At 39.7% G+C, this 115,343-nt stretch carries 100 protein-coding genes and 4 pseudogenes (1 of these 104 only partly in view); 51 read left to right on the top strand and 53 right to left on the bottom strand.

What is annotated here, in order from left to right:
* From ACE1CA_RS22160 to ACE1CA_RS22145, 4 genes are all read left to right on the top strand, one after another.
* Positions 1 to 1,234 carry the 3' end of an MFS transporter gene (locus tag ACE1CA_RS22160; RefSeq protein ID WP_413277730.1) on the top strand. It extends 1,925 nt beyond the left edge of the window, so the window shows 1,234 of its 3,159 coding nt (coding positions 1,926–3,159); the start codon falls outside the window, past its left edge; its stop codon occupies positions 1,232 to 1,234.
* A 343-nt stretch (positions 1,235 to 1,577) separates the two neighbouring features.
* Positions 1,578 to 3,476, top strand: coding sequence for an ATP-binding protein (locus ACE1CA_RS22155; RefSeq protein ID WP_413277731.1), 1,899 nt, complete (start codon positions 1,578 to 1,580; stop codon positions 3,474 to 3,476).
* 361 nt (positions 3,477 to 3,837) lie between these two features.
* On the top strand, positions 3,838 to 5,010 hold the full coding sequence (locus ACE1CA_RS22150) for a PAS domain-containing protein (RefSeq protein WP_413277732.1): 1,173 nt from the start codon (positions 3,838 to 3,840) through the stop codon (positions 5,008 to 5,010).
* A 184-nt stretch (positions 5,011 to 5,194) separates the two neighbouring features.
* Entirely contained in the window at positions 5,195 to 6,001 is an 807-nt protein-coding gene (locus tag ACE1CA_RS22145) for a Nif3-like dinuclear metal center hexameric protein (RefSeq protein WP_486517482.1), read from the top strand.
* Here the strand turns inward: ACE1CA_RS22145 and ACE1CA_RS22140 are convergent.
* A complete protein-coding gene (locus tag ACE1CA_RS22140) occupies positions 5,989 to 6,525 on the bottom strand; it encodes a methyltransferase domain-containing protein (protein ID WP_413277734.1) in 537 nt (178 codons plus the stop codon). The two genes, ACE1CA_RS22145 and ACE1CA_RS22140, sit on opposite strands and share 13 nt — an antisense overlap.
* 75 nt (positions 6,526 to 6,600) lie before the next feature.
* Positions 6,601 to 7,664, bottom strand: a protein-coding gene (locus tag ACE1CA_RS22135; protein ID WP_486517407.1) for an IS630 family transposase whose coding sequence is annotated in 2 segments (ribosomal slippage) — positions 6,601 to 7,208 and positions 7,208 to 7,664 — 1,065 coding nt in all. Because the reading frame shifts where the segments join, the coding sequence is not laid out codon by codon here.
* A gap of 128 nt (positions 7,665 to 7,792) precedes the next feature.
* On the opposite strand from ACE1CA_RS22135, the gene ACE1CA_RS22130 reads away from it, so the two are divergent.
* Entirely contained in the window at positions 7,793 to 8,059 is a 267-nt protein-coding gene (locus ACE1CA_RS22130; protein ID WP_413279741.1) for a PEP-CTERM sorting domain-containing protein, read from the top strand.
* Position 8,060: 1 nt separating this feature from the next.
* Here ACE1CA_RS22130 and ACE1CA_RS22125 read toward each other — a convergent pair whose 3' ends face one another.
* The 4 genes from ACE1CA_RS22125 to ACE1CA_RS22110 form a co-directional block, all read right to left on the bottom strand.
* Positions 8,061 to 8,489 carry a hypothetical protein gene (locus ACE1CA_RS22125; protein WP_413279740.1) on the bottom strand — a complete coding sequence of 143 codons (429 nt, stop codon included), beginning with the start codon at positions 8,487 to 8,489 and terminating at the stop codon, positions 8,061 to 8,063.
* A gap of 102 nt (positions 8,490 to 8,591) precedes the next feature.
* Complete coding sequence (secF, locus tag ACE1CA_RS22120; RefSeq protein ID WP_413279739.1) at positions 8,592 to 9,575, bottom strand: protein translocase subunit SecF; 984 nt, start codon at positions 9,573 to 9,575, stop codon at positions 8,592 to 8,594.
* Entirely contained in the window at positions 9,572 to 10,978 is a 1,407-nt protein-coding gene (gene secD / locus ACE1CA_RS22115) for a protein translocase subunit SecD (RefSeq protein WP_413279738.1), read from the bottom strand. Before secD ends, secF begins: the two co-directional genes overlap by 4 nt.
* A gap of 62 nt (positions 10,979 to 11,040) precedes the next feature.
* Positions 11,041 to 12,024, bottom strand: coding sequence for an alpha-ketoacid dehydrogenase subunit beta (locus ACE1CA_RS22110; RefSeq protein WP_413279737.1), 984 nt, complete (start codon positions 12,022 to 12,024; stop codon positions 11,041 to 11,043).
* A 163-nt stretch (positions 12,025 to 12,187) separates the two neighbouring features.
* Here ACE1CA_RS22110 and ACE1CA_RS22105 point away from each other — a divergent pair, with 163 nt between their 5' ends.
* Positions 12,188 to 12,865, top strand: coding sequence for a Uma2 family endonuclease (locus ACE1CA_RS22105; protein ID WP_413279736.1), 678 nt, complete (start codon positions 12,188 to 12,190; stop codon positions 12,863 to 12,865).
* 212 nt (positions 12,866 to 13,077) lie between these two features.
* Here ACE1CA_RS22105 and pdhA read toward each other — a convergent pair whose 3' ends face one another.
* The gene (gene pdhA, locus ACE1CA_RS22100) at positions 13,078 to 14,112 is read right to left on the bottom strand and encodes a pyruvate dehydrogenase (acetyl-transferring) E1 component subunit alpha (RefSeq protein WP_413279735.1); all 1,035 of its coding nucleotides are present in this window, start codon (positions 14,110 to 14,112) and stop codon (positions 13,078 to 13,080) included.
* A 321-nt stretch (positions 14,113 to 14,433) separates the two neighbouring features.
* Between pdhA and ACE1CA_RS22095 the strand changes: the two genes are divergently transcribed.
* The 4 genes and pseudogenes from ACE1CA_RS22095 to ACE1CA_RS22080 all read left to right on the top strand — a co-directional run bounded on the left by ACE1CA_RS22095 (position 14,434) and on the right by ACE1CA_RS22080 (position 21,771).
* Positions 14,434 to 16,716: an IMS domain-containing protein gene (locus ACE1CA_RS22095; protein ID WP_413279734.1), complete on the top strand. Its 2,283-nt coding sequence runs from the start codon at positions 14,434 to 14,436 to the stop codon at positions 16,714 to 16,716.
* A gap of 534 nt (positions 16,717 to 17,250) precedes the next feature.
* Positions 17,251 to 18,249, top strand: a pseudogene (locus tag ACE1CA_RS22090) (DUF4912 domain-containing protein); the annotation flags it as partial.
* Positions 18,250 to 19,656: 1,407 nt separating this feature from the next.
* Positions 19,657 to 20,037, top strand: a pseudogene (locus ACE1CA_RS22085) (DUF4912 domain-containing protein); the annotation flags it as partial.
* A 183-nt stretch (positions 20,038 to 20,220) separates the two neighbouring features.
* A complete protein-coding gene (locus ACE1CA_RS22080; protein ID WP_413279733.1) occupies positions 20,221 to 21,771 on the top strand; it encodes a glycoside hydrolase family protein in 1,551 nt (516 codons plus the stop codon).
* Positions 21,772 to 21,965: 194 nt separating this feature from the next.
* Here the strand turns inward: ACE1CA_RS22080 and ACE1CA_RS22075 are convergent, their stop codons facing one another.
* Together ACE1CA_RS22075 and leuS are read right to left on the bottom strand one after the other, a co-directional pair.
* Positions 21,966 to 22,607 (bottom strand): Uma2 family endonuclease, encoded by a 642-nt coding sequence (locus ACE1CA_RS22075; protein WP_413279732.1) that lies wholly within the window; start codon positions 22,605 to 22,607, stop codon positions 21,966 to 21,968.
* Positions 22,608 to 22,682: 75 nt separating this feature from the next.
* Complete coding sequence (gene leuS / locus ACE1CA_RS22070) at positions 22,683 to 25,304, bottom strand: leucine--tRNA ligase (protein WP_413279731.1); 2,622 nt, start codon at positions 25,302 to 25,304, stop codon at positions 22,683 to 22,685.
* Positions 25,305 to 25,439: 135 nt separating this feature from the next.
* On the opposite strand from leuS, the gene ACE1CA_RS22065 reads away from it, so the two are divergent.
* Entirely contained in the window at positions 25,440 to 25,940 is a 501-nt protein-coding gene (locus ACE1CA_RS22065; RefSeq protein ID WP_413279730.1) for a DUF29 domain-containing protein, read from the top strand.
* Between the two features lie 29 nt (positions 25,941 to 25,969).
* Positions 25,970 to 26,389 (top strand): gamma-glutamylcyclotransferase family protein, encoded by a 420-nt coding sequence (locus ACE1CA_RS22060; RefSeq protein WP_413279729.1) that lies wholly within the window; start codon positions 25,970 to 25,972, stop codon positions 26,387 to 26,389.
* Between the two features lie 71 nt (positions 26,390 to 26,460).
* Here the strand turns inward: ACE1CA_RS22060 and ACE1CA_RS22055 are convergent, their stop codons facing one another.
* The 4 genes from ACE1CA_RS22055 to ACE1CA_RS22040 all read right to left on the bottom strand — a co-directional run bounded on the left by ACE1CA_RS22055 (position 26,461) and on the right by ACE1CA_RS22040 (position 29,646).
* Positions 26,461 to 27,012 (bottom strand): anti-sigma factor family protein, encoded by a 552-nt coding sequence (locus ACE1CA_RS22055; RefSeq protein ID WP_413279728.1) that lies wholly within the window; start codon positions 27,010 to 27,012, stop codon positions 26,461 to 26,463.
* Between the two features lie 125 nt (positions 27,013 to 27,137).
* The gene (locus ACE1CA_RS22050) at positions 27,138 to 27,797 is read right to left on the bottom strand and encodes a sigma-70 family RNA polymerase sigma factor (protein WP_413279727.1); all 660 of its coding nucleotides are present in this window, start codon (positions 27,795 to 27,797) and stop codon (positions 27,138 to 27,140) included.
* Positions 27,798 to 27,880: 83 nt separating this feature from the next.
* Positions 27,881 to 28,447 (bottom strand): late competence development ComFB family protein, encoded by a 567-nt coding sequence (locus tag ACE1CA_RS22045; protein WP_413279726.1) that lies wholly within the window; start codon positions 28,445 to 28,447, stop codon positions 27,881 to 27,883.
* A gap of 290 nt (positions 28,448 to 28,737) precedes the next feature.
* Positions 28,738 to 29,646, bottom strand: coding sequence for a M23 family metallopeptidase (locus tag ACE1CA_RS22040; protein ID WP_459563671.1), 909 nt, complete (start codon positions 29,644 to 29,646; stop codon positions 28,738 to 28,740).
* Positions 29,647 to 29,860: 214 nt separating this feature from the next.
* On the opposite strand from ACE1CA_RS22040, the gene ACE1CA_RS22035 reads away from it, so the two are divergent.
* Positions 29,861 to 32,197 carry a cation:proton antiporter domain-containing protein gene (locus ACE1CA_RS22035; protein WP_413279724.1) on the top strand — a complete coding sequence of 779 codons (2,337 nt, stop codon included), beginning with the start codon at positions 29,861 to 29,863 and terminating at the stop codon, positions 32,195 to 32,197.
* A gap of 139 nt (positions 32,198 to 32,336) precedes the next feature.
* On the opposite strand, the gene ACE1CA_RS22030 is transcribed toward ACE1CA_RS22035, so the two are convergent.
* On the bottom strand, positions 32,337 to 32,552 hold the full coding sequence (locus ACE1CA_RS22030) for an Hfq-related RNA-binding protein (protein ID WP_413279723.1): 216 nt from the start codon (positions 32,550 to 32,552) through the stop codon (positions 32,337 to 32,339).
* A 114-nt stretch (positions 32,553 to 32,666) separates the two neighbouring features.
* On the opposite strand from ACE1CA_RS22030, the gene dapF reads away from it, so the two are divergent.
* The gene (gene dapF, locus ACE1CA_RS22025; RefSeq protein ID WP_413279722.1) at positions 32,667 to 33,509 is read left to right on the top strand and encodes a diaminopimelate epimerase; all 843 of its coding nucleotides are present in this window, start codon (positions 32,667 to 32,669) and stop codon (positions 33,507 to 33,509) included.
* A gap of 43 nt (positions 33,510 to 33,552) precedes the next feature.
* Here dapF and ACE1CA_RS22020 read toward each other — a convergent pair whose 3' ends face one another.
* Entirely contained in the window at positions 33,553 to 33,678 is a 126-nt protein-coding gene (locus ACE1CA_RS22020; protein ID WP_413279504.1) for a hypothetical protein, read from the bottom strand.
* A gap of 17 nt (positions 33,679 to 33,695) precedes the next feature.
* Entirely contained in the window at positions 33,696 to 35,363 is a 1,668-nt protein-coding gene (locus ACE1CA_RS22015; RefSeq protein ID WP_413279503.1) for a DUF1565 domain-containing protein, read from the bottom strand.
* Between the two features lie 221 nt (positions 35,364 to 35,584).
* On the opposite strand from ACE1CA_RS22015, the gene ACE1CA_RS22010 reads away from it, so the two are divergent.
* From ACE1CA_RS22010 to ACE1CA_RS21995, 4 genes are all read left to right on the top strand, one after another.
* Positions 35,585 to 36,688 carry a thiamine phosphate synthase gene (locus ACE1CA_RS22010; protein WP_413279505.1) on the top strand — a complete coding sequence of 368 codons (1,104 nt, stop codon included), beginning with the start codon at positions 35,585 to 35,587 and terminating at the stop codon, positions 36,686 to 36,688.
* A gap of 97 nt (positions 36,689 to 36,785) precedes the next feature.
* Complete coding sequence (thiS, locus tag ACE1CA_RS22005) at positions 36,786 to 36,998, top strand: sulfur carrier protein ThiS (protein ID WP_413279502.1); 213 nt, start codon at positions 36,786 to 36,788, stop codon at positions 36,996 to 36,998.
* Between the two features lie 424 nt (positions 36,999 to 37,422).
* On the top strand, positions 37,423 to 38,898 hold the full coding sequence (locus tag ACE1CA_RS22000) for a mechanosensitive ion channel family protein (protein WP_413279501.1): 1,476 nt from the start codon (positions 37,423 to 37,425) through the stop codon (positions 38,896 to 38,898).
* 610 nt (positions 38,899 to 39,508) lie between these two features.
* Complete coding sequence (locus ACE1CA_RS21995; RefSeq protein ID WP_413277827.1) at positions 39,509 to 40,480, top strand: DUF1517 domain-containing protein; 972 nt, start codon at positions 39,509 to 39,511, stop codon at positions 40,478 to 40,480.
* A 215-nt stretch (positions 40,481 to 40,695) separates the two neighbouring features.
* Here ACE1CA_RS21995 and ACE1CA_RS21990 read toward each other — a convergent pair whose 3' ends face one another.
* The 8 genes from ACE1CA_RS21990 to ACE1CA_RS21955 form a co-directional block, all read right to left on the bottom strand.
* Positions 40,696 to 41,145: a DUF29 domain-containing protein gene (locus tag ACE1CA_RS21990; RefSeq protein ID WP_413277828.1), complete on the bottom strand. Its 450-nt coding sequence runs from the start codon at positions 41,143 to 41,145 to the stop codon at positions 40,696 to 40,698.
* A 129-nt stretch (positions 41,146 to 41,274) separates the two neighbouring features.
* Positions 41,275 to 41,571, bottom strand: coding sequence for a hypothetical protein (locus ACE1CA_RS21985; RefSeq protein ID WP_413277829.1), 297 nt, complete (start codon positions 41,569 to 41,571; stop codon positions 41,275 to 41,277).
* A 32-nt stretch (positions 41,572 to 41,603) separates the two neighbouring features.
* Complete coding sequence (locus ACE1CA_RS21980; RefSeq protein WP_413277838.1) at positions 41,604 to 42,416, bottom strand: ABC transporter permease; 813 nt, start codon at positions 42,414 to 42,416, stop codon at positions 41,604 to 41,606.
* 387 nt (positions 42,417 to 42,803) lie between these two features.
* Positions 42,804 to 43,763: an RpnC/YadD family protein gene (locus ACE1CA_RS21975; protein WP_459563606.1), complete on the bottom strand. Its 960-nt coding sequence runs from the start codon at positions 43,761 to 43,763 to the stop codon at positions 42,804 to 42,806.
* 108 nt (positions 43,764 to 43,871) lie between these two features.
* Entirely contained in the window at positions 43,872 to 44,789 is a 918-nt protein-coding gene (locus tag ACE1CA_RS21970; RefSeq protein ID WP_413277831.1) for an ABC transporter permease, read from the bottom strand.
* A gap of 44 nt (positions 44,790 to 44,833) precedes the next feature.
* Positions 44,834 to 45,934 carry an ABC transporter substrate-binding protein gene (locus ACE1CA_RS21965; RefSeq protein ID WP_413277832.1) on the bottom strand — a complete coding sequence of 367 codons (1,101 nt, stop codon included), beginning with the start codon at positions 45,932 to 45,934 and terminating at the stop codon, positions 44,834 to 44,836.
* Between the two features lie 34 nt (positions 45,935 to 45,968).
* Complete coding sequence (locus ACE1CA_RS21960) at positions 45,969 to 46,370, bottom strand: hypothetical protein (RefSeq protein ID WP_413277833.1); 402 nt, start codon at positions 46,368 to 46,370, stop codon at positions 45,969 to 45,971.
* Positions 46,371 to 46,437: 67 nt separating this feature from the next.
* Positions 46,438 to 47,568, bottom strand: a complete 1,131-nt coding sequence (locus ACE1CA_RS21955) for an ABC transporter ATP-binding protein (RefSeq protein ID WP_413277834.1) — start codon at positions 47,566 to 47,568, stop codon at positions 46,438 to 46,440.
* 244 nt (positions 47,569 to 47,812) lie between these two features.
* Between ACE1CA_RS21955 and mrdA the strand changes: the two genes are divergently transcribed.
* Complete coding sequence (mrdA, locus tag ACE1CA_RS21950; protein WP_413277835.1) at positions 47,813 to 49,684, top strand: penicillin-binding protein 2; 1,872 nt, start codon at positions 47,813 to 47,815, stop codon at positions 49,682 to 49,684.
* Positions 49,685 to 49,766: 82 nt separating this feature from the next.
* Here mrdA and ACE1CA_RS21945 read toward each other — a convergent pair whose 3' ends face one another.
* Positions 49,767 to 50,600, bottom strand: a complete 834-nt coding sequence (locus tag ACE1CA_RS21945) for a M15 family metallopeptidase (protein ID WP_413277836.1) — start codon at positions 50,598 to 50,600, stop codon at positions 49,767 to 49,769.
* Between the two features lie 243 nt (positions 50,601 to 50,843).
* Here ACE1CA_RS21945 and ACE1CA_RS21940 point away from each other — a divergent pair, with 243 nt between their 5' ends.
* A complete protein-coding gene (locus ACE1CA_RS21940) occupies positions 50,844 to 51,638 on the top strand; it encodes a DNA adenine methylase (protein WP_413277837.1) in 795 nt (264 codons plus the stop codon).
* A gap of 146 nt (positions 51,639 to 51,784) precedes the next feature.
* Here the strand turns inward: ACE1CA_RS21940 and psbA are convergent, their stop codons facing one another.
* Positions 51,785 to 52,867, bottom strand: a complete 1,083-nt coding sequence (psbA, locus tag ACE1CA_RS21935) for a photosystem II q(b) protein (RefSeq protein WP_486517481.1) — start codon at positions 52,865 to 52,867, stop codon at positions 51,785 to 51,787.
* Between the two features lie 255 nt (positions 52,868 to 53,122).
* Here psbA and ACE1CA_RS21930 point away from each other — a divergent pair, with 255 nt between their 5' ends.
* On the top strand, positions 53,123 to 54,979 hold the full coding sequence (locus ACE1CA_RS21930) for a methyl-accepting chemotaxis protein (RefSeq protein WP_413278837.1): 1,857 nt from the start codon (positions 53,123 to 53,125) through the stop codon (positions 54,977 to 54,979).
* 115 nt (positions 54,980 to 55,094) lie between these two features.
* Here ACE1CA_RS21930 and ACE1CA_RS21925 read toward each other — a convergent pair whose 3' ends face one another.
* On the bottom strand, positions 55,095 to 55,442 hold the full coding sequence (locus ACE1CA_RS21925) for a histidine triad nucleotide-binding protein (RefSeq protein ID WP_413278836.1): 348 nt from the start codon (positions 55,440 to 55,442) through the stop codon (positions 55,095 to 55,097).
* An 81-nt stretch (positions 55,443 to 55,523) separates the two neighbouring features.
* Here ACE1CA_RS21925 and ACE1CA_RS21920 point away from each other — a divergent pair, with 81 nt between their 5' ends.
* The 3 genes from ACE1CA_RS21920 to ACE1CA_RS21910 all read left to right on the top strand — a co-directional run bounded on the left by ACE1CA_RS21920 (position 55,524) and on the right by ACE1CA_RS21910 (position 58,472).
* The gene (locus ACE1CA_RS21920; RefSeq protein WP_413278838.1) at positions 55,524 to 57,053 is read left to right on the top strand and encodes a YifB family Mg chelatase-like AAA ATPase; all 1,530 of its coding nucleotides are present in this window, start codon (positions 55,524 to 55,526) and stop codon (positions 57,051 to 57,053) included.
* Between the two features lie 141 nt (positions 57,054 to 57,194).
* Entirely contained in the window at positions 57,195 to 58,094 is a 900-nt protein-coding gene (locus ACE1CA_RS21915) for an ATP-grasp domain-containing protein (RefSeq protein ID WP_413278835.1), read from the top strand.
* A 78-nt stretch (positions 58,095 to 58,172) separates the two neighbouring features.
* Positions 58,173 to 58,472 carry a Uma2 family endonuclease gene (locus tag ACE1CA_RS21910; protein WP_413278834.1) on the top strand — a complete coding sequence of 100 codons (300 nt, stop codon included), beginning with the start codon at positions 58,173 to 58,175 and terminating at the stop codon, positions 58,470 to 58,472.
* Here the strand turns inward: ACE1CA_RS21910 and ACE1CA_RS21905 are convergent.
* The gene (locus tag ACE1CA_RS21905) at positions 58,463 to 58,984 is read right to left on the bottom strand and encodes a Uma2 family endonuclease (RefSeq protein WP_486517480.1); all 522 of its coding nucleotides are present in this window, start codon (positions 58,982 to 58,984) and stop codon (positions 58,463 to 58,465) included. The two genes, ACE1CA_RS21910 and ACE1CA_RS21905, sit on opposite strands and share 10 nt — an antisense overlap.
* Before the next feature lie 91 nt (positions 58,985 to 59,075).
* On the opposite strand from ACE1CA_RS21905, the gene ACE1CA_RS21900 reads away from it, so the two are divergent.
* On the top strand, positions 59,076 to 60,074 hold the full coding sequence (locus tag ACE1CA_RS21900) for an IS630 family transposase (RefSeq protein WP_486517479.1): 999 nt from the start codon (positions 59,076 to 59,078) through the stop codon (positions 60,072 to 60,074).
* Positions 60,075 to 60,265: 191 nt separating this feature from the next.
* Here ACE1CA_RS21900 and ACE1CA_RS21895 read toward each other — a convergent pair whose 3' ends face one another.
* The 4 genes from ACE1CA_RS21895 to ACE1CA_RS21880 are packed head-to-tail and all read right to left on the bottom strand — an operon-like array spanning position 60,266 to position 64,509.
* The gene (locus ACE1CA_RS21895) at positions 60,266 to 60,490 is read right to left on the bottom strand and encodes a type II toxin-antitoxin system MqsA family antitoxin (RefSeq protein WP_459563643.1); all 225 of its coding nucleotides are present in this window, start codon (positions 60,488 to 60,490) and stop codon (positions 60,266 to 60,268) included.
* Positions 60,490 to 61,869, bottom strand: coding sequence for a DUF1802 family protein (locus ACE1CA_RS21890; protein WP_413278940.1), 1,380 nt, complete (start codon positions 61,867 to 61,869; stop codon positions 60,490 to 60,492). The genes ACE1CA_RS21895 and ACE1CA_RS21890 overlap by 1 nt, the downstream gene beginning before the upstream one ends.
* 10 nt (positions 61,870 to 61,879) lie before the next feature.
* Positions 61,880 to 63,769 carry a hypothetical protein gene (locus ACE1CA_RS21885; RefSeq protein WP_413278941.1) on the bottom strand — a complete coding sequence of 630 codons (1,890 nt, stop codon included), beginning with the start codon at positions 63,767 to 63,769 and terminating at the stop codon, positions 61,880 to 61,882.
* A gap of 47 nt (positions 63,770 to 63,816) precedes the next feature.
* Positions 63,817 to 64,509, bottom strand: a complete 693-nt coding sequence (locus tag ACE1CA_RS21880; protein ID WP_413278942.1) for a hypothetical protein — start codon at positions 64,507 to 64,509, stop codon at positions 63,817 to 63,819.
* A 476-nt stretch (positions 64,510 to 64,985) separates the two neighbouring features.
* On the opposite strand from ACE1CA_RS21880, the gene ACE1CA_RS21875 reads away from it, so the two are divergent.
* Genes ACE1CA_RS21875 through ACE1CA_RS21865 form a run of 3 tightly spaced genes read left to right on the top strand, consistent with a single transcriptional unit; the run spans position 64,986 to position 68,550 of the window.
* Positions 64,986 to 66,710 (top strand): extracellular solute-binding protein, encoded by a 1,725-nt coding sequence (locus ACE1CA_RS21875; protein ID WP_459563644.1) that lies wholly within the window; start codon positions 64,986 to 64,988, stop codon positions 66,708 to 66,710.
* A 6-nt stretch (positions 66,711 to 66,716) separates the two neighbouring features.
* Entirely contained in the window at positions 66,717 to 67,442 is a 726-nt protein-coding gene (locus ACE1CA_RS21870; RefSeq protein ID WP_413278944.1) for a hypothetical protein, read from the top strand.
* 1 nt (position 67,443) lies between these two features.
* A complete protein-coding gene (locus ACE1CA_RS21865) occupies positions 67,444 to 68,550 on the top strand; it encodes a substrate-binding domain-containing protein (protein WP_413278945.1) in 1,107 nt (368 codons plus the stop codon).
* A gap of 496 nt (positions 68,551 to 69,046) precedes the next feature.
* On the opposite strand, the gene ACE1CA_RS21860 is transcribed toward ACE1CA_RS21865, so the two are convergent.
* Positions 69,047 to 69,298 (bottom strand): hypothetical protein, encoded by a 252-nt coding sequence (locus ACE1CA_RS21860; protein ID WP_413278946.1) that lies wholly within the window; start codon positions 69,296 to 69,298, stop codon positions 69,047 to 69,049.
* A complete protein-coding gene (locus tag ACE1CA_RS21855; protein ID WP_413278947.1) occupies positions 69,285 to 69,563 on the bottom strand; it encodes a hypothetical protein in 279 nt (92 codons plus the stop codon). Before ACE1CA_RS21855 ends, ACE1CA_RS21860 begins: the two co-directional genes overlap by 14 nt.
* Before the next feature lie 314 nt (positions 69,564 to 69,877).
* On the opposite strand from ACE1CA_RS21855, the gene nrtS reads away from it, so the two are divergent.
* Positions 69,878 to 70,060 carry a nitrate/nitrite transporter NrtS gene (gene nrtS, locus ACE1CA_RS21850; RefSeq protein WP_413278948.1) on the top strand — a complete coding sequence of 61 codons (183 nt, stop codon included), beginning with the start codon at positions 69,878 to 69,880 and terminating at the stop codon, positions 70,058 to 70,060.
* A 93-nt stretch (positions 70,061 to 70,153) separates the two neighbouring features.
* Here nrtS and ACE1CA_RS21845 read toward each other — a convergent pair whose 3' ends face one another.
* A complete protein-coding gene (locus ACE1CA_RS21845; RefSeq protein ID WP_413278949.1) occupies positions 70,154 to 71,143 on the bottom strand; it encodes a pentapeptide repeat-containing protein in 990 nt (329 codons plus the stop codon).
* Between the two features lie 256 nt (positions 71,144 to 71,399).
* On the opposite strand from ACE1CA_RS21845, the gene ACE1CA_RS21840 reads away from it, so the two are divergent.
* From ACE1CA_RS21840 to ACE1CA_RS21825, 4 genes are all read left to right on the top strand, one after another.
* A complete protein-coding gene (locus ACE1CA_RS21840) occupies positions 71,400 to 72,713 on the top strand; it encodes an ATP-binding protein (RefSeq protein ID WP_413278952.1) in 1,314 nt (437 codons plus the stop codon).
* 75 nt (positions 72,714 to 72,788) lie between these two features.
* Complete coding sequence (locus tag ACE1CA_RS21835) at positions 72,789 to 73,235, top strand: tellurite resistance TerB family protein (RefSeq protein ID WP_413278950.1); 447 nt, start codon at positions 72,789 to 72,791, stop codon at positions 73,233 to 73,235.
* A gap of 498 nt (positions 73,236 to 73,733) precedes the next feature.
* Complete coding sequence (locus ACE1CA_RS21830; protein ID WP_413278951.1) at positions 73,734 to 76,892, top strand: hybrid sensor histidine kinase/response regulator; 3,159 nt, start codon at positions 73,734 to 73,736, stop codon at positions 76,890 to 76,892.
* A 291-nt stretch (positions 76,893 to 77,183) separates the two neighbouring features.
* Positions 77,184 to 77,486, top strand: a complete 303-nt coding sequence (locus ACE1CA_RS21825; RefSeq protein ID WP_413280708.1) for an RNA-binding regulator — start codon at positions 77,184 to 77,186, stop codon at positions 77,484 to 77,486.
* A 131-nt stretch (positions 77,487 to 77,617) separates the two neighbouring features.
* Here ACE1CA_RS21825 and infC read toward each other — a convergent pair whose 3' ends face one another.
* The 4 genes from infC to guaD form a co-directional block, all read right to left on the bottom strand.
* Entirely contained in the window at positions 77,618 to 78,049 is a 432-nt protein-coding gene (gene infC, locus ACE1CA_RS21820; protein ID WP_486517982.1) for a translation initiation factor IF-3, read from the bottom strand.
* A gap of 132 nt (positions 78,050 to 78,181) precedes the next feature.
* The gene (locus ACE1CA_RS21815) at positions 78,182 to 79,351 is read right to left on the bottom strand and encodes a hypothetical protein (RefSeq protein ID WP_413280707.1); all 1,170 of its coding nucleotides are present in this window, start codon (positions 79,349 to 79,351) and stop codon (positions 78,182 to 78,184) included.
* Between the two features lie 128 nt (positions 79,352 to 79,479).
* Positions 79,480 to 80,487, bottom strand: a complete 1,008-nt coding sequence (locus ACE1CA_RS21810; protein ID WP_413280706.1) for an XdhC family protein — start codon at positions 80,485 to 80,487, stop codon at positions 79,480 to 79,482.
* 23 nt (positions 80,488 to 80,510) lie between these two features.
* Entirely contained in the window at positions 80,511 to 81,875 is a 1,365-nt protein-coding gene (guaD, locus tag ACE1CA_RS21805; RefSeq protein WP_413280705.1) for a guanine deaminase, read from the bottom strand.
* 164 nt (positions 81,876 to 82,039) lie between these two features.
* Between guaD and ACE1CA_RS21800 the strand changes: the two genes are divergently transcribed.
* Entirely contained in the window at positions 82,040 to 83,488 is a 1,449-nt protein-coding gene (locus ACE1CA_RS21800; protein ID WP_413280704.1) for an NCS2 family permease, read from the top strand.
* Positions 83,489 to 83,648: 160 nt separating this feature from the next.
* Here ACE1CA_RS21800 and adhE read toward each other — a convergent pair whose 3' ends face one another.
* Entirely contained in the window at positions 83,649 to 86,324 is a 2,676-nt protein-coding gene (gene adhE, locus ACE1CA_RS21795) for a bifunctional acetaldehyde-CoA/alcohol dehydrogenase (protein ID WP_413280703.1), read from the bottom strand.
* Positions 86,325 to 87,164: 840 nt separating this feature from the next.
* Here adhE and ACE1CA_RS21790 point away from each other — a divergent pair.
* Both ACE1CA_RS21790 and ACE1CA_RS21785 read left to right on the top strand, forming a co-directional pair.
* A complete protein-coding gene (locus tag ACE1CA_RS21790; protein ID WP_413280702.1) occupies positions 87,165 to 87,953 on the top strand; it encodes an MBL fold metallo-hydrolase in 789 nt (262 codons plus the stop codon).
* A gap of 77 nt (positions 87,954 to 88,030) precedes the next feature.
* Complete coding sequence (locus ACE1CA_RS21785) at positions 88,031 to 88,855, top strand: SDR family oxidoreductase (protein ID WP_413280701.1); 825 nt, start codon at positions 88,031 to 88,033, stop codon at positions 88,853 to 88,855.
* A gap of 258 nt (positions 88,856 to 89,113) precedes the next feature.
* Here the strand turns inward: ACE1CA_RS21785 and ACE1CA_RS21780 are convergent, their stop codons facing one another.
* A complete protein-coding gene (locus tag ACE1CA_RS21780; RefSeq protein WP_413280700.1) occupies positions 89,114 to 89,554 on the bottom strand; it encodes a secondary thiamine-phosphate synthase enzyme YjbQ in 441 nt (146 codons plus the stop codon).
* Positions 89,555 to 89,688: 134 nt separating this feature from the next.
* On the opposite strand from ACE1CA_RS21780, the gene ACE1CA_RS21775 reads away from it, so the two are divergent.
* The 4 genes from ACE1CA_RS21775 (at position 89,689) to ACE1CA_RS21760 (ending at position 93,445) form a co-directional block, all read left to right on the top strand.
* A complete protein-coding gene (locus ACE1CA_RS21775) occupies positions 89,689 to 90,549 on the top strand; it encodes an alpha/beta fold hydrolase (protein ID WP_413280699.1) in 861 nt (286 codons plus the stop codon).
* A 2-nt stretch (positions 90,550 to 90,551) separates the two neighbouring features.
* Positions 90,552 to 92,285: an ABC-ATPase domain-containing protein gene (locus ACE1CA_RS21770; protein ID WP_413280698.1), complete on the top strand. Its 1,734-nt coding sequence runs from the start codon at positions 90,552 to 90,554 to the stop codon at positions 92,283 to 92,285.
* 212 nt (positions 92,286 to 92,497) lie between these two features.
* Positions 92,498 to 92,989 carry a hypothetical protein gene (locus ACE1CA_RS21765; RefSeq protein ID WP_413280697.1) on the top strand — a complete coding sequence of 164 codons (492 nt, stop codon included), beginning with the start codon at positions 92,498 to 92,500 and terminating at the stop codon, positions 92,987 to 92,989.
* Between the two features lie 54 nt (positions 92,990 to 93,043).
* Positions 93,044 to 93,445 (top strand): acyl-CoA thioesterase, encoded by a 402-nt coding sequence (locus tag ACE1CA_RS21760; protein ID WP_413280696.1) that lies wholly within the window; start codon positions 93,044 to 93,046, stop codon positions 93,443 to 93,445.
* Here ACE1CA_RS21760 and ACE1CA_RS21755 read toward each other — a convergent pair.
* From ACE1CA_RS21755 to menA, 3 genes are read right to left on the bottom strand one after another with little or no spacing between them, the layout of a single operon-like run.
* Entirely contained in the window at positions 93,442 to 94,866 is a 1,425-nt protein-coding gene (locus ACE1CA_RS21755) for a 2-succinylbenzoate--CoA ligase (RefSeq protein WP_459563699.1), read from the bottom strand. The genes ACE1CA_RS21760 and ACE1CA_RS21755 overlap by 4 nt on opposite strands.
* Positions 94,851 to 95,798, bottom strand: coding sequence for an o-succinylbenzoate synthase (locus tag ACE1CA_RS21750; protein WP_413280694.1), 948 nt, complete (start codon positions 95,796 to 95,798; stop codon positions 94,851 to 94,853). The genes ACE1CA_RS21755 and ACE1CA_RS21750 overlap by 16 nt, the downstream gene beginning before the upstream one ends.
* Positions 95,798 to 96,703, bottom strand: a complete 906-nt coding sequence (gene menA / locus ACE1CA_RS21745) for a 2-carboxy-1,4-naphthoquinone phytyltransferase (protein WP_413280693.1) — start codon at positions 96,701 to 96,703, stop codon at positions 95,798 to 95,800. The genes ACE1CA_RS21750 and menA overlap by 1 nt, the downstream gene beginning before the upstream one ends.
* Positions 96,704 to 96,920: 217 nt before the next feature.
* On the opposite strand from menA, the gene ACE1CA_RS21740 reads away from it, so the two are divergent.
* Both ACE1CA_RS21740 and menD read left to right on the top strand, forming a co-directional pair.
* Positions 96,921 to 98,342 (top strand): isochorismate synthase, encoded by a 1,422-nt coding sequence (locus ACE1CA_RS21740; RefSeq protein ID WP_413280692.1) that lies wholly within the window; start codon positions 96,921 to 96,923, stop codon positions 98,340 to 98,342.
* A gap of 58 nt (positions 98,343 to 98,400) precedes the next feature.
* A complete protein-coding gene (gene menD / locus ACE1CA_RS21735) occupies positions 98,401 to 100,158 on the top strand; it encodes a 2-succinyl-5-enolpyruvyl-6-hydroxy-3-cyclohexene-1-carboxylic-acid synthase (RefSeq protein ID WP_413280691.1) in 1,758 nt (585 codons plus the stop codon).
* Between the two features lie 132 nt (positions 100,159 to 100,290).
* Here menD and ACE1CA_RS21730 read toward each other — a convergent pair whose 3' ends face one another.
* Both ACE1CA_RS21730 and tatC read right to left on the bottom strand, forming a co-directional pair.
* The gene (locus ACE1CA_RS21730; protein ID WP_413280709.1) at positions 100,291 to 100,755 is read right to left on the bottom strand and encodes a Uma2 family endonuclease; all 465 of its coding nucleotides are present in this window, start codon (positions 100,753 to 100,755) and stop codon (positions 100,291 to 100,293) included.
* Positions 100,756 to 101,271: 516 nt separating this feature from the next.
* Positions 101,272 to 102,075: pseudogene (tatC, locus tag ACE1CA_RS21725) on the bottom strand (twin-arginine translocase subunit TatC); the annotation flags it as partial.
* Positions 102,076 to 102,358: 283 nt separating this feature from the next.
* Between tatC and ACE1CA_RS21720 the strand changes: the two are divergent.
* Complete coding sequence (locus ACE1CA_RS21720) at positions 102,359 to 102,595, top strand: hypothetical protein (RefSeq protein WP_413280690.1); 237 nt, start codon at positions 102,359 to 102,361, stop codon at positions 102,593 to 102,595.
* Positions 102,596 to 102,686: 91 nt separating this feature from the next.
* On the opposite strand, the gene ACE1CA_RS21715 is transcribed toward ACE1CA_RS21720, so the two are convergent.
* Entirely contained in the window at positions 102,687 to 104,873 is a 2,187-nt protein-coding gene (locus ACE1CA_RS21715; protein WP_413280689.1) for a transglycosylase SLT domain-containing protein, read from the bottom strand.
* 197 nt (positions 104,874 to 105,070) lie between these two features.
* Here ACE1CA_RS21715 and ACE1CA_RS21710 point away from each other — a divergent pair, with 197 nt between their 5' ends.
* The 7 genes from ACE1CA_RS21710 (at position 105,071) to ACE1CA_RS21680 (ending at position 110,264) form a co-directional block, all read left to right on the top strand.
* The gene (locus ACE1CA_RS21710) at positions 105,071 to 106,540 is read left to right on the top strand and encodes a leucyl aminopeptidase (protein ID WP_413280688.1); all 1,470 of its coding nucleotides are present in this window, start codon (positions 105,071 to 105,073) and stop codon (positions 106,538 to 106,540) included.
* Positions 106,541 to 106,870: 330 nt separating this feature from the next.
* Positions 106,871 to 108,637 carry a pentapeptide repeat-containing protein gene (locus ACE1CA_RS21705; RefSeq protein ID WP_413280687.1) on the top strand — a complete coding sequence of 589 codons (1,767 nt, stop codon included), beginning with the start codon at positions 106,871 to 106,873 and terminating at the stop codon, positions 108,635 to 108,637.
* Between the two features lie 336 nt (positions 108,638 to 108,973).
* The gene (locus ACE1CA_RS21700) at positions 108,974 to 109,204 is read left to right on the top strand and encodes a hypothetical protein (protein ID WP_413280686.1); all 231 of its coding nucleotides are present in this window, start codon (positions 108,974 to 108,976) and stop codon (positions 109,202 to 109,204) included.
* Positions 109,197 to 109,580 (top strand): type II toxin-antitoxin system VapC family toxin, encoded by a 384-nt coding sequence (locus ACE1CA_RS21695; RefSeq protein WP_413280685.1) that lies wholly within the window; start codon positions 109,197 to 109,199, stop codon positions 109,578 to 109,580. The genes ACE1CA_RS21700 and ACE1CA_RS21695 overlap by 8 nt, the downstream gene beginning before the upstream one ends.
* Positions 109,581 to 109,709, top strand: coding sequence for a hypothetical protein (locus tag ACE1CA_RS21690; protein ID WP_486517478.1), 129 nt, complete (start codon positions 109,581 to 109,583; stop codon positions 109,707 to 109,709).
* 65 nt (positions 109,710 to 109,774) lie between these two features.
* Positions 109,775 to 110,005, top strand: a complete 231-nt coding sequence (locus ACE1CA_RS21685; protein WP_413263205.1) for a hypothetical protein — start codon at positions 109,775 to 109,777, stop codon at positions 110,003 to 110,005.
* Entirely contained in the window at positions 109,980 to 110,264 is a 285-nt protein-coding gene (locus tag ACE1CA_RS21680; RefSeq protein ID WP_413263206.1) for a type II toxin-antitoxin system RelE family toxin, read from the top strand. The genes ACE1CA_RS21685 and ACE1CA_RS21680 overlap by 26 nt, the downstream gene beginning before the upstream one ends.
* A gap of 178 nt (positions 110,265 to 110,442) precedes the next feature.
* On the opposite strand, the gene ACE1CA_RS21675 is transcribed toward ACE1CA_RS21680, so the two are convergent.
* Positions 110,443 to 110,655, bottom strand: coding sequence for a type II toxin-antitoxin system HicB family antitoxin (locus tag ACE1CA_RS21675; RefSeq protein WP_413280684.1), 213 nt, complete (start codon positions 110,653 to 110,655; stop codon positions 110,443 to 110,445).
* 115 nt (positions 110,656 to 110,770) lie between these two features.
* On the opposite strand from ACE1CA_RS21675, the gene ACE1CA_RS21670 reads away from it, so the two are divergent.
* Positions 110,771 to 111,568: a hypothetical protein gene (locus ACE1CA_RS21670; protein WP_413280683.1), complete on the top strand. Its 798-nt coding sequence runs from the start codon at positions 110,771 to 110,773 to the stop codon at positions 111,566 to 111,568.
* 14 nt (positions 111,569 to 111,582) lie between these two features.
* Here the strand turns inward: ACE1CA_RS21670 and ACE1CA_RS21665 are convergent, their stop codons facing one another.
* The 5 genes and pseudogenes from ACE1CA_RS21665 to ACE1CA_RS21645 all read right to left on the bottom strand — a co-directional run bounded on the left by ACE1CA_RS21665 (position 111,583) and on the right by ACE1CA_RS21645 (position 115,114).
* A complete protein-coding gene (locus ACE1CA_RS21665) occupies positions 111,583 to 112,758 on the bottom strand; it encodes a DNA cytosine methyltransferase (RefSeq protein WP_413280682.1) in 1,176 nt (391 codons plus the stop codon).
* A 238-nt stretch (positions 112,759 to 112,996) separates the two neighbouring features.
* Entirely contained in the window at positions 112,997 to 113,245 is a 249-nt protein-coding gene (locus ACE1CA_RS21660; protein WP_413280681.1) for a BrnA antitoxin family protein, read from the bottom strand.
* Positions 113,220 to 113,504 (bottom strand): BrnT family toxin, encoded by a 285-nt coding sequence (locus tag ACE1CA_RS21655; RefSeq protein WP_073592644.1) that lies wholly within the window; start codon positions 113,502 to 113,504, stop codon positions 113,220 to 113,222. Before ACE1CA_RS21655 ends, ACE1CA_RS21660 begins: the two co-directional genes overlap by 26 nt.
* 241 nt (positions 113,505 to 113,745) lie before the next feature.
* Positions 113,746 to 113,835 (bottom strand): annotated as a pseudogene (locus ACE1CA_RS21650) (type II toxin-antitoxin system HicB family antitoxin); the annotation flags it as partial.
* A gap of 91 nt (positions 113,836 to 113,926) precedes the next feature.
* Positions 113,927 to 115,114: an AIPR family protein gene (locus tag ACE1CA_RS21645; RefSeq protein WP_413280679.1), complete on the bottom strand. Its 1,188-nt coding sequence runs from the start codon at positions 115,112 to 115,114 to the stop codon at positions 113,927 to 113,929.
* Positions 115,115 to 115,343: the final 229 nt, after the last annotated feature.

Below are 115,343 nucleotides of genomic sequence, written 5' to 3'. Positions count from 1 at the left end.
TATTCTGTTAAGTAATCCCAATGCTGCATTACCTTTAATTCGTGCTAGATTGTCACGTTTCGATCGCGATACCCTTGTAAAATTGCTCAGTCAACGTCAAGATTTGAGCGAAGAACAAGCAAATCAAATTATCGATCAAGTGCAGTCGATTTGGGGTGGTGTAACTCATGCACCGCAAATCGCAGCAGATAAAACTAAAGAACAATACGATCGCGTTACAACTGCGATCGCTGATTATCTGCGAAATACTGGCAAAGAAGAACTCAATCCTGAAGGAATTAGAAGGGATTTTTCTACCTTATTTGCTAATCCTAAAGAAGGGACGATCGCACTGCGCGAAAGATTATCTCAAGTCGATCGAGATACACTCGTAAAATTGCTCAGTCAACGGGAAGATTTGAGCGAAGAACAAGTAAATCAAGTTATCGATCAAATCCAAGATAATATTCGCAGCATTGTTAGAGCACCGCGTCGATTAGCACAAAGAACTCAAGCCAGAATTCAAGATTTCCAAGCTACTTTAGAAGACTACTTGCGGAACACTGGCAAAAATGCTTTAAATCCCGAAGGTATCAAGCGAGATTTATCTTTGATGCTGCGCGATCCGCGCACTGGAATTGATAGTTTAGGCGATCGCATTTCCCAGATCGATCGCGACACCTTAATTAGATTATTGTCGCAACGTCCCGATATTTCGGAAGCAGAAGCTACCAGAATTGTCGATCAAATTATCTCCGTTCGCGATCAATTTGTCGAACAAGTGCGAAGCATTCAACGTCGCATCCAAGATGTGATTGATGGCATTTTTGCAAAGATTCGCAACTATTTAAACTCGCTCGATCGTCCAGAACTCAACTACGATGGCATCAAGCGGGATGTGCGTAAATTGTTTGACGATCCGCAAGCTGGATTTGATGCAATTCGCGATCGACTCGGACATTTTAACCGCGATACCGCAGTCGCCATCCTCAGTTCCCGCGAAGACATCAGCGAAGCCGACGCTAACCGCATTATCGACCAAATTGAAGGCGCACGTAACACCGTCCTGCAACGCGCTGAACGCATCCAACAAGAAGCGCAACGTCGCGTTGAAGACGTGAAGCGACAAGCCGCTAAAAGCGCTGAAGAAACCCGCAAAGCCGCAAGAAATGCCGCTTGGTGGCTATTCGGTACAGCGCTTGTTTCCGCCATTTGCGCCGCTGTAGCTGGCTTTATCGCCGTTCCTTCTCTCTAACTTTACCTTGTAAGCTCCTCGACTCCTTCCATAAGCCGAGGAGTTTTTATATTTTAGTATAAATACTTAAGTAAGTACTTAAAATAACGATTTCCAGTTAATTTGAGACTAAATCCGGGAACTTTGGGAGAAAGTTTGCCATATATTTAACGAACTTACAAGAAATTAAAAATGCTGCTTTTTTTACGTCCAAATAGGCTTAAGTCACAACCTACTAGTGAGCAAGATCACACAAAATAGCTATCTAAAAATTAATAATTGTTTCATATTCAGTAAAATTTCGGGTGTATTATGGGAAGAAAACTGTATTACAGCTACGGGGAAGACATAGAGTTATTAGATAATGCAACTGAAAAAATTAGAATTGAACCAAACAACCAATAGTCAAGCTGCGGAAAACGCTAATCTAGAATATATAAATTCAGTTTGTCGGCACCAACAGATGAAAGAAGTAATTAATGATGAAACAACGGTGTCTGTTTTTCCGTATGCAAATATTTTAGATAACCAAAAACGGATGTTATTTCCTCAGTCCACTCTAGAAGAATTACAGTTATACACCTCTCAGATTGAGTGGCAAAGTTCTATAGAGGAAGCGGTGAAAATTTTTAAGGATAATTCTATACTTCCGGGAATAATTATTAATCAGGGGCATGAATTTGTCGGTATAATTTCTCGACGACTTTTTTTTGAATATATGAGTCGTCCCCATAGTTGGCAGTTATTTTCTAAACTGCCTATTAGTGCTATTTACCAATTAACTAAAAAAGAAACTATAATTTTACCTATTAATACTCAGATTGTAGAAGCGGCAAAGCTGTGTTTGCAGCGATCGCCAGAATTACTTTACGAACCTATTGCTGTGGAAGATCGACAAGGCAAATATAAAATCCTAGACGTACATCATTTAATGACAGCACAATCAGAAATTCATGAATCATTAACAGCTGCACTTATGCAAACAGAATTTAAGTACCGTTGTATTTATGAAAATGCTGTTGATGGAATTTTTCAAAGCACCCCTGACGGTAGATATATTACTGTTAATCCTGCCTTAGCAAGAATCTACGGTTATAGTTCTCCAGAGGAAATGATTAACAGCATTACTAATATTGCAAAACAAGTGTATGTAGACCCAAATTGTCGCGCTCGGTTTGTTGCTGCCGTACAAAAAAAGGGTTCGATATCGCAGTTTGAAGCGCAAGTTTATCGCCAAGATAAAAGCATTATTTGGATTTCTGAAAATGCCCGTGCAGTTTATCATCAGGATGGTAGTTTGCTTTATTATGAAGGTACAGTAGAAGATATTACAGAACGCAAACAAGCCGAAGTAGCGTTACGTGAGTCAGAAGCTAAATTAAGACAACAAGCAAAGGAATTAGCAGATGCTTTGCAATTATTGAAACAAACTCAAGCCCAATTAATTCAAACCGAAAAAATGTCAACTTTGGGGCAATTGTTAGCTGGGGTAGCTCATGAAATTAATAACCCAGTCAACTCTATTTCTAATAATTTGCCTCATCTGACTCAATATGTGCAAGGGTTGCTAGAATTATTGGCTATTTACGATCGCACTTTCAACCAAGAAACCCCAGAAATCAGCGCTAAAAAAGCCGAGATAGAATTTGAATACCTGCAAGAAGATTTACCACAAATTATGTCAGCCATGTTAGCTGGCTCGGAAAGAATTCGGGAAATTGCTTTGAGCTTACGCAATTTTTCCCGCATGGATGAAGGGAAAAAGAAATTTGCCGATATTCACAAAGGAATTGAGAGTACTCTGTTAATTTTACATCATCGGTTGAAAGCAAAGGGCGATCGACCAGAAATTCAAATCATTAGAAAATATGCCGACTTACCCCAAATTAAATGCGCCTTGGGACAACTTAGCCAAGTATTTATCAATTTATTAGGTAATTCTATTGATGCCTTAGAACAAAGAATCAATGAAAACGACCCAAATGCAGCAGCCCCAACAATTTGGATTACAACAGAAATTGTCGATGACAACTGGGTAAGAATTCGCTTTGCTGATAACGGACAAGGCATAGCCGAAGCAAATTTATGCCAATTATTTGAACCATTTTATACCACCAAACCTCTAGGCAAAGGCACTGGTTTGGGATTATCTATTAGTAAGCAAATAATCACAGAAAAGCATGGGGGCAAAATCGAATGTCACTCGAAAATAGGTGAAGGCGCAGAGTTTTTAATTGAGCTTCCCCTCAGCCAATCTGAATAATTTTGTTCTACCAATAATGGAGCATCCCAAAAGTGTAAATTGCCCTCAGATTGGAAGTCTGAAGCTATACTCAGATCTTGCAGCAAGATCTGAGTATACAAACCAAGTCCGCTTAGATAAGTAAGATACACTCCTAGAGAATAAATTAAAAAAATCTTAAAAATAAACTTTTATTTAATAAAATCAAATGTTAAAATATTGGTAGTCAACAATTAGATAATAGGCAACCAGAGGATTTGAGCCTAACCTTTATTTAGATTGAATTTAACTCTACCAGCATATCTATCATTGGTTAGTTTTTAACTGATAAAATACTATTTATATTCTTTCTAACGCTGAATCGATTAAGTTGACAAAAATTATGAACGTTGATATTTTCACTAGGCAAGTAGAAACAGTCAATAGCAGAATACATCAGCTTTTCCGAGATGCGGGCATTGGTGCATCACAATCACAAACGTTAGCTCAAGCGTTAAAAGAACTGGGGGTGATTTCCGAAGAATTACAGGTAGCTTTAGATGAGTTAATGATTCAAAATGAACAACTTGCCGCCTCACGAATGAGGATAGAAGCCGAACGGCAAAGATATGAAAATTTGTTTGACTTTACACTTGATTCTCAGCTAGTCACAGATGTTGGGGGAGTAATTCGGGAAGCTAATCGTGCTGCTTGTAACTTTTTTAATTTGCCACAAAAGTTTTTAATTGGTAAACCTTTGTTAGTTTTTGTTGTCGAATCAGACCGTTGGAAATTTCGTAGCGAACTTAATAGGTTACAAGGTCAAGACCGAGTACAAGAAATAGAAGTACGCATCCAACCACGTCATCGGGAAGAGTTTGATGCAGCTTTGCGGTTAGTACCTTTGTTTGATGGCGAAGGCAACTTAATAGAGATACGTTGGTTATTGCGAGATATTTCTCAGGAAAAGCGATCGCTTAACAACATACCAGACAGTTACTCAGATTTTACTGTTGAACACCGCTCCTTTAATTATAACAGAGGAGAAATTATTCCCCTTCCCAAAGATGTAATTTGGTTAGTTACAGAAGGATTAGTAAAACTAACCACAATCACCGAACATGGAGAAGAAGTATTGGTAGGATTTGCTGGAAGAGAAATGGTTTTTAGTTCCAGTCTCACATCATTACAAGCCTATCAAGCAACTGCTTTATCTAAGACAGTGGAAATAGTTTCTATTCCCATGTCAGATATAAATAATTATCCCCACTTATGCCAAGCTTTGTTGCCGAAAATCAGCCAAAGATTGAAACAAACAGAAACAATGTTAGCCATTTCTGGGCAAAAATTAGTTAAAGATAGATTGCATAGTCTTTTACGACTGTTACAACAACAATTTGGTGAAGCTGTATCCGAAGGAACACGGATATGTGTGCGTTTAATTCATGAAGATTTAGCCAGTGCTTGCTGCACCACCAGAGTTACTGTTACCCGCTTACTCAGTACTTTGCAGCAACAAGGAGAAATTACCTTTGACTGTCAATCCCACATCATAATTAAGAATCCTAATTTTTAGGGACAAGGGGACAAGGGCGAGTTTTGAGTTTTGAGTTATGAGTTTTAAGTTATTAATTCAAAACTTAAAACTTAAAACTCATAACTAACGAGGGGACAAGGGGACAAGGAGATAATTTATTTCTTCTCAGCGCCTCTGCTCCCTAAATGCTGGTAAAGTTAAATATATCGATGACCGTTTACCTATGAAAATTGCAGAATTAATCAATTGGTTTGAAAATTGGGCTAACCCAGCATGGCAAGAAAATTGGGATAACTGCGGTTGGCAAATTGAACCAGGAATTTTGGATGCGCCAGCGAGGGTTTTGATATGTTTAACTCCGACTTTGGCGGTGATGCAAGAAGCTATTTCGCTTCGCAATCAAGGTATTGATATTAATTTGATTTTTGCTCATCATCCGTTGATTTTCAGCCCATTAAAATCTATTCGCAGCGGAAACCCAATTTCGGAAATGGTGAGATTAGCTTTTTCTCATCAAATTGGGGTTTATACTGCTCATACTAATTTCGATCGAGTTAATGATGGCACGGCTGATGTGTTGGCGCAAATTTTAGATTTAAAAGAAGTAACTCCGATTACGCCAACTCAAGATGGATTAGGTTATGGAAGAGTGGGAAATTTATCACCAAGTTTGACTTTGCAAGAGTTACTTTCACAAGTTAAAACTCGCCTTTCGCCACCTGATTTAATCTTTTCTCCTGCGGTAGATTGGCAGCAAAATATTACTAGAGTCGCGGTTTTAGGCGGTTCCGGTGCGAGTTTTATTGCTGCTGTGGTGAAAACTGGGGCGCAAGTTTATTTAACTTCGGATTGCAAGTTTCATCAATTTCAAGAAGCACGCGATCGCAATTTAATTTTAATCGATGCTGGGCATTATGCTACAGAAAGACCAGCGTGCGATCGCTTAGTGCAAAAATTGCAAAACTTAGGTGTAGAATGGGTAAAGTTGAGTGAAAAAGATGAAGATTTCCGCTGGTTTTACGGAGTTTGAAACAACCAACTTCGCACCCTTTCGATTATAATCTCATCTAAAAATATCCAACCCCATTCTGCCTTTAACTGCGGGCGCTTGTGCGGCGTAACAATTACCATTGTATCTGCAATCAAACTCAACTGATAAAGTAGCAAAGGTAAACGCGATTCGGTTACTAAATGCAAAGCAAAACTACACACTATTAAACTGTAATGTCTGTCTGTTAAAACTCCAGTTGCAATATCTTCAAAAGTGTAAATTTCTGCCTGTTTACCTGTGCGTTGATAATAAGCATTATAAGTGTAAGGATCGATCGCATCAATATTAGTTACCCCCAAAGTTTGCAAAGCTAAAGTAACTTCACCGCTACCACAAGCTAAGTCTAAAACGCGATCGTAATTTAATTGCCATTTATTAACAGACTCTTCTATAATCCGCTTGATTATTGGTTCATGTGGGTTTCTATATTCATCACCAAACTTTTCATAAAAACCTTGGACGCTGTATGCTTCGTATTCTTTTCTAATAGCTTTTTTATTCATATCGAGGCAAAAATAGCGATTTGATAATCAACCAAAAGGTAGAGGAGTAGTTAATCGTTAATCAATATAGCCAGTCTAAATGAATTGTGAAAAAGCATCGTAGTTTTTAAAGTTAGGAACATTAAAAAGTTTGAAATCAACAAAAAGCTGAAATAACCGCTTCACAATGGCAAAACTTTTACCAAACCGATAAAATCTTCTTAGTAAATTTTTTAACTGTAGCCAAATTGCTTCTACAGGATTTTCTTGGGGAGCGTAAGGCGCAAATCTATGACAAGTAACATTCCATTCTTCGGGAGTCATTTCTTGATTCTGTTGAGTTAAAAATTTTTTCATTTCCTCTCCTCTATGATAACTAGCTCCATCCCAGATCAATAAAATTTTGGCTCCCGGATTTCTTTGTTGTAGTTGAGTGACAAAATTGACAGTGTTTTCTCCATTTCCTTGGGGATAAGGGTCGAGAATAAATTCTTTCGTTAATAGATCTAAAGCTCCATAATAAGTCTGTCTTTCTTTGGGATTCAACAGTGGAATTTTCACTGGTTCTTTGATGAAGTTCCACAGATAACCACAGATATCGTCCCAGAGTAGATGGCATTCATCAATAATATACACCACCAGCTTTCTGGCCTCTATTTCGGTGCGATGTTTTTCGAGAAGTGCGGCAATTTCTTGGTTTTTTTTTTAGTTAATTCTGCATCATATCGAGGATTCACCTGTTCTCCTTTTTGCCAAGAGATTTTCGCTTCTTGAAAAATCTGATAATAGCTTTGTCGCGATTGAAAAACTACATCATATTTGTCAATTAAATAAGTTTCTAATTCGGAAATATCCCAAGCTTTTTGCTGAATTAACCACGCAATTGTTTCCGCTCTTTCTTCTGGGCTTAAATAACTTTCTGTGCCTTTATACCTGGATTTTAAAGCTTCATTACCGCCGACTTTAAAAGCATTAAACCATTTACTGATAAACCCTACTGAGACTGCTAAAATTTCTGTAATTTTCTCATAGCGATATCCCTCTAACGCCAATTTAGCTGCTAATGCTCTCTTCATTTCTGCCGATTTTGGATTACTTTTAATAAAATCTTCGAGAGTCTTTAGCTGTTTTCTAACTTCTGAATCTTCTACTGCTCTCATTTCTACTTCTCGGTTACAAGCCGTTCTTATTTTACCAGATTACCCTTTTACTTCTTTCATGACTCATTTAGACTGGCTATATATTTATAAACTTTGTATCGCATCAAGTTATCTCAAAAAGGAAAATCATGCCCATCAAATCAACCTTAACTTACCTCAGTTTATTAACAGGAAGCATCCTCACTCTGGCTGCATCTCCCGCCCAAGCCGCAGTGTTAGAATTTAGTACCGATGGGATTAAATTCGATCGAGATACTACATCTGGATTTATCGATTTCAATGACTTTAAAGTTAGCATTTCTACTGATAAAGCAACTACTTCTATTCCTGAACCTGCTGCGATCGCTGGTTTAATGTTAGTTGGGGGAATAATGTTAACAACTCGTCTGCGTTAAATTAACCGCCCTTCTTCTTAGACTGGCAAACTAAATTCCATAAAGGATGGCTTTTTCCTTGTTGGCGAATGTGGAACACTTGTTGTTCTAAGCGCCGCCTTTCTGCTGGCGGCATTCCTACTAAAAAATTGCGACTTTGCCACAGCATTACTGCTACTGTCATACCTAGACATAAACCTAACCCCATTGCAGGTATAGGGTTGTATGCTAGACCATAGCTAACAGCAACCCAAGTAAAATGTTGTTGTAATAAAGCGATTTCGTACCGCAAAGCCCACAAGCTTAAACTACCAATTGTTAGCCAAAGAAAGCCGAGAAATAACCATCTGCCATAAACTGTAATTTTTAGTAGTCGTTCCACTTGTGTAGCAAAATTTGGATCTACTTGGGCATTTATTATTTCTAATTTATCTTCATCTTTTTTCATCATTCTATTAACTTAAGTTGCTAGTTAGAGTATATTATTGCGTTTTAGCTCTCTTATTGCCAATGTTAATAAAAGCGCTAAAGCGCAACAACTTACCTATCTAATTTAAGCTTCTTCTGAATTGGGCGTAGTACTAATTTGCTTGCCACTTGTTGCAGCAGGAATTCTTCTGCCAGTTTGTTCTCGCCACCAAGCTAATAGAGTACTCGCAATGAAAATACTGGAATAAGCACCTGTACTAAAGCCAATAATTAAGGCTAAGGCGAAGTATTTCAGACTTTCACCGCCAAATAAGAAGATGGCAAACAAGGTTAACAAAGTGGTCATTGTGGTATTAATCGATCGGGTTAAAGTCTGATCTACCCCATCATCTACAATGTCGCCTATGGGACGATTTCCATCTTTAGCAATTATTTCCCTGATTCTGTCGTAAATTACCACTGTGTCGTTAACTGAAAAGCCGATAATTGTTAGCAAAGCTACTAAGAATAAACTATCGACTTCCACACCTAAAACTAGACCTAAGATGGCAAAAATCCCACAAGTTAACCACACATCATGTACTAATGCCACTAAAGCAAATACAGCGTAGTCAAACTGAAATCGAAAACTCAAGTAAACAGTAATTCCGGCAAAAGATACTAGTAATGCAATTAAACCAGAAGCAAAAAGTTGTCTGCCAAGTGTTGGCCCAACTGTATCAATTGAGGTCTTTTTTGGGTCAAATTTACCAAGTTTTTGTTCTAGAGCAGATTGTAGTTTAGTTCGTTCATCTACATTTAAGTATTTCGTGCGGATGGAAAAGCCTGTGCGATCGCTTCCTACTAACTGAATACTACTCGAAGATGGTAAATCTTGCGCCTCAACAATTTGTCTAACTTCTGCAATATTAATTGGTTTATCGCAATTATTAGGTTGGGAACAATTCAACTCAAATTGTAACCTCGTACCGCCGACAAAATCCAAACCCGGACGCAGCGGTGCGCCAATTGTTGCCCAAGAAATTAGCATGGCAACTAGTCCGCTAATCAGGATGATAGAAGAGAACAGCCACCATTTATTCCGATTTTTATTTACATTTAATTTCATCGCACCACCTCAGTTTTCGGCATAAACAATTCTGGTTTCCGAAATTCAGGAATTGTAATTGCCAACATCATCAACGTGCGACTACAAGTAATAGCTGTAAACATACTCACCGCTACCCCAAGTGCCAGCGTTAAAGCAAAACCTTTTACTAAACCCGTGCCTAGCCAAAATAAGGCAGCACAGGCGATCCAAGTCGTGACATTACTATCTAAAATGCTGGAAAAAGCTCGATAAAACCCTGATTCTACAGAGCGATATAAACTCTTACCAGCCCTTAATTCTTCTCTGGTTCTTTCAAAAATTAGCACGTTGGCATCTACTGCCATGCCAATGCTGAGAATGAAACCAGCGATCCCTGGTAAAGTCAAAGTTACGCCTAATAAAGCAAAAGCTGCTAAGGTTAGCAAAGCATAAATTAACAATGCAATATCAGCGATCGCTCCCGGTAGTCGATAGTAAACCACCATGAAGATTAATACTAAAGTTAGACCGAAAACTCCAGCGTAAATACTACTCTGAATACTGTCTCTTCCCAAAGTTGCCCCCACTGTCCGGTTTTCTACTACTTCCACAGGGAAAGGTAAAGCACCGCCTCGTAGTTGTACAGCTAATTCATTAGCTGATTTGGCATCAAAATTGCCGTTAATTACTGCTCTACCACCAACAATTCCCGTGTTAGCATATCGAGCTTCAACTATTGGGTTACTAATCAATTCATTATCTAAGAAAATGCCGATTCCTCGTCCAGTTCCGGCAATATTTTTAGTTAGTTGAGCAAATTTTTCTGCTCCTTCATTATCAAACTCGATCGCTACATTCCATTGATTAGTTTGGTCAGTTTGTGGTGCAGCATTGGTTAAGTTTTTCCCAGTCAATCCTATAGACTCATAAATTTGTAATTCTAGAGCTTGAATTTCTGCTATTTTTTGTTTAATCTGAGCCGCATTAGCAGCGATCGCTGCTTCATCATTACTCTTTGCCAACTCAGCTTGTTTTTGTTTTAACGCACCTAACTCAATCTGTCTTACCTGTAATTGCGCTTGAACTTCCGGCTTACTCGCCTGCTGACGAAACTCTAACTGCGCCGTACCACCCAAAACCCTTTCCGCCTCTTGGGGGTCTTTCACACCTGGTAACTGCACCAACAACTGATTGTTACCCACTGTTTGTACCACAGCTTCCGAAACACCTAAAGCATTAATCCGTTTTTCTACCACATTTTGGATCGCTACTAGGTCTTGCTCGGTAATTTCTCTTTTTTGATCGGTCTGCTTAATTTGCAGCGTCAGTTGCGAACCGCCTTGCAAATCTAACCCCAAACGGATGGGAAACTGCACCAGAACTACGATCGCAGCGATAACCAGAACAACTATAACAGCTAATAATGGACGTTGTTTACCCATAACAAAACCCGCACAGATAAATGCTATGATAGCTTTCTTTGGCGGGTGTTATGTTAAAAAATCTAAACTCGTAGCGCTACCATTTTTTGCACCGCCTCGACAATTTGTTCTGGCTGGACAATAGTCAAACGCTCCAACATTCCATTGTAAGGAGTGGGAATATCTTGGGAAGAAAGCCGCAATACAGGCGCGTCTAATTCATCGAAAAAGCGATCGTTAATTGAAGCAATCAACTCTGCTGCAACACCGCCTGTTTTCATGCACTCTTCGACAATAATTACCTTATGGGTTTTCTCGATCGAAGCACCAATGGTTTCCATATCTAGAGGTTTCAGAGAAATTAAATCGATTACCTCTGGATCGAAATCTTGCTTTTCCAAAGTTTTTACAGCTTGCAGCACATGATGGCGCATCCGCGAGTAGGTCAAAATTGTCACATCTTCACCTTTTCTCACTACTTCCGCTTTATCCAAAGACAGCAAGTACTCTTTTTCTGGCAAATTCTCTTTCAAGTTGTATAACAGAACGTGCTCAAAAAATAGCACTGGATTTTCATCACGAATCGCAGATTTCAGCAACCCTTTAGCATTGTAAGGTGTGGAACAAGCGACAATTTTTAAACCCGGAACTGCTTGGAAATAAGCTTCTAACCGTTGCGAGTGTTCTGCACCTAATTGTCTACCCACACCACCGGGACCACGAATCACCATTGGAATTTTGAAATTTCCACCGGAAGTATAACGCAGCATTCCAGCATTATTAGCAATTTGGTTAAAGGCAAGCAATAGAAAACCCATATTCATGCCTTCAATTATTGGGCGCAGTCCCGTCATTGCTGCACCGACTGCTAACCCAGTAAAACTATTTTCGGCGATCGGGGTATCCAGCACCCGCAATTCGCCATATTTCAGATATAAGTCTTTGGTAACTTTGTAGGAACCGCCATAGTGACCTACATCTTCCCCCAAGACAAATACAGCTGGATCTCGCGCCATTTCTTCATCGATAGCTTCCCGGAGTGCATTAAAGAGTAGTGTTTCTGCCATTGGTGTTAAGAGAGGAGTTTGGTTTCGTCAAACTTTCATATTACCCTTTTGTAGCTGTGATTTGCGTATGCGATCGCACTTACGAACCCGTAGAACAGCATCTTGCCTGTCAATCTTTAATTTATCTTGGTAACTGAGAACAAAAAATTCCCATCTTCAAAATATGCTCGTTGAAAAAACTGTAACACTACCGCTGGAAAATGGCGATCGACTCACTCGCCCCGAATTCGAGAAACGTTACCAAGCAATGCCAGAACTCAAAAAAGCTGAATTAATCGAAGGAGTCGTCTATATGTCCTCAGCAGTGCGGGCTCGAAATCATGCTCAACCTCATGGTCAAATCATTGGTTGGTTGTTTGTCTATAGTACAGCAACGCCTGGTGTTGAATTATTTGATAACGCCACTGTTCGTCTTGATTTAGACAACGAACCACAACCAGACGCACTGTTAAGAATTGATAAAAATTTGGGCGGACAATCTCGAATTGCTGATGATGACTATATCGAAGGCGCACCAGAATTAATTGTAGAAATTGCTGCTAGTAGCGCCTCTTACGACTTACACGATAAATTAAAAGTTTATCGTCGTAACGGAGTCCAAGAATATTTAATCTGGCAAATTTATAACAAGAGATTTGATTGGTTTAGATTAAAAAATGGTGAATATTCAACTTTAGAACCCGATGCCAATGGGATAATTAAAAGTGAAATTTTCCCTGGTTTATGGTTGAGTGTTTCTGCTTTACTTCAAGGTAATTTAGCGGAAGTTTTAACCGTTTTACAATCCGGGTTAAATTCTTCAGAACACACAGATTTTATCCGCGATCAATTAGAGAATTAGCCCCAGATCAACCCGGTGAAGAACAAGATTTAAACCGGGAATTATGGCATTTTGCCAAAAAACTCCTTATCCAGATCCAAAAAAACAAACTATTCCCCAAACATACGCTAGTTTTGCCAAATGATGGTGAAGATAAGTTGTAGTAGGTAATAGGTAAGAAAATTAATTAATCCAACTACCAACTACCAACTACCAACTACCAACTACCCATATTATTCATCTTCGGCAAAGACAAAGCGATGTAATTCGCTAGGATCTGGTTCAGGACTAGATTGAGCAAATTCTACTGCATCATCTACAACCGCTTGAATTTTTTGTTCGATCGCCTTTAGTTCCTCTTCAGTAGCCAAGTTAAGCTCAGTTAAATAAGCTCCCAACTTCTTAATTGGATCGCGAGGAAACCAAAACTCTTTCTCTTCTTTAGTGCGAAGTTCGTCTGGGTCAGCCAAAGAGTGACCCCGGAAACGGTAAGTTAATGCTTCAATTAAAGTTGGGCCTTCACCAGCACGAGCACGCGCCACTGCTTCCTGCGCCACTTGACGCACGGCAAGCACATCCATGCCATCAACTTCGTAGCCAGCCATACCAAAAGCAGCAGCTTTCTTGAAGATTTCTGGTTCAGAAGTGGCTCTTTCGTGAGCCATGCCGATCGCCCACTTATTATTTTCTACCACATAAAGAATCGGCAGTTTCCACAGCGCTGCCATATTCAAGCACTCATAAAACTGACCGTTGTTACAAGCACCATCGCCAAAAAAGCAAGCAGTCACTTGATCGGCATTAGCATCACCCATCGTTTCCCGACGATACTTAGATTGAAAAGCCGCACCAGTCGCCACCGGAATGCCTTCCGCCACAAACGCATAACCACCTAAAAGATTATGCTCCGAGGAAAACATGTGCATCGAACCACCCCGACCTTTAGAACAGCCAGTCGCCTTGCCAAACAACTCTGCCATTACCTCTCGCGCCGGAACACCCGCACTCAAAGCATGAACGTGATCGCGGTAGGTACTGCAAACATAATCCTCATCCTGACGTAAAGATTTAATAACGCCAGTAGACACCGCCTCCTGACCGTTGTACAAGTGGACAAAACCAAACATTTTGCCCCGATAGTACATTTCAGCGCACTTATCTTCAAAAAAGCGACCTAAAACCATGTCTTCATAGAGTCGCAAACCTTCTGACTTGTCAATTTGCGCTGTAGCCGTATCAAAGTAGGGCAAAGTTCTTTCCTGAACCATAAATATTGTTGTATCCTCGTGGCAAAACCTAAAACTAATATTTTCGCAGTATCTTTTAGCTTATACTAATCGCTGTAAACCTCCTTAACTGGTAGAATTAGCTTGACCAATTTTAGATTTGGTAGGAGCATAAACCAATCCCATCTAAAATCGGCAATCTGAAATCTAAAATCCCTGGACATAGTGCAGGGTCTTGACAGAAGAGATATCATAAACTCGATCGCCACCAAAGCTGCGAAAAGTAAATAAACTGTTTCTTAGTGGCGTGAATTTAGATAACATAAGCTAACTTATAGTTCTTTGCTGCTGGGGAAGTGGCCTGTGCGTATTCCACTAGACTATTATCGAATTCTAGGTTTGCCTATTCAGGCTTCAGCCGAACAGTTGCAACAGGCGTATCGCGATCGCACTATGCAACTACCAAGGCGGGAGTATTCGGAAGTGGCGATCGCCTCTCGGAAACAACTTATTGATGAAGCCTACGCCGTTCTTGCTAACCCTGAACAGCGACAATCTTATGACACTACGTTTGCCAAAAACTACGAACTACCAACCGAGGAACCAACTGAGTCAGTAACTACTGATTCAGAAGAAACTCCTACTATCAACATCGACCCTAACTCTCCCAGTATCGAAATTAACGACGATCGATTTCTGGGTGCTTTACTAATTTTGGCAGAATTAGGAGAATATGAACAAGTCTTAAAACTCGGACGTTCTTATCTGATAAGTAGCAATACTGACATTGAAAACGGTCGATTCGGTGAACCAAAAATTGTTCGACCAGATATAGTTTTAACAGTTGCTCAAGCTTCCTTGGAATTAGGCCGCGAGCAATGGAAGCAAAGGCGTTATGAAAATGCCGCTACTACCTTAAATGTTGGACAAGAGTTATTATTGCGAGAAGGGTTATTTCCTAACATTAGGGGGGAAATTCAAGCAGATATTTATAAACTGCGACCCTACCGAATTTTAGAATTATTGGCCTTGCCAGAAGAAAATATTGAATCTCGTAATCAAGGATTGCAGTTATTACGAGAAATGCTTCAAGAACGGGGCGGAATTGATGGCAATGGCAACGATCAATCGGGATTAAATGTAGATGAATTCCTGCGGTTCATTCAACAATTACGTGGCTATCTCAGCGTTACTGAACAACAAGCTTTATTTGAGCAAGAAGCGCGTCGTCCTTCCGCAGTCGCTACTTATTTGGCAGTTTATGCGCTGTTAGCCAGGGGATTTACGGAAAGGGAACCGGGCTTAATTCGTCGTGCCAAAATGTTACTGACCAGGCTGTTGAAGCGCCAAGATGTTTATTTGGAAATGGCTGTAGCGGCGCTATTGTTGGGACAAACGGAAGAAGCTTCTCAAGCGTTGGAGTTATCTGGGGAGTACCAATCTTTAGCTTTTATTCGGGAACATTCCCAAGGCGATCCGGATTTATTGCCTGGACTTTGTTTGTACAGCGAACATTGGTTACAGTCAGAAGTTTTTCCTCATTTCCGCGATTTGGTAAATCAACAAGTATCTTTGAAAGAATACTTTGCTGATGAACAATTACAAAGTAGTTTGGAGGCATTGCCACCAGAAACTGAAGGTGTAACTGATTGGGAAGCGATCGCAGCCGATCGCCTATCGAGAGTCGCTAGTCTCGGTACTACCACAGCCGCAGGAAGACGCGCCTTAGCTTACTCTACAAACCAAGCCGAAGCATCTAGGGAAAACGCTAATGTCAGAACTTATACCACCGCTGCCAATCTAGAAAATTCCGGCACTTACAACTTACAAACTGTACCCACTGCCGAGCGAGTAGTACAAGGAACCACAGGTGGAGACCCAAACCAAGTCGTTGAAAGAACAGTAATTCAAGGAGCCGGAACAGCTACCAGTCAAACCACAGGAGAAAGCGATCCCTCGCTTCGGGGAGTATCAGTTCCCGCGAGTAACAGACGCGCTCAACGAGCCAATCAATGGTCAAATTGGCAAGATTGGTTGTCACCTAGACGCAGGGGGAGAAGCGATCGGGAAGTGCCTTTTGTGGTTCTAGCAATCATTGGTTTATTGGGAATTGGACTCTCCATACTGTTACTGAGTTGGATTATTCAAGCGCTGACTCGCAAACCTGAACCGCAAGTACAGCAACCAGTAGAACAAGTCCAACCGACTCCTACACCTACCCCGGAAAATAGTACCGCAGTTTTAAATACGGCTGGCCCAATTACTCCAGATGTGGCTCGACAAGCGATCGTCCTCTGGTTAGATACCAAATCCAAAGCTCTTAGCCCTCAACATGAAATTGATGCACTCGGTAATATTTTAGTTGACCCAGCTTTAGCTCGCTGGCGTAAACTCGCACAATCAACTCAAAGCCAAAACAAGTATCGCAGGTACGAACACAGCGTTAAGGAAGATTCAGTCAAAGTTGTGAAATCAACAGATGACGAGGCCAGAGTAGAAGCACAAGTGAGTGAATCAGTAACAACTCTGCAAGGAGATAGAACCATTGAAAAAGAGTCTTACAACAGTCCTAACCTGCGCGTGAGATATGATTTAGTGCGTCAAGATGGTCAGTGGAAAATTAAAAGTATCACGATTAAAAAATAGTTATCAGTGATATTAGAAAAGTTGAACGATTTGCTACGCAACGCTGCGCGATCGGCACAAGTCATGAACAAACAATTTCATCTTGGCTTGTGTTCGATCGTGAATTTAATTATTTAAAAATACCCGAAGCAGCTTATGTCAGGAAAACTTGACATAGCTGAAATGGCCTAAATAGCTAATGTCATGAATTCATGACATATTGTCACGTCAGTATCCCATAATCACGTAAATGTACTCAGGATGATGGTTAAAACCCCTTGACCTTCAGCCAGAGTTTTTGCAACATATTGTAAAGAAAGCGATCCCCACGATCCCAAAAAAAATCGAAAAAATAATCTAATTTATTTAGTCCAAACAAGGAGTGTTAATTGAAAAAAATCCCTGAAAACTGAATTTTATCCAAACATAGTAAACCCAAAGAAAAGCGGATGAAAAGAAAAATTTGTGAGGTGTTAACGAGCTAAAAATGAACAAAAATAATCGCTTTAAAAGTAGCAGACTTAAAATTCGTTACAACAACTGGAGAAAGAACAGATGACGAAAGAACGTCCCCCTTTAGAAGACATGACCTTACGACAATTGCGAAAGGTTGCCAGCGAATACGGCATTTCTCGTTATAGTCGAATGCGGAAATCGCAACTATTAGCAGCAATTTTAGAAGTACAACAACACCTACAAGTAGAAGAAGTTCCCGTTCAATTTAAAATCACACAAATGGAGGCACAAGAAATAGTGGAAGCGGCAAAATATGACCTGGGTCAAGAACAGATTAGCGAAATTAATCTTTCCAAAGTAGACGATGGACTAGCCGATCTTCCCTCTGGTTACGGGGAATGCCGGATAGTTTTAATGCCACGCGATCCACAATGGGCTTATGCTTATTGGGACATTTCCAATGAAGCGAAAGAAGAATTGCGCCGCCAAGGTGGACAACAGTTAGCGCTACGACTGTACGATGTTACAGATATCAACCCGGATTACCAAAGTCCACATAGCATTCAGGAATATCCCTGTGATGAACTAGCAAGGGAGTGGTATTTGCCGATTCCAGTGAGCGATCGCGACTACGTAGTAGAAATTGGTTACAGACGCACTGACGGTTACTGGTTACTCTTAGCTCGTTCCGCTGCCATCCGCATCCCACCCATCTATCCCTCAGACTGGGTTGAAGACCAATTTATCACCGTTTCTTGGGATGAAGAACTCAAAGGCAAAACATTCTTTGAATTAATTCCCCCAGAAAAGCGCATAGCAGAAGTTGTTAGCGTTGCTACCAAAGAAATTTTTGAACTAGCAGAAGAAGCCGAAGCACAACGCATCGCAGGTTCCGTATTTGGTTCCATGCAGCAAGTACCAGGCTCCATGCAACCAGTAAGTTCCTACGCAGTTAGCTCTTACGAACAAGCAGTTAGCTCTTATGCAGTAAGTTCCTACGCCGTCAGTTCTTACTCTGTACAACTGAGTTCTTTTAGCGTAAGTTCCTACGTTCCCGCAATTAGTTCCTTTTCCGTAAGTTCTTACACCGTACCCCTCAGTTCCTACGCCGTAAGTTCTTACGCCGTGAGTTCTTACGCCGTGAGTTCTTACGCCGTGAGTTCTTACGCCGTGAGTTCCTACGCAGTAAGTTCCTACGCCGTAAGCTCTTACGCTATCAGTTCCTACGAACAAGCAATGAGTTCTTACGCTGTCAGTTCCTACGCTCTCAGTTCCTATGGAGTAAGTTCTTACGAACAAGCAATTAGTTCCTACGCTCTTAGTTCCTATGGAGTAAGTTCTTACGAACAAGCAATTAGTTCCTACGCTCTTAGTTCCTATGGAGTAAGTTCTTACGAACAAGCAATTAGTTCCTATGCTCTCAGTTCCTACGCCGTTAGTTCTTATGGAGTAGTCAGTTCCTACGAAGTAATGAGCTCATACGGAGTAGTCAGTTCTTATGAAGTAATGAGCTCATACGGAGTAGTCAGTTCCTACGCACTCAGTTCTTATGGGTTAAGTTCCTACGAACAAGGGATTAGTTCTTACGCAGTGAGTTCGTATCAGATTCCCGTAAGTTCTTACGCGATTAGTTCCTACGGGTTAAGCTCTTACGAAACAGCAATTAGCTCCTACGCTTTGAGTTCTTACGCTGTTAGTTCCTACGAAACAGCAATTAGCTCTTATGCTTTGAGTTCTTATGCTGTTAGTTCGTATCAGATTCCCGTAAGTTCTTACGCGATTAGTTCTTACGGGTTAAGCTCTTACGAAACAGCGATTAGCTCCTACGCTTTGAGTTCTTACGCTGTTAGTTCCTACGAAACAGCGATTAGCTCTTATGCTTTGAGTTCTTATGCTGTTAGTTCGTATCAGATTCCCGTAAGTTCTTACGCGATTAGTTCTTACGGGTTAAGCTCTTACGAAACAGCGATTAGCTCCTACGCTTTGAGTTCTTACGCTGTTAGTTCCTACGAAACAGCAATTAGCTCTTATGCTTTGAGTTCTTATGCTGTTAGTTCGTATCAGATTCCTGTAAGTTCTTACGCGATTAGTTCTTACGGATTAAGCTCTTACGAAACAGCAATTAGCTCTTATGCTTTGAGTTCTTATGCTGTTAGTTCGTATCAGATTCCTGTAAGTTCTTACGCGATTAGTTCTTACGGATTAAGCTCTTACGAAACAGCGATTAGCTCCTACGCTTTGAGTTCTTATGCTGTTAGTTCGTACCAAATTCCTGTAAGTTCTTACGCGATTAGTTCTTACGGATTAAGTTCTTACGAAACTGCGATTAGTTCCTACGCTTTGAGTTCTTATGCTGTTAGTTCGTACCAAATTCCTGTAAGTTCTTACACGATTAGTTCTTACGGGTTAAGCTCTTACGAAACAGCGATTAGTTCTTACGCAGTGAGTTCGTATCAGATTCCTGTAAGTTCTTACGCGGTGAGTTCTTATGCGGTGAGTTCTTATGAACAGGCTTTGAGTTCCTATATTATTCCTTCAGGGGTAGGATTGTGGGCAGCGCCTACGGTTTCTGGACTTGGTTTTTCTGCTTCTGCGCCTCCGATTCGTCCGCGCAAGTTCTGGTTGATTGCGGATGCTGAGTTGATTGTTTACGGTGCGACTGAACCGGATGCTACGGTTACTATTGGTGGTCGTCCGATTAAGTTGAATCCAGATGGGACTTTCCGCTTCCAGATGTCGTTCCAGGATGGTTTAATTGACTATCCGATTATGGCGGTGGCGGCTGATGGCGAGCAAACTAGAGCGATTCACATGAAGTTTAATCGTGAAACTCCGTCACGGAATACGAATACTAAGGAAGAAGCGATCGAAGAATGGTTAGTCTAAATGTAAATCTTTGATCTAAAAAAGCTAATCTTTCCCCGCTATGTGCTATTCAGTAGCGGGGTTTTTTTTGGCAACTTTTGTTCTATCCATTAGGTCAAAAAAGGAGTATCCTGCTTTAGGAAGCAAGTTGGGTGCAATCTAAATTTGATTCTCAGTTTTGTCGTTGATTTTCAGCTTGATAGCATGAAAGGTTATTTCAGATTGATGCCATCTCTAACCACAATTACACGCCGCCAAGTGCGTTTCTGTAGCGGGTTTTTCGCCGGAATTTTCATTACTGGCTTAATTAGTCAGCACTGGGGAATTCAACCAAGTGAGGCACAAAGCCTAGTACCTTGTCAATTATCAGCTGAAATGACGAAACAAAAAGAAAGCCTTCGACAGATGGCTTTAGCAGGAAATCAAGATGCACAAAGAAGCTACAAAGATCTGATTTCTAAACAAGCAAAACAATTAAAAGAGTGTCGGGAGCAAAATTGGCCCCGCAATCAAGCTATTTGGTTACGTTTGTACCCTTGCGATCTGCGACCCGGTTCTTTAGATTACATTATGGATCGGATTGTTAGTAAAGGTTATAACCAAGTTTATGTGGAGGTCTTTTACGACGCGCAAGTATTGTTACCTGAAGCAGATAATTCGACTCCTTGGCAATCGGTTATTCAAGTACCTGGGTCAGAAAAAGTTGATTTGTTAGCACAAGCAATCCAAAAAGGTCGGGAACGGGGACTAAAGGTTTATGCGTGGTTATTTTCGATGAATTTCGGCTATGCTTATGCTCAAAGGCCCGATCGCAGAGAAGTAATAGCGCGGAATGGTCGTAATCAAACTAGCTTAGATGTGGTGAATGAGGCTAGTATAGATACCGATTTAGCTAAGGGTGATGCTAGTAAGGCATTTATCGATCCTTATAATATCCAAGCTCGACAGGATTACAATCGGCTAATTCAGGCAATACTTAAACGTAAACCTGATGGAATGCTGTTTGATTATATTCGTTATCCCAGAGGCATGGGTCAAGCTTCCGTAGCTGCAAAAGTGCAAGATTTGTGGATTTATGGCGATGCTGCTAAACAAGTGTTGTTGCAAAGAGCAATAAACTATAAAGGTCGGGAATTAATTCGCAGGTTTTTAAGTAAGGGATTTGTTAATAGTGGTGATATTGCTCAAATCGATCAAGATTATCCCCAAGAAGCGGAACCTCTGTGGCAAGGAAGGATTCCTGATTTAAGTAAAGATATTTTACCTCCTGCTCAACGCCAGCCTTATTTACAAACCGAACTTTGGCAATTAACTGTAGCTCATGCTGCCCAAGGAGTGATAGACTTCCTTTCAGCAGCAATTGAACCAGTGCAGCGATTGGGTTTACCTTCTGGTGCGGTGTTTTTCCCTGGTGGAAATAAGGCTGTTGGTCAAGGTTATGATTCGCGGGTACAACCTTGGGACAGGTTTCCGAGTACTATTGAATGGCATCCGATGATTTATGCAGATTGTGGAACTACCAGTTGTATTGTGCAAGAGTTGCAAAGAGTAATCAACTTAGCTCCTAATAGTACTGATATTCGACCTGCGATCGCCGGAAATTGGGGTCAATCTTTTGGTAATCGTCCCTCATTAGAAGCACAAATGCAAGCAATTCGCCAAATCGCGCCCCAAATCAATACTGTAAGTCATTTCGCTTATTCTTGGCAAGAACCGGAGCGCGATCGAGAAAGAAAGTTCTGCAAAATGCAGTAGTTATTAGTTGAGAAAGTCTTTGTTAATTGATGATTAGCAAAGGCTTTTTTTAGTACGCAGATGAATGCAGATGAACGCAGATAAACGCAGATAAGAATATAGATAGATTTTAGTTAGGATGCAATTCTAATAAACTTCTCTTTTCTCTCTCCTTTCTTCCTTCACGTCCTTCGCGTCTTCGCGGTTCAAAAAATTTACTTTTTGAACTCCGCCATTAACCAAGCGCAAACTTGACTTTGATTCATCTGACGACTGCGACGCAAAGCTTCTTCTAAAACAGCAATTTCTAAACCTGTTAACACTTGAGATTGAGTAATTCTTCTACTTCCACCATCTGCAATACTAAAAGCAATAATCCTAACATTCTTCACATCAACAATCCAATATTCTTTAACCTGCAAATCCTCATAAAGCAACCGTTTATTACCCATATCATCAGCTAAAGAAGTATTCGCAACTTCAATCACTAAATCTGGCGGTGGATAAGTTTCTAAATTAATCACAGAAGTTCCCCAAGGAACAATATCAGCATTCTCGCCAACATAATAAGAAGCATCAGGTTGACATTCTTGAATACCTGTTCTCCTATAACTACAGTTAGTTAAACCTTTGATTAGAATATCTTTAATCCCGCAAAAAAGACTAATGGCAAAGATAACAATAGTGTTATCACAAGCATGATCGTGACCTAGTGGAACCATTTCAATTCTCAACTGTCCATTGTGATAGTAAAACTTAGCTTTCTCAAACTCTGGTTCGGCAATTACTTGCTGAAATTCTTCCCAATTTGCTGTTACCCAGGTGTCAGTTTGAAACTTAGTTAATAAGCTAGTCATGGCTTGATTTTCCTTAAAAATTTATCATTAATCATTTGTTGAATTAACCACAAATGACTAATGATGTTGCTAGTTTTAAACTACGAAATTTACCAATTTTCCTGGTACTACAATTACCTTTTTCGGTTCTTTTCCTTCCTCAAGGTAACGTTTCGCAGCATCAGATTCACGGGCATATTTTTCTAATTCCTGTTTATCTAAATTAGGAGGTGCTCCAATTGTGCCGCGAGTTTTGCCGTTAATTTGAATTACCAAAGTGATTTCATCAACTTCTAAAGCTGATTCATCAAGTTTGGGCCAAGTTTGTTTATGGACAGATTCTTTATTTCCAATTATCTGCCATAATTCTTCAGCAATGTGAGGGGCAAAAGGTGCTAAAAGCAAGATTAAAGTTTCGATTCCTTCGGTATAAACTGCGGAATTTTTGTCAGTTGCATCTTTGAGTGCGTTACTCAATTTCATCAACTCAGAAACCGCTGTATTTAATTGGTAATCTCCGGCAAAGTCTTTGGAAATTTCATCAATTGCGGTGTGAATGGCGCGACGTAAATCTTTTTCTGCTTTGCTTAATTCGCCTTTTTGGGTTTTGGCAGGTGTAGTTTCACTATACTCTGTCACCAAAGACCAAACGCGATTTAAAAAGCGGAATTGTCCTTCAACGTCTGCATCATCCCATTCTAAATCTTTTTCCGGTGGCGCTTTGAAAAGAATGAACATTCTGGCGGTGTCTGCACCATATTTGTTAATTACATCTTCTGGCGCTACGCCGTTATACTTGGATTTAGACATGGTTTGATAGGAGATTTCTAAAGGTTCTCCTGTTTCTGGATCTTTTGGATCGTTGGGATTAACTAAAGCGGAAGGAATGTATTTGGCGTTTCCTGATTTTTGGGGATTTGTATATGTTAATCCTTGTACCATGCCTTGTGTTAACAAACGGTTGAATGGTTCGTCGAATTTGAGGAGTTTGCGATCGCGCAACACCTTAGTAAAAAAGCGAGAATAAAGTAAGTGTAAAATTGCGTGTTCAACTCCACCTACATATTGATCGACTGCCATCCAATCATTTGTTTTTGCCGAATCAAACACCTGTTTCTCATTATTCGCATCAGTAAACCGCAAATAATACCACGATGAATCGATAAAAGTATCCATCGTATCAGTCTCTCTTTTTGCCGCAGTTCCACAACTCGGACATGGCACATTTACCCATTCTCCTAATTGTGCCAAAGGCGAAGGGCCACGACCACTAAATTCCACATTTTCGGGTAAAACTACAGGCAATTCTGCTTCGGGAACGGGTACAATTCCGCATTTTGGACAGTGAATTACAGGTATTGGCGCACCCCAATAACGTTGACGCGAAATTAACCAATCTCTCAACCGATATTGGATTCTCGCTTTGCCAAAACCTTGCTTTTCTGCAAAGTCAATAATTGCCTGTTTTCCTTCGGTGGAATTCATCCCATTAAACTCACCGGAATTAATCATAATTCCCGGTTCTGTGTATGCTTCGGGGACTGGGGACTGGGGACTGGGGACGTTCGGCTGAGCGCTCACGTCGAAGCCTGGGGACTGGGAAGAATTTTCTTTTGTTTCTGGGGGTGTGATTACTACTTTAATTGGTAAGTTTTGTTCTGTAGCAAATTTGAAATCTCGCGTATCATGGGCGGGTACACCCATTACCGCACCTGTGCCATATTCATACAATACGTAATCGGCAATCCAAATGGGAATTTCTTCACCTGTAAAAGGATTAATTGCTTTTCCGCCTGTGGGAATTCCCCGTTTTGGTTTATCTTCCGCAGTGCGTTCTAATTCGCTTTGATTGGCAACTTCTTTGATGAAGGTTTCGACTTTTTCTTTATTTTTTGATGTGGTGACTTTTGGTGTTAATGGATGTTCGGGTGCAAGTACTACATAACTAACACCATAAACTGTATCTGGACGAGTGGTAAATACACCAATTTTCTCATCCATTCCGACAATTGGAAATTCTAAATAAGCACCTACAGATTTACCAATCCAGTTAGCTTGCATTGATTTTACTCTATCAGGCCAACCTGTCAATTTATCTAAATCTTGGAGTAATTGTTCGGCGTAATCGGTAATTTTAAGAAACCATTGACGCAATTTTTTCTTTTCTACTATTGCGCCGGAACGCCAAGAACGTCCTTCGCTGTCAACTTGTTCGTTTGCTAAAACTGTTTGATCGATCGGGTCCCAGTTAACTGCGGCTTCTTTTTGATATGCTAATCCTGCTTGGAGAAATTGTAAGAATATCCACTGCGTCCATTTGTAGTAGTTGGGGGAACAGGTGGCGAGTTCGCAATCCCAATCGTAGGATAACCCCAGGCGTTTTAATTCCGATCGCATTTGGTCAATATTACTATACGTCCATTTCGCCGGATGAATGCCTTTTTTAATGGCGGCGTTCTCTGCTGGAAGTCCAAAAGCATCCCATCCCATCGGATGTAGTACGCGATAACCCTGCATTCGATGGACTCTGGCAATCACGTCAGTTATTGTGTAGTTACGGACGTGCCCCATGTGCAGGTTGCCCGATGGATAGGGAAACATGGATAATGCGTAAAATTTGGGTTGGTTTTTCTCTGTTGGCGTTTTGTCTAAACCTTGTTCATCCCAAATTTTTTGCCATTTTTCCTCTATTGCTGTCGGGTTGTATCGAGATTCCACTTTAAATTCTCCTACTATATTTGGCGGTATCGCCTCTGCCTCAATATTTTGACATATCCGCTTTATGCTACAACTGTAACGCATAGCGATCGTGATATAGATTAAATGAGTACAAAGCCATTTGAGGAAGACAGAATGAACCTTCCACTCACCAATTTGTATAATACTGACTTTTACGCTTGGACTCAAAAACAAGTCCAACTGTTGCGTCAGCGTGATATAGACAATCTGGATATTGAGAATTTAATTGAGGAAATAGAATCTTTGGGTAGACAGGAAAAAAGAGAGTTAGTAAATCGATTAAAAATTCTCCTTGGACATTTGTTAAAGTGGCAATATCAACCTAATTCTCGATCGAGAAGTTGGATTAGAACAATTCGAGAACAGCGAAATGAAATCAAAAATATAATTCGGGAAAATCCCAGCTTAAAACCTTTCCTAAATGATGCCCAAAATGCCGCTTATTCATCTGGAGTTGACCTAGCTATTGATGAAACAGGAATCGGAATAGATATTTTTCCCAAACTCTGTCCTTACTCATGGGAAGAAATAGAAAATCCGAACTTTTTCCCAGGTGAGATTACAGATTCAGACAGAGATTTACTGGCAATCTATGGAATATTACCTGAATCTTGAACAGCGAAAAATCCAAAATTCAAAATTGAATGATTCAGCAACCAGATTTAGAATTAATAAAAGTTTTTGTTTATGGAACTCTCAAACCAGGAGAGTCCAACTATCAACATTACTGTGGTGGTAAAGTAGTAGCAGCAACCAGAGCTACTGTTAAAGGTCAATTGTTTGCTTTACCTCTAGGTTATCCAGCAATGATATTAGGCGAAGGAATAGTTCAAGGTTATTTGCTGACTTTTAATACACAAAATATTCTCCAATATCTCGACCCATTGGAAGGACACGACCCCCAGCGTGCTACAGAACAAAATTTTTATAACCGTAAGCAATTAGAAGTTTACAGTCCTGAAGCAGAACCTTTAGGTCTAGCTTGGGCTTATTTTATGACCTTAAAACAAATTGAACAAATTGGCGGGGTACTAATCCCTTCCGGTTGGTGGACAGGTCATTAAATTTTCCCCAGTCGCCAGTCCCCAGTAGGGGCAATTCATGAATTGCCCCTACCCCAATCCCTTTGTCGAAATTATTTAATCGAGTGCGGGTAAGTTGCGGGAGATTGGGGAGATTTGTAGGTATTAGTTGATACTTGGGGTAGTTGGATTACGGGTTCGCTCAGAGCGATCGTCAAAGCTTCTGAATCAGGTTTAGCCGGAGAACTAGCAATTTGAGGCGACCAAGCATTTTGGTTGCCGAAAATACCTGATACAGCAGCAATTAAAGCAGCTGCAATTGCCGTTCCTCCCCAAACTAAAATTGGTTTGCGGCGACGCTTTTCTATACTAGAAAATACTCGATCTACTGTGACATCTACAGGTTGGGTGGCAGCTGGTACTGGCACACCCCGTAATCTTTGACGTAAATTAAGTAATCTTTTATATAAGCATTGAGTACTGGGGTCGGTTTCCAACCAGTTTTCTACTTGTTTGCGCTCTGTGGCACTCACCTCTCCATCCAGGTAGGCGCTAAGTAGCTCAAAGCGATCGCGCTTTTCCGTATCACGAGCGCACTGACAAGGGTCTGGCGAATCCTCAAAGGAATTCTGTTTATGGTTTTGGGATTCAAACTCAGGAGTCATATTAAATCCTTCCGTATCACGAGGGTCAGGAAACCCTTTGGCGAGTAAAGCTTAGTCTACTATGGATCATAAAACAGCCGATAGGAGCTATGAGTCCATTTTTATGAAGCCATTTTGAAGTTTTATTAACTGTCTAAATAATTTTGCAATTGGGACTGGAGCCTTTGTCTGGCTCTAGCGATGCGCGATTTCACTGTTCCTAAAGAAACTCCGGTAATTTCGGCAATTTCTTCGTAAGCCATGCCTTCTATTTCGCGCAAAACTATGGTAATGCGAAAAACGTCTGGTAAATCGGCGATCGCTCGATGCAATTGTTCATAAAACTCAGTAGTACTTAATTTTTCTACTGGGCCAGGATTATCTGCGGCAATTTCCCAATCCATCTCGCCATCATCGAGCATTCGAGGTGCATCTAATGATATGGGTTGGGTAACGCGCTTGCGTTTGCGTAACTCGTCATAAAACAAGTTTGTCGCAATCCGACTCAACCAACCTTGGAATTTTACAGGTTCATTGAGGCGCTTAATATTGCGATAAACGCGAATCCAGACTTCTTGGGCTAAATCTGCTCTGTCCTGCCAATCAGGAGCCAGATGATATAAAATCTTCTCCACATGGGGCTGATATCGACGCAGCAATTCAGCGAATGCCTCACGTTGCGGTCGATGACCAGTTTGGCAGCGCAAAACCAAATCGTAATTAGAGAGCTTTTCTATAGGCTGCACTTGCGTTTGAGGAATCATCACCTCAGCGCTAGACCAGGATACAGGAATTGATTGACTCATGGACAGATACAGATTAAAAACGTCCTATTCCGAAAGACGCTAATCTTGTTTGAGAAGTTCCTGCACTTACTGGTGATACTTGTTTAGTTTTGATCTTGTTCAGATTCTTTCTCTGATTTAGGTTCAAAGTTGGGAGCGTAAGCTTGTAGTAAAGAGCTTACCTGCTTGACGACATCAGTTTTTGAACCTTTACCGAGTAATTGTCTACTGGGGTCTATTTCTGGTTTAGCGATGTTCCGGGAAATGGCTTCCCCAACTTGTTGAGCGATAATTTCTTGTAGTTCTTCCTTTGCCCGTTTACGTTGATAGGTTGCACCTTCTTCAGTGGTGGCGTAGAGGGGTGGTAATCGGTTTAAGGCATAAGCTGCGATATCACCTACATCCAATACTCGATCGCTACTAGCTTCTATTTCGGCTACGCGAGCGATCGCTTCTGTAAGCACCAACTCTTCCATCACATTAATAAACTGTTTGCGCGGTACTGCCACCACTTCGCCAGTTAGTAACGATCCCATCAGTCGGTCTAGCGCCATGTACTCTTCAATGGAAAGCTCAGAGGCGGTGTCGCAGATTCTTGCCACTTCCGCTTCCATTGCTGGTGTTAGATAACCATCCTGTAACGCTTGCTCAACTATTTTTTCAATACTCATAAATTTCTCTATGGCTCCCCAAGGCACTGCTAGACGAGCTTATTTTTTCTCAATATTGCCTCACCCTGACCTAATCACTCAAGTGTATTTTCAATAGTTTGTTTTTTTTAACTGATTGAATAAACAATTGAGTATTTCCTGAAATTAATGCCAGGATTTTCATCTTTACTCCATTTTGGTTCTAATTCCGGGAATTAATCAAGTCTTTGTCTTAACAAATATTAGGCGATCGGTCTAAGATTGGACATTTTGCTGAGTCAAGGAAACAGGAAACAATCTCAAATATATTTCTATTCCATTGTTTGAGCCAACCAAGGTGCGGGATCGATCGATTTGCCATTGACATACAAACCCCAGTGTAAATGAGGGCCAGTTGATGCACCAGTAGAACCGATCGCGCCAATAACTTGACCTGTTTTTACCAGATCTCCTTCTTGAACGTCAATTCGGCTCAAATGTAGAAACACGCTGGTTACTCCTTGACCGTGATCGATGCCAATTGTATTCCCATGCAACCGGAAACCTTCAGCAAGTTTTCCTACCAAAGCCACTTTACCAGGTGCTGGAGCAACTACTGGCGAACCTTGAGCGCCAGCAAAATCTAACCCGCGATGGTAGTAGTCTTTAGCAAACACGCCATTGTAGTAACGCCGCACTCCATATCCAGTGCTGCGTCTTGCGCGACTCGGTGGCATAAAGGGACCGTTCCAATATTTTTCCGGGGTGACTAGTTGGCGAAAAGCAGCTACTCGGTCTAATTCATGTTGAGTAGGTTCTAGTCCTCCGCTGCGGCTGGAAGCAATGCGAATGCGTTGGACGGGGAAAGTGCGATCGCCCACATTCACCGACAGATTTTCTACCTGTCCATCTACCTGCACTTGAATTTGGCGAATTCCCGGTTTATCCAGTGGCGTAGTCGGCAAAAATGCTCGATAGGTAGTCGGAGCGATCGCAAACATCGGATAAGCCCTATCATCCATCCTCACCGTCGGTTTTGACCCTTGTTTAGATGCGTCCTGAATTACCACCGAAATGGTATCGCCCAACTTGGGATTAGCTGGCGATAGCTGTACTCTTTGGGCGATCGCAGGTGCAGCTAAAAATAAAATCGCCGCAGTCAGGATAAATAAGACAAAAGGCTTTTTGAAGGCAGAAAGCACAAGGCAGAAGGCAGAAGAGATTCCCTTAATTTTATTCATCATCATGAGTCCTACTACAGTTCCCACTGGGAGTAAGGCTACCGCTAATCATGAACAATGCCAATAGGCAAGGGGACAAGGGGACAAGGGGACAAGGGAAATTTAACTCAAAACTCAAAACTCAGAACTCAAAACTCCCTAAACTCTCTTCCCCTATTCGGACAAAAGTTTGTATTCTAAATTAATATACCTTAATACTTTTTTCAGAAAACTTGTGCAAGAAGACTTTAGGCTAATTGTTGATTTAGTATTAGTTCTCGGTGCGGCTGCGTTTGGAGGGCTGTTAGCCGCAATACTAAGACAGCCTGTGTTGTTGGGCTATTTATTAGGAGGCATGGTTGTTGGGCCAGCCGGACTAGGATTAATTAAAGAAGTAATTCAAGTAGAAACTCTGGCTCAATTTGGGGTAGCATTCCTCCTGTTCGCTTTGGGAGTCGAATTTTCATTCGCAGAACTCAGGAAAGTACAAAAAATTGCTCTTGGAGGCGGGGGACTACAAATTGTCCTGACAATTTTAGTTACGGTTATAGTTTGTGGAATTACTGGCGCTTGGGCTACTTTACCAGCCAAAGGCGTATTTTTAGGAGCAATTCTTTCCCTTTCTTCCACTGCGGTAGTCTTAAAATGTTTGATGGAAAGGAACGAAACCGAAACTCCTCACGGTCAAGTATTGTTAGGAATTTTGGTAATTCAAGACTTAGCATTGGGGTTGATGTTAGCAGTTTTGCCTGCCCTTGACCAACCAGCAGAAGTAATTGGAAAAGCTGTATTATTTGCTTTGTTAAGAATTGGCTTATTTGCAGCGGGTGCAGTTGCGGTTGGGATTTGGTTAATTCCACCTTTGCTGCGGTTTTTGGCACGCACTGAAAGCAAAGAATTATTTTTATTGGGTGTGGTGGCTTTATGTTTAGGAATTGCTTTATTTACTGAGTATTTAGGTTTGTCGATCGAAATGGGTGCATTTGTCGCTGGTTTAATGATTTCCGAAGTGGAATATGCCGATCAAACTCTGACTTATGTTGAACCAGTACGAGACATTTTTGCTACTTTGTTTTTCGCTTCGATCGGAATGTTAATCGATCCGGTTTTTCTCTGGAATAATCTAGAGTTAATTCTCGGATTGGTAGCGTTAGTATTTTTAGGAAAATTCTTAATTGTTACTCCTATAGTTAGATTATTTCGCTATTCTTGGAAAACAGCTGTTATTGCTGGATTGGGATTAGCACAAATTGGAGAATTTTCCTTTGTTTTAGCTAGTGAAGGTCAAGTTTTAGGGTTAGTTTCTCGACGGGTTTATCTGTTAATTTTAGGTACGACTGCGGTAACTTTGGTTTTAACTCCCTTTGTGATGCGTTTAGTACCTCAATTATTTGAAATTCCTTGGTTGAAAAACCTTCTCGATCCAACTGATTTACCTTTAGATGTTGCGCCGGAATTGCCTTTACAAAATCATGTGGTAATTTGTGGTTATGGCAGAGTTGGACGAAATTTAGTTCAACAAGTTCAGCAACATGGTTATCCGGTAGTTGTTATCGATCAGTCGGAAAGCAAAATTCAACAATTACGAGAAGCTGGGATTTCTTATGTTTATGGTAATGCAGCAAGTTTGCACGTTTTACAAACTGCTGGAGTAGCGCAAGCAAAGGGAATGGGAATATGTCTTCCTGATGCAATGAGTACTAGAAATGCTTTGCGTCGTGCTTTAGAATTATCGCCAGATTTAGATGTGGTAGTTCGTGCAAATAAGGATAAAGATATCGAATTACTTTATCAATTGGGGGCAAAGGAGGTGGTACAACCTGAGTTTGAGGCAAGCTTAGAATTAGTTAGTCATTTGTTAAATCGCATGGGAATGAGTTTAGCAACTATTCAACAACGATCGCAGGAAATTCGCAAACATCACTATTTGGAATTACGTCCACAACGATCGGCTTCTCAAGTCTCCCGCGAGTTAGAATTGGCAACTCAAGATATGAATAGTCGCTGGTATTCTTTACCTGCAAATTCTCCTTTGTCGGGAATGAATTTAGCCGAAGCAGATTTGCGGAATTTAGCTGGAGTAAACTTAATGGCAATTCGCCGTGCTAGTGGAGAAGAAGTTGATTATCCAGATGTTTCTACTACTATTGAGGAAGGCGATCGCTTATTAGTTGTAGGAGAAGCTGAGGAGTTAGCTGCTTTGGATGATTTGGCAAAAGGTAAGGCAGCTATTCCAGCAAAAAGAGCCCCTTCTTGTCAATGGATTTTAGTCCCAGAAAATAGTCCTTTTGCGGGTAAAACTTTGGCAGATTTGGATATTCAGCGACAGTATGGGATAAAAGCGATCGCAATTCGTCACGAAGGTAAGTTTATCCGCGATCCAGAAGACGATATCGAACTACAAGTTGGTGATAGAATTTTACTTTGTGGTGGCTATCATCCACTAAATTTACTACAAAAATCTCTCATGCCAGAAGAGAAACCACCTATCCCAATTGTTCCAATAGTTCAAGCCGCAGAAATTCAAGCTTTACGGGAATATTTACCGATGGATAATTGGCGAGAACCTTGAAATTTTAGGTTAATAAACTTGGTTCGTTGTGAAGACTTTAATCCTTCTATTTGTTAATAGTTATGAGTTATGAGTTTTGAATTATTAACTTAAAACTCATAACTCAAAACTCATAATTATTAAACGAACCTATTAGTTTCTAATCAAAAGCTTTCAGATAAGCTATTGATTGTCGCCAAACTAAAGTTTGTTGATTACTATCGTCGATAATAGCAATACAATTTTGGTCTTGCCAACGCAGGATTCCACCGAGAACTTCTCCAGTTAACAACTTTAGCTCAACTCGTTTTTGAGCTTTAATAATTGATTGAACTTGCCGTACACTAGGTAAATTAGTATCAAATGCACTAGTCATATTTAATCGATCGTTGGTAATTAATCATCATTCATCGGTCATTGTGGAAGAATTTATCCAGATGACAAAAGACGAATGACAAAGGACAAATAACAAAGGACAAAGGTAATTGTAATGGCAATTGAGTTTACTAAGTACCAGGGTTTAGGAAATGATTTCATTTTGATTGATAATCGGGCTTCGTCCCAGCCAATGTTAACACCCCAAGAGGCGATTAAGTGGTGCGATCGCCATTTCGGAATCGGTGCAGATGGGGTAATCTTTGTTTTACCGGGACAAGAAGACACAGATTATAGCATGAGGATTTTTAATTCTGATGGTTCTGAACCGGAAATGTGTGGCAATGGTATCCGCTGTTTAGCTAAGTTTATCGCTGATTTGGAAGGTCGCTCTACCGAATCGCTGCGCTATCGCATTCATACTTTAGGTGGCGTAATGTCGCCAGAATTGCGTCCTAATGGTCAAATTACAGTAGATATGGGTGTACCCCGACTGTTGGCGCAGGAAATTCCCACAACTTTGACTGCTGCTGAGGAAAAGGTAATTAATCAACCTTTGGAAGTGGCAGGAGAAACTTGGAATGTGACTTGTGTGAGTATGGGAAATCCTCACTGTATTACTTTTGTAGACGATCTGACAGCAATTCCTTTGGCAGAAATTGGCCCAAAATTCGAGCATCATTCAGTTTTTCCCCAACGCACAAATACGGAATTTATTCAAGTAGTTAACCGAAATTATTTAAAAATGTTGGTTTGGGAACGGGGTGCTGGTGCAACAATGGCTTGTGGTACTGGTGCTTGTGCGGCTTTGGTAGCGGGGGTGTTGACGGGGAATTGCGATCGGCAAGCTACAGTAGAATTACCCGGAGGCCCTTTGGAAATTCAATGGTCAGAAGTCGAACAGCGAGTTTACATGACTGGCCCAGCGACTAAGGTTTTTACAGGGACTTGGTGCTAGGAAGAAGTGGGGGGGTGGGGAGGTAGGGGGGTGGGGGGAATTTCTAGCTCCAGACATCTCCCCATCCCCCCATCTCCCCATCTCCCCATCCCCCCATCCCCCCATCTCCCCATCCCCCCATCCCCCCATCTCCCCATCTCCCCATCTCCCCATCTCCCCATCCCCCCATCTCCTATGTGCCTCTGCTCAATCAATCTCTTCGATCGTACCTAACAAATCGTTGCTATTAATTTTTTCTAGCATTTCTTCGGCTTGAGTGCGATCGCTAAAAGCCCCCACTTGCATGACTACTTTACCCTCAGAAATAGTGCGAAAAGCACTTGGAACTAAAGATAAAAGTCTTTTTTGTTCCTCCAAAGTTCGCACTTCCACCACTACACGGTAACGCACACCTAATGCTGTACTAGCTTGATTAGTTTGCCCCAAAGTTTGGCTTGGCAAACTGTTAGCATTTACCTGAGAAAATGTCGTATTAGTATTTGGTAAAACACCGGGTTGAATTCCAGCTTGAGGAAGTCCCGTCTGTTCTGGTGTTGGTACTGGAATTGGTATTACCGTTGGTGTTGGAGTACTTCTGGCAGCGACGACAGTGGTACGACGTTGTTTTGCTACCCGCCTTCTGGTAACAGCCCTTGCCCTTCTGTTACGACGTGCAGGGCGTTTTTTCACAGCTGGTGCGGGAACGGGAATTTGTATACCTGTGCCATCATTGGCAAGTGCTACTGGGGAACTGCTTCGAGTGGTGCTAACTTGAACTAAATTACCATCTAAATCAATGCGTCCAATTAATCGCCTACTAGTTAATTGATTTCCATAGACGGAAATTGTTTGTATTGCAGTGCTGGCATTAATTTCATAGCGACCATTGTTACGGATAATATTACCACCTGGGTCTTGAGCAGTTCCCAAATCTGGAACAGTTTCAGTTAAAGCAATTACACCATCTCGTGTGTTACTTTCGATCGTATTACGACGTAAAATTGGTTTGGCTTTACCTTGGATAACAATTCCGTCTGTATTTTGGGAGATGCGATTATCTGCGATTAAGGGTGTGGCATTGTGACCAATATTAATACCAAATCCAGTTCTTTCAAAGACATTTTCCCTGACTTCGGGACGAGACGAACCGTAAATAGTTATGCCATTTGCTCCATTATTAGCGAAGTAATTGTTGCGAATTAAAGGGGCACTATTACCTGCTACAGAAATTCCATCGTGAGTATTGCCAACAAAGGTACAATCTGCGATTACTGGGTTAGTAGATTCTATCCAAATTCCGTAACCTCTGCGGTTCGGGTTTGTAACTGTGACTCCAGCAATTCCTGATTTGGTAGCAGCAAGGATGGTAACATTTTGACGGGCGAAAGTTGGACTAATGAATAATCCACCACCTTTAATAATGACAGCGCGACCTTTGCTTTGGGGGTCTCCTTGAAGAGTAATGCCCGGTTTTAATTGTAGAGGAAAAGATTCGCCATTTTGGTTGCTGTAAGTTCCGGGAGCAAGGTAAATGACGGTGTTTTCTCTGGCAACTTTTAAGGCTTGGGAAATTGTTTTGAAGGGTGCGCGATCGCTACCGTCTCCAGTGGTATCATTACCTGCGATCGGGTTAACCAGCAGTTGAGTCATGGTTGACTCTGCTTGTGAAATTGGGAAACTTTCAATTACTTGCTGCTGTGGTGGCAAAGCAAACACCCCGGCATTTTCCCAACAAAGCAGGACTGTAGTAGCAAATCCTAAACTGACTTTCAGCGAGTGCTTAACATTTACTGGCTTAAAATTAGCTGCTAAATAGCCATTGAAAAACTTTATGGGAGGTTTTGCTGAATATTGACAGTGACGTGGTAAATTCACAGCTAGCTGTCCTCCTAAAATTTCAGAGAGTACTAAAGATTAAACTGCAAATCTCAGGTCTACCAGTTAAAGCAAAATTTAATCGCTTAAAGGAGTCTAATTCTTCTGGTAGAAATGAGAAAATTATGTTTTGTCTGCACCCCAACCGACTAATTTTTGACGGTAACAAGTTGAAGGCGAAGCTTCTTGTTAGGATTAATGAACTAAATGGAGTTGTGACAATGGTCGATCGCCCCAAGTTATTATTAGGTGAGTTACCTTTACAAGCGCAGCCTGCGTTATGTCGTATTTTAGATGCTAATTTAGACCGCGCTAGAGAAGGTTTAAGAATTGTTGAGGAATGGTGTCGGTTTGGTCTTAATAGTAGCGAGTTGGCAGCAGAATGCAAGCAGCTACGTCAAGAAATTGCTAAATGGCATACCCCAGAGTTACGGGCGTTTCGCAATACTTTGGGAGATGTGGGAACTGAGTTAACTCATCCCCAAGAAGAAACTCGTGGTAGTATTGGGCAACTTTTACAAGCCAATCTTTGTCGGGTACAAGAAGCACTGCGAGTTATAGAAGAGTACGGCAAGCTTTATTTAGCGGAGATGGGAAGCGCGTTTAAGCAAATGCGTTATCGGGTTTATGTTTTAGAGACGAATTTGTTAGGTTATCAACGACAACAAAAATTGTTGCAGAGTTCGTTGTATTTGGTAACTTCTGCGTCAGAACATTTGTTTGCGATCGTGGAAGCTGCCCTAGAAGGTGGGTTAACGCTGGTACAGTACCGGGATAAAACGGCGAATGATGATGTCCGGTTGGAAATTGCGGCTAGATTACGTAAACTTTGCCATCATTACGAAGCTTTGTTTATTGTGAACGATCGCGTAGATTTGGCGATCGCGGTAGATGCAGATGGGGTACATTTGGGACAGCAAGATATGCCAATTGCCACAGCCAGACAGTTACTTGGCCCACATCGGATTATTGGACGTTCTACCACAAATCCAGAGGAAATGCAGCGTGCGATCGCAGAAGGAGCAGATTATATTGGAGTAGGGCCAGTTTACGCTACTCCCACCAAAGTCGAAAAAGCTGCCACAGGTTTAGAATATGTCCGTTATGCTGCCCAAAACGCGACTATTCCTTGGTTTGCTATTGGTGGAATCGATCCGAGTAACTTAAATGATGTACTCTCAGCAGGAGCAGATAGAATTGCTGTAGTTAGAGCAATCATGCAAGCAGAACAGCCAACTTTAGTAACTCAGTACTTTATTTCTCAGTTAACTCGCGTGCAAACTCTGCGTAATTTTCGATCGCACCTAGCCCAATCTCACAACTAGAACCTTAAAATGTAGAGACTAAAGATGTAGAGACGTTGTATACAACGTCTCTACTACAAGCATTATGTAATTTATCGATCGCACTTAGCCCAATCTCATGTCTAATGAAATCACCCTACAGGTAAACGGCGAAAACCGTAATTGTCCTTCCCAAATGCTAATTCCCGACTTATTAACGCATTTGGGTTTTAATCCCCGTTTAGTCGCCGTAGAGTATAACGGAGAGATTCTGCATCGGCAATTTTGGACAGAAACAGAGGTGAGAGAGGGCGATAAATTGGAAGTAGTTACGATCGTTGGCGGTGGTTGACATTCTCAAGTCTAAGAGGTTGTTTGAAAGGGAGCATCCCAATTTTGCAAAAATACAAGCGATTAGAAATCGCGGCTACACAGACAAAGCCTGCCTCCGCAGGCTAAAAGTCCGCGCAGGCGGACTTGGTTTGTATAGCCCCAGACTTCCAGTCTGAGGGGCAATTTACACATTTGGGATGCTCCCGTTTGAAAAGCCTTGGCAACCAGAAGTCGCGGCTACACGAGACTTTACCCACCTACGAAAAACTTTGATTTTCTGTTAGTCCACCTGCGTGAACTTTGCGTATGTAGTAGCCAATTACATTCGCCCAAAACTTTTCATAATTTTGAATTAAACCGATAAATTTTTAACCAGGAATTATTTATGGTATTATATCTAGAAAGAATTTAAGACTGAAAACCTCAATTATCAATAGAGAGATATGATGAAACCCCGGCTTTCCTGTAAAACTAAACGTTTTATCAGCCTTTTGTTAATGGCAATAATTATATTAGCGATCGCCCCTTTAGTCAGTGCAACTGTGATAAATCAAGGTTTACCAGAACCAGTTAATCAAGGAATCATAGCATTAACACATGGGAACATACTAGTTCAAATCTCGTTTTTTGATTCCCTCAACAGCAATGTGATGAACTTCCTCAATAGCGAGGTCTTTAAACAGTTGATTCTAGGCTTACTAGAGGCAGGAGTGGCAACCCTATTGCTGGTTATTAGTTGGAATTTAATCAATAAGTTCTTCCGTTTTCTTCCGACTAAGGTGAACGAATTACAGGCAAAATATAATACTAAAACTATTCGCATTGGTAGTAAAGAGGTACTTCGCCCGGAACAAATTACTCAATTCTTAATGCGGGTAATTACCTTCAGCCGATTTGTCATTCTAGGGTCGATCGCGCTGTTTTATGTTAACGCTGTTCTTTCCTTTTTTCCCCAGACTCAACCTATAGCCTCCATAATTTTTACCTCCATATTTAACGCAATTAGCCAGGTGGTTTTGGGATTTGTCAATTACATACCCAACTTAATTTTCCTGATTATTTTGTTTTTCACAGCTTATTATTCGATCAAATTTATTCGGTTCATTTTTGGGGAAATTGAAGCAGGAAATCTAGTCATACCAGATTTTGATCCAGAATGGGCGGCTCCTTCGCAACGAATTATTCAATTTTTAACAATTGCTCTTTGTGGGGTGATTGCCTTTCCTTATCTTCCTGGGTCAAATAGTGGTGCATTCCAAGGAATTTCCATCTTCATCGGTGTACTGCTTTCAATTGGTTCTAGTACAGCAGTTGCCAATATTATTGCTGGTATTCTGTTAACCTACACCCGCGCATTTAGGATTAATGATGATATTCTAATCGGCGAACTATGGGGAACCGTGATTGAAAGAGGTTTATTTGTGACTCGACTTCTCAATTACGAGAATCAGATAGTAAGTATTCCCAATTCAACGATTTTAAGTAGTAACGTGCTTAACTACAGAACTAATCCTCAGCCTAACCCAAGAGATAACATCTATCCTGCACCGCTATGGATTGTAGAAGTTGACGTTCCTGCTAATGTTCCATCTCAGCAAGTGTACGAAATTTTGAGGAACGCCTCTCGTAAAGTACCAAATGTGGTACAGGAACCAGAGCCTCTCATCTTAAGCTCCGCTTTCAAGCATAACTGCATGACTTATCTGTTGAAATATGCTACCCATACCCCTAGCATAGTTAAAACAGGTAGTGCGGTGAGAAAACAAATTCTAGATGAGTTTCTCAGTCAAGGTATTATTCTCTATCCGACTCAATACATTATCTATGATTCTCCAAATGAACCGGATTCTCAGAAGATTAATCCTTTCGATCGGCAAGTTATTTCTCCAAAGAGGAAACCAAACTCCCAGGAATCGTAAGAACAAAATTTTGAGCAAAAACATGAATTATGATGACCGAGTTTTAAGCTTTTATGCTGATCCTGGCACTCTTTGATCGTTGGTGGTGGGTAAAGAAACAGGGGATACAGTAAGTTCCACTATTTATTGACATCTCCAAAAAACCTTGTAGAGACGTTATATATAATGTCTCTACAAGGTTTTCAGTTAATGCACCTTTAATTCTGGATATATATATTAAAGTTGTGAGAAGTTATTGACGTTGAAGCACTGCAAATCGATAAGCTTGTCCATTCTTGTAAGCGGTAAACTCTGATGGACTGGTGAACTGGACATCGAATTTATCCGTAGTTGAACTGTCTTGACTTTATGCAGCAGACGATCGAAAACGGTAAAAAAGATTCTTTGCCCCTACGGTACGGTAATCTACCCAGCAATACACCCCCAGATAGCTGCCCAGGAAAGAGAGAAAGCGATAAATTAGAAGAGTGTAAAGAAGTTGTAACAAAAAAGTGATTAATCAAAGAAGCTGTAGAAAATGACTAAAGTTGTGAATAAGAACGACTGAAGTCGTTACTACAAACGTTAAAGTATTTCTTTGAGATGAAAGCTTTTCAAGAGGCTGGGTTATATGTACAAAAAATTACTTTCAGCTATCAAACCACTTGTTAAACCTGTCATTGTTCTTGGTCTAGTGCTTACCTTAGCACTTGGTCACGCTGATGGGGCTTTAGCCGCCCGTACTGGTGGGCGCATTGGTGGTGGTTCTTTTGGTGCTCCTAGCCGCACTTATTCTCCTCCTCGCAGTTATGCACCTGGGCCTTCTGGCGGGTACTATCCTTATGGTGGAGGCGGTTTCGGTTTTCCTTTCCTAATTCCATTTTTTGGATTTGGGGGCGGTTTTGGTGGTTTATTTACCATCATCATTTTCTTAACTTTGGCTAACTTTTTAGTACAAACCTTCCGTCGTGTTAACGCTGGTGAATCTGAAGAGTTAGGATATTCCAGCAACCCGACTGTTTCTGTAGCCAAGTTACAGGTTGGTTTGTTGGCGGGTGCGCGGACTCTGCAAACTGAACTAAATCAAATTGCCGAAAAAGCTGATACTGGTTCCCCTGAAGGTCGCGCCGAAGTGGTACAAGAAGCTACATTAGCATTATTGCGTCATCCCGAATACTGGGTTTATGCAGGTGCGGAAAGTCAACAAGCACGTTTAGCTGGTGCAGAAGCTCAATTTAATCGCTTTTCTTTAGCAGAACGGAGTAAGTTTACTTCTGAAACTCTTTCTAATATGAATAATCTGCTGAAGCAAGCTACTCCAAATGCTGCTTTACCAGCTGGTGAAACTTCAGCTGCTTTAGTAGAAACGCAGCAAGAGTCAGGTGAATATATTGTAGTGACTCTGTTAGCAGCTACCTTGGGCAAAGTTGAATTACCAAAAGTGAATAGTTCAGAAGATTTGCGTCAAGCTTTGCGTCAGTTTGGTGGTATTCCTGGGGATAAATTATTAGCAATGGAAGTTCTCTGGACTCCCCAAGCAGAAGGCGATACTCTCTCTTCTGATGACATGATTGCAGAATATCCCAATTTGAAACTGATTTAATGGGTGTTTGCGAATCGCTAATTTGATCCCCCCTAACCCCCCTTACCAAGGGGGGAACTCCTTTTAAACTCCCTCTTACAAAGAAGAGAACTCTTTTCAAAGTCCGCCTTATTACCTTTCAAAGTCCCCCTTATTAAGGGGGATTTAGGGGGATCAAATCAAACAATCAAAACAGGGTTAGTTAATTCTAGCCCCGTTTTTTATTATGTTAATTACTAATTGGGAAACCAATTTTTATCAAGTAATTGGTCAAGAGAATAAGGACATTGTTCGGGCAGAGAAGTAAGTTGAGTTTTTTTATGGACAATCAATAAAGCATTTTGGTAGATTTTGGGCAATTCATCTGCTAAATAATTTTGTAAATTAGTGGTAAGTTTATCTTCTAACTGAACCCTAAAAGTAATAATCTCTGCCGCCCAGTGATTTGCGTTTATCTCTTTCTCTAATTGCCAAAATTGATACAACATTAGATGAATAATAATCTGTAATAGCAAACTTTTAACAGCATTTCTTTCGCTGCGTCCCAATGCTTCCAACTCCTCAATTAAATTGTCATAATCTAAGTTTTCCAGATCGCGATTTTTGAGTTGTTTAATTATTTCTGTTAACCAGCGATCGTACTCATTTTCATAAAGTTGTTTTAAATTTAGCGTGTTAGTTTCCATAAAAATGACTTTATCACTCTATAGACTGCGATCGTGAAAGACTGCGATCGTGAAGGTAGCATCCCAATTTTGCCAAAATACCAGGCGATTAGAAATCGCGGCTACACAGACAAAGCCTGCCTCCGCAGGCTAAAAGTCCGCGCAGGCGGACTTGGTTTGTATAGCCCCAGACTTCCAGTCTGAGGGGCAATTTACACATTTGGGGGGCTCCTGATCGTGAATTTCATCTCGTGTTAGTTGTTTGTGTCCTTTAACGCTAATTGGATTTTTGGCTAACTTATCCATAATTTTCCAATTTCGCTGCTGTTTGTTGTTAATCAAATTTATTACTTTTACTTGCTCATCATCTTGTAATTCCTGTTTGTATTCATCAGGAATTTGAATTTTTCCTTCTTTTACGATCGCTTGAAACTCCACTGCCTGCATTTACATTTCCCCTTTCTTTTAAATCAGTTACTTCATTGCTTTAACCGTTTTTCCGCACTTTGGTAACGGATAGATTCAGCGAGGAAGAAAACTACACCAGAAATTAACATTAGGATGACGCTGAGGGCGTTAATATCGGGTTTGACACCTGTACGAATGCGGCTAAAAATTTCCATTGGTAAGGTAGTTGCGCCGCTACCTGCGGTAAAACTAGCAATCAGGAAGTCATCTAAACTGAGGACGAAGGCGAGGAGACAGCCGGAGATGATTCCGGGCATGAGTTCGGGTAATAATACTTTTAAGAATGCTTGTCTGGGTGTTGCGCCTAAGTCGAGTGCTGCTTCTTCTAGGTGGGGGTTTAAGTCGGCGAGGCGGGTAGACACAACTAGTCCGACGTAGGCGAGACAGAAGACGACGTGGGCGGCGACGATAGTCCAAATGCTGAGGCGGATTTGGACGACGGCGAGGAAGACTAGGGTGGCGACTGCGATCGCAATATCTGGAATAATCAAAGGCAGGTAAGAAACCCCTCGATACAAACTCTTTCCCCGAAAGCGATACCGCGCCAAACCTACAGCCATCAGCGTTCCGATCACTGCCGCAATCCCCACCGCAGAAGCAGCTACAATCAAGCTATTCTGTAAAGCTGAGAGAATCCGCTGGTCTCGAAACAGCTGTTGATACCATTTCAGCGTAAAACCTTCCCAACTAGCACTAAAGCGAGATTCGTTAAAACTGAAAAAAGCTAGTACCAGGATGGGTAAGTACATATAAACAAACATTAGCAGCGAGAAAAGTAACTGCCAATAAAAGCGGGGTTTTTCCTGGGACTGTAGTTTAGGCATTAGCCCGTCGTCTGTTTCGTGCTTCACAACTTTCTAATTTACCGGATTGAGCGTTCTTTCTCCATTCTTAGATTTTGCACCGAAATTCGTATCCTGTGTTACGCGCAACCATAACACACCAAAAAAACCTCTTTCCTTCTCTTTCCTTCGTGTCCTTCGTGTCTTCGTGGTTCATTAAAAAGGGAATGTTCCCCTAATTCAAAAAGCAAAAATACCGGGCGATTAGAAATCGCGGCTACACAAACAAAGCCTGCCTCCGCAGGCTAGATATATTAGTCCGCGCAGGCGGACTTGGTTTATATAGCCCCAGACTTCCAGTCTGAGGGGCAATTTACACATTTGGGATGCTCCCTTTCTTTCTACCAACAAAACAGCAATATTTTACGACTATTGCTGATAAATTAGCCGCAACTCCTCTACTGTATTCGCCGTTCTCAAAGCAGTGTGAATCGCTCTTAATTGCTCTACATCTTCTAGAAGGGAAATTTCTGGTAACAAGCTTAATCCACTCTCACCAAATTTTAACTCTAACCCTAATTCAATACTCTCTAAAAGTATCTGTTTCATCTGTTGTCGGCTTTGCTGAATACCCTTTTCAATTCCGAATCTTTCAACGCTGGTGATATACGGCATACGTCTTTCTCCTTCTAATTGAATTACTTCTTGCCAAAACTCTCGATCTAATTCTTGTGGGAGGCTCATTATCCAGTCTATAAACTGGAATAGATTTATGATATCTTTCCGTTCATAACCTTGTTCGTACAACCGTCTAGTTAAAGCTAATTTCCACTCTTTACGTTGGGTTCTATTATCGCGGGTTTCCAGAGCTTTCAAGTGAGCCATTACTACGGTAGCAAAGGGGTTGCGGTTTTCTTGTAACGCCGACCATTGTTGTTGGTAGTCGAGCAATTTCACTACGGGAAATCTGAATCTGATTTCGCATCCAAATAATTCATAGCCGAATTGTTCGGGTCGCCAGTTTTTTCGCTCGTCACCTAATACGGCTAGAGAAGCTACTGACTTCTTGTAGCGATCGTATATCCGATAATTATAAGTAAACATCCTCTCGGCAAAGTCCGATTCTTCTTGACTCTGCACTTCTACATGAAGCAAAACCCAAACTTCTGAACCATTTTTAAGATAAATCTTTACCAGTTTATCAACTAATCTCCGCCCTAATTCCGCATCTCTTACTACTTGTTGTAGTTCCTTATCTAGAAATTCCGGGGGGCGCGTCCAATCGATTTCTTGATGAGCTTCCGGGAAAAAGAATAATATAAATTCCTCAAAATAGGCTTGTAAAATATCTTTCCAAGGAGTATCGAATTCGGTCTGAGGATTAATCAGTTTCATAGAGTTCGGAACTTTTAGAAGTAACTGCCTGATTTTGTGCCATAAGCCTGTCTCCAAAAACCAATCCCTAGTCCCCAGTCCCCAGTCCCCAATCCCCAGTCCCTAACGCTGAGGAGTTGTTTCACCAAATCTGATTAAAAGGGCGATCGCAATACTAACTGCCATAATTAATAACATACTCAATGCTGAACCAAATCCCCAATTTTGTGTTGCCCCTAAAAATTGGTTATAAATCAGCCGAGAAACGGTCATACTAGAAGCACCACCTAACAATTCTGGATCGACAAAATCGCCTAATCCAGTAATAAAAACTAGCAAAGAACCAGCCGCAATTCCTGGTAAACTTTGCGGTATTGTAACTTTAGAAAATGTCTGAATGGGATTTGCGCCTAAGTCGGCTGCTGCTTCTAATAATCTGCGGTCTAATTTTTCTAAAGAAGCATACAAAATTAATACCATATATGGCAATAATCCGTAACTCATACCGATAAGAACTGCGATATCGGTGTAAAGAATATCTAATGGGGGAAGACCAATATTACCCAGGATTGTATTTAAAACTCCACTGCGGCGTAAAATGGTAATCCAGGCATAAGTTCTTAACAAAGAAGAAGTCCACAAGGGTAAAACAAAGGCGACTAAAATTAAGTTACGCCATCTTTTTGGACTTAATAAAGCAATCCAATAAGCTACAGGAAATCCTAAAAGTAGACAAATTATTGTGGTTCCAAAGGCTAAATAGAGCGATCGCCAAATCACCCTCAGATATACTGGTTGAAATGCTTGAATATAGTTGGCTATTCCTGAAGGATTTACTACCTGTCCGGGTTTAATTCCCGGAACTAAACTTAATTCAAAAATTACTAGGGTTGGAAGTACTAATAACAGTAATAACCATAACCCAGAAGGGCCAAGAAGTACTAGAGGTTCCCACCAACGTTGACCAAGTTTTCCACTAGGATTTTTTGCGGGAACAGGGGGATTAGAACTAGGATTTACAGAAGGAATTTGAGTAGACACAGTTCAATTTTAGAGTTGAGATTTTTAATTTTGGATTAGCAATTTTAACTGCTTCTTAGTTGAGTCCAGTAATTATCGTAAACTTCGCTAAATTTACCCAGAGGCTCGATTCTTTCAGCTTTTGTTAACACTGATTCCAAGGGAAATAAGGTGGGATTTTTGGCGACTTTTTCTGGTAATTGTTTCATCGCAGTATTATTTGGTGTGGCAAAGTTTAGGGTTTCTGTAACTAATGCAGCTACGGAAGGTTCTAACATAAAACTAATCCAAGCATAAGCTGCATCAGGATTAGGTGCATTTTTGGGAATTACCATTGTATCTGTCCACAGGGATGTTCCACTGCGGGGAATTACATATTTTAAATCAGATTTTTCTTCCATCACTTCCATTGCGTCTGATGAATAACCCATCGCGATTAATAAGTCTCCTGCTAATATTTGTTCTTTCCAGGCATCGGTTGTAAAAGATGCGATCGCAGGTTTCAAAACCTTCAATTTCTCATAAGCTTGTTTCACTTCTTGGGGATTAGTTGAATTGTAAGAATAACCTAGACTTCGCAAGGTTGCTCCCATCACTTCTCGCACATCATCCATCAGAGTCATGCGTTTAGCTAATATTTGTTGATTTTGCCACAAATAATCCCAATCTTCTGGAGCCTTTGCGAGTTTTTTGCTATTATAAACTAACCCAGTTGTTCCCCAACTAATAGGTACGCTATGACGGTTGCCTGGATCGTATTCAGGGTTTTTAAATTGGGGCATTAAATTATTTAAACCACTCAAACGATCGCGGTCTAATTCCCTTAACAAACCCAACTCTAACATTTGTCTGACCATATAATCAGAAGGATAAATAATGCTATAGTCAGCGCCACCACCAGCCTGAATTTTAGCTAACATAGCCTCATTAGAATCAAAAACATTGGCTATAGCTTGTACACCAGTAGTTTCTGTAAATTTATTTAGTAACTCGTTATTAGTATAACCAGACCAAGTGTAAATATATAACTTATTAGGATTACCTTTATCAGTGGTGGAAGGTCTTACTTGTGCTAAAGTCCAGCCACAACTAGAAAGCACTAATCCTGAAGTTGCTGCTACTGCTGTTTTGAGAAAATTACGTCGTTTTAAAACCAGACTTTTCATTGTTAATTGGTAGATAGCGATCGTTTCTACTACTTTAACAGTAGCGCACGGATTGTTCTAAAGGTAAAGGTTCGCCTGTTTTGGCATCTGTATTTTGACAGGCGAATAACATTTCAGGAGAAAGCTTTTCAAATTCTAAGCGATCGGCAGAGGATTTGAGAATATAACCCCGGAGTTCCTTATAAGGTAAGCGAGTTAGACGATCGATTTCCCCAGTAAAGGAACGTAAAATCAGAGAACCATAAGGATGACAACCTTGGCTAATTTCCTTTTTAAACATGGCTTTGACATGACGATCGTAACCATATTTTACCTTGTCTGATTCCCGGATTAAATCGACGACAAAGCATTCCCCTTTACTGTTGAGGAAAGTAGCGACCGCTTTATCTGGACAGTGAGATTCTAACTCTTGGAAAAATTTCTCTAATCCCAGCATTTTACTCTTTATCCTGATGAATTGGACATCATTGAATCAGAGGAAGTTTACTGATGACAACAGACATTTAACTATTGACTAAAGCCAGACAATCGTTAGTATTCCAGTAAACGTAAACAGGCTGATTCGTATCCGGTATAGCGAAATTATTAGCTTGCATTACCGTCATGCGATCGCCAGAATCCAGTTCTACCAAACAATGAACGTGAGTTCCCAAATACATAACATTTTTTAACCGTCCACTAAAACAATTACCTTTTAAAGCCGGAAGCTCAAGACTTAGTTTAATTTTTTCCGGTCGGATGCTCACCACTACTGGGTCTTGAGACTGAAAAACTGAAGCAGATTCATATTTTTGGACAAAGATTTTCATTTTATTATCCGTCAAAACCTGTAAATCTGAACCTTCCGTAACGATTACTCGACCGCGAAATAAATTAGTATCACCAATAAAATCGGCAACAAAAGCAGTTTGGGGACGTTCATAAATTTCGCTTGGACTACCAATTTGTTCGATTTTACCTTCGTGCATCACGGAAATGCGATCGCTCAGACTCAAAGCCTCTTCTTGATCGTGAGTCACCATCACAAAAGTTAACCCCAAATCTCGGTGAAGATTTGATAATTCTACTTGCATTTCCTTCCGCAATTTCAAATCCAAAGCGCCCAAAGGTTCATCCAACAACAATACAGCAGGACGATTAACTAAAGCTCTAGCTAAAGCTATCCGCTGTTGTTGACCACCAGAAAGTTGAGCGGGAAAACGGTTAGCATAAGATTCCATTTTGACTAACTTCAGAGCACCTTTGACGCGATCGGCAACCGCAGCTTTGGGAAGACGCTTAATTCTTAACCCAAAAGCCACATTTTCCCACACCGTCAAATGATTAAACAGCGCATAACTTTGAAACACCGTATTTACCGGACGACGATAAGGCGGAACATGAGTCATCGACTGACTTTGAATCAACACCTCACCAGCAGAAGGCGACTCAAAACCAGCAATTAAACGTAAGGTAGTGGTTTTACCGCATCCTGAAGGCCCAAGAATACTAAAGAATTCGCCTTGGTATATATTTAGATCGACTCCGCGAACGGCAGTTTCTCCATTAAAGACCTTAAAAACCTTACGCAGTTCAACATCCAGCGCCTTGTGAGTGTACTTTGCATCTTGATTCTGGACGGCTATTTGAGACATAATGGCGACTTCCTGTAGAGATGCCCTAGTTACAACTTAAAACAGAATGAATCAGCTGATTCAAGGGGAAAATTGTTCTTGGCTTATTTTGACATTCTGCCCTAAGCTATAGCCAGATGCACAGCTGGTAAAAAACAGACATAGGTGGTATTTCTTAAAGGTACTATTTTGCTGGCTGCGATCGTACCCGATCCCAATTCCCAGCATATTGCTTCTAGGCGTTTAATCTGTCAATTTCTGCTCTATGGCCCTGATTCAGTCTTCCTCACTAGACAAGCAACAGAAAACTCGTTCTGTAGGACGCAGTTACCAATCGCTGATTGTCATGTTAATTATCTCCCTGCTTCTAGTAGGAACTCTTGGTAGTCGTCTGGCTTACCTGCAATTGGTGGAAGGAAAACGCAACCGGGAGTTAGCAGAGAAAAACCGGATTCGCTTGATGCCCAAACAACCGGAAAGAGGTAACATTTTCGATCGCAAAGGCAGAATCCTCGCCAGCAGTCGTCTAGCACGTTCAGTATATCTTTGGCCGCGAATCAATAAAGAACCCCACTGGCTCAAGACACGCCAACGTCTAGCACAGATTTTAGACATTCCCGAAACAGACATTCAAAAGCGAGTCATTGGCAGAGAAAATTCCTCGACCTTAATCAGAATAGCCAGAGATATCTCTCCCGAACAAATTACTGCCCTAGAAGAATCCAGAAATCAACTAGAAGGAGTCAGCGTCGATATTGAAGCCTTAAGAATGTACCCCAACGGCGAATTAGCGGCTCACGTACTCGGTTACACAGGCGAATTAAGCGATATCGAACTCTACAAACGTCGTCAAGAAGGATACCGCATCGGCGATATCGTCGGGCAAATGGGAGCCGAATATGCCTTTGAGCCATCATTGCGTGGCACTTGGGGCGGTCAACAAGTGGAAGTGGATGGACGGGGGCAGATAGTCCGAATTTTGGGCGAAAAGCCCTCCAAACCAGGGAAAAACGTGCAATTAACCCTAGACCTGGAATTACAAAAGGCAGCCGAAGCGGTTTTAGGGGAAAATAAAGGCTCGATCGTGGCGATCGACCCTAGAAATGGCGCAATTTTAGCAATGGTTTCTCGCCCCGCCTTCGATCCCAATATTTTCTCTTCGCGGATTAAGCCGGAAACTTGGAAAAAATTACAAGCAAAAGACCATCCTTTTGTCAATCGAGCATTACAAGCTTTTCCCCCTGCCAGTACTTTTAAAATTGTCACCACAACAGCGGGTTTGGAATCAGGTAAGTTCTCCCCGAATACAGTGTTGCAAACCTACCCAGCAATTAGGGTAGGGGGAATTTGGTTTGCTGATTGGAACCGGGCTGGATTTGGCCCATTGGGATTTGTAGGAGCAATGAAGTGGAGTAGCGACACATTCTTTTACCAAGTGGGGATGCGAGTCGGCGGGCCAACTTTGATTGAATGGACAAGAAAGTTCGGCTTTGGTAAGGAAACAGGTTGTGAGTTGAAAAAAGAAGAAGTTGCTGGTTTAGTGCCGGATAATGATTGGAAACTGAGGCGGATGAAATACGAGTGGACGGTTGGTGATACTGTGAATATGTCGATCGGTCAAGGCTTCTTACAAACCACACCGTTACAAGTAGCAGTCATGTTTGCCGTCCCCGCCAATGGTGGTTATCGCGTCCAACCTCACATTCTCAAAGATAACGAAGAAGCGAGAAGCTGGCGAGAATCTTTAAATATGAAGCCCGAAACGGTGAAAATTCTCCAGGAAGGTTTAAGAGCTACAGTAACTAACGGTACGGGGAGAGCCTTAAATGTGAAGACGATTCCTCCAGCTGCGGGTAAGAGTGGCACTTCCGAAGTCGGACATGGCAAAAAAGTCCACACTTGGTTCGGTGCTTACGCCCCAGAAGATAAGCCAGAAATTGTCGTAGTCGCATTTGGGGAACATTCTGGCGGTGGTGGTGGCAGTTTCGCTGCCCCTAAAGTTCTAAAAGTTTTAGAAGCCTATTTTAATCAAAAAGAAGCTGCCCAAGGAAAGGCAGAAAGCAAAGAAAAAGAAGAGAAAAAAGACACAAGTAAAGGCAGAAGGCAGAGGGCAGAAGGCAGAAGGACAAGGGGATAGGGGACTGGGGAAAATTTTGAGTTTTGAGTTTTGAGTTTTGAGTTTTGAGTTATCAAGTTTTTGTCCCCTTGTCCCTTATCTCCTACTTCTGACTGGAACCGAGATTTTTGGCTTTGTAAAATGTTTCTAGGCTTTGTCGATCGCCCACGAAACGCCAATGCCAAGGTTCGTAACTTACGCCTTGGGCGTTGTTTTTGGGAAAGGACATTTCAAAGCTAAAACGCGGAGCATTTGCTTGTAGCCACTTAAAAGCAGCTGTTTTTTCAAAATAGGGGTTCAAGTTGGTGGCAGGGACATTGCCATCGCCGATATCAACGGCGTAACCTGTGTGATGTTCGCTGTAACCTGGAGGGGCGCTGACGGATGCTCGTTCGGCTGCTGCTTGATTTCGCTGGGCTTTTACATCAAAAAATAGGTGTTGCTGCTCTGCTATAGACCGAAATCCAGAAATAGGTACTAAAATAATTCCTTGCGCTCTAGCTGCTGCTACCATTGCTTTAAATTTCTGGGCAGCTGGTTGACGTAGTTTAATTCGACCATCAGTTGTAATTGACTGTAATTGTGGGAGTGGTGCTTCTTGATAAGCGAAATGTCCCGATTTTCCTACAACTATATCGGGTTGTTTGGTCGGTACTTGGCTCGGTTCCACTGGGGCGGGGGTTGGCGGATTATCTTTACTTTGACTGTTATTAGCGCTAAAAATATTTAGCTTTGATAGGTCTAAGGATGAGAAGGTGGCAACCCAAAAACCAGCAAACATGGCAATTAATCCCAATCCTGTTAGTCCTGGTATTAGCCAGAATCTATGCTTCCGATGCTGGGTAACTGTGGTTGGTGTTTCCCGTAAAGCCTCTGGGATATCTTCTAATGAAGGTGTTACTCGCGATCGCTTGCTGGCGAGGTCGGGATTGTCCACGCAGGTCACTCCTACTCTCTACGAAACTCTAGTCTAAATAATTGTAAACCCCGATCGATTAATCGCTAAACTAATGTTGAATAATCCGGCAAAATCCGTTTCTCCTCCTCCTTTTCTCAAGTAGGCAGGGGATAAGCTGTCACGCATTTAAATCACTTATTAAGATTGCAGGGGAGCAGGGGAGAGAATTAGACCAATTTTCTTAAGAACAATGATTAAAACTCTAGAGGCTTGAACTAAAAGATGACAGCTACCCTAAAACAGAGTCTAAACCCACCCCTTAAGTGGGCTGGTGGAAAACGCTGGTTAGTACCTATATTGCGGGAACTCTTGGGCAACCGAACTTATAACAGGTTAGTTGAGCCTTTCGTTGGCGGTATGGCTATTGCTTTAGGTCTTCTTCCTGAAAAAGCCCTACTAAACGATATCAACCCTCATCTGATTAACTTCTATAGGTGGTTACAACGTGGCTTAAAGATCGATATTCCATTAGAGAATGATAAGGACTGCTACTACCAATACCGCGATCGATTCAACCAGTTAGTCAAGGCAGGACAAAGCAATACCAAAAGTGCCGCAGAGTTGTTCTATTTCTTGAATCGCAGCACCTACAACGGATTAGTCCGCTTTAATAGCAAAGGTGAATTTAATGTACCTTTCGGTCAGTACAAGACAATCAACTACACTACAGACTTTACTAACTACATCCCACTTCTAAAAGACTGGGTGTTCAGTTGTGGAGACTTTTCTATGTTGTCTCTTGAAGAAGGCGACTTGATATATGCTGATCCACCCTATGATGTGGAGTTCACAAGATACAGTGCTACTGATTTTAAGTGGGAAGACCAGATTAGGTTAGCAGAGTGGTTAGCTATATCTAAAGAGACTGTCATTGTATCTAATCAGGCAACAGAGAGAGTAATTAACTTGTATACTCGACTAGGATTTGAGATCAAATTGTTAGATGGCCCCAGACGGATTGCTTGTAATGGCGATCGAAAGCCAGCCAAAGAGATACTAGCTTTCAAAGGACTTTGATGCACCCACGTAATATCGAATACCCAAATGTTTGCTAAGCAGTCAGCAGAGGATATGATTGTAGAATTACGTAAATTATCCAAAACAAAAAAGCGCCTTCTCTGAGAGAAGGCGCTTTTTTGTTAAAGACTTATTATCACCAAACCTTAGCCATTGATCGCAGGAGCGCTCAAAGCCACAGGAGCAACTTCAGCAGAAGCCAAGTCGAGAGGGAAGTTGTGAGCGTTGCGCTCGTGCATTACTTCCATACCCAAGTTAGCGCGGTTCAGTACGTCTGCCCAGGTTCCAATCACACGACCTTGTGAGTCAATTACGGATTGGTTGAAGTTGAAACCGTTGAGGTTGAAGGCCATTGTACTTACACCCAACGCGGTGAACCAGATACCAATTACAGGCCATGCACCTAAGAAGAAGTGCAAGCTCCGGCTGTTGTTGAAGGATGCGTATTGGAAGATCAAACGACCGAAGTAGCCGTGTGCTGCTACGATGTTGTAGGTTTCTTCTTCTTGTCCGAACTTGTAACCGTAGTTTTGAGATTCGGTTTCGGTGGTTTCACGCACCAAGGAAGATGTCACCAAAGAACCGTGCATTGCGGAGAATAAGGAACCGCCGAATACACCAGCCACACCTAACATGTGGAAGGGGTGCATCAGGATGTTGTGCTCTGCTTGGAACACGAACATGAAGTTAAATGTTCCAGAGATTCCCAAAGGCATTCCATCAGAGAAGGAACCTTGACCCAATGGGTAGATCAAGAATACTGCGCTTGCAGCCGATACTGGTGCGCTGTACGCTACGCAGATCCAAGGACGCATCCCTAAGCGGTACGACAATTCCCACTGACGACCCATGTAGCAGAATACACCGATCAAGAAGTGGAAAATTACCAACTGGTATGGGCCACCGTTGTACAGCCATTCGTCTAAGCTGGCTGCTTCCCAAATTGGGTAGAAGTGCAGACCAATTGCGTTAGAGGAAGGTACAACTGCTCCAGTGATGATGTTGTTTCCGTAGATTAAGGAACCAGCTACGGGTTCGCGGATACCATCGATGTCTACTGGTGGTGCTGCGATGAATGCGATGATGAAGCAAGTGGTTGCGGTTAGCAAGGTGGGGATCATCAATACGCCGAACCAACCGATGTATAAGCGGTTTTCGGTGCTGGTGATCCAGTTGCAGAACCGTTCCCAGACGTTAGCGCTTTCGCGACTTTGAATGGTTGTGGTCATTGTTGGATAATTGCGATGATTTGATTTTCGAGGTTCAGGGCGGTTTCTTTACCCGCTTGAATATACATTAAGGGATTTGTTGCGGTTTGTAAAGGGGGGTAAGGAAAAATTTTTATATTTTAATAAAAGAATTTTGAAGCAGGTTCAGCTTGACGGGAAAGTGCCAATCCACGCTAGTTGGCTTTATAGATTATAAAATCTAAAATCAGTTTACCAATCACTCAATACGCTTAACGTTATCTCTTTAAAAAAATAATGTTTCAGAATCTATCGTTACGAAATAAAGCTATTGGTTTTGCGATCGCATTAGGGACACTTCCAGTGATACTAATTGGCACTGTAGCTTATTACTTTGCCAATCGTTCTATTACGCAAGACGTGATGCAATATCAAAAAGCTTATGCTGTAGAAGTTGCGGATAAACTCAGTCGTTTCATGTTTGAACGTTATGGGGACATTCAAACAGTAGCTAACTTAGCTATTATTAACGATCCAAAACTTAGTCAGATTGTTTCTCAAGCACAAAAAGAAAAAACTCTGAATAGTTACCTGAAAGCTTACGGTGTTTACGATAATATTACTATTTTTAATTTGGATGGCAGCGTAAGTGTTAAATCAAAGGGATCGGTTGTTCAAAACCCTAGAGATCGAGATTACTTTCAACAAGCACTCAACCAAAATCAGCCCTTTATTAGTAATCCAGAAATTTCTCCATCTACCAATGAATTAGTGCTTTATTTAGTTGCACCAGTTAAAGATGCTGTAACAGGAAAAATTATTGGGATAGCCCGATCGCGATTACCGTTACATCATATTCAGGAACGCATCAAAAATTTTGACGATCAAGAAAAACAAATTCATGTGATTGATGCTTTTGGTAAAATATTTATATCTCAAAACTCAAAAGATATAGGTCAGAATATATTTTCTGAATATCCAGAATTAAAGCAACTACAAGCAAAAAAAGAAGCAGATGTAGAAGTAGCTTTTTCGGAGGTTGATAAAACTGATAAAGTAATAGCTTTCGCTACTACTCCTACATTAATAGGAATGCCCAATTTGAAATGGCTAATTTTGGTTGACAACAGCACAGCAGTAGCGTTTCAGCCTCAGACAGAATTACTCGTTACCATATTAATTGGCAGTGGAATTACGGTTTTAACAGTCAGCGCGATCGCAGTTGTCCTTGCCAATCGTACCACCAAATCTATTAATTCAATAGTCAATTCTATCACTACTTCCACATCAGAAATTGCCGCAACAATTGAGCAACAAGAACGAGTTGCTACTCAACAAGCAGCTTCCGTAAATCAAACTACTGCGACAATGACTGAGTTAGGTACATCATCAAGAGTTTCCGCAGAACAAGCAGAATCAGCAGCGGAAAATGCCCGCCAAGTACTAACTTTAGCAGAATCATCCGCAGCTGGATCGCGTCAAGTTTTAGACTTAGCAGAACGGGGAACGCAGACAGTAGAACGGACTTTGTTAGGGATGTCTACTCTTAAAGAAAAAGTAGGATCGATCGCGCAACAAACCTCACAATTAACTGAACAAACAAATCAAATCGACAGCATTACTAACATAGTTAGTGACTTAGCTAGTCAAACAAATATGTTAGCTTTAAACGCTGCTGTAGAAGCCGTGCGTGCAGGCGAACATGGCAGAGGATTTGGTGTAGTTGCTACGGAAATTCGCAAATTGGCAGATCAAAGTAAACAATCAGCGCAAAAAATTAATGCTTTAATTTTAGGGATTCAATCTGCCATTGATTCTACAGTTATGGCAACTGATGAAGGGAGAAAAACCGCAGAAGAAAGCATAAAACTTTCTCAAGAAACAGCAACAGCTTTTACCGCAGTAACGCACGCCATCAATGAAATTGTCTTGAGTAAACAACAAACTTCTCTAACTGCAATTAATGATATTGTTGTTGGTTCTCAGCAAATTTCTCTGAATGCAAAACAACAAGCGATCGCCATTGAACAAGTAGTTGATGCCATGAACAATATTAATCAAGGTGCATCCCAAACTGCCAGCGGCATCAGTCAAACAAAAGTTGGCATTCAAAAACTTAACGAAGTTGCCCAAGATCTTAAAGCAATGGTTTAGTTTAGGGACTGGGGACTGGGGACTGGGGACTGGGGACAAGGGGACAAGGGGACAAGGGGACTGTTTAATCTTCCCCATCTCCCCATCCCCCCATCCCCCCATCTCCCCATCTCTTCTAACCGGGAGGCCACGCCATTTGTCTGCCTCCTAAAATGTGTAAATGGAGATGGTATACAGTTTGTCCACCGTCTGGGCCATTGTTAATTACTACTCGATAACCATTTTCTAGTCCAGCTTGTTCGGCAACTTGCTTGACAATTAACAGCAGATGACCCAAAATCTTGTGGTCTTCGGGTTCCGCATCAGCAAGCTTAACAATCGGTTGTTTGGGAATGACTAAAATATGAACAGGCGCTTGGGGATTGATATCTCTAAAAGCGAGTGCCAAGTCGTCTTCATAGACGATATCTGCGGGAATTTCCCGACGGATGATTTTGCCGAAAATCGTGTCTTGTGCAGTCATTGATAATTTTTCATTCATCAATTGTCAATGATAAGAGACGATCGACAAAGAACAACTAAATTAATCGCTAAGGAAAGAACTGTGTTAGCTAGAGTTTGGAGTGCATCACTTGTCGGCATTGACGCTGTGAAAGTGGGGGTGGAAGTGGACGTTTCGGGCGGACTTCCGGGAATTGTTGTGGTTGGTTTACCGGATGCTGCTGTGCAAGAGTCTCGCGAACGGGTAAAGGCGACGATTAAAAATGCGGGGTTTGCTTTTCCGATGCGAAGAATTGTAGTTAATTTAACTCCCGCTGATTTACGCAAGGAAGGGCCAAGTTTTGATTTAGCAATTAGTATTGGAATTTTAGCGGCATCGGAGCAAGTTAACCCGGATTTGTTGGGGGATTTCCTATTTTTAGGCGAAGTTTCTTTAGATGGTAGCTTACGTCCGGTTGCTGGTGTTTTACCGATCGCAGCTGCTGCCAAACGTTTAGGAATTGCAGGTTTAGTTGTTCCAGCTGATAATGCACAGGAAGCGGCAGTTGTGGAAGATTTGGCGGTTTATGGGTTGGAAACTTTAACCGATGTAGCTAATTTTTTGGATAATCCCAACCGTTATCAACCTGTGAAGATCGATCGCCCAAAACCGAAAGATCGATCGCACTTTTCCAGCTTAGATTTAAAAGATGTGAAAGGTCAAGCACACGCTAGACGGGCTTTAGAAATTGCCGCTGCTGGTGGGCATAATTTGATTTTTGTTGGCCCTCCGGGAAGTGGTAAAACAATGTTAGCTAGACGTTTACCTGGGATTTTACCGGAATTAAGTTTTGAAGAATCGCTCGAAGTAACTCAAATTTATTCGGTTGCTGGGTTATTAAAAAATAGAGGTAGTTTAGTTAGCGATCGACCTTTTCGGAGTCCCCATCATTCTGCTTCTGGCCCTTCTTTAGTTGGTGGTGGCAGTTTTCCCAAACCTGGAGAAATTTCTTTAGCACATCGAGGAATCTTATTCCTGGATGAACTCACTGAGTTCAAAAGAGATGTTTTGGAATTTCTTCGCCAACCTTTAGAAGATGGATATGTGACGATTTCTCGTACTAGATTATCTGTCATGTTTCCGGCACAATTTACATTAGTTGCGAGTACTAATCCCTGTCCTTGTGGTTATTTTGGGGATACGATTCAACCTTGTACTTGTTCTCCCGGAAAAAGGGAACAATATTGGGCGAAACTTTCTGGCCCTTTGATGGATCGCATCGATTTACAAGTAGCAGTTAATCGATTGAAACCGGAAGAAATTACTAATCAACCTTTAGGAGAAGATTCTACCTCAGTTCGGGCTAGGGTGCAAGCGGCTAGAGAGCGATCGCAACACCGTTTTAAAACGGAAACAAATTTGCGTTCTAATGCGGAAATGCAAAGCCGTCATTTAATGCAATGGTGCAAGTTAGATGATGCTTCCCGGAATTTATTAGAAGCGGCAATTCGCAAGTTGGGACTTTCGGCTAGGGCGAGCGATCGCATTTTAAAAGTAGCGAGAACGATCGCCGATTTAGCAGGTGATGAAGACATCAAAACTCAGCACATTGCCGAATCAATTCAGTATCGCATAATTGATAGAATGCAGTAAACATAAATAATACCAGCCTCGCCTGTAAATGGCTCTTTCAGATTATAAAATGTTCTTAACTGCATAAAAACATAACAATCAGAAAGAGCCGTAAATATTTTTTGGGAAATACTGTTGCAAGCAAAAAGATGATGAATGTCTATGTTAGTTCTCAGTGAAGCTTCCGATCGAATTCCTCCCTCTGCTAGCAGTAGAGATATTAAAGCAGTAACCGAAATAGCCAAACTTTTAGGATGTCGGGTTTATTATATACCCCAAGATTTCACTATTTGCGAAACAGCAGAAAATGCACTATTTCATATCCCAAAACAAGAGCGAGAAACGTTAGGGGTATGGATTGGCTATATTCCTACACCAGAACGTTATACAGCTATTTATAATGAAGCACTTCGGAAAAATATTCGACTTTTAAACACACCTGAAGAACACTTGACGGTGCAAGAGTTCGATCGAGCATATCCCAAAATATTAAATTTAACACCAGAAAGTATGACAATTACCGATTTAGCCCAATGTCAGGAGGTTGTTAGTAAACTGGGATTACCCTTATTTGTCAAAGGTACGGTGCAATCTAGAAAAGCTAGAGGTTGGAAAGCTTGTGTTGCCAATACATTAGCCGAATTAGAAATACTATCTCAGCAATTACTTAATTTAGAAAATAGATCTAGAGGTCGAATTATTGCGAGAAAATTAGTTAAATTGCGTCACGTTCGTTCTACACCAGAAGGTTTTCCCTTGGGACGCGAGTATCGCGTGTTTGTTTATCAACAAAAAGTGATTGGTTGCGGCTACTATTGGGAAGGTGAAGATCCTCTAAAAAAACTTTCTACTAGTGAAGAATCAAAGGTCATAGAACTAGCTTTAAATGCAGCAAAACGTCTTGAAGTTCCATATTCTGCAATAGATATTGGACAACTAGAAGATGAAAAATGGATTGTAATTGAAACAGGAGATCCGCAATTTTCAGGAGTTAGTCAAATACCTTTATTGCAGCTTTGGAATGAGATTATTAAAATAGATAAAAATGATTGCGGGATTTAAGATTAAGTGAAAAAATGTTATTTTTAAAAAAATTTACGCTAAAATATTACACAAGTTGATTTAGGTGTAAAGTAGCTTATGCCATCTGTAAAAACAAAATTTTTGACAGATGAATGGGTAGTAGCAACGTGGGATGAGTATGTCAAAGCGATCGACCATCAACAATTAGAAAATGCGAAAAGCTATTACTACAAAGGACAACTGCGAATTGAAATGACACCTCAAGGATACGATCATTCCTACGATAATTTACTGATTGGCTACTGTGTACAATTATTTGGTGGCATAACAGGTATTGCTATAAGTGCAGTTACTAACTGTACATTTAGGCGAGGTAATGAAGCAGAAGCTCAACCAGATTTAGCTTTTTACATTTGAATTTGAGTTAATAACCAAGCTACTACTTGTGAGTGTGGCATTTGGCGACTGCGACGCAAAGTTTCTTCTAATAAACTCATCTCTAATCCTGGCAATTTTTGAGATTGAGTAATTTTTCTACTTCCGCCTGTGGGAATAATTTTAAAAGCAAATATTTCTGGCTTTTGTACGTCTACTATCCAGTATTCTCCTACTTTTACTTCTTCGTAAAGTAACCGTTTTTCGCCTTTATCATCTGATAAGGTTGTGTCGGAAATTTCGATCGCAATATCTGGCGGTGGCGTAACATCGAGGTTGACAATCGCACTTCCTGTAGGTGCAAGTTCCGCTCTTTCTCCAACATAATAAGATATATCTGGCTGACACTCCAAAACCCCAGGTTTTCGATAGCTACAGTTATCTAATCCATTTAGCGGGATATTTTTAATAGCAGCAAATAAAGGAACAGCAACGGCGCTAATTGCATGATCTTTTGCATGATTTGGGCTTACTATTATGTCTTCAATCCTCATTTTTCCGTTGTAAGTACCTATGCAAAAATAATTGTATATTACAAAGATAATTGTATATAGTAAAGCTAGGAACAGTAAAGGGGAGAGGGAAATGCGATTTATTAGAGACTTGACACCAGAAACAATCAAACTGCTCCAGAGAATATATAAACAGAGCGCACATTATCAAGTGAGAGAGAGAGCGCATTGTATTCTATTAAGTTATCAAGGAAAAAGAATTGAGGAATTAACCGAAATATTTCAAGTAAGTAGAAATACGATATATAACTGGATGAACGATTGGGAAGAACACAGATTAGTAGGATTATATAATCGCCCAGGTCGGGGGAGAAAGCCAACATTTACAGAAGAACAAAAGCAACAAATAAAAGCCTGGGTAAAACAATCGCCTAAAAATTTAAAAAAAGTAATAGCAGAGATAAAAGAAGAATGGGAAATCACCGTGAGCAAGGATACAGTTAAACGAGTGATAAAAAGTCTAATCATGTGCTGGAAAAGATTTAAAAGAGGATTAGCAGGTCAGCCAGACCCCTTAGAATATGAAGAAAAGAAGCAAGAGCTTACCTTATTAAAACAACGGGAAGAAGCGGGAGAGATCGAACTAAGATATTTGGATGAAACTGGATTTTGCTTAACACCTTATGTGCCTTATGGATGGCAAGAAAAAGGCGAAATAAATTCCCTAAAAAGTAGCCGAAGTCGGCGGCTAAATGTCCTGGGGATAATGAGTCGCTCTCAAGAATTATCTGCTTATATATTTGAAGGGAGAATCACTAGTGAAGTCGTCATATCTTGTCTGGATAAATTTGCGGAAACTCTGACAAAAAAAACGTTTGTTGTTCTGGATAAAGCCTCATTTCATCGAAGTCAAAAAATTGCGGAGAAAATCAGTGAATGGCCACAGAAAAATTTAGAGATATTTTGGCTCCCATCCTACTCTCCACAACTTAACTTAATCGAAATTCTCTGGCGATTCATGAAATATGAATGGATAGAAATAGATGCTTATTCTAGCTGGCAAAATTTAGTTGATTATGTGGAAAAAGTCATTCGAGACTTTGGCAAAGAATATACAATTAATTTTGCATAAGTACTTAATAGTAGCCTTTAGCTTTTTGATAAGCTGGGTTGTCAAAGGTTTGGATAAATTCATCCCATGAGGCTATTACCCAGGTATCTGTTAGTAGTTTTGTTGACAAGTTACTCATTTTTTCTGTTTTGTATCTACTATTAAATCACGGAGGTAGTAGAAGCGATCGCCACCACAACTTTACAACTTTTCTAAGCTGCATACCGAATAATTTCTACTTCCGTTCCGTTAGCGATCGCTATTTCTGCTCGTTGTAATACTTGCTCTGTAATCTCATCACTTAAATAATATTCTCCGCAGTTATCGCAAACTTCTGCTGGCACTTTTTTAATGATGACGATCGACTCTTCTCTTTCTAGTGTTACTGTAACTAAACCTGGGTTACTTTGTCCGTGTTTACAAGTTAGACATCTGATCATTTCTTCTCCTCTTCTACTATTAAGTCACGGAGGTAGTAGAAACGATCGCTTTGCCAATCATTACCTTTTTTTCGTCCTAAATAACCTGCTAAAGGTGATGAAAGTTCTATAAGTAATTCGTGAACTGGTAAATCGTCTAGTTTAGGACTTGGCTCCTTAGCAAACATAACATTATAGTGAGCGCGAATTGCAATTGTTGGATGTTCGCTTCCTACTTCACCTAGTTGTTTGACTGTTTCAACGATATGCGATCGCAGCTTGATAACTTGCTTAACTCTATCTATATAATCGTTGACTTTATTATCTACTATACCAAATGGTTCGCTTTGTAAGCACTGCTTCAAATCTAGCAGGTTAATAGAGCCTTGGTAATTTGCTTTAAGTTCAACTAATCTTTGTAAAGTTTCAGGTCGTATTACGTTCATTTTATTTTCAATAGCTGCTTTCTTAGCTAATTCAACCAAAGGGCCAGCCGCAATAATTAGCTTAATTGATCGGTTGTATTGTTCTGAACCCAAGTTAAGAATACCAAGGTCTATAAGTTCTGTACAGACGCGCTTTGGTACATTTTCATTTTTACTCGCTTTGCATTCTCCTACTACTGAATAAGGAAATTCACAGTAAAAGTCCAAGCCTGATGACCCACCTACCTTTTCAGGATCTAGGTTTCCTCTAGGATTGGTATTAGAACAAGAGAAACCTAACTTGAGCAAAGCTTTACGCACTAGCTTTTCAAAGGAATTCCCATCACTGGAATTTCCTATTTTTGCAATAGTCTTAATCCATTCTAAATCTGGATCAGTTTGTTCTATAGGTAGATTTTTAAGGCTATTTAGAATGGTTTCAATATCTGGAACTGTTTGTTTAACATCTGGGGTAATGGTTATTTCTCCATTGATTTGCTTTCGCTCTTCTAAATGTCGCTTACGTTCGACAAAAATAGATTCGCTCAATACAGGTAAATTATGGGTAACAGTTAGAGAATTAGGTAAACCCACAAATTTACCTATCTTTTCCCCGATGGTCGAATCTAGCGACATTTTAAGTGGTTGAGCCAGCAGGTAAACTCGCAAATAAGCGAGAAAAATATTTGCTCTTTGCCCCAACATTTCCTGTAAACTTTCTGTTGTCCACACCGTTATAGGCGATAAATTTTCCAATGATTCAGTAGCATCTAAAACTTGGCATAGTTCACATCTAGCCCAAGCTTTAATAATTATCGTCTCATTTTGAGTGTCTGCTGGATAAAGAGCAAATTGCTGCCCCGGACGGAGAAACAGCCGAGGCACAGCCGCAATTGTCCGCCCCTGGATTAAAGCTTCAATTTCCGGGGCAGGTAAACACAATGCTGTTATAATCACAACCTGTTGGCTCATTTTTGGTTAGCTATAAACTCAGATCAATATCAAGGGATAAATCAGGTACGCTTTGAGGAATACTCATAGGCAAACCATCAGCAGTTAAGTTACTAGGTTCTTGACCAGAAGGATCGCTAAGAATCTCTCGAATAAGAGGATTATTAATAGCTATTCCTTTCTGATCTATGAAATCAAAAATCTCTTCGTCACTCAGTTGGTAACTTTCTTTCTTTTCATAAACAAACTGGATAGCTAAAAGAGGTTTAATGTGCTCAGCCTCTAACTTCACCCATTCACCACCTTTTTCTTTCAAAAGTATCCTTGCATATTCTTTTGCTACTTTAGCACCAGGGTTGATTTCCTTAGAGCGAACTAAGCAACCGCGTGTCAAGTCAAATTTTCTGTAGTCAATTAATTTGTTCAAAGCAGCTGTGAGAAAACCACCAGACTGTTGAACAACAGCCACTCCTATCTTTACTGTTCTTCGCTTTTGTTTTCCTGCTGGCTTTTCTTTGCCAATTATTTTGAAATCGATATATCCTTTTTTTCCAGCGCTAGATTCCACTTCTACAACATCCTCTATTTCCACTCCTTCTACAGTTTTTCCCATTAAGCTTAAAAAGCCGATCCAGAGAGCGTAAGAAATTGTCCAATCAGCCTCTAGATACTCTTCTATATTTTCCTCAACTTCTACTAATTCGGTTTTAAATGCAACTTCAACAGAAGACGACGGCTTAATAATTACGTTTGGGGTATTAAAATGGTCTCCACACCACTTCAAAACGTCTCTAACAGTAGGTTTCTGCTTTCCCAATTCCCTAAGTTTATTTGCATCGAATGGATAAAGAGATGATGGCGGTGTTTGTTGATGTTTTTCATAAAACTCTCTCAACCATTCAGAGACTACTAATACCACATCATCAGAGTTTAGAAATTTCAAATCAACAGGTTCTCGTTGAATAGGATAATTTGCTATCCTGTCAATGACTGCTTCAGCTTGGGGCAATGCCCTAACATGGTTTTGCCAAGTACTATCATAGACAGCCATCAATAAGATGCCACGTTTTATGTTGTTGGATAAGTCCTTTGCTAGACTTGCAATAACCATTGGTACAGTCAAGCCATCTTTACTCACATTTGCCTCATCTAACTCATCAAAGCAAATCACCGGAACTTTGTAATCGCTGATTATGTCTAAAATTTGGCGTGCAGTAGTTAATACTGCTAAATCTTTTTCTTCTTTTTTCGGGTTGTTTAAACCCATTGTCTTGGCTTGTTCTTCTGCTAATTCTAAGCCAGAGAGCCAATGAGTAGCATAATTGGCATAGTCTGGAGAAAGTGTCCATAAAATAGCTTTAACTAAATAAGGATTATTGATATCAGTCTTATTTTGCAGAACCAAATTAGTCAAACGCTCAACTAAATCATCTGAATATTTGTTCAGCCAAACTGGAAACATACTCATATATTGTTGAGGAGTATAAGTCCAATTTTTAGCATCATTAATTAAAGCAGTGGCAACTTCTTGCCACTGCATTATCCCTTGGCAACTTCCAAATGATCTCAGGCTAGAAACTACATTTTGGAGAAACTGATAGTTAATTTGATTCAAATCGTCATACTTATTCATACAGACAAATAATGCTGTATTATCTGTCTGTAAGCAGTGACGAATCCGACTGATAATTTGAGTTTTACCTAGTCCTTTTTCGCCTCTGATGGTGATTCCTACAGTTTGACGCTGCCTTTGATGTACTAATTTAACTGCTTCAAAAACAGCATTGGAAGCATGGGCATTAATTGAAGAAACGTCTGGAAAACTCTTGCCCCATATTTGCGGAGTTTGAACGATAGTACGTCCGGCAAATGGATTATAATTTGCAATCAGGTTGTCAATTGTAGATGTGGTAGTAGTCATAATTTTTGTAAGTTACGTAAGTTAATAGGTTGAAAAGGTAAAAAACTTCAGGGTTTCAGACGCTTGGCATAGCAACGCAGTCCACTCAATTCAGTAGTGATTGAATCTTGAATCTTGTCTGGGGCGCTATCTTCGACACTGCCTTCAAGAAGCTGAAAAATGTCATTTGCCTGCATTTCCAACATCCAGTCATTAAACTGCGATCGCGTCACCCTATCGCCAATCTCTCGCCGAATTCGATAAATTGGCACCAAGTTATCTAAGTTGTAATCCCGATTCAAATTGTCGTAGACTTCCAACGCCACTTGCATAAACTCTTCATAAGAATTGATTCGGGCAGACAAGCCGCTATGCGGCTTCTCCGCTGCTACATTTTGGGTAGATGCAACAGTGGAACTCCCCTCGTTACTTATAGTTCCCATTTCCCGAATCCACTTCAACAACGAATTTCCAGTTTTTGCCCCAATTTGGTTTGTAAACTGAAATTCTGAAGATTGAATACCAGCTGATAAAAATTCCATACCCTTAGCAGTTAAAAATACTTTCTTACCCGAAATCTGCATTAACTCTTCAACTAATAATTGATCCAAAACTTCCTGAAAATCGCCGATTTTGCCCCCTTTTGGCACAATTCGCTTAGTCAACACGCCCTTATTTACTTGCTTTTGTGCTGCACCAATGTCCCATAACGCCAGCAAAATCAAAGTTTTTGCATGAGGAGATGTCGCTTTCAATGGCATTCTATTATTCCTTTAGAAAGTTTTTTAAATTACGGATTTAACCCAATAATGTGTTTTCCAAATAATTATTATTGTCTATTCAATCCAATTCTTCAATTACTAAAATATTAAATAAAAAAAAATCAGTATTTACCGTAATTTATCCAAAGTTTGTGCAGTAATTACATTAAGCTTATTTAAGTCATATTGCATTAATTTGATGATCAACAATCACAGAATTGAGAAAAATTTATCACTCAAACCTTTCTCTAGACGATCGCAAATAACACAAAAAGCTCTAACTAACAATCCCCCCTCTGGGGAAAACTTAGCGATCAATTTCAGTGAAAATACTGAAAAACTATACTGTTGACAAATTAATAATACACTGGTATGGAAATTCGGAAATTTTGCCCGGAGATTCGGAAAGGATGCGATCGCACAATGTAGTTATATTTGTCTACACAAAGCCAGACGCTTGGTTAAGCGAAGGTTATATGAAAACCAAAACGCGAAACAAACATAAACATTCTCATCTCAAACACCTGACTGCCACTTTAGGAATATTGTTCTTGACTGCTTGCGCTTCTGGTAACAGTGAAACTCAGCCACAAGGATTGGAAGTCAAATTTTTAGTCGGAAGTGCATTAAAAGATTTTTGCACCCAAGCAGCCCAACAATTCAATCAAACTAACCCTAAACTTGACAACGGCAAAGAATTTTATTTAAGTTGTGCAGCCAAAGGAAGTGGAGATGTAGTCACCACAATGAACAACTTAGCCCAACAACTTAAAACAGGTAGCTTAAAACCCGACGCACCAGAATTTCCTACCTTAATTTCAGTCGATGGAGAAATCTATCAAGCTCAATTAATTGCCGCTATCAATAGTATTTTTTCCGGTCAAAAATACATCCCAGAAATTACCGATTCACCCCTATTAGCAACCAGTCCAATGGTATTTATTGCCCCTACAGATGTAGCCGCAGGACTGAAAAAACAACCCGACTTATACAAAGTATTAGTAACAGCAAAAAATTACCGGGAACTAGATCCAAATAGTCCCCAACTGCCAATCTATTTCGTACAAACAGCACCCACACGCTCAAATTCTGGGTTACAAACATTAGTAGCACAATTCGTTAGCGTATCTGGAAAACGACCAGAACAATTAACCATAGCAGATGTGCAGAATTATCAAACCCAAATTCAAAACATACAAAGTAAAGTCACCCGCTACGGAGTTTCCACAGACTCATTAGCAACAGACATGGTGAAAAATGGGCCATTTTGGGCTTCCGTTGGTTCAGTTTATGAATCATCTGTTATCAAAGCAAATTCTAATTTACAACCAAATCAAACTCGCTACGAAGCAATTTATCCGCAAGCTACATTTACTTCAAATATGCGGGCAATTTTGCCGACAGCACCTTGGGTAAGTGCAGATGAAAAAGCTGCTGCGGAAAAAGTAATTGAATATTTGCGATCGCCTCAAACCCAAAAAATTGCCACAGAACTTGGTTTAAGACCGGGAGTTCCCGGAGTAGAATTAGGCGCAAAATTTACCCCACAATTTGGCGTTAATCCTAATGCAAAATACGACTCTTTGCGCCCACCAAAACCGGAAGTAGTTGCAGCAATGTTAAAATCTTGGCAAGAATTTGCTAAAAAACCATCGCAAGTAGTAATAGTAGTAGATTCCTCCGGTTCAATGTCAGGTAATAAATTACCAGCAGTGCAGACAACTTTACGCAATTATATTCAAAATTTAGGGCCAAAAGAACAGATTACTTTGATTGATTTTGACTCAGAAATTCGGCAACCAGTTTCAGCTGATGGCACTCCCCAAGGACGCGATCGCGGAATACAATTTATCAGCAGTCTCCAAGCAGAAGGCGGAACATCCTTGTATGATGCTGCCTTATATGCTCGAAATTGGCTAGTCCAAAATCCCCGCAAAGATGCTATTAATGCAGTAGTCATTCTCACCGATGGCGAAGATTCCGGCTCAAAAATTAACCTGGAACAACTGCGCCAAGAACTGCAAAAAAGCGGCTTTAACACCGATCAAAGAATTGCCTTTTTCACCGTTGGTTATGGCAAAGAAGGAGAATTTAATCCCAAAGTTTTGCAAGAAATTGCTCAACTAAACAGTGGTTACTATCGTCGCGGAGATCCTGATACTATTTCCAGTTTAATGTCAGATTTACAGGTAGAATTTTAAGCAATTATGAAAGTAGCAAATCCTCTTTATTATCCCGTAGCAGTTTTAGCAGGTGGCATCGTTCTTGTAGCTGGTGTACGCTTAATTAACTTACCCAACTATATCATTTTACCAACAGCAGCAGCCGTGACAATTGCCGGAGCTACTGTTTTAAAATCGAGAGAACCAGACCCAAAAAAAATTGCTCAACAGCAGTTACAACAAGAACTGCAAATAATCCAAAATTCAGCCAAAATGTTAGCAAGTAAAGCGGAAACTTTACGCCAAGAGGCTAATCAGTTATTAACGCAGGGTTCCTTTGATTTGGAGATGCTAACGACTGTGCAATATGCGTGCGATCGAGCCATAGAACTACCAGGAAAAATCGATCGACTAAGCAAACGAATCCAAACCAACGAATCATTATTATCAATCAACGAATTGCAAGCTCAACTCCAAGAAGTTCAAGTCAAAAAACAATCAAGTTCCGGCGTAGCATTGCAACATTTAAACCAACTAGCCAAGACTTTACAACAGAACATTGAACTAGCCAAAGAAGGACAAAATACCGCTACAGCACAACTAACAAACTTACACACTTTAATTCAAAATTCTGCTGGAGTATTGCAAAAATTACAAAACAAACTGCGAACAGGTGATTTAACCAACTCTCAAGAAATTCAGGAATTAGAACTTTTAAGCACTGAACTTAACAGCTTCCAAGAAAACGTCGATCTTTTGATTTCCAACTAATATGAACACCAACAAAAAACAATTGAAAAACCGTACTATTGCTTCTCTAGGCATTATTTTAGCATCACTTGGTTTAGCTTACGCACCCATACCTGGATTAGAGCAGAAAATTGTCGTAGTTAGCGGTACGGAATTAGCCGAACCAATCCAACAACTAAAAGCCAAATTTGAACAAGAAAACCCGAACATCAAAATAGAGCTAAAATCCCAAGGTTCCCAAGATATAGTTAACAACTATATCGACAAAAAGAATGACTTTCAACCGACAATTGTTATTCCCGCTTCCGCCGAATTTATTGAAGAATTAAATCAGCGATATTCCGCACAAAATAACAGCCAGACTTTTTATGATTCTCCCCAACCAATTGCTAAAACCTTCTTAGTAGGAATTGCTTGGCCCGAAAGAGGAAAAGTTTTATTTCCCGATAATCGCTTTTCTTGGCAAAGATTAGAACAGGCGATGACAGTGGGAAACTGGCAAGGAATAGGTGGTAAAAATGAGTGGGGAAGCTTTGATTTTGTTACTACCGATCCGACGCGATCGAACAGCGGACAAGCAACCTTAAATTTGTGGTCGATCGCCAAAACAGGCGGAAATCTTAACTTAAACGATCCATCAGTAACCGCACTTTTCGGTACAATTAAACGCTCAATTTATCAACCACCTCGTTCCACAGACATTCTGTTACAAGAATTTATTGCGCGTGGCCCAAATGATGCTGACGTTGCTACAGTTTACGAAAGTATAGCCCTTTCTCGTTGGCAACAAAGCCAAAAAAATCAAAACAAAGCTTATCAAATTTACTACTTAGATCCCACAATTGAAACAGTAGCAACTGCCGCAATTGTTCGCCAAAATGTGAGTGATTCGCAAGCCAACGCAGCCAGAAAATTTATTACCTTTCTCACCCAACCAGAACAACAAAAAGTCTTTGTTCAATTCGGTTTTCGTCCTATCAACAACAGCATTAATTTACAGTCAGTTCCCAACAGTCCTTGGAATCAAAACATTCCCGGAGTCGAACTTAACCCATCTGTAAAAACAGTTCCAGCACCAAACCCCCAAACTTCAGGAGAAATACAACGTTTGTGGCAACGAGTTCAATAGACATCCCCAAAATAGAATGTAGAGACGTTGTATATCCCTCTTTTGTCACTTTCCGGGTATTCTAAATAAAAGAATGAACAAAGAAAACTCTGAAAGGTAAGTAGAGCAATGGATGTAGAATTACAAATCCTCAATCATTTAATTGCTGCCATGAATCAATTTAAATTCTTTTATTCTTCTGGATAGTTTACTTTATTTACTACTTGCTTAATTCGGAAAGTGACAGAAGAGGGATAGTGCAAAAAAGTTAATTCCCAATATACCAGCATTTAAATCGAGAAATTATCGTCTTTTCTTTGCTGGACAAGGTTTGTCATTAATAGGCTTGGAGTTTTGATTAGGAAAAATCCGATCGCTCTTAAGCTGTCACGCATTTAAATCACTTATTAAGATTGCAGGGGAGCAGGGGGGCAGGGGGGCAGGGGAGAGAATTAGACGAATTTTCTTCTGTTTCCAAACAATCCAATTTAAATGGGGAACAGCTTACCACTTTAAATTAGTACCCAGCAATACCCTTTTTTTCAGGATGATAAGCGGTAATTGCTACTTTTTGATCGGGTGTATAAATTGCTTCCACTTTTGTCCATTTGTAGTGATACCAATCTACCTTAATTCTGTCACCTTCAGCTGGCTGGCTACTAATTCGCCTGTAGCCAGCTTGCTGCATGATCTCTTCAAATTTATGGGTAGGTAAGGTTTTACTCGTAATCTTACCTATCCCGTCAATTTGATGTTTATTGAGGGTCATAGTCTCCCTGATAGGTGCTGTATATCCGGTATCCCGGTAATACTAGCGCCAAACCAGCGAAACTATGTATTGTGCCGGGATAGCTTTTTTCTGCTTTGCTACCACCGATGCGAAAATTCCACGAGCCAAACCAAGCATATATCCCTGGAACTAGAGCGTCCATGCTGTATGCGATCGCTCTTTTTTTCTCCCCTAAAATTGGTTCTGCTTCTTTAAATGAACGCTTGCGATCATTGTAATAATATGCGCTATTTAAAGCCAGCATTCTCAGTCCCTCTTTGTACATTAATAATGATATCTTAATCTTCGTAGATTTAGAGAAGTTAGTTGTCTCTCTCGATCGTTTACCTTTTCAACATAACACAGTGTCACGCACCTGCAAATAAATATTTGCAATAATTATAAAAATGGTTTTAAGTTTCTTTCGTTCGCGAGTAACTCTGATGATTAATCTCCCTAATTTTGGTAAAAATAGTTTCTGAATCCTTTGAGCTAAAGCCCTAAAATTAGTAATTGTTATTTAATTTGCCAATGAATTCTATTAAGCAATACTTTTTTTGCCTTGGGGATAAACAATTGATGCCAACAGCTTTAAAGGTGGCAGCTGTTGTTGGGACTATTTTATTTCTGATAAATCATGGCTCGGCTGTAATTAAAGGAGAAATGAATCGCGATCGCTGGATTTCTGCTGGCTTAACTTACATCATTCCTTACTGCGTCAATATTCATGGACAATATGTAAGTCGGATGCGGAAACGCTAAAGTTACAAGTAATTTTTACTAGGTTGATGTTTGTCGATGCGATCGCTTAATTTAGTATTTCTCTTCTAAATAATCCTGCCTAATTCAAGTTAATTACTCATGCAAACTACCATCCGGCATTGTAGCACCAGTTAAAATTGCATTTCGCCAACCTGCTCCATGCAAATAAGCACCCCGGAGACTGGCTCCTCTTAAGTCGGCTCCCCGCAATTGAGCTACATTTAAATTAGCTCCCCACAGGTAAGCTCTCCGCAAACTGGCATTGGATAAATCGGCTTCATTTAAATTAGCCATGTTTAGTTTTGCTCCGGTTAAATCGGCTGCATTTAAACTAGCATTGGATAAATCTGCTTTGCTTAAATTTGCTTCACACAGATCGGCTTTATAAAGTACTGCTCCTGTTAAATTTGCCGCATACAAATTTGCTCTAGCTAATAATGAAACTCGCAGTTGGCAATTGCTCAAATTAGTAGCAGATAAGTTAGTTGCTGTTAAGTTAGCACCACTTAATTTCGATTCACTAAAGTTAACTCCCTCTAATTCCATACCACTCAAATCTACACCGTTGAGTAAAGCTTGAGATAATTTAATGCCATTAAGTGATGCTCCTTGAAGCAACGCCCCACTTAATCTAGCACCTGTGAGATTAGCCCAATTTAAGTTAGCATTAGTAAGATTTGCCGAACGTAAATTAACTCCACGTAAATCTGCTCCACATAAATTTATGCCTTCTAAGTTAGCTAACCGAAAATTGACTGCGGTTAATCTAGCTCCGCTTAGTTTAGTTCCTTTAAGGATTGATTTAACTAAATATGCTCCTTGCAAGTTAGCCTTGGTTAAGTCGGCATTTGTTAGTACTGCTTCGTTAAGTTTAGCAAAGCTTAAGTTCGCTCGATGGAGGAAAGCACCTTCAAAATTTACTCCGGTTAATTGTGCCCGACTTAAGTTAGTTGCTGCTAAATATGCTCCTGAAAAGTTGGCTTTTGCTAGGTTAGCTCTTTCTAAGTTAGCACCGATGAGATTGATCCCACTAAAGTTTCTTTCTCCTTGTCTGTAACGTTCGATTAATTCATTAGCGTCCATTTCTTTGCTCCTTAGTGAAGCTGATACTATTAAGTTTAAATTTATTTATCCCAAATCTCCACAGTAAACTTACGTGAAATACATTTTTCAACTAGTTTTAATATAGTTTTTTTGCAAAATATGAATAAATTTTAACTTTAGACGCTAAAAAAGGTTACGATCGAAAAGTAAGGTCGCGATTATAACTAGCGTGAATAAGTTCACTTTTGCTGCTACGATAATTTGTGGTACTAGATTTTTGTTATTTCTTGTATTGATGAATGCTTCTGCGATCGCTCCTGTACAATTTCTCCAACGTCAAGCGGCTTCTTTATTGCTGTACCAATCTGTTTTGAATGACGCTCCAGGTGTAGCTTTCCTTAACTTACTGCAAGCTTTAAGGCATCGTGATGCTGATGGACTGAGTTACTTACAAGCTTATGGGCAATGGGTAAAGGCTTTAGCGCAGAAAAATCAAAGCTGGCAAGAACATTTATTAAGCAAAATTATCCGGGATGAAAATCCTTTTAGCCAACAAGCACAATATCACAAATTAGCAGATTTATCACCAGCTTTGGTAGCTGCTGCTAGTCAAGATTTACAAGCATTACAAAGTCTTTATGAGTGTAGCAGTGCTGATATTAGTTATTGGATTCAAGAAGCTGCTCAATTGCCTTTAGCTCCGGTTGTTTGGTATTTAGAGTCAGACCCAACAATTCCTCGATCGCCTGAAGAAATAAAGTTAATTACCACTTGGCAAGAATTAGAAGATTGGACAGAAATTTTGCCAGATTTAGCAAATTATTATCGAGAGTTTGGCACTGGAATTTTTGCTGAGTATCAAGCTTTTCGTTGGCAAGCTGGAGAATTAATTGGTGTTGCCTATCCAGATCCGATAAATTTAAAAGAGTTAGTTGGCTATGAGTTACAGCGAGAAGCGTTGATTAAAAATACTCAGTTTTTACTAGCAGGTTATCCAGCACTTCATGTGTTACTTTATGGGAGTCGCGGAACGGGCAAATCTTCTTTGGTAAAAAGTTTGTTGAATGAATATGGCGATCGCCATCTCCGCCTCATAGAAGTCGGCAAAAATGAACTGAAAGACTTACCATCAATTGTGGAAAAGTTGCGAAATTTGCCGCAAAAGTTTATCATCTTTGTTGATGACCTTTCCTTTGAAGAAGACGACGATGCTTTCAAAGCTTTAAAGGTAGTTTTGGAAGGAAATTTAACCGCTAGACCGCAAAATGTGGTGGTTTATGCTACTTCTAATAGACGGCATTTGATTCGGGAATTTTTTGCCGATCGACCTCGACCAAGTGATAATGAAGAAGTTCATGCTTGGGATACAATGCAGGAAAAACTTTCCTTTAGCGATCGCTTTGGTTTAACCTTAACTTTTGAACCCGCAGATCAGAAAACTTATTTAACAATTGTGCAGCATTTAGCTAATCAAGCTGCTATTAAATTACCGCCTGAAGAGATAGAACAACGGGCGTTACAATGGGCGACTCGCCACAATGGTCGATCGGGACGTACCGCACGCCAATTTGTAGATTTCTTAAGAGCAGAGTTGGCGATTTCAGGTTAATTTTTTTTACAAAATTAGTGAAATAATAAATGTAACAGCAATACTATAGTAAGATTTTTTAGCAGGATAACTCCAATGGGCTTATTTGATAAAATTAAAGGCAGTCGTAAGCAAAGCGAAACCAAATTAGGGCCAGCAGAAGCATTTGCTGCGATCGCACTAATTGCCGTAGCAGCAGATGGTTACATTACAGATTCAGAAGCCCAAGCAATTGCTACTACTCTCTCAAGAATGCAGCTATTTAGAAGCTATCCTAACGATGTAATGAGAAAAATGATCGATCGATTATTGAGTATTCTTCAAAGAGAAGGAGTAGAGGTTTTATTTAATGCAGCAATTGCTAGTCTTCCTCATGAATTAAGAGAAACATCCTTTGCTGTAGCAACTGATATTGTTTTGGCGGATGGAGAAGTGACAGAAGAAGAGGAAAATCTGTTAAATGACCTTTGCCAGGTATTAGAAATTGAAGAGGAAACGGCAGTTAAAATTATTGATGTTATGATGATTAAAAATAAAGGCTAAGTAATTTGACCAATTTTAGATTTTAGATTTTTCGTTCTAGGACTAATGCTAAATGAAAAATCTAAAATCTCTTGCGGAGAACTCCAAAAAGTTAACTAGAAACAACTATGAATTTCTATTGAACGTGGAGATGTAGTAGATGGTGAAGTGGTGATGGCACGACTAGAGGAGAAATTATGCAAAGCCCGTGAGATTCAAGGATAATGAAATACTTTATTGCCTAGAATCTATATTTGCAGATGTGGACAATGAATAGATGCTTAACCAGATAGCTATTCACGAGCGAAAGTTAGCGCTAATTCCTAGTCAGAATCCGCTTTAAAAAATGCTTTTTGTCTCGGTTTGGGTTGGTAGCTGAAAAAACTTCTATCTCAGGTTAGTGTTAAAAACTTGTCAATTCATGTAAATTACTTATAGTTTCAATCAGCGTGAGCCAAATTTGCTTTGAAAAACGGTTCCATCCTCAACGCGAACTACCGAAAATACCATCGTTATTTTATGGCTATCGTTACTAACACGATCGTCCTATTCTTGACATGGTTTTTGCAACCTCTACTTACACCAACGCTTTTTGCCCCTTTTTATGCCTCCATTACACTTACTTCCCTTTATGGTGGAAAAGGGCCAGGGATACTAGCTACAGTATTAGGAGGAATCACTTACATCTATTTTTTAGTTTCGCCAGTTTATTCGTTAACTTTTAATTCAGCAAAAGAGCTATTTCGGTTAATTATACTGTTGTCGGTGGCTTTGTTGTTGGTGTTTATCAGTGCAGGTTTACGAGATGCTAAGTTGCGAGTGGAAAAGAATTTGCGAAAACTGCAAGAAACTCAGCAGTTATTTGAAAGTTTTATGAATCATAGCCCGACAACGGCATATATTAAAGACGAAACTGGACGTTATATTTATGTTAATCCGACAATTGAACGCACATTCGATCGCAACTTAAAAGATTTTATCGGCAAAACTGACTTTGACTTTTTCCCAGCAGATTTAGCACAGCAATGGCGCAACAATGATTTAGCTGCTTTAGCGTCAAAACAAGGTTTAGAATTTATTGAAACTGCCTTACAACCAGATGGAGAACATATCTATACTGCATTCAAATTTCCCCTTCCCGATGGTCAAGGAAGAAAATTATTGGCAGGTATATCATTAGATATTACTGAATCTCAACGCATTAAAGACGCATTGCATGAAAGTAACGAACGCTATCGGATTTTAGCTGAAGGTTTACGGCAATTTGTGTGGATTTGTGATGATAATGGTCAGCTAGAATATTGCAACCAATATTGGTATGAGTACACAGGTTTAAATAGAGAACAAACTATTAACTCTGGTTGGACGGGGGTTGTTTATCCTGATGATGTGGAACGATTAATTGAGCAATGGGATATAGGCACAGAAACCAAGGAAAGCTACAAAATAGAATACCGAGTTCGTAAAAATGATGGACAATATCGCTGGTTTTTAGGCTCTATTGCTCCAATTTATGATTCTCGCGGTAATGTGATTAAATGGGTAGGAAGTGCGATCGATATTCACGATCGCAAACAAGCAGAAGCGGAAAGGGTAAACCTTTTAACTGCCGAACAAACAGCACGTCAAGAAGCAGAACAAGCAAGAAATCAAGCAGAAGTAGAACGTTCTCGACTACAAGAATTTTTCCGTAAAGCACCAGCGTTAATTGCTGTTACTAAAGGTTGCAATCATATTTATGAATTTGTCAATACTGCTCATCAAGAAGTTGTAGGTCGTTCGGAAGCAGAATTAATTGGAAAACCAATTAGAGAAGTGTTTCCCGAATTGCAGGGACAGGGTTTTTTTGAAGCTTTGGACGAAGTTTATCGAACGGGAATTCCTTTTGTAGGGAATGAAATGCCTGCGGTGTACGATCGCTATCATGACGGCAATTTTTTTCAAGGTTTTTTCAATTGTGTTTATCAACCTTTGTGGAATACTACTGGCGAAATTGAAGGTATATTGCTTCATGCAGTAGAAGTAACAGAACAGGTATTAGCCAGACAAAGAACTGAGGAATTACTGAAGCAATTAGAGTCAGAAAGAGGACTTTTAGAAGCAGTTTTACAACAAATGCCGGGAGGAGTAATCATTGCCGAAGCTCCTTCCGGGAAGCTAGTTTTAGGTAACAAACAAGTAGAAGAAATTTGGCGACAAGAGTTTATCCCTTCTGATAATGTGGAAGAATACCGTCAATATTCCGGCTTTCATCCTGATGGTAAATTATATCAACCAGAAGAATGGCCTTTAGCTCGTTCTTTGGCTACAGGTGAAATTATTACAGGTGAAGAGATTAAGATTTTGCGGGGTGATGGTAGTTATGGTTTTATTGAAGTAAGTTCGGCACCAATTTGCGATCGCGCTGGTAAAATTGTTGCAGGTGTGGTAACTTTCCACAATATTACCGATCGGAAACAAGCGGAAAAAGAGCGAGAACAACTTTTAGCGCGAGAGCAAGCTGCTAGAGAAGAATCAGAAGCCGCTAATCGGACGAAAGATGAGTTTTTAGCGGTACTTTCTCATGAATTGCGATCGCCTTTAAATCCGATTTTAGGCTGGGCGAAATTGTTAAGAACTCGGCAAATGGATCGAGAGAAAACTGCTCAAGCATTAGAAACAATTGAGCGCAATGCTAAACTACAGGCGCAGTTAGTCGAAGACTTATTAGATGTTTCCCGAATCTTGCGCGGAAAGCTCAGTTTAAATATCAGTCCTGTAAATTTAGCCAATGTAATTGAAGCTGCAATAGAGACAGTCCGTTTAGCAGCAGTTGCTAAATCTATTCAGATTGAAACAAATTTTCCCGATCGGATAGACTTAGTTACGGGTGATGCTAACCGACTGCAACAAGTAATTTGGAATTTGCTTTCTAATGCAGTCAAGTTTACTCCAATTGGTGGCAAAGTAGAAGTAAAATTAGAAGAAGTTAACCAGCAAGCGCAAATCCAAGTAATTGATAATGGTAAGGGAATTAAATCTGACTTTATCCCTTATGTTTTTGATTATTTTCGTCAAGCTGACAGCACGACAACTCGTAAATTTGGCGGTTTAGGTTTGGGATTAGCGATCGTCCGTCAAGTAGTAGAATTGCATGGCGGAACTGTATTTGCCGCAAGTGAAGGAGAAGGTAGAGGGGCAATTTTTACTGTTAAATTGCCCCTATTGAATAGGGTAAATAAAAGTATAGAGTTAAAAAACAATAGCGATTTAGCAATTAATACTAACAATTTACCTTTAACAGGCGTAAAAATTTTATTGGTAGATGATGAAGCAGATGTCAGACAATTAATTGGTTTTGTTTTAGAAGAATATGGTGCAACAATTACAGTAGTATCATCAGCAAAAGAAGCGTTAACAGCATTCAACGAATCGCTTCCAGATATTTTAGTTAGTGATATTGGAATGCCAGAGATGGATGGTTATATGTTAATTGAAAAATTGCGTTCTTTGCCAGCAGAAAAAGGTGGAGAAGTTCCCGCGATCGCACTCACCGCCTACGCTGGAGAAGTGAATGAACAAAAAGCATTCTCAAGCGGCTTTCAAAAACACATTGCTAAACCTGTAGAACCAGAAATATTAATGCAAGCAATTACCAGCTTGGTTAAATCTACTAATCTTAATCAAGATATCCTTTAAAAAGGTACGTTGTTGCGCTTCAGCGCTACTGGGACAAGAGCGCTGAAGCGCAACAACGTACATAGAAAATTTACTAAGTATTATTGCTTGTCAGTTATTTTTGGAATTCCTCTGGAAAAATTACTTGCTCGAATTGGTGCAAACCTGTTCCGAAGTGCTACAATAACAAAAGAGATTCAAATATCGGTTGCAGCATTTGTTTTTAGTATTAACTAGTTTCCAAGTTTTTCCATTGACAGACTTCTCTCCGAAATTTCACTCTCCCCATTCCTTAAATTTTGGAGACAATCTATGTCAATCTATGTAGGCAATCTTTCATATAACGTTACAGAAGCCGATTTAACATCTGTATTTACAGAATATGGATCGGTAAAGCGAGTTCAGCTACCCACCGATCGCGAAACAGGTCGGATACGCGGCTTCGGTTTCGTGGAAATGAGTGCCGATGCTGAAGAAGCCGCTGCCATTGAAGCACTCGATGGCGCAGAGTGGATGGGTCGTGATTTAAAGGTCAATAAAGCAAAACCTCGTGAAGAACGCGGTGGTTCATTTGGTGGTGGACGCAGAAATAACCATTCCTCCAATCGCTACTAAATGTTAAAAGCTAATAATAATTAGCTTTCAAAAATAGACCAGTATAAATTTAAAGGGTTCAGGCATTTCTGTCTGACCCTTTTTTACTGGAAACTTACAACAACTGTGCAAAAGATGTTGAATAATTTAGTTTAACCGGGAACCAACTGCACAATTAATGACCCTTTATCCAAGGATTGAACTTTACCCGCTTGAGATAGGTCTGTAACTATTCTTTCTAGCAAGTCTAAGGCGCGATCGCGATTTTGATGTTCCCGTCCACGTAAACGTATCTGAAATTTGACGGAATCACCTTTTCCCAACCATTCGATCGCTCTAGTAATACGCAATGTGTAATCTGATTCACCAATATTAGGACGCAACCTAACTTCTTTAACGGTAGTTCTTGCACTAGAATGCTGACGTTTTTTCTGCTGGTATTGATGTTTACCGAAGTTCAAAATCTTCGCCACTGGGATCTCTTTACCCTCAGAGACTATCACCAGATCGAGATCTACACTTTCAGCAAGTTTTAGGGCTTCTCTGGTGTCTGTTAAACCAAGGTTGTTATTCTCATGGTCAATCAGAAGAACCTGAGCGGATTTGATTTGCCGATTAATCAGTTGTTTTGTAGCGATAATAATTTCCTCTGAAATTTGGGTATGATTTGCCTAACGATACTAGGGTAACATTTTTTTTGCTGTTATGTATTAAAGTTATAGACAAAAATTCCTTTTAATAAATTCTAATTCTTCTTGCAATGCTGGAGTATCTATCCAGCCAACAAATCCTTTAAATTGGCAAACTTCATTTTTATCGAACACATAGATATGATGTACTTTAAAAGTATTAATAAACAATTTAACTGTACCACTATTATCTTTTAAAATTGAATAAATAGTAGCTAATTTAGCATTATCACTTGTATCTTCTGTCATTCCGCGAACTTTTTCTAAACGGTTGATAACATCATAAATTAGTTTATTGCTTTCAGTATTTTTGATACCCAAAATATGATTTACAACTAAACTAGCCGTTTTCTGAGAATTTAAATAAGATGAATGAGCATCTGATACACCTAAAGCCATTGCTAGATCGACTTGACCAACACTACGGGCAGCTTTTTCCGCTAAATTAGCATCTTCCCAGATATACTCATCTCGAAAAACAAAATTACCAGCCGAATCAATATTTAATTGGGAAGACAAAGGGTAAGAAACAATATCCGAAGCATGAACAATATTTATCCAGCTTAAACTTTTTTGTTGATACGAATTAGCAAATTCGCGAATCTTCTTTGCCGGAATATTTAACATAGTATTAACAAATAGAATCGGTGAACCCATTGTGGTAATAGTTTTTAAATATACTTGGCGGTTAACATTAGGTTCATTGCAGCTACCAATCATGGAACGAATATAAAAAGCTGGGTCTTTAGCATTAAATCTATCAGAAAATAAGATATCCCATAAAATTACACTTCCCAAAGAGTGCGCGATTATATGTAATTCGCGATCGTCCGGGTGATTTTTCAGAAAATCATACAACTGTTGAGCAATCTTTTTCCTAATTGCTAATCCTCTTTCTAAATTAAAGTAAGTAAAAACATCTCCAATAAATTCTGAAAGAAAACCTTTACGGAATTTTTGATAACGAAATATTTCTTCACTAGGAATTTGAGGAGTGTTTTTTCTTGCTAATTCGACATCTTGATAAATGCAGTTCCACATTTTATCGACATCGCTTAAAACATCTCCCCAAAAGCTAGAATAAAAATGAGGAAGTAACTGCTCTTTTTTAAGAAACTCTTGTCTGATTAATTCTTTCAAATCATCAGCATATTTCACATCTCGCGTAGCGACACCATGAATAAAAAATACTAGCATTTGTCTGTAAAATACAGTAAAACTTCAGTTTGATTATAAGCGATATTAATTTAATTAACAGATTATATTTCTTTAAATTTACAATATTTGAAACAACTTTAAAACTTGCAATTTTATTTAAACATTGCTCAATCATTACCAGAAATTACTTGATTCGCTAATAATTTTCTAATTCCTTCAGACATTGGTTTACCTGTACCACCTCGACGCACTAAAATTAATTCAGCACAAATACTAACAGCAATTTCTTCCGGCGTTAATGCGCCAATTTCTAAACCTATTGGCGCATAAATATTTTTTAGTAACTGGGGAGATATTCCCCCTTCCTGCAACTTTTGATAAACCAGTTTTACTCGTTTTTCGCTACCAATCATCCCGATATATTTACAGGGAATCGCACGATTTAAGAGAATTTGCAAAGCTTCCAAATCATAAATATATCCTCGCGTCACTAAAGCAATGTATAACTGAGAAAAAGTAGCAAAATTATTGAGAATTGAGATAATTGGCTGGTTTATAATGAGATTAGCTTGAGGAAATTTTTCCCCATTAGCAAATTCCGTTCTGTCATCTTGAATCGCGATTTCAAAACCAATCAAATGAGCAAATTTTGCTAATTGCTCTCCCACATGACCTGCACCTATAATTAGTAAAGTTGGTGGTGGGTTGATTTGTTCAATGAAGGCGTTTTCTAATTTAGGAATTGGCGAAGAGTTATCTAATAAATATGGTTGTTCGTTAGGAGTGAAAGGAGTAATTAAAGTCACGGATTGACCAGCTTTAAGTAATTGTAGGATATTTTGGGAGAGAGCGATCGCCCACTCCCCATCCCAACGTTCCAACCAAACTTGCATCCTCCCCCCACAAACACCTTGAGTTTCCCGTTGCGGCGCACCAGATAAATCAATTTCTACAAATTGTTTTTCGCCAGTTTCTAACACCTCCAGCGCTTGACGAATTACCTTAGCTTCTCCCGCACCTCCGCCAATAGTATTAATAATTGAACCATCAGCGCCGACAATCATTTTTGCGCCTACTTCTCTAGGAACCGAACCTTTAATATTAGTCACAGTAGCTAAAACTACTGCACCTTTTGTTAGTAATTGCGCTAATTGCTGATAGCATTCAATACTCATTGACAACAAATATTTGCATAAAACTAATTTTTCTTCTTATATGCTAATTCTCCAGCAATATAAGTTGCTTGAATTGTTCTATCATCACCAAGTATCATCATGGCGAATGCTTTTTCTGCAATTTCCGCTTTAGTTTTTGCAGGTGGAGTTTGGGAATTTCGTAATGCCATTAAAGGAGTTGCTTGTAAATCTAAAACGATAAAATCCGCCTCTTTTCCTACATCAAAATTACCAATTTTATCTTCTAAACACAATGCTTTAGCACCGCCCAAAGTTGCTAAAAATAAGGCTTTAAAAGATGAGAGTTTTTCTCCTTGTAACTGCATTATTTTATAAGCCTCATTTGTGGTTTGCAACATAGAAAAACTCGTTCCGCCACCAACATCTGTACCTAATCCAACTTTTACAGGATTTTCTACAGATTTAGCTTGAAAAAGTTTAAATAATCCACTACCTAAAAACAGGTTAGAAGTTGGACAGAAAGCAATAGCTGACTTGGTTTCAGATAATCTTCTAAATTCATCATCTCGCAATTGTACTCCGTGAGCAAAAATTGATTTTTCTTTAACTAACCCTGCTCGATCGTAAACATCTAAATACCCTTTACTTTCTGGGAAAAGCTGGGCAATTAATTCAACTTCTTTAACATTCTCTGATAAATGAGTATGCAAATAAACATCAGGGAATTCTTCTAACAACTTTCTTGCTATTTCCAGTTGTTCATTTGTTGACGTAGCGGCAAAACGAGGAGTAACAGCATAAAGTAACCTACCATTTTTATGCCATTTCTGAATTAGTTTTTTACTGTCTTCATAAGAACTTTCAGCAGTATCTCGCAAAAAATCTGGTGCATGACGATCCATCATTACTTTACCAGAAATCATTCTCATATTTCGCCGACTTGCTTCTTCAAAAAAAGCATCAACTGATTGAGGAAAAACGGCAGCAAAAACTAAAGCTGTAGTTGTACCATTTTTAATTAATTCATCCAAAAAGAAAGAGGCAATTTTTTGAGCATAATCTTTATCTTTAAACTTTCCTTCTACTGGAAAAGTATATTTATGCAACCATTCTAAAAGTTGTTCTCCGTAAGCAGCAATCATTTCTGTTTGAGGAAAATGAATGTGGGTATCAATAAATCCCGGCATAATTAAGCAGTCGGAATAAGTAGTTATTGGTACTCCTGTATACTTATCTTTTAGCTGTTCATATTCACCCAATTCTTTAAAATGACCATTTTGTACAATTAATAAACCATCAGGAGTATAGCGAACGCTGTTTAATTCTTCGGTGCTAAAAAAGGGATCTTCGATAAAATCAAGGAAAGCACTTCTAATCCCTTTCAGAGAAGTACTATAAGATTGTGTTTGTATGGAAGCAGTAGACATATTCTGATTTGGTTAACAATAAATTATTGGGTAGTAAATTGGATAATTTACTATATATCATTTCTGAGGTAATGTGTCTAAAGTAACAATTTTTAGTAAAACAAAGGAGTAGGATTGAAGCTTTGTAACAGCAATGTTTTTGTAGGAAGTCCCAGGTAGTTGAAATGAGCAAAAATATTGATGATTTAAGTGAGATAGAATTAAGTAGGCAGAAGGAACCATCAGAGGAAGCAGAGTTAACTGGATGGCAAGGTGCGATCGGCAAATTTTTCCAATTTAGAAGGTACCATACCAACTTTCGCACGGAAATTTTAGCAGGGCTAACCACCTTCATGACAATGGCATATATTTTAGTGGTAAATCCGTTAATTCTTTCCGATGCAATTTTTATCAGTCAACCGAAAGATTTATTCACCGAATTAGTTGTTGCCACCGCTATTTCTGCGGCAATTGGTACTTTGGTAATGGCATTATACGCTAACTATCCATTTGCGATGGCACCAGGGATGGGATTAAATGCTTTCTTTGCCTATTCCGTAGTTATCACATTAAAAATTGATTGGCGTTTAGCGTTGACAGCAGTGTTAGGTGAAGGGCTAATTTTTATTGTTTTAACTCTCACCAGCGTTCGGCGACAAATTGTTAACGCCATTCCCTTAGTGATGAAATCTGCAACTTCGGTAGGGATTGGTTTATTTATTGCTTACATTGGATTATCAGGCGATCCAAAAGTTGGCGGGGCAGGGATAATTGTAGCTAATCAAGCTACTAAAACCGGACTGGGTAACTTAAAAGAACCTGCAACTTTAATGGCAATTTTCGGTATTTTTATTGCCGCTGCTTTTCTGGCGAGGCGTGTAAAAGGTGCCTTACTTTGGGCAATTTTAGCAACGGCATTATTGGGGTGGATTTTAGGTGTTACTCCTTGGCCCGAAGGAATTGCCCAAATTCCCACATATCCTAAAGATTTAATTGGACAAGCGATCGGTGGAATCACCCAATTGAATGCCAACAATTTTCTGGATTTTCTAGCAGTTTTGCTAGTGTTTTTGTTCGTTGATGTTTTCGATACTGTTGGGACTCTTGCTGGTGTGGGACTGCGGGCAGGTTATGTTAATGAAAAAGGCGAAATGGATCGGGTAGATGAAGCTTTACTTGCCGATGCAGTTGGTACGACAGCAGGCGCAATTATGGGGACTTCTACTGTTACCACATTTGCTGAATCTGCTGCTGGTGTAGAAGTAGGAGGACGCACAGGTTTTACAGCTTTAATTGTGTCATTGTTGTTGATTGTTTCAATGATTTTTATCCCCATTTTTAAAGCAATTCCACCTTATGCTACCACACCTGCTTTAGTAATTACTGGGGTGTTAATGATGTCTGCAATTACTAGTATTCGTTGGGCAGATCCAGCAGAATCAATTCCGGCATTTTTGACAATCTTTTTGATTCCTTTAACTTATTCGATCGCCACAGGTTTAGCAGCAGGTTTTATCACTTATCCAATAGTAAAAAGCTTCCAAGGGAAAGCGCAAGAAGTGTCGATCGCCACTTGGATTTTAGCTGCTGTATTTGTGGCAAGATTCGTGTTTATGTCTACGCGATTTGGTTGATTATTGCCCCTCCCTGTGAACGGGGAGGTTAATTAAGTTCATAGAGAATTGGTATTAGCAAATTAAGTATTATCGGACAGGGGTAAAGGGGAGAGAAACTTTTATTTATCTACATTTTCCAGTCCCCAATCCCCAGTCCCCAATCCCCAATTCCTAATCCCTAAATCACAGGTTGCGGATCGGCATTCACATCTGCTAAACCAACTATATGACCGTTACCATTAGTTGAAAACAGAGTTTCATCAACTACTGGAACACCTTCATAAGCATCTTCCAAAAGTTGCTTCAAGTCGGTAATTAACGGATAACGAGGGTTAGCACCTGTACATTGATCGTCAAATGCTTGATCTGCTAAATTTTCCACCTTAGCGTAGAATTCTTGAGGACTTTCTTTGATCGCATCTTTAATCGATGTTGGGATATCTAAATGACGCTTCAAGTCTTCTACCGCAGCAATCAAACTATTAACTTTCTCTTCTTCCGTTTCTCCCGGTAATCCTAAATAACTCGAAATCCGGGCATAACGCCATTTCGCATTAGGATATTTGTATTGTGAGAAAGTAGCTTGTTTGAAAGGTGCATCGGTTGAATTGTACTTGATCACATGAGAAATCATCAAGGCATTAGCTAAACCGTGAGGAACATGGAAAGTTGCCCCTAATTGGTGTGCCATTGAGTGACAAATTCCCAGGAAGCTGTTAGCAAATGCCATCCCTGCCATTGTCGCAGCATAGTGTACTTTTTCCCGTGCTTTCGCATCGTTCGCACCATTTTTGTAAGCACTTGGCAAATACTTAAACAGTAAGCGAATTGCTTCTAAAGCTAAACTGTTGGTGTATTCCGAAGCTAACACAGAAACGAAGGCTTCTAAGGCGTGAGTTAACGCATCAATCCCACCGTAAGCTGTTAGTTTCTTGGGCATATTTAACACCAATTCTGGGTCAACAATTGCCATTGTTGGTGTTAAAGCGTAATCTGCCAAAGGATACTTGATGCTACTACGGCGATCGGTAACAACGGCAAATGGTGTTACTTCTGAACCTGTTCCCGATGTGGTAGGAACAGCAATCATAATTGCTTTATCGCCTAAAGGTGGCAACTCATAAACCCGTTTGCGGATATCCATGAACCGCATTGCCAAACCTTCAAATTCGATTTCTGGATGTTCGTACAACAACCACATGATTTTCGCAGCATCCATCGGCGAACCACCACCGATCGCTATAATCACATCAGGTTGGAAAGTATTCATTAGTGCTAAACCACGTTGCACTGTTTCCAAAGAAGGATCGGGTTCAACATCATAAAAGATGTCAAATTTCAAACCGATTTCTTCTAATGCTGCTTCCAGCGATGCTGTTACACCCAAGTCATACAATGGTTTGTCGGTAACAATAAAAGCACGACGTTTTCCAGCTAATTCGCGAATTGCTACGGGCAATGCACCATACTTAAAGTAAACTTTTGGTGGAATGCGGAACCACAACATATTTTCCCGTCGTTCTGCTACAGTTTTGATGTTTAGCAGGTGTTTTGGTTCGACGTTTTCACTAATTGAATTACCGCCCCAAGTTCCGCAACCTAATGTTAATGATGGATCGAGACGGAAGTTGTATAAATCTCCGATCGCACCTTGCGAAGATGGCGTATTAATCAAAACTCTCGCGGTTTCTACCTTATCTTCAAACCGTTTGATATGTTCGATATTAGAAGGTGCGGTGTAAAGAACTGCGGTATGTCCTCTGCCTCCAAATAATACCAATTGTTCGGCTTTGTCTACCGCATCTTCAAAGTCTGTGGCGCGATACATTGCCAAAATTGGCGATAATTTTTCAAAGGCGAAGGGTTCATCTTTCCCAATCTTTTCCACTTCACCAATGATTACTCTGGTATCTTCGGGAATATCAACTCCAGCTAATTCGCCTAATTTCTGAACAGGTTGTCCGACAATTTCTGCGTTTAACCGTCCGTTGACAATGATTAATTTGGCAAATTTTTCCCGTTCTTCTGGGTTGAGGAAATAAGCACCGCGATCGATAAATTCTGCCCTTACTTCATCATAAACATCATCTAGGACAATCACTGATTGTTCACTAGCACAAATCATCCCATTATCGAAAGTTTTACTCAGAATAATCGAGGAAACTGCCATTTTCAAATGAGCAGAAGAATCGATTAATGCTGGGGTATTTCCTGCACCAACTCCTAACGATGGGTTTCCTGAAGAGTAAGCCGCCCGTACCATTCCGGGGCCACCTGTAGCTAAAATCAGGTTAATATCAGGATGCTGCATTAACGCTTGGGAAAGTGGCACCGAAGGTTCATCAATCCAGCCGATAATATCATCAGGTGCGCCTGCTGCAACTGCTGCATCCAGAACAACTCTTGCTGCTTCGATCGTGCAATCTTTCGCCCTGGGGTGAGGAGAAAAAATAATCGCATTCCGGGTTTTCAGTGCAATTAAAGCTTTAAAAATTGCCGTAGAAGTTGGGTTAGTTGTGGGCACAATCCCTGCCAAAATTCCCACTGGTTCGGCAATTTTCTGAATCCCAAAGGCTTTGTCTTCTTCAATTACGCCGCAGGTTTTTTCCGCTTTATACTTGTTGTAGATAATTTCCGATGCAAAGTGATTTTTGATTACTTTGTCTTCTACTACACCCATTCCCGTTTCGGTTACTGTCATTTTTGCCAAGGGGATACGTGCAGCATTAGCAGCTAATGCTGCTTTCTTAAATATGCTGTCAACTTGTTCTTGAGTATAAGCTGCGTATTTTCTTTGCGCTGCTTTCACTCGTTGGATAAGTTGCTCTAGCTCTTCATTATTTGTGACTTTCATGGCTACCTCTAGGCAATGTCTCAAACTTTAATTGATTCAATCTGGAAAGTTTTGTATTGCAGAAAACTTTTGAGATTAGTAAATACTAAGAGATAATGTATTAGTATTACTGCTTTTGCTTGGTTGTGGAATGTACCTAATTGAAAGATTTCCTTAAAATTTAGCTGCTGTCGTTTGTAGTGCCTGATGCAATTTCTTTAGCTGACATCTGTATGATATGTTTCATGCTGTTTTCAGGACTTCCTCTGATTGATTCACCCAAATGGATGAAAAAAAGTAAAAATTAGCAAAGCTGTAGGCAATAAAAATTCTCTGCAAAATTGTACAGTTAGCAGTAAAATAACTGTTCTTCAGTAACTTTACAGAATGAATTAATTATTTTTTTACATTTGAATTTGCAGTTAGCAAATTTTCCTAATTTTTTAACAAACGGAACTTTTTAGTGACAATGATTGTTGCTGTTTGCTCTCTTTTTATACAATTCACAATACTAATTGTATCCTTGTCTACTCAAACCTGCTGCCCAGCTTTCTGCTAAAATTCATTCTCAAATATTACAAAAACTCTGAAATTAAATGAGCAAGATTACTGAATTGTTAAGGTGCGAGTCACAACATATAACCAATTTTTACACTCATCTGGTGTAATGCTTTTTGGCAAGCGGTTTCTTTCCTTGGTTAACACTGTTAATAAGTAATCCTTAAATATATTTAAGTAATATTTGACACTTTTACTATACGTAAGTAAGTAAATTTTGGGGGAAATTTAGCCGATCGCACCGAGTTAACATAACGTAACATCTGCCTAAAATAAGAAACAGGAGTTATCGGAAAAGTTACTATGTATTTGACCTGGTTGGACAGTAATTCTTGGTTAATAGAAATTGGTGGTCAAAAAATTTTACTTGACCCTTGGCTGGTGGGGTCGTTAGTATTTGGTAATCAGGAATGGTTGTTTAAAGGTTCGCGTCAAAGCGATCGGCAAATTCCTGAAAACATTGACTTAATTCTACTCTCTCAAGGTTTAGAAGACCACGCACACCCAGCAACTTTAAAACAACTTAACCGTAACATTCCCGTTGTCGGTTCTCCTAGTGCCGCTAAAGTAGTGCAAGAATTGGGTTATCAACAAGTAAAAACCCTAAATCATGGGGAAGTTTTCAGCTTAAATAATAATGTAGAAATTAAAGCCGTTCCAGGCTCTCTTGTTGGCCCAACTACTGTAGAGAATGGCTACTTATTAAAGGAGTTAGAAAGCGGTTTTTCTTTATATTATGAGCCTCATGGTTCCCATTCTCCAACTTTAAAAGAAGTTGCGCCAATTGATGTAGTAATTACGCCAATAATCGACCTAACTTTACCTTTAGTTGGGGCGATTATTAAAGGAACAAAAAGTGCTTTAGAAGTTGCCCAAATGGTTAAACCACAAGTGATGTTACCCACAGCAGCAGGCGGTGATATCGAATTTGATGGGTTACTGCTAAAATTCTTAAAAGCTGTGGGAACTACAGAAGAGTTTCGGGCTAAGTTGACAGAAAATAATTTGGCAACTAAGGTGTTGGAACCTCAACCTGGCGATCGCATTGAAGTACCTTTAGAACGTCGAGTTACTAATAGTTTTGCAGCTTAATTCAAGCCAGATCCCCAACTTCTTGAAGAAGTCGGGGATCTCTGTACCTCACAACGCAGATAAGAAGAAGGTTGTTGATGAATATTGCTATCATTGGTTGCGGTTATGTTGGTTATAATGTTGCCCGTCTTTGGCAAAAAGAGTTAGGTTTTTCGGTAACTACAACTACCACTAATCCTGAACGAGTTAAAGAATTAGAAGCAGTTTCTCAAAAGGTTTTTGTAGTTCGCGGAAATGACTCAGAAGGTTTAATAAAAGTCTTGGAAAATCAAGAAGTTTTATTATTGAGTGTGGGCGCAAAGGGAGCAAATACTTATGAAAAAACCTACTTACATACTGCTAAAAATTTAGTTCCACTTTTACAAGCAAATTCCAGCATTAAGCAACTTATTTATACGGGAACTTACTCGGTTTATGGCGATAAAAATGGTGAATGGGTGGATGAATCAACGCCGCTTTCACCTACTACCACAAATGGGCAAATTTTAGCGGAAACTGAACAAGTTTTATTGTCAGCATCTAGCGATCGTCTCAAGGTTTGTATTCTCAGATTAGGCGGTATTTTTGGCCCAAATAGAGAACTTCTAAAAATATTTGGTAGGGCGGCTGGTACGACTCGTCCGGGTAATGGCGAGGATACCACTAATTGGATTCATTTAGATGATATTGTGAGTGCGATCGAATTTGTGAGAAAGCATCAATTATCAGGTGTTTATAACTTAGTAAATGATGCTTATTTACCTAGTCGAGAATTGCTCGATCGCTTATTTGAAACCCACAATTTACCCAAAGTTTCTTGGGATGCTTCCCAAAAAAGTAACCGCCCTTACAATGTTAAAGTATCTAATCAAAAAATCAAACAAGCAGGTTATCAATTAATTCATCCCCAGATGAGTTTTTAAACTTTCCCAGTCCCTAATACCCTATTCCTCTGATATTGCAGCAAGGGAGGTAGAACCTCCCACATCTCGTTCCCAGGTTCAACCTGGGAACGAAAATAGAGGCTCTGCCTCTTTTAATTCAGAGGATGTTTCAAAAGGTTTTGGCGGTTAAAACCGCCACTACACAAACAAAGTCCGCCTACGCGGACTAATAACATCTCGTTCCCAGGTTGAACCTGGGAACGAAAATAGAGGCTCTGCCTCTTAGTGCTCTTATCCTCAGTATTCCCCACTAATTTGCAAAAAAACTGTCCTTTTTCTCGGCCCATCTAAATCAAAAAATAACACAGATTGCCAAGTACCTAAAGCTAATTTCCCTTCAACAATTGGCACTACTTCACTAGTACTTAAAGTCATCGACATTAAGTGAGAATGGGCGTTCATTGGTTCATCTTCTGGTACAACTCTCAGGTGTAGATCGTTATGCAAATACTTGTCTGTTTCTGGGGCTAACTTTCTTAAATATACTTTCACATCTTCCAGCAATCTTTCTTCATTTTCATTGATAGCTAAAGCTGTAGTTGTGTGTCGAGAAAAAACTAAAACTTGACCGTTTTTTATCCCTGTATCTTGCAAAAATTCATCAATTTGGGGTGTAATATTAAAAATGCTGATTCCTTCGCTAGTTTCAACTTCAATAATTTTATGGATAATCGGCATAAAAGTATTCTGTGACCATGACTACATTGTTATTATGACAGTGCTTGGTATCGGAAATGAATAATCAAAGTAAATTTGATGCTTTAAACCAGGAAATTCTTGTAAAATAAATAAGAAGCGATCGCACAACGAAAATGTTTACCCAAGACGCAGTTACTCAACTACGAGAAAAGATTCAGCGAAAGGCGATCGCCACACCTTTAACCAAACAACCAATTTCGACAGCTTATATCCAAGCAGGTAAAGGCGGAAATCCCATTTTGTTATTACATGGTTTTGATAGTTCGCTGTTGGAATTTTATCGCTTGTTCCCTTTATTAGCTGCTAAAAATGAAACTTGGGCGATCGATTTATTAGGTTTCGGATTTACAGACAGAATCGAAGGTATTAATTTCAATCCATCTACTATTAAAACGCATCTCTATTGTTGCTGGAAATCTCTCATTAATCAACCAATAATTTTGTTAGGTTGTTCGATGGGAGGCGCAGCAGCAATTGACTTTACTATTACCTATCCCCAAGCAGTAAAAAAGCTAATATTAATTGACAGCGTTGGTTATTCTGGGAGTTTCCCTTTCGGAAAATATCTCTTTCCTCCCAGCGATTACATAGCAGTAGAATATTGGCGACAACGCAAACTTCAAGCGTTAAATATAGTTAACCTGATTAATAGTAATTCTGCTGATTCATTGGCACTTAAATCTGTTACCTTACATCTACAAATGCCCAGATGGGTAGAAGCAACGATCAGTTTTACTAAAAGTTGCGGCTACAGTTGGTTAGGTGATAAAATTGCCCAGATTGACAAATCAACTCTCATCCTTTGGGGTGAATCTGATGAAACATTGGGAACAGAAGATGCTAAGAAATTTCAGCGAGATATCGCCCATAGTAAACTAATATGGATTAAAGATTGTGGTCATGCGCCGCAACTGGAAAAACCAGAAATAATCGCCGAACATATTCTCAGTTTTGCCCTAGATTCTCGTTTTTAATTATGTCTAACCAAGAGAAATTACGTCAAGAGTTAATCCGATTAGATGGACGTGGATACAAAGCTTTCCAAGATATTCAAGGAAGTTACGATTTTGCTGATTTTACTTTGATAATCGATCGCGTACAAGGCGATCCTTTTGCTAGTCCCAGTAACATTCGAGTTAAAGTTCCAATGACAGTCGCTAAATTTCCAGCGGAACTTTACCAAACTAAAAGCAGAGAAATCGCTTTACGAGATTATTTAACTCGATATTTTGATGTTTGTACTCAGAAATTTAAACAAAAAAGAGGTACAGGAAATAGTGGATTAATTTCTATTTTACCTGTCGGACAAGAAGTTTTAGAACGTAGTTCTGTAATTATAAATAAAGAATTTGTTGAAGTACGTTTTGTGGTGGGATTACCTGCTGGGGGACGGAGAATTTTAGGTTATCAAGCGATCGAAATGCTTTGCGATCAAGTTCCGCAACTTGTCAATTTAACACTTAAATATCAGCGTTTAGATGCCAATAAAATTCAACGTCATGTAGAAACTATTGAAGATGCAGATTGGCTAAGACAGGAATTAGCAAATAAAGGTTTAGTCGCTTTTGTTGCTGATGGGGCAATTTTACCTCGGCGTAGTGGAGTTGACGATCGACCTTTGGCGGAAAGTGCGATCGCTTTTCAATCCCCAGAATCTTTAAAAGTTGAATTCGATCGTCCCAATCAAGGTTTAATTACTGGCATGGGAATTCCCGCAGGTGTAACCCTAATTGTTGGCGGCGGATATCACGGCAAATCTACCTTATTAAGAGCGATAGAAGTAGGAATTTATAATCACATTCCCGATGATGGTAGAGAGTTTGTAGTTACGAATCCAGCCGCAGTAAAAATCCGTGCAGAAGATGGCAGATCCGTTGCTAACGTTGACATTTCACCGTTTATTAGTAACTTGCCGCAAGACCGTTCAACTACGAATTTTTCCACCACAAACGCCAGTGGTAGCACTTCCCAAGCGGCAAACATTATGGAAGCTTTAGAAGTCGGTAGCAAAGTATTATTAATAGATGAAGATACAGCCGCTACAAACTTCATGATTCGTGACCAAAGAATGCAAGCTTTGATTGCTAAAAATCAAGAACCAATCACCCCATTTATTGATAAAGTCCGACAATTGTACGCTGACTATAATGTATCTTCAATCTTGGTAATGGGCGGTAGCGGCGATTATTTTGAAGTAGCAGATACAGTGATTGCGATGCAGAATTTTCAGCCGCAAGATGTGACAGCAAAAGCGAAAGAAATCGCCAATCAATATGCTAACCAAAGACAAGCTGAAGGCGGGGAAAAGTTTGGTCAAATTATGCCACGAATTCCTATTCCTGAAACGATCGATCCTAGCTATCGCCAGAAACAAGTAAGATTGAAAGTCAGAGATGTTGATGAAATGGTATTTGGCGGCGAAGATATTGACTTATCAGCAGTAGAACAAATAGTGGATAAAGCACAGTCTAGGGCGATCGCAGAAGCGATGGTTTATGCAGTCCGTCAATATGCGAATAAAACTGCTACATTGCCAGAAATTCTCAATCAAATTATGGCAGATATCGAGTCGCAAGGATTGGATATTTTGACTCGTTTCCCCCAAGGAGATTTGGCATTTTTCCGCAAATTTGAGTTAGCAGCGGCGATTAATAGATTGCGATCGCTAAACTGCCAAAAATCAGACAAAGCTTTACACTCCCCAAAGTAACCAAACTTCACCCAAAAGTGTGAACCAAGCAATAGTAACTTCAGGCTTTAATAAAAGTACAGTAGATGCACCCTGATGACAACCCCTCTTTTCGAGGGGTTTTTTGTTTATTAGCTTCCCAAAACCTTAGAGATTAATTACAATAATTGCTAACAATTAAATATTTTGCGAATATTGAATTAAGCAACATAACTTACTTTTAACTAGAAATTATGATTCAGTTCTTACGTTTTGTAGGCTTGACTTCACCATTATTAGCAGTTCAAACCTTAGCTTTGATGTCAGTTCAAGTTCTCGCTGTTTCCTTTACGCCAACAGCAACAACCAGAAATTCCCAGGAAATATTAGTAGCAAATACGCGAATTTTGCAGATAATTCCTCAATTAGACGGTAATGCCTATTTAATGGGTAATGGTGGTACATTCGTCGGCTTAGTTTCTAGCGATCCAACCGCTAGTAATTCTATTTGCAATCCTTCGGGTCCATTTGGTAGCCGAGATGGTGTATTAAGTATTAGAAACCGATCGGGAAATCTAGGAAGTTTGTTCTCCCAAATAAGTGCTTACAATAGTACTGCTAACCAGCCACCCATTTTAATTTTCCAAGGCAAAAGGATGGTTTTTTTAACTAAAAATGCCAGGTTACGTAAAACACTCGATCCAGATTTACTATTGAATACTTTGTGTCCGAGAAATTCCATATAAATCAAAATAGGGTGGGATTAACCACCCTTTAATTAGTAGGATTATTCTAAAAATATGCCCTTTACTTATAATCGTACTATTCACTTTCAAGACACTGATGCAGCTGGTGTTGTTTACTTTGCCAATGTGTTAAAAATTTGCCATGAAGCTTATGAAGAATCCCTAAATGTATCTAAAATTAATCTTCAGCTATTTTTTAGAAACAACGATTTTGCGATTCCCATTGTTCATGCCAGTGTAGACTTTTTGCGTCCGATGTTTTGTGGCGATCGCATATCAATCAACCTATCCCCTAACCAATTAACCCCCCAAAAATTTGAAATTAACTATCAAATTCTCACCCCAGAAAACGAGATAATATCTAAAGCAATTACCAAACACATTTGTATCGATCCAACTACAAGAACCAGAAAAGAATTACCATCAGAAATGATTCACTGGTTACAAGTTACTTAAAACCAGGTATGTTGTTGCGCTTTAGCGCTCTTCCCAATAGCGCTAAAGCGCAACAACGTACCTTCCATTAATAGTTGACGGTTGATCTTTCCTTGTGCATTGCGTGGCAAATTTTCTACAGCAATCCACTTTTTAGGATGTTTAAATTTACTCAATTTATCTTCAATAGCTATTTTTAACTCATCAATATTAATATCAGGAATTTTAGGAACATAAATTGCTGTGACTATTTCACCCCATTGAGAATCAGGTAAACCAACTACACAAACATCCTCAACCATTTGAGTAGCAATAATTGCAGCTTCTACCTCATTAGGAAATACATTTTCTCCCCCAGTGATGATTTTATTACTGTTACGTCCAACAATTTTTAAGTTACCATTCTCATCCATATATCCCAAATCATCTAATTGAAATTCTTCTTGATTGGGAAAGAATTCTGGATAATAACCTAACGTCAAAGAATCTGCTTGAATATTAATAATACCAGTTTGATTCGTACCTAATATCTCTCCATTTTCACCTTTAATTATGACTTTTGCATGAGGAAGAATTCGACCACTGGTATTATTTCCTGCCAAAAAAGCTTCGGGTTTTAAAGTAGCAATTTGAGATGCAGTTTCAGTCATTCCATAAGTAGGCGCTAAACGAATCCCGTAATTTCTCGCTGTTTCTAAAAGTTCTAACCAAGCAGGTGCGCCGCCTAAAAGTACTGTTTTAAAGCGAGATAACCAAGTAGTTAATTCAGGTTTCTCTAGCAAGCGTTGTAATTGAGTGGGAACCAAAGATATAAAAAATTCTGCTGGTACAATGTCATACTTTTGACTGTATTCTAGTAATTTGAAATTGGAAATTACCAATTTACCATCACTAGTAAAAGAACGCATAAATTGCATTAATCCGCTTACATGATAAAGTGGTAGAATACAAAATGAGTTAACTTGTTCAAGATTAAAATATTGCTGAAATCCTCTTACTGATGCCATTAAAGTTTCCCAAGTGTGCATGGCAAAACGAATTTTTCCCGACGATCCACCAGTGGGAATCATGATTAAAGATGATGGATATTTAGGTAGAGATGGCGTAGTTTTTATTTGGGGTTTTTTATAATCAATTTCTGCCACATTTCCCCAAATTATATCCGGTTGCACTAAATTAAAAACTTGTTCCCATTCAGCTTTTACCCAATCTGGATTACATAGAAAAACATGGCAATTAGCAGCAGTTGCAGCAATGAAACTGGCGAGTAATTTTATCGGTTGTCGTTCAGCGATGACAATCTTTAAGGGTGTTTTAAAATTAGCATTTTGAGTAAGTTCTGAATATAATTGTTGAGTCAATAAAGTAAATTCACTGCTATCATAACCAATTAACCAATTATCGTTAGCACGTTTTTCTAAATAAGTTAAAGGTGATTCCATAGAGATGCTAACCATGTTTCTTCATCTTCCTTAAACCAGTGATTAATGCCAAAACCTAAAGCGCGATTCTTTGAGGGAATTTCTGTAGCTAATTTTAATGCAGCTTGTCTACCAATAGTGGTTTCAAATACGGAAGAAAAAACAATATCTAAGTTATTTTGTTGGCAAAATTCCCTGAGATGAAATGGTGAACCAGCAATGCAAGGTTTTATCACGAAAATTCCCCGCAAACCAAGTTGATAGCAAGCTTTTAATTGAGCAATTGTAGCTACTGATTCATCTAATGCTAGGGGTGTAGAGTATTTTTTGCTTAACTCTAACATCGCTTTTTCTTTTCCTAGCGCTAAGGGTTGTTCTAGGAATTCAATTTGCCAACGATCGCAAATTTCTAACCACTCGATCGCTTTTTCCCAATTTAGTCCCCCGTTAGCATCTAATCTTACTTTTGCTTCGTTAGGTAATGCTTGAATTAGCTTGTTAAAAAGGTCTATTTCTGCGGTTATTGGTAAAACGCCGATTTTCCATTTAAAAGTGCGATATCCTTCTTGCCAAAGTTTTTGCCAGGTATGTAAAGCTGCTTCACCTGTGGGTAATAACCCGCTAAATTTGAAGTTGAAAGTAGCTTTTTGGGGTTGTTTAATTGCTTCCCAAGCTGACTGTAAACCGAATTGACAAGCGGGTAATTCGTCGGGAATTGAAAAAATAGTTTCTGTGGTAATTTCCTTCCCTAGTTGGGAACAAAAATCTAACGCCTCGGCTAAACTTTCTGAACCAAACCAGGGAAGGGGTGCAATTTCTCCCCAACCAATTACGCCTGTTTCATCGATTAATTTAATGATGATTCCCTCTCTAGTTTCCCAGTTACCATGACTGGTAGAGAGCGATCGCACAAACGAGCGTTGATAGGGACGAAATTGCAATTGATAAACCATTAAACACCCGGAATTACAAACCCTAAAGCTAACAACAAACCACTCCAAAAATGAAGAGTAACTGCAATGAATTTACAGTTATTTACTTTATCTGGTTGGTCGTGGAATTCACCAACATGGCGAACTAATTTTACCGCAAATGGTAGACTAATGAAAATTAGTAAAGTCCAGGTTGGAAAAATTTGCCCAGCTACAAACATGGTAGTTAGTGCGTAAATGCTACCGCAAACCCAAGGTAATAATTGTGAGCTTTTTTTAGTACCAAGTCTGACAATTGGCGATCGCTTTCCCGCAGCTAAATCATCTGCAACTTGATGAAAATGGGAACAAAATAAAATCAAACTAGTGGTAATTCCTACAATTACCGAAGCTGCTATACTGATCGAAGAAAAGGTTTGTGTTTGGCTATAGTAAGCTGCGGCTATTGCTAAAGGGCCAAAACAAATAAAACAGATAATTTCTCCTAAACCTTGGTATCCTAAACGGAAAGGCGGCCCTTGGTAAGTGTAGCCTAAGAAACAGCAAAGAATGACTATGCCAATTACAGTAAAGTCATGTTGCAGCCAAGCGATCGCTAATATTCCCAAAATCCCCAAACCTAAAAATAGATTCCCCAGCCAAAAAATTAACGATTTATTACCTGTTAAATTTACCACAGAATGAGCTTTATTTTCATCAATGCCTGTTTCCGAATCAAAAACATCATTACTCAGATTAATCCAGGCTACAATTAAAATGGCTGATATTAAAAAAGTGGCAAATATTCCAGCATGAATTATTTTTGTCTCAGCAAAAGCTACTGCCGTACCTACCCAAATTGGAATAACGGCAACGCTATACATAGGTGGTTTAATTGCAGCGTACCACAACTTACTGTTTGTCAACTCGATCGAATTGGTAGTCATCAGACAAAATCAATTTAAGTTTCACAATTTTAATTATTTTATGATTTTAATGGAGCAATGGTAAACTCAATTTGGAGCGTTTACTATGCAAGAATCAGCGAATGTCTCCCGCCTAGCAATGCTGGGACTTGAGGCAGAGTGCTAACTTACTAGACATACGCTCATTAATTCAGTTTTGGCAACCAAACTTTAAAAAAATTTGCAAACTTTTTTATCCATGCCAATCATACAGCATCATGTAAATCTGATTCAGGATTGTCAGGAACTAAATCAGTTTCTTTCTGCTTGTAAACAAACGTTAAGTGAAAAAAGACCATCCAAAATTGTCAGTATTTCCTGGGAAGCAAAATCGATCGATCCTCTAGCCGTATTGGATAGAATTTGCCACCCTAATGAAATTCATTTTTATGGAGAAAAAGTGAATCAAGAGGAGGCGATCGCAGCTTTTGGTACAGTAGTCAAATTTAAAGTAGCAGGAACTCATCGCTTTTCGCAAGTGCAACAGTTTATTGAATCATGCCTTGCCAATACTACCGCTATTGGAGCCTTAGATTTGCCATTTTCTGGCCCCCATTTCTTCTGCAATTTTACCTTTTTTGACGAAGATAATCATAACGATTCGCCATTCCCATCAGCAATGGTATTCTTACCAAAATGGCAGATTTCCAGTCAAAAAAATCGCTGTATAATTATCAGCAATATTTTAATAGATAGAAATCTTAACCTAGAAAGAACTTGTGAAAGTATATGGGAAAAATACCAGCTAATTAAATTAACTAAAAGCTTGAATTTATCCAATTTTGCTAATTATAAGTTGACTTTGCAAACCAAAGATGTTACTGATAGAAAAAACTTCTATTCATCAGTATTATCAGCCTTAGAATTAATTCAGCAGCAGCAGATTAGCAAAGTTGTTTTAGCTCATGCGATCGATGTCAGAGCACCCAAACCTTTTAATCTGATTAATTCACTACATAACCTGCGACAAAAATATCCTGACTGCCAAGTATTTTCCCTCAGTAATGGCAAAGGTAAAAACTTCATTGGTGCTAGTCCCGAAAGACTAATTAAAATTCAAAATCTAGAATTAAAAACTGACGCTTTAGCTGGATCGGCACCCAGAGGTAAAACTCTAATAGAAGACGCTTACTTTGCCGAGAAATTACTTACAAGTAAAAAAGATAGAACCGAACATCAAATTGTCAGTGACTTCATCTTTCAACGCTTATCAAACTTAGGTTTAACACCACACAAACTGCCCATACCTAGCTTATTAAAACTATCCAACATTCAGCATTTATGGACACCGATCCAAGGTACAATTCCTATAGGAATTCATCCCTTAGAAATCCTCGCTGAACTCCATCCTACACCCGCCGTTGCTGGCGTTCCTAGAGATATTGCCCTCAAACAAATTCGCCGTTATGAAAAATTTAACCGTTCCGTTTATGCAGCACCAATAGGCTGGATAGATCACCAAGGAAACAGCGAATTTATAGTAGGAATTCGTTCGGCATTAATCGAAAGCGATCGCGCCAGACTTTGGGCAGGTGCAGGAATTGTCGCCGGGTCCGATCCCGAAAAAGAACTAGCAGAAATCCAACTAAAACTCCAAGCCCTTCTCAAAGCCCTAGTTTAAAAAATCTCCCCTCCTCCTCTGCGTTCTCTGCGTCTGAAGCGGTTTATTAACTATTTCCATGTCCCTAGACTTTCGTAACACCAACACACTCTGGGCTTCCATTATTACCGAAACCTTAAAACGTTTCGGATTAACCACAGCAATTATTTGTCCAGGTTCACGTTCTACCCCTTTAACTATCACCTTCGCCCAAGAAAAACAAATAGAAACCATTCCCGTTTTAGATGAAAGATCGGCTGCATTTTTTGCTTTAGGAATTGCCAAAAAAACCAACTTACCAGTAGCCTTAATTTGCACTTCTGGAACTGCTGGCGCTAACTTCTATCCTGCAATTATTGAAGCGAAAGAAAGCCGAGTTCCGCTATTAATTTTCACAGCCGATCGACCTCCAGAATTGCGAGATTGCCATTCAGGACAAACAATAGATCAAGTAAAAATGTATGGCAATTATCCCAACTGGCAAACCGAATTAGCCACACCTTCCTTAGAAATTAGCCTACTCCATTACTTAAGACAAACTATCGTTTATGGGTGGGAGCGATCGCTTTTCCCCACCCCTGGCCCAGTTCATTTTAACATCCCATTTCGTGACCCCCTCGCCCCCATTCCCGACCATAAAATTAATTTGCAAAATTTCCCAGAAAACTTTTTCAGTACTGTCAATAATAAACAAGCAGAATTACCAAGTTACACTTCATATTTCATCGAACATTATTTCCAAGAATGGCTAAAATCTGAACGAGTAATTATAGTATGTGGTACTGCCAGTCCCCAATTTCCGCAAGAATATTGTCAAGCAATTTCGCATCTTTCCCAAACCTTAAAAGCGCCCGTTATTGCCGAAGGACTATCGCCATTAAGAAACTATAATCAATTGAATCCTTATTTAATTTCAACTTATGATTTAATCCTGCGAAATCAACAAATCACCCAACAACTAACACCAGAAATTGCAATTCAAATTGGAGATTTACCCACCAGCAAAGAACTGCGAATTTGGCTAGAAATAACTCAACCAAAAAGATGGATAATCGATCCCAGTTATCACAACTTTGATCCATTGCATGGGAAAACAACTCATTTACGGATATCTGTTGAACAATTAGCTAATCATTGCCAATTAGAAGCAAATGTTAATAGTAAATATCTACAAATTTGGTGTGACATTGAAGCCAAAGTCAGACAACAAATTAACCAAGAAATGACAGCTACAGAAAACATATTTGAAAGCAAAATCCCTTGGTTAATTTGCCAAAATTTACCAGCAGAAACCCCAATATTTATTGCTAATAGTATGCCTGTGCGAGATGTGGAATTTTTCTGGCAACCAAACAACTCGCGCATTCAACCTTTTTTTAATCGGGGTGCAAATGGTATTGATGGCACTTTATCCACCGCTTTAGGTATTGCTCATCGACAAAAAAGTAGCGTTTTGTTAACAGGAGATTTAGCTTTATTGCATGATACAAACGGCTTTTTATTGAGGAACAAATTTATCGGTCATTTGACAATTATCTTAATTAATAATAATGGTGGAGGAATTTTTGAAATGTTACCTATTGCTAAATTTGAGCCACCTTTTGAAGAGTATTTTGCTACGCCACAAGATATAGATTTCGCTCAACTTTGTGCTACTTACAATGTGGAATATGAGTTAATTAATTCTTGGCAGCATTTACAGCAAAGATTGAATCCTTTACCAGACAAGGGAATTCGAGTTTTGGAAATCCAAACAAATCGTAAAGCTGATGCTAAATGGCGACAAGAAAACTTAGGGAAATTTGCTAAAACTATTTACAGTAGAGACGTTTCATGAAACGTCTCTACTTCTTTCTTCTCTTCTTCTGTCTTCGTGTCCTTCGTGTCTTCGTGGTTCAAATATAATCGCTTTTTTGAACTACAGAGACACAGAGGATACAGAGAGAAGAGGGAGAAAGTATACAAGAATTTATAATTTGGGTAACTTCGCTTGTTGAAAAAGTTGCTCTGGCGTAAGTTCTAAACCTTCAAAAAGCCGATCCCTCAACTGCATTTCTCCTGTATAATTCCGAGGTCTAGAATCGTCGTAAAATACAGTAATACTTCTTGCTTGATAGTCAACTAACCAAACTCTTTGTACACCTGCTTCTAGGTAAGCGATCGCATCTTCCACTAACTCCCTAAAACTTCTTTCCCCAGGCATAATATTAATAACTAACTCTGGTGCGATCGGATAATTTTCATCTTGTAAACACTCAATAGGCAGATTTTCGTAATTAATAAAAATTAAATCCGGTGTTGAGAACCAATCTTCACCTTGACGACTTAAATTTATTTCCCATTTTATCCCCACCTCTCCTAACTCACCACCGCGTTGATTCAAAATTTTGTATAAAGCACTAGTAATTCTGCAATGAAAAAGTTTCGGAAACATCTGCGTTACTGTTACTACTTGTTGATTAGACTCAACTTTGCTCTCTACAAAAGGCTCTTCATTGTTAGCCTCTATTTCCACTTTTTCCTCAGACATTTCTGTATTTTCATTTGCTAAAGTTTTCTGATTATTTAATTCTACATCTAGCTGTTCATCGTCCAACACTGCACCATTCTCTGTCGTTTCTTCAACAACTTTCACTTCCGGTAATTCGGCAACTACATCATTTTTATCAGCTTTTCCGTTACCATTAACTTGCTCATCTGCCCAAGCTGAATTACCATTTTGAATTGGTTCTTGTACTGCTACAACTGCGGGTGACTCTTCCCGGTGTTCATGAGTCGCAATTTCCTCAAGAGAATTTTCTGAATAAGTATGAGTAATTGGTGTGTGGTTTTCTGTCTCTTGCCTTATTTCTGAAGCTGAAGAATTAGGATTTTGTGCGGGATTTTTTGACTTTTTATTAAAAAGATCGATCGCCCATTGAATAAACTTTTGTCCCCCATTCAAATTAACTAACAGAAAAACTAAACCTATGCCACCAAAATATAAACCAATTACTGCTCCCGCTAACAAACTTTGCGTTAAAGGATCGGTAGAAGGAGTTAAAATTGCTCCCAAAACTACGCCACCCATCATCACATATCGCCAACCAGAAAGCATTTGTTTAGCACTTACAATCCCAATAAATCCTAAGATTATCTGAATGACTGGAACCTGAAAAGCTAAACCAGTACTTAATAAAAGCAACAACACAAATTCAAAATATCTGTCAATTGACCACAACTGCTCAACAACATCTTCCCCATAATTGATGAAGAAATTAATTGCAGCGGGAATTAATAGCTTATAAGCAAATGCTAATCCCGCTAAAAATAGAAAACTAGAACCTAAAACTACTGGCCCTAAAATTCGCCTTTCCCCGCGAGTTAACCCAGGCAAAACAAACAGAATAATTTGGTACAAAATAAACGGACTAGCTACTAACAAACCGCTATATCCGGCTACTTTCAAAGATACAAAAAAGAACTCCCCAGGAGCTAATTGCAGAAATTTAATTCCTTGTGCCGGAACTTCTAATAATTGGACGATCGGCTTGACAAATACGAAACAACCTGCCATGCCTACCGCTACGGCAATCAACGCATAAAAAATCCGTCGGCGTAACTCCTCCAAATGGTCGAACAGGGACATCTCCACTTCGTCGGGGAGTTCGTTGAGGTAGTTATCTTCGTTGCGATCGCTCCCAGCTGCAACTTTGCGGCTGGCTGTTTCCTGAAAATCTGGCTCTAAAGCAGTACTTAACTCTGGTGAAGGCATTGCAGGTTCTTTCTCGTCCAAGACTTTAACCATTTTATCTATCTTCCACAACTATAGAGCGCTTCATCCAGGGACAAGGCGGCGATCGAAAATCCAAAATCTCAAATCTCAAATCGATTGACCCTTATGAAAATTTATGTAACACTGCTCCGAAATGAGTAATTTGTCTAGTGAAGTTACTGCTTTAAACAATAAGTTGCCAAATTTTGATTTAGCACCTATTAAGTTAAAATCACACAAGTAAAAAGACAAATTAACAATAATTTAATCAAGGAGTAGCCCAATGCTCAAAATTTGTTTGTACATGAAAGACAACCCGGAACAAAAGTCGAAACAACAAATAATTGAATTTAGTAGAATTCCTAATATGGGAGAATTTATTGACCTTGGTTATAATTTGTACAGAGTTTTTTTAGTTTGTCATAGCCCTTATAATGCTGAATATCAAGCCACAGTAGCAGCAGTAAAAACTGACTGGCATAGTTGTGACACCTTAATCGATCAAAGCCAAAGATTATAAAAAATTCCCCTCTCTTCTATTTCTGGTGGAAAACCCTAAAGCGAGGTGACAGGGGTAGGGGCGATTCATGAATCGCCCCTACGATTTTCAATTAAGGATGAAATGATTTATGACCGTATTGAGTCAGCATTTGAGCTACTTGGGGATTATACAACCGCAAATAATTCCAGTAGTTTTCAAAGACGTGCTCAACATACCCTTTAGTTTCTGGAAAAGGAATATATTCCACAAATTCATCTGGGTCTGTAAGTCCCAACTGATTAATCCATTTAGACACATTTCCTGGCCCAGCATTATAACTAGCAACTGCTAGTAAAGAGTTATTGTTGTAAGTATCGTGGGTATGGTCTAAATACCAAGTACCTAACCTGATATTGTCATTGGGATTTTCCAAATTATAATCTTTGACGCTGATTTGTTGAGCTACCCATTTACCAGTAGCAGGCATAATTTGCATCAAGCCTACCGCACCAGCAACAGAACGAATATCCGTTTCAAATCGGGATTCTTGTCGCATTAAAGCAGTGACTAATAAAGGATTTAATTGATGCTTTTGCGCCCAAGTTTCTACATACCCCAAAAATGGGAAAGGATAGAGAGATTGCCAATAAATTGGTTGTTGTTTAAAAGCAGTAATTTCGGCTTCTTCTTCAGGAGTATCTCGCCACCAACTGAGGCTTTCTATTTGATGAATTCCGCGAATATTTTCCCCGACACCTAATAGTAAAATTCCGTCGGTTAATTGTTCTGCTACTTTGGGTTTAATGAAGTTGTCAAACTCAGTTTGCCAAAGCGTCCAAGCATCTTTATCTTGACCTATTTGGTACAGTTCTTGTAATGCTGGCGATCCGGTGGGTAATTTTTGTCTTTCTTGGGGGCGAATTACTTGGGGTAACTTTTGGCGCACCGTGTTAAAATTCCCGACATCTAAGCCCAACATGGTCGCCGAACGCCAAGCGTAGAAAGAGCCGGGATATTTGGCAAGGACAAATTCAAAGGCAGTTTTGGCATCTTGGGAACGTCCTAAGCGCATTGCCCATTTACCTACCCAAAAACCTGCTTCTGGGGTTAATTCATGGTCGGGATTTTGTTTAGCTATTGGTTCAGCCCATCGCCATGCTGAGAGGTAGTCACCTTTTTTGGCAATTTCTTTAGCTGCTTGCCAACGAAATTCGGTTACGGCATCAGAGTTTCCGTATTTGTTTAATGCTTCTTTTCGGGCTTGGGAAGCTTGTGCAGTGTTGCTTAATCTGTCAAGAATTTTGGCTTTTTCTAATAGGGCTTGACCTGCATAATCGGGGAATTTTTCGATCGCTCTATCCAAATAAAATATCCCATCTTCCGGCTCGCTACTTAACTGCGCCATCCGAATCAAAGCCAACCCTGTATCTTTTGCCTCTGGGAAAGTATTAATTAATCTTTGATACGCTGAAATCGCACCAGTTTTATCCCCTCCCAGTTGCCTTCCCCGACCAGAACGGTATAAATTTAACGGTGTCGTTGGCGCACTTGCATAAGCCAATCCCGCTTTTTCGTACAGTCGCTTTTCCCAATAATTAAAAGCGATTACTTCCCAATCTTTTGCTGTTAATTGCTCCCGAAATTTAGTTGTTAATTGGTCGATCGTCTGACTAACAACTTTGTCATCATGAGAATAATGTAGTAACATCCTCAGCAATGGCAATTGTTCTGGGTTTTTTTGCAACCGCTCTTGGACAATTTCCAAAGTTCGGGGATGGTTGGGAAATTTGGCGATCGCTTGCTCCCAAAGTTTCGGATCGTTCCGCCCTAAGACAAACAACGCCTCCGCTGCTACCGGATTATCAGGATATTTTTCCAGTAATTGTTTCCAAGCTTCACGAGCTTTCTTTTCATCTTTCATACTCTCATAAGCTTGCGCCCGCTTCAGAGCAATATGAGCCGCTAAAACTGGATAATCTTTTTCTAATCCTTCTAACCAATCAAGTGCTTCCTTACCCTGCTGACGCGCAATTAAATCAGTCGCCAACAAATAACGCGCCCGACTGCGATCGGACCCTTGTGCTGAGGTTAATGCGATCGACAGTGGCGATGAACTCTGAGCAATTTCTATTAGTTTAGTAACTCTTTGCTCTGGTGGTAAACTAACTACAGGTAAAATTTCTGACCTCGGTTCTACCTGATTAAATAGTCGATGCTGTAACTGACTAGTCATGGTTCCAGACTGCCAATCGCTCCATTTGCTTGTTACAACACCAACTCCTATGAGTAAAGCAGACATTCCTACACCAATAGCCATAGGAATTGGGTGGTTTCTCAGTCGCTTTCGCATCTTTAGTTCTCGCAACCCAACAATCACAGCATCTTGTTTTGATTCTACCTTCAATATCCAAAAACAAGATCGAAGTAAGTCTACCTGATAATAGTTTATTAGGGAGAGAGCAGAAATACTTCAACTCGATCGATACTGGTAAAGTTACTAAAGGTATAAGCAGAATGGAATTTCGAGCTAGCAATACTCCGCGTTTAGACTGGTCTGGAGATGGACTGGCAATAGGATTTTTTGAAGATGCGGTAGAGTTAACTGGGGATCTAGCAGATCTAGACCAAAAATTTTCCGGGGTTTTGCAGGAATTAATCGCCGAAACCGAATTTAAAGGTAAGGTTAATAGTAATGCTGCTACTCGCGTTGGTGGCAGTCCAGTTCGCAAAATCATTTTGGTGGGCTTAGGAAAGGCAGAAGAACTGGAGTTAAATACTTTAAGGTTAGCAGCAGCCAGCATTGCTCGGTTAGCCAAAAAGGAAAAATGTAAAACTCTGGGAATTAGTTTACCAGTGTGGCAAAATAACCCAACTTTAACCACTGGTGCGATCGTCGAAGGTGTAGACTTAGCCCTTTACAAAGATAATCGCTTTAAATCTGAATCTGAAGATAAAGATTTACCTCTAGAACAAGTAGACTTGCTCGGATTAGGTGGTCAAGAAGCAGCGATCGATCAAGCTAAAAAAATCACTTCTGGCGTTAACTTAGCACGGGAATTAGTCGCCGCACCAGCTAATGCTGTAACTCCCATAACATTGGCGGAAACTGCCCAAAATATAGCCAATGAATATGGTTTAATTGCCGAAATTCTGGAAAAAGAAGATTGTGAAAAGTTAGGTATGGGAGCTTTTTTGGGTGTAGCCCAAGCTTCTGATTTACCACCTAAATTTATTCATCTCACTTATAAACCAGAAGGCAATCCCCGGAAAAAATTAGCCATCATCGGTAAAGGTTTGACTTTTGATTCTGGTGGGTTAAATATTAAAGGTGCAGGCAGCGGCATCGAAATGATGAAAATCGATATGGGTGGTGCTGCGGCAACTTTGGGGGCGGCAAAAGCGATCGCCCAATTAAAACCAGATGTGGAAGTTCACTTCATCTCCGCTGCTACAGAAAATATGATTAGCGGTCGTGCTATTCACCCAGGCGATGTCCTCAAAGCTTCCAATGGCAAAACTATTGAAGTTAACAACACCGACGCAGAAGGACGTTTAACTTTGGCTGATGCCTTGGTGTTTGCCGATAAGTTGGGTGTGGATGCGATCGTTGACTTAGCCACTCTCACAGGTGCCTGTATCATTGCTTTAGGCGATGATATCGCTGGCTTATGGAGTCCCGACGATAATGTAGCTAATCAGTTACTCGCCGCTGCCCAAACAGCTGGGGAAAAAATTTGGCGAATGCCAATGGAAGAAAAATACTTCGATGGGCTAAAATCCATCATCGCAGATATGAAGAACACTGGCCCTCGTGCAGGTGGTTCCATCACTGCCGCTTTATTCCTCAAGCAGTTTGTCAAGGAAACACCTTGGGCACATTTAGACGTTGCTGGCCCCGTTTGGACAGAAAAAGAAAGCGGTTACAACAACGCTGGTGCTACTGGATACGGTGTACGTACTTTAGTAAATTGGGTGCTTAGTTAAGCTAAATCCTTCTTAATCTAGATCCCCGACTTCTGGAAGAAGTCGGGGATCTCTCTGTAGGGAACCTACGCGATCGCATTTACCAATTTTTTCCCAAAAATGTTACCTAAGATAGAGTCCTAAAGAATAACTTATTAGATGCTAATCTAAACAGTAGCGAATTTCTGGAATATCAACCTGACCGCTGCTAACCTCATAGGTAGTATTAAGGGTGTTGTTCTGATTAATAATAAAGCAGTTTGGTTTCTTCAGCGAATCATGCCTAATTTACCCTTCTACCCTCTGCCTTAACTTTTAGTGCAACCAAACCCAACATTGATTCTTCAGCTTATGAAAAACTTCCCAGATTTTTCTAACCAAGGTTATCAAGTGCAGAAAGAGTTAGGCCATAATCGTTCTTGTGGTCGAGTGACTTATTTAGCAGTTGATACAAAATCCTATCTGCCTGTAGTAATTAAACACTTTCAGTTTGCTCAATTAGGTGCTAGTTGGACAGACTATGAAACAGTGGAAAAAGAAATTCAATTATTACGCCATCTCAATCATCCGAGTATTCCCAACTATTTAGACTCGTTCCAAACTCCTTCCGGTTTTTGTTTGGTGCAAGAGTATAAACAAGCGCCATCTTTAGGACAACCCCGTTACTTTAACCCCAAGGAAGTTAAAGAAATTGCTGTAGCAATTTTGGAAGTTTTGGTATATTTGCAACAGCAAAACCCACCAATCATCCATCGTGACATTAAACCAGAGAATATTTTGGTCGATCGGCAAAATGAATTCAAAGTTTACTTAGTAGATTTTGGTTTTGCACACATTGGCAGCGGTGAAGTAGCAATCAGCAGCGCCGTTAAAGGTACGCTAGGCTTTATGCCACCCGAACAATTGTTTAATCGTCAATTAACAGAAGCTTCCGATCTCTATAGTTTAGGTGCGACGTTAATTTGTTTGTTGACACAGACAAAATCAACCCAAATTGGCAATTTAATTGACGATCATTATCACATTAATTTTAAGCATTTGGTGCCTCAACTTAACCCAGAGTTTATTGAATGGTTAGAAGAAATAGTTGCACCAAATTTGAACGATCGCTTTAACAATGCTCAAGATGCTTTGGAAGTACTTCAATCTATTGATGTAATAGTTCACGACTCTACCAAAGAATCTGGCGCAGCTGTTAAATTACACAAAAGAGCCATTCCAGTTCTAGCCTTTGGCGCTTTTTCATTACTCAGCTTCTCTATAGCCACTTATTCCAAAGTAACAGCAGAAAATAATCGCCTCAAACAGCTAAACTTCCAACTCAAAGACCAAGTGTATAATAGCAAGCAATCAATGATAGATTTGCTGCTAAAAACTCGTCAATGTCCCCAATGTAAGTTAGAAAATACCTATTTAGTAGGAGCAAATTTAGAAAAAGCAGCCTTACAAGGCGCTTACTTAGAAAGTGCTAACTTAGAAAATGCCAATTTACAAAATGCTTCATTAGCAGGTGCAAATCTCCAAGAAGCTAATTTGAAAAATGCTAATTTAGAAGCCGCAAATTTAGGTTACGCTAACCTAATATCCGCCAAAATAGAAGGCGCAGACTTACGAAAAGCGAATCTTTGGGGTGCAAAGTTAGGCGGTTACGTTAACTTTAGAAGTGCCAATTTAGAAGGTGCCAACTTAGGTTACGCTCACCTGATGGGTGTCTACTTTGGCAATGCCAACTTGAAAAACGTTAACTTTTGGGGTGCTAATTTAACAGGTGCTTTCTTAGGAGGTGCCAAGCTAGGCAATGCGAAATTAAAAGACACAAATTTGGCAGGTGCTAACTTAGCCGATGCTGACTTAGATGCTGCTTATTTAGAAGGGGCAAAATTAGCAGGTGCTAAACTATTAGGTGCTTATTTGGAAAATGCAGATTTAAGCAAAGCCGACTTAGATGGTGCAGATTTGCGCGGTGCTAATCTGAAAGGTGCTAATTTAAGTAACGCAAATCTTCGAGGTACTAATCTTCGAGGTGCTAATCTGCAAAATGCGAATTTACAAGGCGCAAATATCCGCGAAGCTAACCTAAAAGGTGCAACAATGCCTGATGGTTCGACATATAAATAAGTCACTTTTTCTGTTGAATTAACTTTTAAAAAGCATCCGAAAAGGATGCTTTTGTTTTTGATAAATTACAGAAGCTTGGGTTACAATTTTCTCATCATCAAGAGCGTTGGCGTAGCCTGCCGTAGGCATATCGCATCTCTTGCTACGTTAACATCAACTTAGTCAGTGCAAATGGCTTCTTCTGGCATATTTTTTAATTCTTCAAGTCGTTTCTGCGAGATACTCATAGTAGGTTTTTCTTTCTTGTCGAGTGGCTTTTCTGGCAGAGATAATGCGGATTGCTGAAAAAGTATAATTATTGTATAATAAACAAATTAAAACTTTCCTAAAAACTATATGGCTACTTATAACGAAGTACTCAGTCAGGCTCAAAGTTTAACACCTGAAGAACAAGAGCTTCTATTAAAAGATTTAGCAGCCCTCACTCATCAACGAGTAACAACTAAAACTCAGGATAACAGCCAACAATTGCCACAGCAAAATTTAGATAAATGGCGGGGATTTTTGCCGAAGCGTGTAGATGCTTTGGAATTCCAGCTACAACTTAGAAAAGAATGGGATGAGTAGATATTTACTTGATACTAACATTCTGATTTACTACTTCAACGCAGAACCAGAAGTCCAGCCAATTTTTGACGAAATTCAAGCAGGAAATGCAGCCGGATTGTACTGCCCGATTAGTTGGGTAGAGTTGCTTTGTTACCCTGCATTGACAGAAGAACAAGCAAATGAAATGCGAGAATTCTTGAGGAGACTTAACTGCGTTTTGCTAACAGAATCAATTTTAAATTGTGCAGCAGAAATCCGCCGCAATTATCGGGTTGGTTTAGCAGATGCCCTAATTGCAGCTTGTGCGTTCGTAGAGAGATGTACCTTGGTAACTCGTAATATTGATGATTTCAGGCGCATCGATCGACTAAGTGTATTAAACCCTTTTAATTGATTGGGTTATATCTTCATCATCAAGAGCGTTGGCGTAGCCTGCCGTAGGCATATCGCATCTTTTGCTACGTTAACATCAACTTTGTCAGTGCGATCGATCAAAAGCGCCACAGTTTTAGGCGATCGCTAAAAGTGCAACCCTCATATTTTTTAGCATCTCAGCTACAATAGGTTATAGTTATCTGCTTAGTCATTATGAATACTACAGACATTCGCGAACAAGCAAAGGAATATGTAGAGCAACTGTCAGCAGAAAAACTCCTTGTAGCTGTTGACTTTTTAGCCTATTTATTAGAACGAGACAGTAATGAAGCCACGGAAGAATTATTGCAAATTCCCGGTTTTCAAGAAACTTTTGCCAAGGCGAAAAAAGATATAGCAGCAGGTAAGGTGATACCAGTTGACCAACTCAAACGAAAATACTGATTTATATACAGTTGTCGTTAGTTCTGACGCGCAAGAGTTTTTTGAAGCAGCTTCGGCTCAATTGCAACGCAAGTTAGATAGATGCTTTGAGATGCTCAAAATTAATCCTCGCAGTCATCCAAATATTAAGGCTCTTAAAGGGGATTTAGCTGGATATTATAGATATCGAGTTGGAGATTATCGAGTAGTTTATTCAATAAATGATGAACGACAGCTGGTAATTGTCGCTATTATTGCTCATCGTAGTGAAGTTTATTAATGCGATATGGCTACTGCTGCGAGCGATCAAAACCTCCACAGTTCTAGGCGATCGCTAAAAGTACAACCCTCATATTTTCTTAGCATCTGCTCAAACCGATTTTTATACTCTGCATGACTTCTGGGAATGCTAGAAATAGGTTCACTTTTCTGAGCTAACACACTTTCTAATTAACCAACTAAGCAAACATCAACCTACCTTTTGCTTCAGGAATTTGACGACCTAATTCTTGAGCAGTTTCAATCCATTCTTGCATCACAATTTCTACATTTTGCAAAGCTTCTTGATAAGTTGCACCATCAGCAGCACAACCTGGTAATTCTGGAACTTCGGCAATAAATGCCTCATCTTCGTTACTCCAGTAAATTATAATTTCATAACGGATGTTCATCTTGATTCCCCACTTTATCCTTAAAAATTACTATACTCGTATATTGTTTTGATGATGAACTGGTTTATAATTTTTATTAGCACTCAGAAAGTCCTATAAGTTTAATATAAATTTAATGCCAATTGACTTAACAACTGATACTTTAATACCCCTTTCTATCCAAGAACGGAAAGCACTAATTTTACATCATGCTTCATTAATCGATGTAATTAACATAAGAGACGAAGATTTGCATAATGCTTACAAATTGGCAAAAGTTATTTCCTCAATAGCATCAGGATATTTTCAATATCAAATTGAACAAGATAATTTAAATGTATCTGTTTTAGAATTTGAAGTGCAATCTAGTTTAATTTACAGTAAAACTGATCAATTTGCCGAAAACTTTATTGAGTGGCTAAAAGAAGATTTTGCAAGCAAAAATGCCATCCTAGAGCATCATCCTAACCCAATTAATCTTTTTGAACTTTGTGGAGCTAAATTACTAGTTACTAGCAACTCTGTCACCAGAACACTTAGTACAAAAATGGGGCGACTTTGGGAAGAAATAGCTAATATTAGCCCTTATGTAATCATACCAGAATTTGAATTTGGAATTAAAATTACAGGTATTGATATTGTTATACTCTCAGAAGGAATAGTTAAATTTGCACAATTAAAAACTCTTAAAGGAACATTAACTGGTTCTCAAATACCTAGAGCTAAAAAAGAACTAGGTATTCATGAAAATCCTTTGTTCGTAGCAGCTTTTGATTTAGGTTCATGGACATTTCCTAGAACACCTGATATTCCTCGCATTGCTGGTAAGGAATTTTGGGATACCATTCATCTAAATTATGAGCTTGTGGAAAATCATGTGAGGAATATGCTACAGAGAATTGACAAAGCTTTTGCTGAATTGGCTGCTAGCTAAATATGATTCAACCTTTATAAAGAAAACAGCGATAACTGTTCAGCAATCTCTTTGCCTTTTGGCTTATTTCCTTGAATCAAATCGAAAAGATAGCTACCTATTTCTTTAGCTAGTAGTACTGGAACTGCATTACCAATTTGTTTGTATTTAGAGGTTACAGAACCATAAAAAATCCAATCATCGGGGAAAGTTTGGATTTTGGCACATTCGCGCACACTTAAAGGACGCAATTCTACAGGGTGACACATATCTGTTGCTTTTTGATGCGGACTCGTCGTGACTGTGGGTGAAGGTTTATCCCAAGATAATCTTCTATAAAAACCAACTTTTCCGCCTCCTGAATTGTAAGCGCCTCCCATTGCTTCTTTGATTAATTCTGCTGGTAAATCTCTCCAGTTTTGTCCTTCTTTTAAGAGTTTTAAATACTTTAATCTATTTTCTGAGTAAGCGATAAATTCTAATTCTGGATCGATTAAACTTGTTAAAGCGTCTCTTAAAGTACACCACTTAGGTAAACTTTTCCCATTTTGACAATATTTGGCTAAGGGAAAGGTAACAGATTCATTATCTCTAGAACCAATAAATATTACACGCTCTCTATTTTGAGGAACGCCGTAATCTGCTGCTTCTAAAAGATTATAAACTACGCTGTAACCAAGTTCTTTCATTTCGGTTAATACGACCTTTAAAGCAGCACCAGGCATTTCATCAGGTTCTAATGGTGGGTGATTTTTTCCCCTTTGGTTAATTGGTCTATGGCGAATAGGTGCAGACAGCAAACCTCTCACATTTTCCATTAAGAAAAATCGGGGTTGAACTTCTTTAACAATGCGAATAAAGTCCATAAATAAACTGCCGCGTGGGTCCATGACTGAACCTCTTTTTCCAGCAGTACTAAATGGCTGGCAAGGTGGGCCACCAGTCACTAAGTCTACTTCACCAGGACGCAAAGCGCGGTCTAAATTTAAAAATTTTCCTCCTTCTGTGAGTAAATCTTGACTACTGACTTTTTCTATCTCTCTGGGAACTGCGCTTTCTTGAAGATGTTGTCGATTGAGTGCGATCGTTCTTGTGGCATCCCGGTCTTTTTCAACTACACTTATTGTGTGAAATCCTGCTTGTTCTAACCCCAAGTCTAGACCAAAAGAACCCGCAAAGAGGGAAATAGAAATAGCTTTACCGTTTATCATGTTTGTGACAAATCTCTTTACTGAGATAAGAGTAGTATAGATTTACTAGATTGGTTTTAAATTTAACACAAATCTCGGTAAAACATTGTCTTATGAAAAATTAACAAGAGATTTTAGAACTTAATGCGATCGCATCTCTTGCTACGTTAACATCAACTTTGTGATTGCGATCGATCAAAAGCACCACAGTTATAGGCGATCGCTAAAAGTGCAACTCTCATATTTTTTTAGCATCTACTTAATCCTTCTGATGTTCAACATAAGAGCGCAGAACAGCATTCATCAAAGATTGATAACCCTTTCCTTGGCTTTTAAACCAATCTAAAACATCACTATCAACCCTGATAGAAATGGCTGTTTTAGTAATTGGTTCCACCAGCTTTGCCTTTGACCAAAAATTAGCATCTAACTCAGGAATATCAGATGTATCAATGGCATCTTCTGGGATATTTTTTAATTCTTCAAGTCGTTTCGGCGAGATACTCATAGTAGGTTTTTCTTTCTTGTCGAGTGGCTTTTCTGGCAGAGATAATGCGGATTGCTCCATTTCTTTCAGTATGCACTACAGTGACGATAACCACGCCCTGTATTGCACCGATACTAATTTCTCGGATTTCTCCGTAGTCGAAACGCTCATCAATAGCGGTAAAAACAATTCCGTCAAATATTTCTTGCGCTTCTTCAAAGCTAATGCCATGTTTCCTAAGATTTTGGGCGTTTTTGTCTTCATCCCATTCAAACAGCATGAATGTGTATATACAAAATGTATCTATTTATAATAGCTCATAAAATCGCATCTCTTGCTACGTTAGCATCAACTTAGTCAGTGCGATCAATCAAAAGCGCCACAGTTATAGGCGATCGCTAAAAGTACAACCCTCATATTTTTTAGCATCTGCTCAAACCGATTTTTAGACTCTGCATAGCTTCTGGGAGTGCTAGAAATAGGTTCACTTTTCTGAGCTAACACACTTCCTGATTAACTAACTAAGCAAACATCAACCTACCTTTTGCTTCAGGAATTTGACGGCCTAATTCTTGAGCAGTTTCAATCCATTCTTGCATCACAATTTCTACACTGTGCCAAGCTTTAAGATAAGGCGATAAAATCGTTATTAATTTGTTATTTAATAACGATTTTATCGCTCTGCGTTAAATCAAATGTGGCTTAAATTGTGATGAATTGTAGAGCTACCATATTGGTTAAGGTTGACCAAGTAGATTTTGAACGTGCAAAAGCAGATGCACTGCTACGCCCTTCAGTTTTGTATGTATCCCACAAGCGATCAACCAATCTAGGTCCCCATTCTTCCCACAGTTCTTCTACTGGTTTAATCCAGTTTCCGTCCTTAATAAGTACTCGAAATGCGGCAAGAACTGGCATATAAAAAATGTCCCCGATAGTTAGTGGGCTGACATAACCTGTGATCAATTTCATTGATTTTTGTGAACAGCCACTAACTTTTGCAATGACAACTTTTTTGCCCTTTGCTTCTGTTCCGTTAACCTGTTGATGCTGTTTGATAATCTGTTCTTCTAGCCACAGAATATCTTTTAGTAATGGGATAACTTTCTTGTACTTTTCATAATCCCACTCTTGAACTAAAGTACCGCGTGATTGATAAGCTTTGATAGGATGTTTATCTTGGCGGAAATCGAATAATTCGTTATTTAGTAGTGCTAAACGGCGAACTATGTCAGTTACATCATACTCAGCTTTTTCATCGAATTCCCAATCTTCATTAGGTTTAAAAATCACATTGCAATGATATTCATTAGGTAAAGCTGTCTTGATTGGCTTCCAAATGTGATCTAAATTCTTTAATGCGTAGACAGGGACTGATAAGCTAAGGTTACGAGCATGGCTTATTTTAGAAATTTCACTCTCTTCGATTCCAACTGCCACAGAAATTTGTACATAAGCTTTTGAAATCTGAGGATATGATTCTTTTGCTTTATGCTGTCCATACAAAGTGTGCATTAGAACTTTGTAAGTGTGTCCTCCATTAATTACACCATGACCAAGAAAATCACCTTCATCTTCCGTTGTAGATACTGCAAGTTCTAGCTCAACTTTAAATTCTCCCCCGTCCATTCTCTTTGGTGCTGAGATTTTATCAGCAATTAGCATAATTCCGCTGTTGAAGAGAATAAATTTTTCAGGCTCATTCTTCAGAGTTTTGAGCATTGCCTTGGCTGGCTTTGCAGTTAAACTTGCATTACGTGCATTAGGTCCGTATGGTAATCCCTGGGGAATCTCTGGTGCAGAGACAGTAAGATTCCAAATTTCTGTGCTGCCTTCAACGTAGCTACGGCAAGCATTCTTAGCTGAGAAGGCTAATTGTAGTGTCTTCATATTTTTACTTCCTTGTTTTTGTTCGACAGAACGACAGGTTCAACGGAACCTCTCTAAAGACTAGCATAAAGAAAACGAATTTGGTTGGGCTATCCTAGCAAATCGAAACATTTAGCCTGAACATACCCCTTTCCAACAGGTCAGACTTATTATCCTAAGCGAGTTTCCGACTTTTTCTACTCGCTAGTACATAAGTATGGATTTTTGGACGAAAAAGCTCAAATTGGAA

This window comes from Floridaenema evergladense BLCC-F167, assembly GCF_041929205.2.
Taxonomy (GTDB): Bacteria; Cyanobacteriota; Cyanobacteriia; order Cyanobacteriales; family Aerosakkonemataceae; genus Floridanema; species Floridanema evergladense.
Note: the sequence above shows the minus strand (reverse complement) of the source record. Positions and strands in the feature narration are given on the sequence as shown.

Excerpts from the sequence above, each read along its gene's own strand:
- ACE1CA_RS22155 (WP_413277731.1), top strand. The coding sequence starts at position 1,578 with ATGCAACTGAAAAAATTAGAATTGAACCAAACAACCAATAGTCAAGCT.
- ACE1CA_RS22150 (WP_413277732.1), top strand. The coding sequence starts at position 3,838 with ATGAACGTTGATATTTTCACTAGGCAAGTAGAAACAGTCAATAGCAGA.
- ACE1CA_RS22145 (WP_486517482.1), top strand. The coding sequence starts at position 5,195 with ATGAAAATTGCAGAATTAATCAATTGGTTTGAAAATTGGGCTAACCCA.
- ACE1CA_RS22140 (WP_413277734.1), bottom strand. The coding sequence starts at position 6,525 with ATGAATAAAAAAGCTATTAGAAAAGAATACGAAGCATACAGCGTCCAA.
- ACE1CA_RS22130 (WP_413279741.1), top strand. The coding sequence starts at position 7,793 with ATGCCCATCAAATCAACCTTAACTTACCTCAGTTTATTAACAGGAAGC.
- ACE1CA_RS22125 (WP_413279740.1), bottom strand. The coding sequence starts at position 8,489 with ATGATGAAAAAAGATGAAGATAAATTAGAAATAATAAATGCCCAAGTA.
- secF (WP_413279739.1), bottom strand. The coding sequence starts at position 9,575 with ATGAAATTAAATGTAAATAAAAATCGGAATAAATGGTGGCTGTTCTCT.
- secD (WP_413279738.1), bottom strand. The coding sequence starts at position 10,978 with ATGGGTAAACAACGTCCATTATTAGCTGTTATAGTTGTTCTGGTTATC.
- ACE1CA_RS22110 (WP_413279737.1), bottom strand. The coding sequence starts at position 12,024 with ATGGCAGAAACACTACTCTTTAATGCACTCCGGGAAGCTATCGATGAA.
- ACE1CA_RS22105 (WP_413279736.1), top strand. The coding sequence starts at position 12,188 with ATGCTCGTTGAAAAAACTGTAACACTACCGCTGGAAAATGGCGATCGA.
- pdhA (WP_413279735.1), bottom strand. The coding sequence starts at position 14,112 with ATGGTTCAGGAAAGAACTTTGCCCTACTTTGATACGGCTACAGCGCAA.
- ACE1CA_RS22080 (WP_413279733.1), top strand. The coding sequence starts at position 20,221 with ATGAAAGGTTATTTCAGATTGATGCCATCTCTAACCACAATTACACGC.
- ACE1CA_RS22075 (WP_413279732.1), bottom strand. The coding sequence starts at position 22,607 with ATGACTAGCTTATTAACTAAGTTTCAAACTGACACCTGGGTAACAGCA.
- ACE1CA_RS22065 (WP_413279730.1), top strand. The coding sequence starts at position 25,440 with ATGAACCTTCCACTCACCAATTTGTATAATACTGACTTTTACGCTTGG.
- ACE1CA_RS22060 (WP_413279729.1), top strand. The coding sequence starts at position 25,970 with ATGATTCAGCAACCAGATTTAGAATTAATAAAAGTTTTTGTTTATGGA.
- ACE1CA_RS22055 (WP_413279728.1), bottom strand. The coding sequence starts at position 27,012 with ATGACTCCTGAGTTTGAATCCCAAAACCATAAACAGAATTCCTTTGAG.
- ACE1CA_RS22050 (WP_413279727.1), bottom strand. The coding sequence starts at position 27,797 with ATGAGTCAATCAATTCCTGTATCCTGGTCTAGCGCTGAGGTGATGATT.
- ACE1CA_RS22045 (WP_413279726.1), bottom strand. The coding sequence starts at position 28,447 with ATGAGTATTGAAAAAATAGTTGAGCAAGCGTTACAGGATGGTTATCTA.
- ACE1CA_RS22040 (WP_459563671.1), bottom strand. The coding sequence starts at position 29,646 with ATGAATAAAATTAAGGGAATCTCTTCTGCCTTCTGCCTTGTGCTTTCT.
- ACE1CA_RS22030 (WP_413279723.1), bottom strand. The coding sequence starts at position 32,552 with ATGACTAGTGCATTTGATACTAATTTACCTAGTGTACGGCAAGTTCAA.
- dapF (WP_413279722.1), top strand. The coding sequence starts at position 32,667 with ATGGCAATTGAGTTTACTAAGTACCAGGGTTTAGGAAATGATTTCATT.
- ACE1CA_RS22020 (WP_413279504.1), bottom strand. The coding sequence starts at position 33,678 with ATGGGGGGATGGGGAGATGGGGAGATGGGGAGATGGGGAGATGGGGGG.
- ACE1CA_RS22010 (WP_413279505.1), top strand. The coding sequence starts at position 35,585 with ATGGTCGATCGCCCCAAGTTATTATTAGGTGAGTTACCTTTACAAGCG.
- thiS (WP_413279502.1), top strand. The coding sequence starts at position 36,786 with ATGTCTAATGAAATCACCCTACAGGTAAACGGCGAAAACCGTAATTGT.
- ACE1CA_RS22000 (WP_413279501.1), top strand. The coding sequence starts at position 37,423 with ATGATGAAACCCCGGCTTTCCTGTAAAACTAAACGTTTTATCAGCCTT.
- ACE1CA_RS21995 (WP_413277827.1), top strand. The coding sequence starts at position 39,509 with ATGTACAAAAAATTACTTTCAGCTATCAAACCACTTGTTAAACCTGTC.
- ACE1CA_RS21990 (WP_413277828.1), bottom strand. The coding sequence starts at position 41,145 with ATGGAAACTAACACGCTAAATTTAAAACAACTTTATGAAAATGAGTAC.
- ACE1CA_RS21985 (WP_413277829.1), bottom strand. The coding sequence starts at position 41,571 with ATGCAGGCAGTGGAGTTTCAAGCGATCGTAAAAGAAGGAAAAATTCAA.
- ACE1CA_RS21980 (WP_413277838.1), bottom strand. The coding sequence starts at position 42,416 with ATGCCTAAACTACAGTCCCAGGAAAAACCCCGCTTTTATTGGCAGTTA.
- ACE1CA_RS21965 (WP_413277832.1), bottom strand. The coding sequence starts at position 45,934 with ATGAAAAGTCTGGTTTTAAAACGACGTAATTTTCTCAAAACAGCAGTA.
- ACE1CA_RS21960 (WP_413277833.1), bottom strand. The coding sequence starts at position 46,370 with ATGCTGGGATTAGAGAAATTTTTCCAAGAGTTAGAATCTCACTGTCCA.
- ACE1CA_RS21955 (WP_413277834.1), bottom strand. The coding sequence starts at position 47,568 with ATGTCTCAAATAGCCGTCCAGAATCAAGATGCAAAGTACACTCACAAG.
- mrdA (WP_413277835.1), top strand. The coding sequence starts at position 47,813 with ATGGCCCTGATTCAGTCTTCCTCACTAGACAAGCAACAGAAAACTCGT.
- ACE1CA_RS21940 (WP_413277837.1), top strand. The coding sequence starts at position 50,844 with ATGACAGCTACCCTAAAACAGAGTCTAAACCCACCCCTTAAGTGGGCT.
- psbA (WP_486517481.1), bottom strand. The coding sequence starts at position 52,867 with ATGACCACAACCATTCAAAGTCGCGAAAGCGCTAACGTCTGGGAACGG.
- ACE1CA_RS21930 (WP_413278837.1), top strand. The coding sequence starts at position 53,123 with ATGTTTCAGAATCTATCGTTACGAAATAAAGCTATTGGTTTTGCGATC.
- ACE1CA_RS21925 (WP_413278836.1), bottom strand. The coding sequence starts at position 55,442 with ATGACTGCACAAGACACGATTTTCGGCAAAATCATCCGTCGGGAAATT.
- ACE1CA_RS21915 (WP_413278835.1), top strand. The coding sequence starts at position 57,195 with ATGTTAGTTCTCAGTGAAGCTTCCGATCGAATTCCTCCCTCTGCTAGC.
- ACE1CA_RS21910 (WP_413278834.1), top strand. The coding sequence starts at position 58,173 with ATGCCATCTGTAAAAACAAAATTTTTGACAGATGAATGGGTAGTAGCA.
- ACE1CA_RS21905 (WP_486517480.1), bottom strand. The coding sequence starts at position 58,984 with ATGAGGATTGAAGACATAATAGTAAGCCCAAATCATGCAAAAGATCAT.
- ACE1CA_RS21900 (WP_486517479.1), top strand. The coding sequence starts at position 59,076 with ATGCGATTTATTAGAGACTTGACACCAGAAACAATCAAACTGCTCCAG.
- ACE1CA_RS21890 (WP_413278940.1), bottom strand. The coding sequence starts at position 61,869 with ATGAGCCAACAGGTTGTGATTATAACAGCATTGTGTTTACCTGCCCCG.
- ACE1CA_RS21885 (WP_413278941.1), bottom strand. The coding sequence starts at position 63,769 with ATGACTACTACCACATCTACAATTGACAACCTGATTGCAAATTATAAT.
- ACE1CA_RS21880 (WP_413278942.1), bottom strand. The coding sequence starts at position 64,509 with ATGCCATTGAAAGCGACATCTCCTCATGCAAAAACTTTGATTTTGCTG.
- ACE1CA_RS21875 (WP_459563644.1), top strand. The coding sequence starts at position 64,986 with ATGAAAACCAAAACGCGAAACAAACATAAACATTCTCATCTCAAACAC.
- ACE1CA_RS21870 (WP_413278944.1), top strand. The coding sequence starts at position 66,717 with ATGAAAGTAGCAAATCCTCTTTATTATCCCGTAGCAGTTTTAGCAGGT.
- ACE1CA_RS21865 (WP_413278945.1), top strand. The coding sequence starts at position 67,444 with ATGAACACCAACAAAAAACAATTGAAAAACCGTACTATTGCTTCTCTA.
- ACE1CA_RS21860 (WP_413278946.1), bottom strand. The coding sequence starts at position 69,298 with ATGACCCTCAATAAACATCAAATTGACGGGATAGGTAAGATTACGAGT.
- ACE1CA_RS21855 (WP_413278947.1), bottom strand. The coding sequence starts at position 69,563 with ATGCTGGCTTTAAATAGCGCATATTATTACAATGATCGCAAGCGTTCA.
- nrtS (WP_413278948.1), top strand. The coding sequence starts at position 69,878 with ATGCCAACAGCTTTAAAGGTGGCAGCTGTTGTTGGGACTATTTTATTT.
- ACE1CA_RS21845 (WP_413278949.1), bottom strand. The coding sequence starts at position 71,143 with ATGGACGCTAATGAATTAATCGAACGTTACAGACAAGGAGAAAGAAAC.
- ACE1CA_RS21840 (WP_413278952.1), top strand. The coding sequence starts at position 71,400 with ATGAATGCTTCTGCGATCGCTCCTGTACAATTTCTCCAACGTCAAGCG.
- ACE1CA_RS21835 (WP_413278950.1), top strand. The coding sequence starts at position 72,789 with ATGGGCTTATTTGATAAAATTAAAGGCAGTCGTAAGCAAAGCGAAACC.
- ACE1CA_RS21830 (WP_413278951.1), top strand. The coding sequence starts at position 73,734 with ATGGCTATCGTTACTAACACGATCGTCCTATTCTTGACATGGTTTTTG.
- ACE1CA_RS21825 (WP_413280708.1), top strand. The coding sequence starts at position 77,184 with ATGTCAATCTATGTAGGCAATCTTTCATATAACGTTACAGAAGCCGAT.
- ACE1CA_RS21815 (WP_413280707.1), bottom strand. The coding sequence starts at position 79,351 with ATGCTAGTATTTTTTATTCATGGTGTCGCTACGCGAGATGTGAAATAT.
- ACE1CA_RS21810 (WP_413280706.1), bottom strand. The coding sequence starts at position 80,487 with ATGAGTATTGAATGCTATCAGCAATTAGCGCAATTACTAACAAAAGGT.
- guaD (WP_413280705.1), bottom strand. The coding sequence starts at position 81,875 with ATGTCTACTGCTTCCATACAAACACAATCTTATAGTACTTCTCTGAAA.
- ACE1CA_RS21800 (WP_413280704.1), top strand. The coding sequence starts at position 82,040 with ATGAGCAAAAATATTGATGATTTAAGTGAGATAGAATTAAGTAGGCAG.
- adhE (WP_413280703.1), bottom strand. The coding sequence starts at position 86,324 with ATGAAAGTCACAAATAATGAAGAGCTAGAGCAACTTATCCAACGAGTG.
- ACE1CA_RS21790 (WP_413280702.1), top strand. The coding sequence starts at position 87,165 with ATGTATTTGACCTGGTTGGACAGTAATTCTTGGTTAATAGAAATTGGT.
- ACE1CA_RS21785 (WP_413280701.1), top strand. The coding sequence starts at position 88,031 with ATGAATATTGCTATCATTGGTTGCGGTTATGTTGGTTATAATGTTGCC.
- ACE1CA_RS21780 (WP_413280700.1), bottom strand. The coding sequence starts at position 89,554 with ATGCCGATTATCCATAAAATTATTGAAGTTGAAACTAGCGAAGGAATC.
- ACE1CA_RS21775 (WP_413280699.1), top strand. The coding sequence starts at position 89,689 with ATGTTTACCCAAGACGCAGTTACTCAACTACGAGAAAAGATTCAGCGA.
- ACE1CA_RS21770 (WP_413280698.1), top strand. The coding sequence starts at position 90,552 with ATGTCTAACCAAGAGAAATTACGTCAAGAGTTAATCCGATTAGATGGA.
- ACE1CA_RS21765 (WP_413280697.1), top strand. The coding sequence starts at position 92,498 with ATGATTCAGTTCTTACGTTTTGTAGGCTTGACTTCACCATTATTAGCA.
- ACE1CA_RS21760 (WP_413280696.1), top strand. The coding sequence starts at position 93,044 with ATGCCCTTTACTTATAATCGTACTATTCACTTTCAAGACACTGATGCA.
- ACE1CA_RS21755 (WP_459563699.1), bottom strand. The coding sequence starts at position 94,866 with ATGGAATCACCTTTAACTTATTTAGAAAAACGTGCTAACGATAATTGG.
- ACE1CA_RS21750 (WP_413280694.1), bottom strand. The coding sequence starts at position 95,798 with ATGGTTTATCAATTGCAATTTCGTCCCTATCAACGCTCGTTTGTGCGA.
- menA (WP_413280693.1), bottom strand. The coding sequence starts at position 96,703 with ATGACTACCAATTCGATCGAGTTGACAAACAGTAAGTTGTGGTACGCT.
- ACE1CA_RS21740 (WP_413280692.1), top strand. The coding sequence starts at position 96,921 with ATGCCAATCATACAGCATCATGTAAATCTGATTCAGGATTGTCAGGAA.
- menD (WP_413280691.1), top strand. The coding sequence starts at position 98,401 with ATGTCCCTAGACTTTCGTAACACCAACACACTCTGGGCTTCCATTATT.
- ACE1CA_RS21730 (WP_413280709.1), bottom strand. The coding sequence starts at position 100,755 with ATGTTTCCGAAACTTTTTCATTGCAGAATTACTAGTGCTTTATACAAA.
- ACE1CA_RS21720 (WP_413280690.1), top strand. The coding sequence starts at position 102,359 with ATGCTCAAAATTTGTTTGTACATGAAAGACAACCCGGAACAAAAGTCG.
- ACE1CA_RS21715 (WP_413280689.1), bottom strand. The coding sequence starts at position 104,873 with ATGGCTATTGGTGTAGGAATGTCTGCTTTACTCATAGGAGTTGGTGTT.
- ACE1CA_RS21710 (WP_413280688.1), top strand. The coding sequence starts at position 105,071 with ATGGAATTTCGAGCTAGCAATACTCCGCGTTTAGACTGGTCTGGAGAT.
- ACE1CA_RS21705 (WP_413280687.1), top strand. The coding sequence starts at position 106,871 with ATGAAAAACTTCCCAGATTTTTCTAACCAAGGTTATCAAGTGCAGAAA.
- ACE1CA_RS21700 (WP_413280686.1), top strand. The coding sequence starts at position 108,974 with ATGGCTACTTATAACGAAGTACTCAGTCAGGCTCAAAGTTTAACACCT.
- ACE1CA_RS21695 (WP_413280685.1), top strand. The coding sequence starts at position 109,197 with ATGAGTAGATATTTACTTGATACTAACATTCTGATTTACTACTTCAAC.
- ACE1CA_RS21685 (WP_413263205.1), top strand. The coding sequence starts at position 109,775 with ATGAATACTACAGACATTCGCGAACAAGCAAAGGAATATGTAGAGCAA.
- ACE1CA_RS21675 (WP_413280684.1), bottom strand. The coding sequence starts at position 110,655 with ATGAACATCCGTTATGAAATTATAATTTACTGGAGTAACGAAGATGAG.
- ACE1CA_RS21670 (WP_413280683.1), top strand. The coding sequence starts at position 110,771 with ATGCCAATTGACTTAACAACTGATACTTTAATACCCCTTTCTATCCAA.
- ACE1CA_RS21665 (WP_413280682.1), bottom strand. The coding sequence starts at position 112,758 with ATGATAAACGGTAAAGCTATTTCTATTTCCCTCTTTGCGGGTTCTTTT.
- ACE1CA_RS21660 (WP_413280681.1), bottom strand. The coding sequence starts at position 113,245 with ATGAGTATCTCGCCGAAACGACTTGAAGAATTAAAAAATATCCCAGAA.
- ACE1CA_RS21655 (WP_073592644.1), bottom strand. The coding sequence starts at position 113,504 with ATGCTGTTTGAATGGGATGAAGACAAAAACGCCCAAAATCTTAGGAAA.
- ACE1CA_RS21645 (WP_413280679.1), bottom strand. The coding sequence starts at position 115,114 with ATGAAGACACTACAATTAGCCTTCTCAGCTAAGAATGCTTGCCGTAGC.